This is a genomic window from Limimaricola sp. AA108-03, assembly GCF_050847355.1.
Classification (GTDB): Bacteria; Pseudomonadota; Alphaproteobacteria; order Rhodobacterales; family Rhodobacteraceae; genus Limimaricola.
The window spans coordinates 227,809-329,295 of sequence record NZ_CP193759.1 but is presented as its reverse complement, the minus strand read 5'-3'; the positions used below and the strand labels follow the sequence as shown (position 1 = coordinate 329,295).

The window sequence follows — 101,487 nt, the reverse complement described above, 5'->3', positions numbered from 1 at the left end:
GCGCCTGCATCGCTTACCTTTCGGGACGATTGGCGCAACATATGGGGTGGGTTGGCGATACGTATCGGGATGGCTGGCGATACCTATCGGGTGTCGAACTCTTACCTTTGGGGTGGGCCGGGATTGCAGGAATCACCCCTCTCGCAAAGCCCTGTTTTGCAGGGGGATGCGAATCGCCGTCTCGACCCGCCGGTCTCTCAAACCTTACTTATCGGGTGGGCCCTCCCCGCGACCGCTGTCGATTGACTTACATCGCCGCCCATACAAAAGTATGCGCAACAGGTAACGCGCATTGGCGGTCACGACATGGCAAAGCTGCCCCAACCCTCCTACCGCACGGTCGACGCGCGGCCCACACCCGAGACGTTGATCAAGCCGGGCGAGCTGGTCGACCTGATCGAGGTGACGCCGCTCACCCTCGCCGATCGCCGGATCTACAACCAGCTCCTGGAGAATGCCTGGGAGGCGATCGACAAGCCGGTGATGCATGTGATCGCCAAGTCCGACCTCAGGGGCAACCACAATTCCAACGACCGGATCGGCGACTCGATCGAGCGGCTGATGAGCGCGATCGTCAAGATGGAGGTGATCTGGGATGGCAAGCCGGCGGTGGAGCGGGTGCAGCTCCTCGGTGGCAACGTCGAGATGGCGCGCAGCGACGGGTTGTTCGAATACGAGATCCCGGCGCGGCTGCGCAAGGTGATCACCAACTCCACCGTCTTCGCGCGGCTGCAGCGCGAGGTGATGTTCGCGCTGTCGTCGAAATACGCGCTGACGCTCTACGAGATGGTGCAAAAGCGCGGCAACCTGCGTTGGAAGTCCTCCGAGACCTTCACGCTCGATGGAATCCGCGCCGTGCTCGGCGTGCCCAAGGGCAAGCTGACATCGTGGTCGAACCTGCGGCTGCGGGCGATCGACCCGGCGGTGGCCGAGGTCTGCGCGCTGTCGGACTACATGGTCGAGATCGCGCCGATCAAGACCGGGCGCAGCGTGACCCATGTGGAGCTGCGCTGGTGGCGCAAGGATGGCGACGCCACCGACAAGGCCGAGCGCAGCCTGAGCTTCGCCAGCACCGGCCGCCGGGCGCGGGCCGCCGAAGAGGCGCGCGGGCAGGGCGGCACGACCACGATCCCGGGCCAGACCCCGCCGCGGCCGCGCCCGGCCTGGCTCGACCGGCAGGGCGAGGCGCTGCGCACCGAGACCTACGAGACGGCGCGGCTGCGCTTTCCCGGCTACGACATCTACAACATCGAGGGCCAGTGGCGCGAATGGTCCAAGGGCAAGTCCCCGGCCGAGGATCCCGACCGCGCCTTCCTCGCCTTCTTCCGCAAATATGCCGAGGCGAACCCGATCTGATCGGGCGCCTTCGGGGCCGATTGCCAATTGGCAATCGGGTTGGAGCCGAGGCTGCGCCCTGCCCCGGCTGCATCGGTACCCTCTGGTCAAGTATCTGATACCATTATGGAAATGCCGAATTGCCAGTTGGCAATCGGTCGATCCGCCCATGCCGGGGCTGGACAGGCCGCCGCTCGCCTGCTGTCCTCTCCCTCGCTGCTGGAACGAGGAGACGGCCGATGCGATTGCGAGACCTCGAGATCCTGATCGTCGCGCCACCGGCCCCGGGCTGGGGCGGGCGCTACTGGATCCTCGTCAAGCTCACCAGTGATGACGGCATCACCGGATGGGGCGAATGCTACGCCGCCGCGGTCGGGCCCCGCGCGATGGAGGCGGTGATTCGCGACGTGTTCGAGCGTCACATGGAGGGCGAAAGCGTCGATAACATCGAGCTGATGTTCCGCCGCGCCTATTCCTCGGGCTTTACCCAGCGGCCCGACCCGACGGTGATGGGTGCGTTTTCCGGGCTCGAGATCGCCTGCTGGGACATTCTCGGCAAGGCGCGCGACCGCCCGGTCTGGGCGCTTCTCGGTGGGCTGATGAACGAGCGCGTGCGCGCCTATACCTACCTCTACCCGTCAAAGCACCACCCCCTGCCCGACTTCTGGATCGACGCGGACATGGCCGCCGAGGCCGCGACCGAGGCCGTCGCGCGCGGCTACACGGCGGTGAAGTTCGACCCGGCCGGTCCCTACACGATCCGGGGCGGCCACCAGCCCGCGATGAGCGACATCAGCCGCTCGGTCGCGTTCTGCCGGGCGATCCGCGCGGCGGTGGGCGACCGCGCCGACCTGCTCTTCGGCACGCACGGGCAGTTCACCACCGCCGGCGCGATCCGGCTCGGCCGGGCGATCGCGCCCTTCGATCCGCTCTGGTTCGAGGAGCCGATCCCGCCCGACAACCCGCTCGACTTCGCGGAGGTGGCGCGGGCGACCGGCCTGCCCGTGGCGACCGGCGAACGGCTTGCCACCCGCGCCGATTTCGCGCCGCTGCTGCGGACCGGCGGGGCGCAGATCCTGCAACCGGCGCTCGGCCGCGCCGGTGGCATCTGGGAGGCACGCAAACTCGCCGCCATGGCCGAGAGCTTCAACGCGCAGATCGCGCCGCATTTCTATGCCGGGCCGGTGGAATGGGCCGCCAACATCCATCTCGCGGCGTCGATCCCCAACCTGCTGATGGCCGAGACCATCGAGACGCCGTTCCATGACGGGTTGATCCGGGGCACGATCCGGGTCGATGAGGGGTTCGTCGCCGCGCCGCAGGCCCCGGGGCTCGGCATCGAGGTGGACGAAGACCTCGCCCGCGCCCATCCCTATGAGGGCAGCGGGCTGCATCTCGAAATGAGCGAGGCGCCCTGCGACTACGTGAACGGCAACCTGTTCGAGGGGGGCGCGCCCGCTCCGAGGGGCTGAGCGCGGATCAGGAGGTTCCGGCGTCGTCGAGGATCATCTCGGCGGCGCGATGCGCTACCATCATCGTCGGCGCGTTGGTATTGCCGGAAGTGATGCTCGGAAAGACCGAGGCATCCACCACCCGCAGCCCGTCGAAGCCATGCAGCCTCAGCCGTGGATCGACCACCGAGCGGCGCGGGTCGGCGCCCATGCGGCAGGTGCCGACCGGGTGAAAGACGGTGCCGCAGCGCTCGCGGAAATCGTCGAGGATCGCCGCGCCGTCGAGCGCGCGCAGGTCGGGACCGACGGCGCTCTCGACCAGGCCGGTAAGCGCGGGGCTGCGCATGATCCGACGACACAGCAGCCCGCCGGTGATCACGGTCGCCCGGTCCGCCTCGGTCGCCAGAGAGTTGGGGCGGATATCCGGCGGGGCCAGCGGATCGGCCGAGGAGATGTCGATCCGGCCGCGGCTCGTCGGGCGAGCCGGCTGAAAGCCGATGATGAAGCCGGGAAACGGATCGGGCCGGACGAGATCGCGGCGCCCGGCGGGCGTGGTGCTGTAGCTCACCGGGTTGAAGTAGATCTGCTGATCGGGCCGCGGGCTCTCGGGCGCGCCGCGAAAGAAGCCGCCGCATTGATTGACCGAAAGCGCCAGCGGTCCGCGACGGCTCAGCGCGTAGCGTATCGCGGCCCGGGCCTTGCCCCGGAACGGGCGCAGCTGATCGTTGAGCGTCGGCTCATTGGCCCTGAAGTAGTAATTGACCGCGAGATGGTCCTGAAGCTGGCCACCGACATGCGGCGCGTCCGCCAGCGCATCGATCCCGTGCGCGCGCAACAGCTCGGCCGGGCCGATGCCCGAAAGCTGCAGGAGCCGGGGCGAGGTGACGGCGCCGGCGCAGAGCAGGATCTCGCGCCCGGCGCGCAAGGTCTCGACCCGGCCGCCGATCCGCAGCTCCACCGTGGCGGCACGGCGACCCTCGAAGCCGATCCGCGTGACCGTGACGCCGGTGCGCAGCGACAGGTTGGAGCGCCGCAGCGCCGGGGCGAGATAGGCGCGGGCGGCCGAGTGCCGCAGGCCGGACCGGGTGGTGATGCGATAGGTCGTGGCGCCTTCGAAGCGGGCGCCGTTGCAATCGGGGCAGGCGGGCAGCCCGGCCTGCGCCACGCCGTCGAAGAAATGGCGGGTCACCGGGTGGATCTGGTCCGAGACGTCCTGCACATGCAGAGGCCCGGTGCCGTCGCGGCTGCCATCGGCGGCGACGCGGGTTTCCATGGCCTCGAAGGCGCTGCGGGCGGCGGTCCAGTCCCAGCCATCGGCACCCTCCGCCGCCCAGTCGTCGAAATCATGCGGCAGGCCCCGGGCCCAGATCAGCGCGTTGATCGAACTCGATCCGCCGACCACGCGGCCGCGCGGCCAGTAATCGCTGCGCCCGTTCAGACCGGGATCGGGGGCGCTGCGATAGCGCCAGTTGAGCCGGGGATGGAAGAAGGTCTTGCCGTAGCCGAGCGGCAGCCACACCCAGGGCGACCGGTCGCGCGGCCCGGCTTCGAGTACCAGCACGCTGTATCGCCCAGAGGCGCTCAGCCGCTCCGCCAGCACGCAGCCCGCCGAGCCCGCGCCGATGATGATGTAGTCCGCAACCGCCATGACCGACACCTCCGCCACGCAGACTGGCAGAGGCCGGGGCGGCGCGGCCAGCGGAAAGATTGGATCTCCTTGCGGTTGAGGTACCCGCTTCTCCAGGGCCTCGTCGTCGAGCCGCCTCTACGTCTCGACCGGCCGGTTGTCGGTCGGGCCTTCCGTGCTGCGCCTTGCCAGTATCTCGGCCTCGAGGTCGATGATGGCGGGGCCGGGGTCGCGGCCGTCGAGCCGGGCGCGGATCATCTCGACCGCCCGCGCGCCCATCTCGAAGCGGTGGGTGCGCACCGAGGAGAGCGACGGCTCGGCGGCGCGCATCATCTCGAGGTCGTTGAAGCCGCAGATGCCGAGTTGCCCGGGCACCGGGATCCCCATGCGCATCGCCTCGAACAGCGCGCCGAGCGCGAGGTCGTCATTGTTGCAAAACACCGCGTCGGTCTCGGGGTGGCGCGCCAGAAGCGCGCGCAGCAGTTCCGCGCCGCCGCCGACGCTCGACGGCGTGTCGGTGGTCTCGACCCGGTCGGGATCGAACACGCCATGCGCCTCGGCCTCGGCGCGAAACCCCGCGAAGCGACGCCGCGTGCGCGGGTCCATCCGGGCGCCGAGAAAGCCGGGCCGGCGATAGCCGCGGTCCAGCAGGTGGCGCGTCGCCGCCGCCGCCGCGTCGTGATGCGAAAAGCCGACCATCATGTCGACCGGGTCGGGGCCGGTTTCCATCACCTGCACGACCGGGCAGGTGGCGCGGTCGAGCAGCCGCCGCGCCGCATCGGTCTGGTCGATGCCCGAGATGATCAGCCCGGCGGGGCGCTGGCGCAGGAACACGCCGATCAGCTTTTCCTCGGTGCCCGGGTCGTAGCGGGTGATCGCGTATTGCACGTCGAAGCGGCTGTCGGCGAGCCCGTCATAGATGCCCGAAAGCACGTCGGTGAACACGGCGTTGGTGACCGAGGGGATCAGCACCCCGATCACGTCGGCGCGGCCGGTGGCGAGGGCCCGCGCCGCCGGGTCCGGCACGTAGCCCAGCTCGGCCACCGCCGCGTCGATCCGTGCCCGGGTTTCGGCCTGCACCGTGTCCGGACGCCGCAAGGCCCGGCTCACCGTGATCGGCGAAACGCCGGCCCGGGCCGCCACCTCGGCCAGTGTCACCCGTTTCGCCATTGATCCCCCCTTGACGCATGACAGCGCTGTCATCTAATGATAGCGCTGTCATTCTAGCCGTGGGGAGCGGCTGCGACAAGGGAGGCGGCATGAGCGAGCGGCAGGGACCGATCCTGGTGATGGGCGTGAGCGGCGCCGGCAAGAGCACCATCGCGCGCGGTCTCGCCGACCGTCTCGGCGGCGTCTATGTCGATGCCGACGACCTGCACCCCGAGGAGAACGTCGCGACCATGGCGCGCGGCGAGCCGCTGACCGACGAGCTGCGCTGGGGCTGGCTCGACCTCGTGGCCAAGGCGATGGCCGAGACGGAGCCCTTCGCCGTGGTCGCCTGCTCGGCGCTCAAGCGCGCCTATCGCGACAGGCTCCGGGCGCATCTGGGCCCGTTCCCGATCATCTATCTCGACGGTGACCGCGCGTTGCTGCGCGAGCGGATGTCGGGGCGCGAGGGGCATTACATGCCGGTCTCGCTGCTCGACAGCCAGCTGCAGACGCTGGAGCCGCCGGGCCCCGACGAGGACGCCATCGCGGTCTCGGTGGCGCCTTCGCCCGACGAGATCATCGCCACGGCGCTGACACGGCTTTCTTCCCGCCTGCAGGGAGGGCCCGACGGGTCCGGGCAGGCGGATCACACCCCGAGGAGGACCTCATGACCAAGACCTTCACCATCACTCTCGCGACCGCGCTGACGCTGTCGGGCGCCGCCGTGGCGCAGGATTACAGCTTCCGCTTCCAGTCCTCGGACCCGGCGGGCAACCCGAATTTCGAGCTGCAGAAGCAGTGGGCCGAGAGCGTCGCCGAGTTGACCGATGGCCGCGTCACGGTCGAGCTGCTGCCAGTCGACTCGATCGTCGCCCATAACGAGACGCAGGACGCGATCGCGGCCGGCATCCTCGACGGACACATCACCGACACCTCCTATTTCGCGGGCAAGGATCCGGCCTTCGGCCTGATCGCCAACCCGGTCGGCGCCTGGTCCGACCCGCAGCAGATGTTCGATTTCGTCGAGCAGGGCGGCGGCCACGAGCTGATGGACGAGCTGCTCTCGCCCTACGGGCTCGAATTCATCGGCGTCAGCACCCCGGGCCTCGAGGCCTTCGTCTCGAACGTGCCGCTCGAGGGCGTCGAGGATCTCAAGGGGCTGAAGCTGCGCGCCCCCGAGGGCCTCGTGCAGCAGGTCTTCGCCGCCGCCGGCGCGGCGCCGGTGAACCTGCCGGGCTCGGAGGTCTTCACCTCGCTCGACAAGGGCGTGATCGACGCGGCCGACTACTCGGTGTTCTCGGTCAACCACGCGCAGGGCATGCATGACGTGGCCGCGCACCCGGTCTATCCGGGCTTCCACTCGATGCCGCTGGTCGAAGTCTCGATGAACGAGGCCAAGTGGGACGAGCTGCCCGACGATCTCAAGGGGATCATGGAAGAGTCGGTGAAGCAGTTCGCCCAGAACCAGATCGCCTCGCTCAGGGAAGCCGACCAGGCCGCGCTCGAGGAGGCCAATGCCTCGGGCGAGATCACCGTGCATGACTGGTCCGACGAGGAGCGCGCCAAGTTCCGCCAGATCGCCATGGGCGAGTGGGAGAAAGTGGCCTCGCGCTCCGAGAACGCGCAGAAGGTCTATGACACGCTGACCGGCTACCTGACCGAGAACGGCCTGATCGCCGAGTAAGACCGGCGCGGCCCAGCCGTATCCCTGTGACGCCCGGGCCCGCGGTCCGGGCGTCTTCGCAAGCACCTTTCAACGAGGGACAAGGCCAGTGACAGAAGATCACACCGACATCACGCCGCCCCGCGAGGAGGGCGGGCCGATCCCGGAGGCGGGCTGGCTCGGCCGCGCCATCGACCGGGTCGGCATCGTCTTTGCCGTGGGCATCATCATCGCCATGCTGATCCTGATCCAGGAGGTGGTGCTGCGCTATTTCTTCAATCGGCCCACGATCTGGGCGCACGAGACCACCGTGTTCCTCTCGGGCGTGGCCTTCGTTTTCGGCGGGCTCTACTGCACCGCGCGCGACAGCCATATCCGGGTCGTGCTGATCTACGACCAGCTCGGGCCGAAGCTGCGCCGCGCCTTCGACGTGGTGATCTCGATCATCTGCGGCCTGTCGGCGGCGATGTTCACCTGGGCCGCCTGGATCATGGTGTCGCGCGCCGCCTTCGCGCCCAGCGGCGAGATCCGCATCGAGCGGTCCGGCAGCGCCTGGAACCCGGTCTATCCGGGCCTGATCAAGATCTTTCTCATGCTCGTTCTGGGCGTCATGACGGTCCAGTTCGCGATCCTGGCCGTGAACTACGCGCGGGGACGGCGTTGATGGAATTCTTCGGACTGCTGCAGGGCCTCGGCATCGAGGGGGCCACCGGGCTGATGTTCGCGATGCTGCTGGTGCTTCTCGTCACCGGCATCCCGCTGGCCTATGTCACGCTGCTCGTGGCGCTGATCTTCGCGCTCGGCTGGTTCGGCCCGATGGCGGTGCCGCTGATCACCTCCCGGGTCTATTCCTTCGTTTCCAGCTTCGTCTTCGTCTCGGTGCCGATGTTCGTGCTGATGGCGGCGATCCTCGACCGGTCCGGCATCGCCCGCGACCTGTTCGACGCGATGCGCCTGTTCGGCGGGCGGCTCAGGGGCGGCATCGCGATCCAGACGATCCTGGTGGCCGTCATCCTCGCCGCGATGTCGGGCATCATCGGCGGCGAGGTGGTGCTTCTGGGGCTGATCGCGCTGCCGCAGATGCTGCGGCTGGGCTACGACAAGAACCTAGCCATCGGCGTGGTCTGCGCCGGCGGCGCGCTCGGCACCATGGTGCCGCCCTCGATCGTGCTGATCATCTACGGGCTGACCGCCAACGTCTCGATCGGCGACCTGTTCACCGCCGCCTTCATCCCCGGGCTGATGCTGGCGGGCTTCTACGTGGCCTATGTGCTGATCCGCGCCTATCTCAACCCGGCGATGGCGCCGGTGGTCGAGGGGCCGCGCGCCTCCACCGCCGAGAAGCTGCGGCTGGCCAAGGGGCTGTTCCTGCCGATCCTCGTGGTGATCGGCGTGCTGGGCTCGATCTATGGCGGCATCGCCAGCGTCACCGAGGCCTCGGCCGTCGGCGTGCTGGGGGTGACGCTCTCGACGATGATCCGCGGCGAGTTCACGATCGGGCTGATGAAGGCCGCGGCGCTGCAGACCCTGCAGACCGTCGGCATGATCGTCTGGATCGGCATCGGCGCCACGGCGCTGGTGGGGGTGTTCAACCTGATGGGCGGCATCAAGTTCGTCTCGGCGCTGATCACGGGCATCTCGGACGAGCCGGTGATCGTGCTGCTGTTCATGATGGCGCTGCTATTCATCCTTGGCATGTTCCTCGACTGGGTCGGGATCGCGCTTCTGACCATGCCGATCTTCGTGCCGATCATCACCTCGATGGGCTACGACCCGGTCTGGTTCGGGGTGGTGTTCTGCATGAACATGCAGATGAGCTTTCTCAGCCCGCCCTTCGGGCCGGCGGCGTTCTACCTCAAATCGGTGGCGCCGCCGGATATCAGCCTCGGCGACATCTTCCGCTCGCTGCTGCCCTTCATCGGCCTGCAGGCGCTCGCGGTCGCGGTGCTGATCCTGTTCCCGGCGATCGCCATCTACTGAGGCGCGCCCATCGCCCATGACCGGCCCGCCCCCCGTATCACGAGGGGGGCGGGCCTTTTTCGTGGGGCAGGGGGGTCTTGGCCGGGGGTTCGCGCCGGGATCAGCGCGGATCGCCCGAGGTCTCGCGGATGATCAGAGCGGGCGGGATCTCGATGCGCCGGGGCGGTCCGGACCGGTCGCCGTTCAGGAGCGTGCCGACCAGCTGCGCCGCCTCGGCGCCGATCCGCTCGGCATGGGCGTCGACCGTCGTCAGACGCGGCGCGCAGACCGCGCCGATCTCGTAATTGCCGAAGCCCGCGAGCGCCAGCGCGCCCGGCACCGCGATCCGCCGCCGCTGGCACTCGGCCAGCGCGCCGAAGGCCACGAGATCGGAGACGCCGATCACCGCGTCGGTGTCGGGATACCGCGCGAGCAGCGCGTCGAGCGCCGTCGCGCCGGCGGCCATGCTGATCGGCGGCTCGCCGAGCGGGGCCAGCCTACAGGTTTCGAGGCCGTGCCGCGCCATCGCCGCGACGAAGCCGGCCCGGCGCTGCCGCCCGCGCGGATCGCGGTCGGAATCGCCGCCCAGAAAGCCGATGCACCGACGGTCCCGCGACACGAGGTGATCGACGAGCAGGCCGATCGAGGCGGCGTTGGAAAACCCCACGACGTGATCCAGCGGATCGTCCGGCAGGTCCCAGAGCTGCACGATCGGCAGCTTCGAGGCGCGCAGCAATTGCCGGGTGCGGGGCGTGTGCTGCCCGCCGGTCAGCACCACCGCCTCGGGCTTGCGGCGCAACAGCTGCGCGATGACGGCCTCTTCCTGCGCGGGATCGTACTCGGTGTTGGCGAGCAGGATCTGCAGACCTTCCCGCGCCAGCCCCTGGGTCAGCGCCCGCACCGTCTGGGCGAAGTTCGCGCTGTCGATGGTGGGCACGGTGACGGCGACGAAGCCGGTCCGGTTCTGGCGCAAATTCGCCGCCGTGGCGTCGAAGACGTAGCCCAGCTCCTCCGCTTTTCGCAGGATCTTGTCGCGGGTCTCGGGCCTGACGCTGTCGTCGCCCTTGAAGGCGCGCGAGACGGTCATCGCCGAGACGCCCACGGCCCGGGCAACATCGGACATCCGGATCGCCGCGCCGCGCGCGCCCGGGCTCATGCGCCGCCCCTCGGTCAGGCCGAGACGCCGCGGGGGCGCAGCCCCGCGCGCGGCGTCGATGCGGGATCAGAGCGAGACACTGATCGCACCGTCGACATAGAGGACGTGGCCGTTGACGAAGCTCGACGCCTCGGACGAAAGGAAGACGCAGGCGCCGACCAGCTCATCGACCTTGCCCCAGCGCCCCGCCGGGGTGCGCTTTTCGAGCCAGGCCGAGAAGTCCGGGTCGGCGACCAGCGCGGCGTTGAGCGGCGTGTCGAAATAGCCGGGCGCGATGGCGTTGCATTGCAGCCCGTGCCGGGCCCAGTCGGTCGCCATGCCCTTGGTCAGGTTGCCGACCGCGCCCTTGGTGGCGGTGTAGGGGGCGATCCCGGGGCGGGCGAGGGCGGTCTGCACCGAGCAGATGTTGATGATCTTGCCGTGGCCGCGCGCGATCATGTGCCGCGCCGCCGCCTGGCCGACATGGAACACCGAGGCGATGTTGGTCTGCAGCAGCGCCTCGAAGCGGTCGGCGGGAAAATCCTCGAGCGGCGTGCGGTGCTGCATCCCGGCGTTGTTCACGAGGATGTCGATGGCGCCCGTCTGCGCCTCGAAGCCGTCGATCGCGGCGCGCACCTCGTCATGGCGCGTCGCGTCGAAGGCGAGGGTGGCGATCTCGGCTTGCGGCAGCTCGGTGGCGAGCGTCTCGCGCGCCTGCTCCAAGCGGGCCGGGTCGCGGCCATTGAGCACGAGATGGGCCCCGGCCTGCGCCAGACCACGGGCCAGAGCGAGGCCGATCCCCTGCGAGGAGCCGGTGATCAGGGCACGCCGACCGGACAGGCCGAACATGGTCTCCAGATACGCGTTGCCTTGGGTCATCCAGCTCTCCCGACGGTGTAGACATGTCCTCTGCCTCCACCTATGTTATCGATAACAAAACGAGTCAAGCAGGGTCTGGCGCGGCTGCGCCGTTTCGGCCCGAAGGAGAGGGAACATGGGCCAGCCACTCGATCATCAATCGGCTCTCGGGCAGGGCGCATGCGCCCGCCGCGCCCATGGGGCTTGCGCCTGATGAAGGCCGTCGTCATCCATGCCGCCCATGATTTGCGGGTCGAGGAGCGCCCCTCCGAGGCGGTCGGGCCCGGGCAGCTGCGCGTCGCGATCGAGCGGGGCGGGATCTGCGGCTCGGACCTGCACTACTATTCGCATGGCGGTTTCGGCGCGGTGCGGCTGCGCGAGCCGATGATCCTCGGCCACGAGGTGTCGGGCCGGGTCGTCGAATGCGGCCCCGGCGTGACCGGGCTCGAGGCCGGCGATCTCGTCGCCGTCTCGCCCTCGCGGCCCTGCGGCGGCTGCCCACAATGCCATGCCGGGCGACCGAACCACTGCGAGAACATGCGTTTCTACGGCTCGGCCATGCCGTTCCCGCATATCCAGGGGGCGTTCCGGCAGGAGCTGGTGGCCGATGCGGCGCAATGCGCACTCGCGAACGGGCTGAGCCCGGGCGAGGCGGCGATGGCCGAGCCGCTGGCGGTGACGCTGCACGCGGCCCGCCGGGCGGGCGAGCTTTTGGGCAAGCGGGTGCTGGTGACCGGCTGCGGCCCGATCGGCCTGCTCTCGATCATCGCCGCGCGTCACGCGGGCGCGGCCGAGATCGTGGCCACCGACCTGACCGATTTCACGCTCGGCGTGGCACGGCAGGTCGGGGCCGACGTCACGATCAACACCGGGCGGGATGCCGAAACGCTCGCGGGCTACGCGGCGGGCAAGGGCAGCTTCGACGTGCTGTTCGAATGCACCGGCGTGGCGGCCGCGATCGCGCCGGCGCTGGCGACGATGCGCCCGCGCGGCGTGGTGGTGCAGCTGGGGCTGGGCGGCGACATGTCGCTGCCGATGATGCTGGTCACCGCCAAGGAACTGGACCTGCGCGGGTCGTTCCGGTTCCACGAGGAATTCGCGCAAGGGGTCGCCGCGATGCGCGCGGGCCGGATCGACGTCAAGCCGCTGCTCACCCATGCGGTCGGCCTCGACGAGGCGGAGCAGGGCTTCCGGCTGGCCAGCGACCGCAACAGCGCGATCAAGGTGCAGATCCGGTTCGACGCGTGACAGGCGCACCGGCCCCGGGACAGCGACGGGCTGTCCCGGGGCCGGCCGCTCGCGGACAGGGGGGCGACGCCTCGGCCGGGACGCGGTCGGGCGTCCGTCCCGCATCGGTGACTTTGCGCAGGGCGCGAACGGGCGTATCCTGCGCCGGTCAGAGGAGATCTATCGACATGGACCACGTGCGCGCCGCCTTCCGCCCTTCGGTATCGCCGCGAGAAGCCCTGTCCCATGTCCAGCTCCGTCACCCTTTCCCATCTTTCATGGTCCGCCCCTGACGGCACCCTCGTCCTGTCCGATCTCGACGCCGTCTTCGGCGCCGAGCGCAGCGGCCTCGTCGGTCGCAACGGCAGCGGCAAGACCACGCTGCTGCGGCTGATCGCCGGGGAACTGCGACCGCGCTCAGGGCAGGTCGGCTGCGACGGGCGCATGGCGATGCTGCGCCAGGACGTCCGGTTCGGGCAGGGCGAGACCATCGCGGAGCTGTTCGGGGCGCGCGAGGCGCTGGCGCTGCTCGACCGGGCCGAGGCGGGGCTGGCCGGTCTCGACGAGCTGGCCGAGGCCGACTGGACGCTGCCCGCGCGCATGGCGGCGGCGCTGGACCGCTGCGGCCTCGCCCTCGACCCGAAGGCGCCGCTCTCCGGCCTTTCGGGCGGAGAGCGGACGCGGGCCGGTCTCGCGGCGCTGCTCTTCGCCGAACCGGACCTGCTGCTGCTCGACGAGCCGACCAACAATCTCGACCGGGCGGGGCGGACCTTGGTGGCGGCGGTGCTGCGCGACTGGCGGCGCGCCGCCATCGTGGTCAGCCATGACCGCGACCTGCTCGAGGAGATGGATGCGATCGTCGAGTTGTCGGAGCTGGGGGCGCGGCGCTATGGCGGCGGCTACAGCGCCTACCGCGCGTGGAAGACGCGCGAGATCGAGGCGGCGCGGCACGATCTGGCCGATGCCGAGAAGGCCCGCGCCGCGCAGAAGCGCCGGGCGCAGCAGGCGGCCGAGCGCAAGGCGCGCAAGGATGGCCGCGGCCGCAAGGGGCGGGCGAAGGGCGGCCAGGCGAAGGTCCTACTGGATGCGGCGAAGGAGCGGGCCGAGGGCTCCGGCGGTGCCGGGGCGCGGCTGCGCGAGGACCGGCGCGCCGCGACGGAGGCGCGGGTCGCGGCGGCGCGCGAGGCGATCGAGGTCGTCGCGCCCCTGGCGATGGAGATCGCGCCCACCGGCCTCGCGCGGTCGCGGGTGGTGCTGCGGCTCGACCGGGTCGGCGCCGGTCCCGACCCGGACCGCCCGGTCATTCGCGACCTGTCGCTGGTGATGACCGGGCCCGAGCGCATCGCGGTCACCGGCCCGAACGGCAGCGGCAAGACCACGCTTCTCGACCTCGTGGCCGGGCGGCGCGCGCCCTGCGCCGGGACGGTGCGGCTGGAGGTCGCCTGCGCCTATCTCGACCAGCATGTCGGCCTGCTGGCGCCGGGGATGTCCTTGCGCGATGCCTACAAGCGGCTGAACCCGGCGGCGCCGGAGATGGAATGCCGCGCGGCGCTGGCGCGGTTCCGGTTTCGCGCCGAGGACGGGTTGCGGCAGACCAGGTCGCTCAGCGGTGGCGAGCGGCTGCGGGCGGGGCTCGCCTGCACCATCGGCCGCCCGGTGCCGCCGGCCCTGCTGATCCTCGACGAGCCGACGAACCATCTCGATCTCGACGGGATCGAGGCGCTGGAGGTGGCGCTCGTCGGCTATGACGGCGCGCTGCTGGTGGTGAGCCACGACGAGGCGTTCCTGGACCGGCTGCGGCTGGATCGGCGGGTGGAGCTGGGCGGGAGCCGGGACGGGTTCGGCCTTCGGTGAGATGGTCCCGCGTCGGTTCACCGGAGAGGCTGGCCGTCGCGGGCGGGGCAGGGGGCAAGTCTCTGGCGGCCCGCTACCGGTGGAGCGCCGATTTGACCCGCCAAATGCGTCCTGTTCTCGGCCGAGCCGGGACCGTTCGGTCGTTTCCGCCGGGGTCGTCGAGTTGGACCGACCGATCGCTGCATGGCACGGGCCTGTTACCAGCCCGCGCTACTGTCTCACCAGGCGTTGTAGCCGAGGTATTTGCCGGACATCTCGATCTTCACGCGGTCGCCCTTCGGGTTCTCGATCCGTTCGATCTTCATGTCGAAATCGATCGCCGACATGATGCCATCCCCGAACTTCTCGTGGATCAGCGCCTTGATGGTCGGGCCATAGACGCCGACGATCTCGTAGAGGCGGTAGATGCAGGGATCGGTCGGCACCGTCTGCTCCCAGATCTTGGTCGGGCTGTCCTGCAGCACCGCGACCGCCTCGGTGGGCAACTCCAGAAGGGTGGCCAGCGCTTCGGCCTTTTCCGCCGGCATGGCGTTCATCCCCATCGCCGCGGAATGGGTCCAGACCGGGGACATGCCGATCTTTTCGGCGATCCCCTCCCAGCTCAGCCCGGCGCGTTTCTTGGCCCGGACGATCAGAACGGTCACGTCCTCCTTGGTCAGGTCGTCGGATAATGCGAGGTCTTTCATGCGGTCCTCCTGTGGGACGGTTCAGCCGCCCATCCGGACGGCCATGACGAGGCAGAGCAGGGCGAGTATCGCCGAGACCGACTGCCAGAATTGGACGGGGTTGCGCTGCACCAGCGGCACGTGCCGCGCCGCGCGCCAGTCGGCGCCGGGGCGGCGCAGATCGGCCACGAATTCCGACAGGGCGTCGTAGCGGCGCAGCGGGTCGGGATGGGTCGCGCGGCGCAGCGTCATGTCGATCCAGGCGGGCAGGGTGCTGTCGTCGTCGCGGGCGGAGCGATAGGTCAGGCGGGCTTGATCGCGGCGCGACCGCACCTGTGCGACCTGCGTGCCATAGGGCAGCCTGCCGCAGAGCATCTCGTAGAGGATTACGCCCAGGGCGTATTGGTCCGAGCGCCAGCTGATCGCGTCGCCCGCGAAGTATTCCGGCGCGGTGTACTGGTAGGTGCCGGGAAGCTGGCCCAGCAGGCCGGGCCGGGCTTCCTCGACCCCCGCCACTGCGGCCGAGCCGAGATCGATGATCGTCACCGTGCCGCTCGCGTCGATCATGATGTTCTCGGGGCGCAGGTCCTGATGCACCATCTCGCGGCGGTGAAGGGCGCGCAGCCCCGCGGCGATCTGGGCGGCGATGTCCCGGACCCGGTCGAGCGGCGGCGCGGGGTTGTCGGTCATCCACTGGCGCAGGGTGACGCCCCGGACCAGTTCGGTCACGGCGTAGAGCGCGGTGGGCCGCCCGGCGCGCGCGGCCGCGCGCAGCACATGCGGGGAACGGATCCGCCGCGCGATCCAGTCCTCGAGCACGAAGCGGCGCAGGTAATCCTCGTCCTGCGCCATCTCGGTCGCGGGGATCTTCAGCGCGACATCGCGCCCCTGCGCGCCGGTGGCGAGATAGACATGGCTGCGCGCGGTGGCGTGGATTTGGCGATGGATGCAAAAGCCATCGATGTTGTCGCCGGGTCTCGGCAGCGGCGGCACCGGAAGCCGGGCGGCATCGGTGCCAAGCGCGTCCGCACCGTCGGGCAGGGCGTCGACGCGCAGGATCTGGACCGTCAGGTTGTCGCGGCTTCCGGCCCGCAGCGCGCCGTCCGCGAGCTGCCGCGCCGCTTGGTCCAGATCACCGGTTGCGGCCGCATCGCGGACCATCGTTCCGGTGATGAAGTCGTGCACCCCGTCGGTGCTCAGCAGGAAGATATCGCCTACCGAAAGCGGCACGCGCCGGTAGTCGATCTCGACCGTGGCGTCGATGCCGAGAGCCCGGCCGAGATAGCATTCCTCGGCCGAGAGGGCGAGGCGGTGGTCGGTGGTCAGGGGCTCGAGGCTGGCGCCGGTCAGGCGGCTGACCCGGCTGTCGCCGATATGCAGGACATGTGCCTCGTGGCCTTTGGCGATCAGGGCCGAGAGGGTGCAGACGCGGCCTTGGTTGATGTCACCGACCGAGTTGTTCTGCCCGTGCAGCCAGGCATTGGTGGCGGCGATTACCCGGGTCGCCGCGGTCCTTGCGGTCCAGCTGTCCGGCGTCGCGTAATAGTCGGCGAGCAGGGCCTTCACCGCGGTTTCGGCGGCCTCGGCGCTCACGCGCGAGGAGGAGATGCCGTCGGCCACGGCCAGCGTGATGCCCTTGAGCGCCAGCGCCTCGCCCTCGGGGATCAGCGCGCCATGGAAATCCTGGTTCTCCGGCTTGCGCCCGGCCGAGGAGAACTGGCCGATCGACACGCGCAGCGTATCGGGGGCGTTGGTGTCCTTCGGCATGGCGGGGCTCCGGCGAAGGGAGGGGCCCCGCCGGAGCGGAGCCCGTGAGGGACGATCACTCGGCGGCGAGGCCGGTCATGTCGTCGTTGCGCGCGAACTTGGCGTTGCGCTTGGGGGATTCCCGGAAATGGGTCATGTAGATCATGCCGCCCACGAAGGTCAGGCCGCCGACGAGGTTGCCCAGCACGACCGGGATCTCGTTGTAGATGAAGTAGTCCGCCCAGGTGAATTCACCGCCCAGCATGATGCCCGAGGGGAACAGGAACATGTTCACGATGGAATGCTCGAAGCCGAGATAGAAGAAGACGAGGATCGGCATCCACATCGCCATGATCTTGCCCGAGGTCGAGGTCGACATCATCGCGGCGACGACGCCGGTGGAGACCATCCAGTTGCACAGGATCGCGCGCACGAAGACGGTGAGCAGCCCGGCGCCGCCGGCGGCGGCATAGCCGATGGTCCGGGCCTCGCCGATGGTGCCGATCCGTTGGCCGACCGCGTCGGGCTCGGCCGAAAAGCCGGTGGTGAAAACGACCGCCATCAGGATCGCCGTGGTCATCGCGCCCGCGAAATTGCCGCAGAAGACGAGGCCCCAATTGCGCAGCACGCCGGCCCAGGTGCAGCCGGGACGCTTGGCGAAGACGGCGAGCGGCGCCAATGTGAACACCCCGGTCAACAGGTCGAAGCCCATGAGATAGAGCAGGCAGAAGCCGACCGGGAACAGCAGCGAGGCGACGAGGAAATTGCCGGTCTGAACCGCGATGGTCACGGCGAAGGCGGCGGCGAGCGCGAGGATCGCGCCGGCCATGTAGGACCGGATCAGGGTGTCCTTGGTGGACATGAATATCTTGGATTCGCCGGCATCGACCATCTTGACCGCGAATTCCTTGGGAGCGACATACGACATTTTCTAAGCTTTCTCGATATTTTTCTGTGTCCGGCAATCAGGCGCCGGGGATCGATCCCGGTTCGATGTTCCGGCCGCCGGACCGGGCGGGCAGGAGAGCGTCCAGCGTGGGGCGGCAGGCGGTGGCGCGCGCTGCGCGGCAGATATCGGAGCGGCGCGTCGGGCCATGACCGATGACGAGGGGGTGGCGGGACATAGCGTCCTCCGGGGTTTCGGGCGGAACCGGGTTCTCCGGGCCGCGACGGTTTCGATCCGGGAGAGCGTCGCCCAAGAGGGCATGGCTCCCGCGATCCGGGGGGTGTCAGGAGAGTGCGCAGCGCCGTTGCCACGCGGGGAGGGTCGATCTGACGGAAACCGCCGCGCCGTTGCGGCCGAGGCAGGGGTTTGCCCACCTCGCTTAGCTATTCGACAGGCAGAACCCATGCGGCCGCCAGTCATTTTTTGGATTTCACGCAGGCGCGGGTCATTGCAGACACCTGTCTGCCGAAGAACGCAGCGAAACCGTGCCCGCAAGCCGCCGAATGCAGCGCGGTTGGGCGGCGCCTGATCGCGAACATGGACGGCGCGTGGCGCGTATCGCAACCCGAGTCCGGAGGGCGACAGCGTGACAACAGCCGTGTCCGGTGTAGCGGCCCGCCGGCGCTTTGATCTCAGCCCGCGCAGATCCACAGGTCTTTGGACGGCGGGTCGGGCGCGACGATGCGTCATGGAGGGCCGAAGCGGCACCGGCCGGAGTTCCGTTCGGTGCCGTTTCGAGGCCTCAAGCCACCTCGGAGCGGCTCAGTAGTTCGACGTCGAAGGCGGCCGCTTTGACCGCCGAGGGGCGGGCCTCGCATCGGTCGATCCAGGCCCGGATCGCGGGATGGTCCGGCGCGGCCTCGGGGAACCATATGAAGGGCGAGACGAGCAGCAGGTCCGCCGCCGTGAAGGCTTCGCCCATCAGGAAGGGCGCATCCTGCAGCGCGCCAGCCAGCCGCGCAATCATCTCGGTCCGGCCCCGGAAGGTGCGGTCGAGATAGGGGTGCGACAGCTCGGCAGCGCCGAAGACCAGCACCGGTTCGACCACGTTGCCGTACCAGGCCAGCCAGCTCAGGTAGCGTCCGCGCATCGGGTCGCCCGCCACCGGTCCCATCGCTGCCTGCGGAAACAGGTCGGTAAGGTAGAGGATAATGGCGTTGGATTCCCAAATTTCGACGCTGTCATGTACGAGCAGCGGCACCTTTCCCTCCGGGTGGGGGTTGTGCGCCTCGCCCGGGCTGAGCGACCCGTCATTGCGCAGGATCGGCACGATCTGGATCTCGATCCGGTCGCGGACCCCCAGCTCCTCGATCAGGCGTATGATACGCGACGACCGGCTGAGCGGCGCGTGGTAGAGGGTGAGCATGGTGAAGATCCTTTCGATGTGGTGTCGATCCGGCTCCCATCATATGCTCAGCCTACTGCCAGTTTCCGTCAGGATCCCATGAGCCGCTCCGACCGCCTGTTGCGCCTGCTGAATGCCCTGCGCGTCCTGCCGGGCCCGGTGACCGCCGAACGGCTCGCAGGCGAGACCGAGGTGTCGCTTCGGACGCTGTATCGCGACATCGCCAGCCTCCGGGCCGGTGGCGCGCTGATCGATGGCGCGCCAGGGCTGGGCTACACTCTGACCGAGGACCCGGCGCTGCCGCCGCAGAGCTTTGACCGGATCGAGTTGGAGGCGCTGGTGCTCGGCCTCGGCGACGTGCGCCAGCGCGGCGATCCGCAGATGGCCCGGGCCGCCGATTCCGCGCTTGCCAAGATTGCCGCGACCCTGTCGCAACGCCTGCAGCGGCAGGTGCTTCACGCGACCCACATGGTGCATCGCCACCAAGCGCAGGTGCAGCAGGTGCCAGACCTCTCGGTGATCCGGGCGGCCTGCTGGGATGAACGCGCGCTCGACATCTCGTATCGTGACGCGCAGGGGGCCCCGAGCGAGCGGCGCATCCATCCCCTCGCCATCGTCTATCTCGACACGGGCATCGGGGTGCTGGCGTTTTGCTGTCTCAGACAGGATTTCCGGAAGTTCCGCGTCGCGCGGATCGTGTCGGTCCAGCCGACGCGCGAGAGCTTCCGCCCAAACCGCGCGCGGCTCCTGCGCCAGTATATTGCCGATCTGTCGGGCGAAGACAGCCGGAGATCCGGCCCTCGCTGGGTGGAGCGGAATCGCGACGCCCGGTCTCGGTCTCGAATCTAGGCCGCGTCCAATCGAATGCGCCTCTCGGCGGCTCCGACCGCCCTCCTGCCATCACTTGCGCCCTCGTCGGGTGAGAGCCCACGGCTTTTCCTCCGTGATTTAGCCATCATCGCACTATTCGGAATTTTGGCATGCCAAAACTTTGACATGTCGATTTTGGCGGTTTAACGATTGGGGGGCACCCGGCGTGGTGCAGTGGGAATCAGGGAGGAGACTTGAACATGCTGATGAAAACCGCGGCGATCCTTGCCGCCGTCACGACCCCCGTGGCAGCGCTTGCGCAGGAGGCCTATCCGGACGGCACCATCGAGGTGGTCACCCATTCGGGCGCCGGTGGCGGCACCGACACGACCGCCCGCATGATGATCGCCTCGGTGGCGCCGGTGCTAAGCACCGACATGGTCATCGCCAGCCGGCAGGGCGGCTCGGGCGCGGTGTCGATGGAATATCTCGACCGCCAGCCCGCCGATGGTCACACCATCCTCGTCTGGACCACCGGCCATGCCGTGACGCAGGCCAAGAACGGCGCCAGCGGCGCCGAGGGTCTGATCCCGATCGCGCGCGGCACCAACGACCCGCAGGTGCTGATGGCCAAATGCGGCGTCCACGAGGACACCCAGGCCTTCATCGACGCCCAGAAGCAGGAGTCGATGTCCTACGGCGTCACCCATGTCGCCAATATCGACGACGTCTCGGCCTTCATGTTCGCCAAGGCGGCGGGTCTGGCGCAGCCCGACATCATTCCCTTCGAGGGCGGCGGCGACCTGCTGACCAACCTCGTCGGCGGCAATGTCGACGTGGGCGTGCTGAACTACGGCGAGGCGGTGGCGCAGATCGAGGCGGGCGAGATCTGCCCGATGGTCGTGATGGGCGCGGAGCGCCTCGCCACCGCGCCCGACACCCCGACCACCGCCGATCTCGGCATCGACGCCGATTTCGCTACCGTGCGCGGCTTCGCCGTCAAGGAGGGCACGCCCGAGGCCGTGGTCGAGCAGATCCGCGCGGCGATGATGGAGGGCATGAAGTCGCCCGAATATCTCGAGTTCCTCGAAAGCCAGGGTCTCGACGAAAGCTCGGTCGCGGATGCCGAGGTCTGGGGCGCGCAGATGAACAACTCGGTCGCCCGGATGCGCGAGGCGCTGGTCGAACTCGGCTATATCGGCGGCTGAGCCGGCCCGACGGACGGCCGCCCGGGAGGGGCGGCCGTCCCGCTCCGTTCACCCCCGGGGAGGAGTACCCGCATGAGGGCCCGATATTCGTCATTCCTGCCGCTGATCGCCTGCGCGCTGATCGCCGGCTTCGCCTATGGCTGGTCCTACACCTTCAAGGAGGTGCCGCCGATGCTGATCCGCGGCTTTCAGCCGGGCGCGTTTCCGCGGCTGGTGGCCGGCATCATCATCGCGCTGTCGCTGATCGGCCTGTGGCAGGCGCGCCATGCCGGGCAAGAGCGCCCCGGCGCGCTGCCGCGCGAGTTCCATCTCTCGGTGCTGATGCTCGGCCTGTTCGGCGGGCTGGCGCTGATCGGCGATTTCCTGTTCGCGCTGATGATCGGCTGCGCCGGCCTCGCCTGGTGCTGGGGCGAAAGGCGGCCGCTGGTGCTGATCGGTCTCGGCCTCGTGGCGCCGGTCGCGGTGGTGCTGTTCTTCGACGCCGCCTTCCAGGTCCGTTTCCCGCGCGGCTTTCTCATCAACCTCTATTACGGGTAGGCGCGACATGGGCGATATCCTCTCGGGGCTTCTGGCCCTCGGCGACCCGCAGCTGTTGCTGCTCATCGTCGCCACGACGCTGGCGGGCACGGTGATCGGGGTTCTGCCGGGGCTCAACGCCACCACCGGCGCGGCGCTGATGCTGCCCTTCACCCTGACCATGGACCCGATCTCGGCCACGGTGGTGCTGGCGACGATCTACGGATCGGCCACCTTCGCGGGCGCGATCACCGCGATCCTGATCAACACGCCGGGCACCTCGGCCTCGGCCACCACCTGCCTCGACGGCTACCCGCTGGCGCTGCGCGGCGAGGCCGGGCGCGCGCTCGGCGTCGCGACCATCGCCTCGACCTTCGGCGGGCTGGTCTCGATCGTGTTCCTGTTCGTCGCGGCGCCGCTGATGGCGCGGCTGGCCTATGATTTCGGGCCGCCGGAATATTTCGCGCTGACGCTGTTCGGCCTGTCGATGCTGGCCACGATCGGCGGCGGATCGGCGGTGAAGAACCTGATCGCGGGCGCCTTCGGCGTGCTGCTCGCCACCATCGGCGTCGACCTGCTCACGGGCGTCGAGCGCTATACATTCGGCACCCACGCGCTCTATGACGGGATCGGCTTCGTGCCGGTGATGATCGGCATCTTCGGCATCGCCGAACTGCTGCGCCAGTCGACCCGGCTCGACACCGAGCGGCACCTCATCGCGATGCGCGCGGTCAAGCTGCCCGGCTGGGCCGACATCCGGCGCATCCGCACCACGGTGCTGCGCTCCACCGGCATCGGCACCTTCATCGGCGTGCTGCCGGCCGAGGGCGCGACCATCGCCTCGATGATCTCCTACAACGAGGCGCGGCGCTGGTCGCCCAATCGCGACAATTTCGGCAATGGCGAGATCGAGGGCATCGCCGCCTCCGAGGCGGCCAACAACTCGGCCATCGGCGGCTCGCTGGTGCCGACGCTGGCGCTCGGCATTCCCGGCAGCCCGACCGCGGCGATCATCCTCGCGGGGCTTTTGACCCAAGGGCTGCAGCCCGGGCCGATGCTGTTCGCCGAGCAGGGCGAGTTCCTGGGCGTGATCTTCGCGGCGCTGCTCGTGGCCAACCTGCTGTTCCTCGCCGTGGGGCTGGGCGGCGCGCCGATCTTCGCGCGGATCACCACGATCCCGGTGCGCATCCTGTGGCCGCTGGTGTTCCTGTTCTCGATCGTCGGCGCCTATGCGATCCGGCAATCGCAGGTCGACGTGATCATCGCGCTGGCCTTCGGGGTGATCGGCCACCTGATGATCCGCCACGGCTTCTCGGTGGTCTCGCTGGCCATCGGGCTGGTGCTGGGCGCCATGGTCGAGCAGCGGCTCGGCCAGTCGGTCGCGATGTTCCGGGGCGAATGGTGGATGCTCTTCACCCGGCCGATCGCGCTGATCTTCTTCGCGCTGACCCTGCTCGCGCTCTTCGGGGCGCCGACCACCAACCTCATTCGGAAAATCACACGAAAGGAGATCGCGTCGTGACCAAGATCACCTCGATCCGCACCCGCGTCTGGCACTGGACCGGCCCCACCGTTCCGCCGCAGGGCAATTTCTGCACCAACGCCTCGGACGCGCTCTACGAGAAGGGCGACGCGATGTCCTCCTTCCGGTTCCACCAGTGGCTCACCGTCGAGGTGGAATGCGACGACGGCACCATCGGCATCGGCAACGCCGCGCTGGCGCCCAGCGTGGTCAAGCGGGCGATCGACGACTGGTACGCGCCGCTGGTGATCGGCGAGGACCCGTTCGACTACGCCTATATCTGGGAGAAGATGTATCGCCGCACCCATGCCTGGGGCCGCAAGGGCATCGGCATGACCGCGATCTCGGCGATCGACATCGCGATCTGGGACGCGATGGGCAAGCTCGTCGGCAAGCCGGTCTTCAAGCTCTTGGGCGGCCGCACCAAGGAGAAGATCCCGGTCTACTACTCCAAGCTCTATGCCCGCGACATCCGCGAGATGCAGGCCGAGGCCGAACAGGCCATGGCGAACGGCTACACCGCCTACAAGTCGCGCTTCGGCTACGGCCCCAAGGACGGCATGCCGGGCATGCGCGAGAACCTCAAGCGGGTCGAGGCGCTGCGCGAGGTGATCGGCTACGACAACGACCTCATGCTCGAATGCTACATGGGCTGGAACCTCGACTACGCCAAGCGGATGCTGCCCAAGCTCGCGAAATACGAGCCGCGCTGGCTCGAGGAGCCGGTGATCGCCGACGACGTGGCGGGCTATGCCGAGCTGAACGCCATGAACATCGTGCCGATCTCGGGCGGCGAGCACGAGTTCTCGGTGATGGGCTGCGCCGACCTGCTGCGCCGCGGCGCGGTCGGCGTGCTGCAATACGACACCAACCGGGTCGGCGGCATCACCGCCGCGCAGAAGATCAATGCCATCGCCGAGGCGTTCCAGGTGCCGGTGATCCCGCATGCCGGGCAGATGCACAACTACCACCTGACCATGGCCAACGCGAACTGCCCCATCGCCGAATACTTCCCGGTCTTCGACGTCGAGGTCGGCAACGAGCTGTTCTACTACATCTTCGAGGGCGACCCGGAGGCGCAGGGCGGGTTCCTGCAGCTCGACGACGAGACGCCGGGACTGGGCATCTCGATCAGCGACCGGCATCTCGACAACTTCCGGATCGAGGAGTGAGCGGCATGCGGCCCGAGACCCTGACCGGCGCATGGCCGGTCGCGCCGACCCCCTTCAACGCGGACGGCACGCTCGACCTGCCGGGCATGACGCGCGTGCTCGACTGCATCATGGAGCAGGGCGCCGACGGCGTCTGCATCCTCGCCAACTTCTCCGAGCAGTTCCTGATCTCGGACGCGGAGCGCGAGACGCTGACCCGGCACTGCCTCGACCATCTCGCGGGCCGACTGCCGGTGATCGTCACCATCTCGCATTACGCGACCCCGATCGTGGTCGAGCGGGCGCGGCTGGCGCGCGATCTGGGCGCGGTCGCGGTGATGATGATGCCGCCCTATCACGGGGCGCTGCTCAAGGGCACGGCCGGGCAATGCTACGAGCAGTTCGCCCGGGTGGGCGAGGTCGGCATCCCGATCATGGTGCAGGACGCGCCGCTCTCGGGGGTCGAGCTGCCGGTGCCGCTGCTGGTGCGGATGGCGCGCGAGATCGAAATGGTGCAGCATTTCAAGATCGAATGCGCCGGTGCCGCGGCGAAGCTGCGGGCGCTGATCGCCGAGGGCGGCGAGGCCGTCCTCAGCCCGCTCGACGGCGAGGAGGGGATCACCATGCTCGCCGATCTCGACGCGGGCGCCACCGGCACCATGTGTTCGGCGATGATCCCGGAGCTGATCCGCGAGGTGGTGACGGCGCATCACGCGGGCGATCGCGCGCGGGCGGTCGCGGGCTATACGAGGATCCTGCCCGCGATCAACCACGAGAACCGGCAATGCGGCTTTCGCGCCGCCAAGGCGGCGATGGTCGAGGGCGGCGTGATCCGCTCCGACTTCTGTCGCCACCCGGTGCCGCCGCTGCCGCCCGAGACGCGCGCCGAGCTGATCGGGCTGCTGCGGCCCCTCGACCCCATCGTGCTGCGCTGGGGGCGCTGAAAGGAAACACGACCATGACCGACGAGTCCAACCTGTCGAAAAGCCTCGCCGAGATGGCGCCGATCTCGGGGCGCAAGACGCTGTGCGACGAGGTGGCCGAACGGCTGCGCGAGCTGATCCTGCTGGCCAGGCTCGCCCCCGGCGCCCCGATCCGCGAGCGCGACCTCGCCGAGGCGATGGGGATCAGCCGCACGCCGCTGCGCGAGGCGCTGCGCATCCTCGAGGCCGAGGAGCTGGTGGTCTATTCGCCGACCCGCCGGCCCTTCGTGGCCGATCCGGATCTGGAGACGCTGGAGCAGAACCTCTCGGTGCTCGGCGCGATCGAGGCGCTGGCCGGCGAGCAGGCCTGCCGCAACGCCACCGACGAGGAGATCGCCGAGATCGAGCGGATTTGCCAAGAGATGGTGGAGGGCTCCGAGACCGACGAGCCGCTGACCTTCTTTCGCCGCGACATGGCCTTTCACGAGGCGATCGTCACCGCCAGCCGCAACCGGCCGCTGGCGCAGACCCAGCGGCAGTACAACGCGCGGCTCTGGCGCGCGCGCTTCATCTCCTCGCGGCGCAAGCCGGACCGCCCGCGCACGTTGCGCCAGCACGAGGAGGTGGTCCGCGCCCTCAAGGCGCGCGACGCGGTCGCCACGGCGGCGGCGCTGCGCCAGCATCTCGAAACCGCGGTGGAGAACATCGCCAAGACCCGATCCGAACAGGCCGAGGAGGGCCGCAAGACATGACACCCCGTATCGGCATCATCCCCGGCGATCCCAGCGGCATCGGCCCCGAGCTGACCGCGAAGCTGATGGCGGCGGAGGGTATCCGCGAGGCCGCCGAGATCCTGCTGATCGGCGATCGCTGCGTGCTCGAGCAGGGCATGCGCCAGGCGGGCGTGGATCATGCCCTCGTGCCGGTCGATCCCGGGGATTGGCACGCGCCCTCGGACGGCATCGCATGGCACGAGACCGAGACCATCGCCGCCTCGGAGATCGAGGTGGCGGTCGAGAGCGCGGCCTCGGGGCGCTCGGTGCTCGCGACCATGGACCGGGCGCTGGAGCTTTTGCAGGCCGGGCATATCGACGGCCTGGTCTTCGCGCCCTTCAACAAGGCGGCGATGCACATGGCGGGTCTCGCCCATGCCGACGAGCTGCACCACATGGGCGAGTGGCTCGGGGTGACGGGGTATTTGTCCGAGCTCAACGTGCTCGACGGCATGTGGACCTCGCGCACCACCAGCCATATCGCGCTGCGCGACGTGGCCGATGCGATCACGCCCGAGCGGCTGGAGGAGGCGGTCGATCTGATCGACCGGACGCTGCGGCGCTCCGGCATCGCGCGGCCGCGGATCTCGGTCGCGGCGCTGAACCCGCATGCGGGGGATGGCGGCAATTTCGGCCGCGAGGAGATCGAGGTGCTGCGCCCGGCGATCGAGGCGATGCAGAAGCGGCAGATGCCGGTGGACGGGCCGTGGCCCTCGGACACGGTGTTCCTCAAGCTGCGGGATCGCGAGATCGACGCGGTGGTGACGATGTATCACGACCAGGGCCAGATCGCGCTCAAGCTCATGGGCTTCGAGCGCGGCGTCACGGTGCAGGGCGGGCTGCCCTACCCGGTGGCGACGCCGGCGCATGGCACCGCCTTCGACATCGCGGGGCAGGGCCGGGCGCGGGTCGACGCGATGCGGCAGGCCTTCGACATCGCCTGCGACATGGTTGCCAACTGGCAATGACCCGGCGCGGCGCGCTTTCCCCTCCGGTGGGTCCGGAGGGGAGGGAGGCTTCGCGCCACCGGTGCCGGTGGTTCGGGTCGATGCCGGTGGGCTTGGACGGCGGCGGCAAATCGGGAGACCCGGTCGCGGGGACGACCGGCGAAACGGGAAAGGCGAGCGCGGGTCGCGGAGACCCGTCGCTCGCCCATCCTCGGCGCTCGGTCACGAGCCGGCGTCGGCCCCGGCGCGCAGCGACTTCGCATACTCCTCGAGCTGCGTGGCGACGGTGCCCCAGCCGTCATGGAAGCCCATCTCCTCGTGCCGCTGCCGGGCCTCGGCCGAGCGGTGCCGCGCGATCGCGGTGTAGCGCGTGCCGCCGTCGGGATGATCCTCGAACTCGATGATCGCGGTCATGAAGGGGTCGGGGTTGGGCTTCCAGCCCTCGGTATAGGCGTCGGTGAAGACGAGGCGCCGGCCTTCGACTACCTCGAGGCAGACGCCGTCATTGCGCATCTCGTGGCCTTCGACGTCGAAGGTGGTGTTGAAGCGGCCGCCCGGGCGCAGGTCGATCTCGCACTCCGTGACCCGATGCGGTTTCGGCACGAAGAACTGCTTTATGTGCTCGGGCGTGGTCCAGCATTCCCACAGCAGCGCGCGCGGCGCGTCGATCCTGCGGGTGAAGCTGAGATCGGTCGATGGGTCGAGGGTCATCTCTCGCGGTCCTTCATCAGGTTGGCGACGTAATCGTCGAAACGGTCGAGCCTGCCGTTCCAGAGCGCGCGCTGCTCGCCGAGCCAGTCCTGCACCGGCGCGAAGGCGTCCGGCGCGAGCTGGCAGTGGCGCACTCGGCCTTCCTTGGCCGTGGTGATCAGCCCCGCATCCTCGAGCTTCTTCAGATGCCCCATGAAGGACGGCAGGGCCATGTCATGGGGCGCGGCCAGTTCGCTGACGCTCGCCGGGCCCCGCGCGAGGCGGGACAGGATGGCGCGCCGGGTCGGATCGCCGAGCGCGGCGAAGTGCAGGTCGAGACGTGCATCAAGCTTAGCCATGTGACTAACTAAGCACCGGTCAGAATCTGTTGCAAGAGAAAGTTAGGCGGTTGCATAAGTTTTATGATTGCCAGCGGTATTCCGGCTCGGGTCTCTCGAACGCTCAGGCGATTTCGGAAAGGCTTGGTTCGAAATTCTTTGCGGGAGGGATGGGGGAGGGGACGCGCCGATTCCGGATCGGGCTCGAAGCAAGATCCGGGGACTGCGGGACAGGGGCCGTCACTGGTCTCGCTGCCTCATGGCCCATGAGGGAGGGGCCGCAGAACGGCCACATCGCGCCGCGATCACGATTGCGCTGCCTGCGGAAACGGATACCCGTCCCGATTGTTTCCTCCCCGAGCAGCCAGATGCCGGGCCGGCATCGCGGGCTGCGATCCGAAATCTACAGGAGCGCGACATGAGCGAGCATGAAGACAAGGCCAAGGGCGCGATGAACAAGGCCGCCGGCGCCGCGAAGGATGCCGTCGGCGACGCGACCGGCGACAAGGATCTGCAAAACGAGGGCAAGGCCCAGAAGCTCAAGGGTCACGGCCAAGACATCAAGGGCGAGGCCAAGGGCGCGCTCAAGGACAAGGGCTGAACCGACCCGGAACGAAGGCCGCCCGCTCGGGCGGCCTTCGCATGTGGCGCCGGGCAGGTCCCGGCAGGCTTTGGCCATCGGCTCAGGGCCGGACCGCCACCACCTCGATCTCCACTAGCCAGGCCGGGTTCGCCAGCCCGGCGACCTCGACCACCGAGCGGGTCGGCAGGTCGGGCTGATCCTCGGTGCCGAAGAACTGCGTGTAGCCCGCCATGAAGCCCGCGAAATCCATCGCGCCGCCATCCTCGGTCGCGGTCAGGAACACGGTCATCTTCACCACGTCCGACATGGCGAGGTCGAGCCGTTCGAGATTGGCCTCGATGGTCTGCAGCACCGAGACGGTCTGCGCCTCGGTGTCGCCATAGGAGGCGCGGCTGCCCTGTTCGGCCTCGGGATCGGTGACGCTCGGCACGGTGCCGCTGAGATAGACCAGCTGCGCATTGGCGGGCAGTTCGACCGCCATCGAGATCGGAAAGTCGCTGTCGGGCAGCGGGTGCCGGGTCAGTTCCTGCGCCGCGACCGGCCAGGCGCAGATCAGCGCCAGCCCCGATGCGGCGGCGATGCGGCGCGCGGTCATGGCCGCACCCCCGCCACGTCCTCGGGCGTGGCCGCGATGCCTTCCTCGCCCTCGACGTAGTCATTGCCGAAATTTGAGCGGATGTAGTTGGTGACCTCGGCGACCTGCTCGTCGTCGAGAATGCCGCCGAGCGGCGGCATCGCCTTTTGCCCGTGGACGATGACGTAGATCGGGTATTCGGGGAATTCGAGCATCTCGTTGTCGGCCAGCGCCGGATACATGCCCGCGCCCACCGCGCCTTCGCCCTCGGGCATGTGGCAGCCCGAGCAGACGGCGCGATAGATCGCCTCGCCGCCCTGCTGCGTCAGCTTCGCGGCCTCGGCGAAATAGGCCTGCTCCTGCTCGGAGGGCTCGAAGGTGCGGAACGCCTCGCGCTGGCCGGATTCCGCGATTTCGCCGGTCTCGGCCCCGGCATCGGGCTGGTCCTGGGTCTGCGAGAGGACCGGCAGCGACGCGCCGAGCGCGAAACCCGAGAGGATCAGCGTAAGGGGAAGCGGTTTCATTGCGTCTCTCCCGCGTTGGAATTGGTCACGTGGTCATGCAGCCTCTGGATCGCGTCGAGCGCCGACAGGATCGCGCCCTCCTGCCAGCCGGGCAAATAGGAGATGTGCTCGCCAGCCAGAACGATGCGGTTGTCGCGCGTCGCGGCGATCTCGTAATCGGCCTCGCGATCCTTCCAGATGCCGTAGCAGCCGAGCACCCATGGCACCTTGTGCCACGTCACCGAGACGCCGTTGTCGAACTCCTCGCTGTATTGCGGATGGATCCGGCTGCCATATTCGACCGCCCATTTGGTCCGCTCCTCCGGCTGCATGGCGTTGAACTGGTAGGCGGTCGCGCCCCAGGCATAGCCGCCCAGAAGCACCCCGGGCCCGTCGCTCAGATAATCATGCGAGGGGTAGGAGATCAGCGCGATCGGCAGGTCGGTATAGCTGATGCCGCCATAGATATGCTCGTCCTGCTCCCAGAAGCGGCGCTTGAATTCGAGGCCGAATTTCACCGATCCCGCGTAATACATGGAATCGATGACCGCGGTCTTGTCGCCCGAGAGATTGTGCTCGATCTGGCCGAGGATCGAGAAGGGGATGGTGCAGACGCAGTAATCGCCGGTGCGGGTCACCATCCCGCCGCCATTCGCGAGATCCTCGTATTCCACCGTGACGCCATTCTCGTCCTGGATCATCGAGACGACCTTGGCGTTGTAGGTGATCAGCTCGCCCACCTCGCGCTCGAAGCCTTGGGCGATCATGTCCATGCCGCCGACCGGCTGGAACATCGTCGATTGGTGATGCGTGGTCTCGGCCTCGACCAGCCAGGTCCAGAGCTCCGATTGCAGGATCTGGTCGAGCGAGATCGGCTCGGAGGGCTCGGGCGCGGCGTTGAGACCGCCGCCGGGCCATTTCTCAAAGCCGCGATATTCCGAGGTGTGGTCCGATTTCACGTAGCGGTAATTCTCGTCGAGCATCCCGTATTCGACGAGGCTGTCGAGCAGCTTCTGCTTGTCCTCCTCGGTCACCTCCTCGTCGAGCGCGCCCTGGTTGGTCACCTTGGCCAGAAGCTCGGAGATCTGGCCGCGGTAATCGGTGGCGATCTCGCGGAAGCGCTGCGGCTTGCCGTCGAAGGCCTGCGTGCGATGCAGGTAGGCGTTGTGGTTCTTCTGGATGAAGGGTTCGAGCTTCACGCCGAGCCGCTTGCAGTAGTCGAGCACCGCGTGGTGGTGATGCGGGATGCGCCACGGGCCGGGGTTGAGGTAGTTGCCCTCGGCGAAGCGCACCTCCTGCGTGGCGCCGCCCAGCTCGGTATAGCTGTCGCCGCCGCGCAGGGTCCAGCAGCGGCCGCCGGCCTTCTCGCGATATTCGATGATCTCGACCTCGTAGCCGGCAGCGCGCATCTCGAGCGCGGCGGTCATGCCGGCAAGGCCGGCGCCGAGGATCAGCACCTTGGCGCCCTGCGGATCGCCCTCGAGCCGGATCGGGCCCGCATAGCTCGATTCCTGCGCGAAACCGAGCGTGGTCATCGCCTGGTACATGGCGGTGGTCCCGGCGGCGAGGCCGACCATCTGCAGCAAGCTGCGACGTGACATGCTCATCTCTGTCCCTCCGTGTGACACCGGCGCGCAATCGCCGCGCCTCCGGGGCCGAGTATCGCGCCGCGACCGGAAGGCGTCACCCGCCGGGAAAAAATAAAAAGAAAATCGGGAATTGAGTTTGATGCGAAATGCATTCGGCCTATTTGAAAATTGATGCGCATATCGTGGCGCTAATCGAATTCCATTTCCGGTCCGTTTCTGAACGCCGAGCCTTGCCTGCCCGATCTCGCGCGGCGGGGCCGGGAATGCGACGGTCGCTTCGCCGAAGCGCGCGCCGGGGCGTCGGCGTCGGCGTCGAGGCGTGGCTGGCGCGGTCGCGAATGGTCGCTCCCTAGTTCGCCCGGAGAGACCGGGAGGCGCCGTGCCAACCGCAGCGGACGGATCGCAGGTGGTGAAACGGCGGGCATGAGCGCCTTATTTTCGTGCAGGCGGTGGCGATGGCGCCAGCGTGTGCGGCACCGGCCTCTCGTCGAAATGCCAATAATAACAGCGATTTGAGCGGTCCCCTCGGCGCTTCGGTTCCGCGACGGCACATGCCTTGGGAAAGTTTTTCGAAAGTGGGTTGCCAGGTCGCGGCAGGTCTGCCACCAATTCGGCATTGGTTTTGAAATAGGTTGAAGCCGAGGTGGCCCCGAGGTCACCGGAACGCGGGAGGCGCGCCATGAACCAGCCGCTCTTGGAGGTCGAGAACCTGCGCTTCCGCTTTCGCGGGCAGGCGCAGGACGTGGTGCAGGACGTGTCGTTCCGGCTCGGCCGCAACGAGACGCTCTGCATCGTCGGCGAGTCCGGCTGCGGCAAGAGCGTGACTGCGCTGGCGCTGATGGGGCTGCTGCCGCAGGACTCGGTGCAATTCGGCGCCGGGCGGATCCGCTTCGACGGCGAGAGCTTCGCGCCGGGCGATCACGACCGCATCGCTAGGATGCGCGGCGACCGGATGGCGATGATCTTCCAGGAGCCGATGACCTCGCTAAACCCCGCCTTCCGGATCGGCGACCAGATCGCCGAGGCCGTCGAGCGGCATCGGAACTGCGGTCATGCGGCGGCCCGGGCGCGGGCGCTGGAGATGCTCGGCAAGGTCGGCATCCCGGCGCCGGAGCAGCGGCTCGACGCCTATCCGCACCAGCTGTCGGGCGGCATGCGGCAGCGGGTGATGATCGCCATGGCGCTGGCCAACGATCCCGAACTGCTGATCGCGGACGAGCCGACCACCGCGCTCGACGTTACCGTGCAGGCGCAGATCCTCGAGTTGATTGCGGAATTGCAGGCCGAGACCGGCATGGGCACGATCATGATCACCCACGACCTCGGCGTCGTGGCCGAGATCGCGACCAACGTCGCCGTCATGTATGCGGGGCAGGTGGTCGAATACGGCTCGGCCCGGTCGATATTCGAGAACCCGCAGCACCCCTATACCATCGGTCTGATGGCCTCGGTCCCGTCGCTGACCGGCCCGCGCCGCAGGCTTTCGACCGTGCCCGGCGTGGTCCCGGCGATCGGCCAGATGCCGGAGGGCTGCCGCTTTTCCTCGCGCTGCCCCTTCGCGGCGCCGGTCTGCACGGCGCGGCCCGATCTCGCGGAGCAGGATCGCGGCCACCGCGTCGCCTGCCACTTCGCCCCCCTCGAACGGACGCTGGAGCGCAGCGCATGACCGACCTGATCCTCAAGGCGGACGGCCTCAAGAAGCATTTCCAGGTCGGCGGCGGCTTCATGGCCGAGACCAAGACCGTGCGTGCCGTGGACGGCGTCTCGATCGAGGTGCGTCGCGGCGAGACCTTCGCCATCGTCGGCGAGAGCGGCTGCGGAAAGTCGACGCTGGCGCGGCTGCTTATGCGGCTGCTGGAGCCGACCGAGGGCGCGATCGAATTCGACGGGCGCGACATCGCGGGCATCCGCGGCCGCGACCTGCGCGAGCTGCGCCGCGACATGCAGTTCGTGTTCCAGGACCCGTTCTCCTCGCTCAATCCGCGCATGAGCGTGGGCAAGCTGGTGGGCGAGCCGATCGAGACGCATCGCCCCGAGCTCAGCCGCGCGCAGCGCCGGCAGGAGGTGGCCCGGCTGCTGCGGACCGTTGGGCTGCGCCCCGAGCATGCCGACCGCTACCCGCACGAATTCTCGGGCGGCCAGCGCCAGCGCATCGGCATCGCCCGCGCGCTCGCCTCGAACCCGCGTCTGGTGATCGGCGACGAGCCGGTCTCGGCGCTCGACGTCTCGGTGCAGGCGCAGGTGGTCAACCTGCTGCACGATCTGAAGTCGAAGCTCGACATGACGCTGGTGATCATCGCCCACGATCTCGCGGTGATCCGTCACATGAGCGACCGCGTCGCCGTCATGTATCTCGGCCAGGTGGTCGAGAGCGGGCCGACCGACGAGATCTTCGCGCACCCCCGGCATCCCTACACGCTGGCGCTCCTGTCGGCGATCCCCGAGCCGGTTCATGGCCGCGAACGGACCCGCATCGCGCTCAGCGGCGAGACGCCGAGCCCGGCCAGCCCGCCATCGGGCTGCCGCTTTCACACCCGCTGCCCCTTCGCGCGTGAGGATTGCGCGACCCGCGTGCCCGAGCTGCGCGTGGCGGCGAACGAGACCCGCGTCGCCTGCCATTACTGGGAGGAGATCGCGGCCACGCGGCCTAAGGCGGGCCTCACCCCCGCCGCCGCGCGCAGCGAAGGCGCGCAACGACGCTTCGCCCTCTACGAGGCGGCCACGCTGCGACAGACAGACCGACCCGAAACGGCGAGCAACGCCGGGGCAACCACCTGACCGACAGACAGAGGTAAACGCATGACCTTCCGCAAGACCACGCTGCTCGCGGCGCTTCTGAGCGCCACCGCGCTCTCGGCGCAGGCGGCCGATTTCCGCTTCGCGCTCGAAAGCGATCCGGACATCCTCGACCCCGACCAGTCGCGCACCTTCGTGGGCCGCATCGTCTATACCGCGCTGTGCGACAAGCTCGTCGACATCACGCCCGAGCTGGAGATCGTGCCGCAGCTCGCGACCGAGTGGAGCTGGAACGAGGACGGCACCCAGCTCACCATGACGCTGCGCGAGGGCGTGACCTTCCATGACGGCACCCCCTTCGACGCCGAGGCCGTGGCCGCCAATATCGAGCGGTCGCAGACCCTGGAGGAGAGCCGCCGCAAGTCCGAGATCGCCTCGATCACCGGCACCGAGGTGCTGGGCCCGCACCAGATCCGCATCGATCTCGCCCAGCCCGACGCGACGCTGCTGGCGCAGCTCGCCGACCGCGCGGGCATGATGGTCTCGCCCGCCGCCGCCACCGAGGCGGGCGCCGATTTCGGCCTGAACCCGGTCTGCTCGGGCCCCTACAAGTTCGAGGAGCGGGTTGCGCAGGACAAGATCGTGCTGTCGAAATTCGCCGAGTACTGGAACGCCGAGGAGTTCCACTTCGACACCGTGACCTACCTGCCGATCCCCGACAGCACCGTGCGACTGGCCAACCTGCAATCGGGCGACGTGGACGCGATCAACCGGCTTGCCGCCACCGACGTGGCGCAGGTCCGCAACGATCCCTCGCTCAAGGTCGAGGAGGCCGTGTCGCTGGGCTATCAGGGCATCACCTTCAACATCGACAACGGCGAGCGCGGCGACAACCCGTGGGGCAACGACGCACGGCTGCGCAAGGCGCTGGAGCTGGCGATCGACCGCAACGCCATCAACCAGGTCGTGTTCGAGGGCACCGCGCCCGCGGGCAACCAGGCCTTCCCGCCGAACTCGCCCTGGTACGACACCAGCCTGCCGGTGCCCGAGCGCGACGTCGAGGCCGCCAAGGCGCTCCTGGCCGAGGCGGGCTACGAGAACGGCATCGATCTCGAGGTGCAGGCGCCCAACACGCCGGTCAACCTGCAGCTCATGCAGGTGATCCAGTCGATGGCCGCCGAGGCGGGGATCAACATCTCGATCACCTCCAAGGAATTCGCCACCATGCTGTCGGACCAGACCGCTGGCGACTTCACCGCGAGCCAGGTCGGCTGGTCGGGCCGGGTCGATCCCGATGGCAACATCCACCAGTTCATGACCACCGATGCGGGTCTCAACGACGCCAAGTATTCGAACGAGGAGGTCGACCGCCTGCTCGACGAGGCGCGGGTGACCACGGACACGGCGGCGCGCAAGGAGAGCTACGACGCCGCGACCAAGATCCTCGCCGAGGACCGGCCCATCATCTACCTCTACCACGAGACCTGGATCTGGGCGCTGGATGACGCCATCGAGGGCTTCGTCCCCTATCCCGACGGCATGTTCCGCCTCGCCGGCGTGACCAAGTCCGAGTGACCTGACCGGCCGCGCCGCCTGATCGGGCGGCGCGGCCCCGAACCCACCGGGTACCCCTGATGCTCAGCTTCGTCGCGCGCCGGATCGTCATCGCGATCCCGACCGTCATCCTGATCTCGATCTTCGTCTTCGGCCTGCAGAAACTGCTGCCGGGCGATCCGATCCTCGCCATGGCGGGCGAGGAACGCGACCCCGAGACCATCGCCTTCCTGCGCGAGAAATACCGCATGAACGACCCGGTCTGGGTGCAGTACGCGACCTGGATCAAGGGCGTGGTCACCGGCGATCTCGGCATCTCGCTCAGGACCAACCAGCCGGTGACCGAGCTGATCGCGCAGAAGCTCCCCGTGACGATCCAGCTGGCGCTGATGGCGCTGGTCTTCGCGCTGGTGATCGGCATCCCGGCCGGCATCCTCTCGGCGGTGAAGAAGGGCACGATCACCGACTACGTCGCCAACGTCGTGGCGCTGTCGGGCCTGTCGATCCCGAACTTCTGGCTCGGCATCATGCTGATCCTCCTCGTCGCGGTGAAATGGCAGGCGCTGCCCGCCTCGGGCTACGTGCCGCCCGGCGAGGATCTGTGGCTGTCGCTCAAGACCATGCTGATGCCCGCCTTCGTTCTGGGCACCGCGCTCGCGGCGACGCTGATGCGCCATACCCGCTCCGCCATGCTCGGCGTGCTGAAATCCGACTACGTGCGCACCGCGCGGGCCAAGGGGCTGGCCGAGCGCCGGGTGATCCTGCGCCACGCCTTCCGCAACGCGCTCACCCCGATCGTCACGCTCACCGCGCTGCTGTTCGGGGAGCTGATCGCGGGCGCGGTGCTGACCGAGCAGATCTTCACCATTCCCGGCTTCGGCAAGCTGGTGGTCGATGCCGTGTTCAACCGGGACTACGCGGTGGTCCAGGGCATCGTGCTGGTCACGGCGATGGGCTTCATCGTCATGAACATCGCAGCCGACGCCGCCTATTTCGTCCTGAACCCGCGCCTGAGGAAGCAATGATGGCCCAGCCCGCGACCCCCGCCACGCTCAAGCCGCAGCTCATGACCGACCCGGTGCTGCAAAAGCGCCCCGAGAACCGCGTCTGGAAGAAGTTCCGGAGCCACCGATCGGCGATGCTGGGCGGCCTGCTGGTGGGGCTGTTCGTCCTCATGGCGGTCTTCGCGCCGATCCTGCCGATCCCCGACCCGACCGCCACCGACTGGGGCGCGGTGCGGCAGGCGCCGTCGGCGGCGCATTGGCTCGGCACCGACGAGATCGGCCGCGACGTGCTCTCGCGCCTCGTCTGGGGCGCGCAGGCCTCGCTGCTGGCGGGCGTGATCTCGGTCGGCATCGCGGTCGCCTTCGGGGTGCCGCTGGGCATCCTCGCGGGCTATTTCGGCGGCTGGACGGATGGCATCATCTCGCGCTGCACCGAGGCGCTGCTCGCTGTCCCCTTCCTGATCCTCGCCATCGCGCTCGCGGCGTTTCTCGGGCCGTCGCTCACCAACGCGATGATCGCGATCGGCCTCTCGGCCACGCCGGTCTTCGTGCGGCTGACGCGCGGCCAGGTGATCTCGGTCAAGGCCGAGGATTTCGTCGAGGGCGCGCATGCGATCGGCCTGTCGACGCCGAAGATCCTGAGCCGCTACATCTTTCCCAACATCCTGCCCCCGGTGCTGGTGCAGGCGACGCTGACCATCGCCACCGCGATCATCGCCGAGGCGTCGCTGTCGTTCCTCGGCCTCGGCCAGCAGCCGCCGGCGCCAAGCTGGGGCTCGATGCTCAACACCGCCAAGAACTTCCTGAGCCAGGCGCCCTGGATGGCGATGTGGCCGGGCATCGCGATCTTCCTCGTGGTGCTGGGCTTCAACCTGCTGGGCGACGGGCTGCGCGACGCGCTCGACCCGCGCGAACACTGAATACCAAGAAAAGAGTTACCAAATGACCGGTTTCACCACCCGCCCCGAGATCCGCGGCACCTTCGGCGCCGTCGCCTCGACCCACTGGATCGCCTCCGCCGTCGGCATGGGCATCCTCGAGCGCGGCGGCAACGCCTTCGACGCCGCCGTCGCCACCGGCCTCGTGCTGCAGGTGGTCGAGCCGCACCTGAACGGCCCGGCGGGCGACCTGCCGGTGATCTTCCGCCCGGCCGCGACCGGCAAGGTGGAGGTGATCTGCGGGCAGGGCCCGGCGCCGGCGGGCGCGACGATCGAGCATTACAAGGCGCAGGGCCTCGACCTGATCCCGGGCACCGGGCTTCTGGCGACGGTCATCCCGGGCGCCTTCGACGGCTGGATGCTGATGCTGCGCGATCACGGCAGCATGGAGATCGCCGACATCATGGCCCCGGCCATCGGCTATGCCCGCGACGGCCACCCGGTGCTGCCGCGCGTGGCGGCGACGATGCAGGGGCTGGTGGAGTATTTCGAGGCCGAGTGGCCGACATCCGCCGCGGTCTGGGCCCCGGGCGGCCGCGCACCGCAGGCGCATGAGCTGTTCCGCAACCCCGACCTCGCCGCCACCTACGAGCGGCTGAGCCAAGCCGAGGGCGCGACCCGCGAGGCGCGGATCGACGCCGCGCGCGAGCTGTGGGCCGAGGGTTTCGTGGCCGAGGCGATCGCCGACTACCTCGAGGACGCCGAGGTGCACGACGTCTCGGAGCGCCGCAATCGCGGCGTGCTGAGCCGGGACGACATGGCGGGCTGGCGCGCCAGCTACGAGGCGCCGGTCTCGATCGACTACCACGGCTGGACCGTGCACAAGACCGGCCCGTGGGGGCAGGGGCCGGTGCTGTTGCAGGCGCTGTCGATCCTGAAGAATTTCGACCTCGCGGCGATGGACCCGAACGGGCCGGACTTCGTGCACACCGTGATCGAGGCGATGAAGCTCGCCTATGCCGATCGCGAGGCCTATTACGGCGACCCCCGGCACAGCGACATCCCGCTCGCGACGCTGCTCTCGGACCAATACGGCGCCGAGCGCGCCAAGCTGATCTCGGGCACCGCCTCGACCGAGCAGCGGCCGGGCCGGGTGCCGGGCTTCGAGCACCTCGCCGATGCCGCGATCGAGCGCGCGGGCCGCGACTTCGACCGCAACCCCGACGCCGCGCCGCAGGAGCCGACCATGGCGCATCTGTCGGAAAAGCGCGGCGACACGGTGCATCTCGACGTGATCGACCGCTGGGGCAACATGGTGGCCGCGACCCCCTCGGGCGGCTGGCTGCAAAGCTCGCCCGTCATCCCCGGCCTTGGCTTTCCGCTCAATTCCCGGGCCCAGATGTTCTGGCTCGACGAGGGGCTGCCCACCTCGCTCGCCCCGGGCCGCCGGCCGCGCACCACGCTGACGCCGACGCTCGCGGAGAAGGACGGGCGCGGCCTCGTCTTCGGCACGCCCGGCGGCGATCAGCAGGACCAGTGGCAGCTGGTGTGGTTCCTGCGCTTCGTGCATCACGGTCTCGACCTGCAGGCGGGCATGGACGCGGCCCTGTTCCACTCGATGCATTTCCAGGGCTCGTTCTACCCGCGCGAATGCAAGCCCGGCGAGATGATGATCGAGCCCTCGGTCGGCGAGGCGACCATCGCGGAACTGCGCGCGCGCGGCCACGAGGTGACGGTGGCCGAGCCCTGGAGCGTCGGGCGTCTGACGGCGGCGCTGCGCGAGCCCGACGGGCTGCTGCGCGCCGCCGCCACGCCGCGCCTGATGCAGGCCTATGCGGTGGGGCGCTGAGCATGACCTATTCGATCATCGCGCATGACCCCCGCACCGACGAAATCGGCGTCGCGGTCGCCTCGCGCTTCTTCGCCTGCGGCGCCGCCGTGCCCTATCTGGGCGCGCGCTGCGCCGTCGCCACGCAGGCTTTCGTCAACCCGATCTGGGGCGTCGAGGGACGCGCGCGGCTCGCTGGCGGCGAGAGCGCCGAGACGGTGCTCGCGGATCTGGTGGCGCGCGACGAGGGCCGCGCGATCCGCCAGTGCCACATGATGGACACGCAGGGCCGCTTCGCCGCCCATACCGGGGCGGATTGCGTCGACTGGGCCGGGCATCTGGTCGGGGCGCGGCATTCGGTGGCGGGCAACATGCTGGTCTCGGGCGAGGTGATCGAGGCCTGCTTCTCGGCCTATCTGCGCGCCGATGGCAGCATGGCCGAGCGGCTTTTGGCGGCGATGGAGGCGGGCGAGGCCGCGGGCGGCGACAAGAGGGGCCGGCAGGCGGCCGGGCTCACGGTGCATCGCGGCCAGGACTACCCCTATCTCTCGCTCAGGGTCGATGACGATGCGGACCCGCTCTCCGAGCTGCGCCGCCTGCTCGACGTGGCGGGCGAGCGTTATCTGCACGTGGCCGAGGCGCTGCCGACCGCCGAGAACTTCTCGGGCCTCCCGGATCGCGCCCCGATCGACCGCGCCATCACCGAGGCCGAGGCGCGCCGCGCCGCCGAGGGCCGCGCCTCGCGGTCCCGCGCGACCGAAACGGGCACCTGACATGGATCTCGGGACCATCCTCACGCTTCTGGGCGTCGCGGTGGCGGCGGGGGTCGCCGGCGGCATCCTCGCCGGTCTCTTGGGCGTCGGCGGCGGCATCGTCATCGTGCCCGCGCTTTATTTCGCGCTGTCGCTGACCGGCATGGAGCCCGGGCTGACCATGCAGCTGGCGGTCGGCACCTCGCTCGCCACCATCGTCTTCACCTCGGTCTCCTCGGCCTGGGGGCACCACAAGAAGGGTGCGATCGACGGCGCGCTGCTACGGCTCTGGGCCCCGTCGATCCTCGTCGGCGTGGTGCTGGGCAGCTTCACCGGCGGGTTGATCGACGGGCGGATCATGATCGCCGTCTTCGCACTGGTGGCGGCGGCGGTGGCCGCCGACATGGTGCTGCGCGGTCGCAATGGCGAGATCACCCCCAAGGGGTTCTCCAAGCCGGCTTGGGCGGGCTTCGGCGTCTTCGCCGGGACCGTCTCCTCGATGATGGGCATCGGCGGCGGCACGGTCTGCGTGCCGCTGCTGAACTTCCTCGGCTACGACATCCGCCGGGCGGTCGGGACCTCGGCCGCGATCGGCTTCGTGATCGGCCTGCCGGGGGCGGTCATCTACATGCTCACCGGGCTTGGCACCGAGGGGCTGCCGCCCTTCTCGGTGGGCTACGTCAACCTCGTCGCGGTGGCGGTGATTATCCCGCTGACCACCAGCTTCGCGGGGGTGGGCGTCCGGCTCGCGCATGCGATCCCGCAGCGCGCGCTGCGGCTCAGCTTCGGCCTGTTCCTGGCCTTGACCTCTGGGCGCATGCTTTGGGATCTTGTGGGGGCGATGGGGGTGGCGTGATGGACCGTAGCGACGAAGACATTCTCGAACGGCTGCGCGCCGGGCTCAGCGACGAGAGCCTGCTCTCGAACGGTCGGGTGCTGCCGGAGCGGCAGCTCGCCGAGGCGCTGGGGCTGGGGCGGGCGCGCCTGCGCCGGCTGCTCGACGTGCTGGAGGCCGAGGGCACGATCTTCCGGCGGCAGGGGCAGGGCACCTTCGCCGCGCCGCCGCCGGCGGGGGCGAGCCTCGACATGCTGGTCCGGCAGGTGACGCCGCACAACCTCATGGAAGTCCGGCTCGAGATCGAGCCCGCCCTCGCGGCGCTGGCCGCGCAACGCGCCACCGCCGACGAGCTGGTGGTGCTGGAGCGGCTGATGCGCGCCACGCTGTCACCCGACGATGCGCGCGGCTACGAGACCGCCGACGACATCTTTCACTTCAAGATCGCCGAGCTGGCGCACAACCCGCTGATCCTCGCGATCCACCAGACGATCCGCTCGGTGCGGCGGCATGCCCAGTGGACCGAGCGCCGCCGCGAGGCGCTGTCGCCCGACCGCATCCTGTTGCTCGGCCAGCAGCACGAGGCGCTGTTCGAGCACATCGCCGCGCGCCGCCCCGCCGAAGCGGCCGCCGAGATGGAGCGCCACCTTGTCACGGTGTCGAGCGCCATGCTGCGGCAGCGCCGCCACGAGGCCGAGCTCAAGGTCGGTTGAGCCGCCGGCCATCGTTGTCGCCGGGGCCGGGGCCGGGGCAACTGCCCGTCCATCCCGACTTTGACGGGTTGTGTATGCGAGGACAGGGGCGGCTGCCGCCTTCCTTCCGCTTCGTATAACCAGCCTCGCGATAGGAGAGCCGAACAGATCGTCGAGCCGCGATCCGGCAAGCAAAGCATGGTATCGACGCGGCCGTCTCGGGGTCGTGGCACTTCCTGATCATCAGCGTTGTTGACCACCCGTAGGAGCCGTCATGCGCGTGCCCGGCAATCGTGCCAATATGCGCACGCGCACGCGCTCTCGCCAGCGTCACGGGACTGGGCGCGTGGCTGAGCGGGTCGGTCGAGATTGCCGCGTCCGTGATCCGAGTGACGCCACCGATGTCCTGCTCGGTGTAGATCACGCGCGCGATCCCGCAGGGGTGGCCTCACCCCAACCGACTGAGATCAAGAGAAAAAGCGTGAGGGAGATCGATCAAGGCGATATCGCCTTGATTTGGCCGAGGGCGCATTCCATTTGCCGAAAAATGTCAGCAAGCCGCCTGGTTCCCTCTTCAGATTGCCGCATTTCGTCGGCACGTAGACCCGGTATTCCGAGGTATACGCAAGTGTCAGTAGATTTTTACGATTATGTCGGCGTCGGCGTCTGGGCTTTCCTGTCGATCCCGATCCTCTGGTTGGGGCTGACCCGGGTATGGGACAGGCTCTGGGCCGATCGCGATGCGGGGGCCAATCTCATGGTGCTCGGTCTGGCGATCATCTGCGCGCTGGCCCTGAGCCATTGTCTGTGATCTCCGGCCAATGAACTGATCGGCCCGCCCTGCCTTGATCCGGGCCTCCCCGGGCCGATGGCCGGGCCCGTCACCGAGCATCTTGGCCATGTCAGGGCGGTCCACCGTGCCGGACCGGCGCTTTCCGGTGTGGCGCAATTCGGCGCCTGCGGTCCGAGGGCTCTTCGCCGGGGAGGGAATGCCCGACATGGCGTGCACGGCATTTGCGGGATCGGCCGCGCGTAGCGGAAGGGACGAACCCGGCCGCTGAAAGCCGATGGACGACGGGCGGCTCATTGCTCGAGAGGCGCGCCATTACGGGCCATGGGCGATGATCGGGACGCCCCGCCATATTGCCTTGGCAATGATGTCGATTTGTTCAACGCATATTCAAGCGCATCTCATCGGCAGGTTATGAAACCCTTTGCGTTTATTGCGCGTGTCGCCGAGGCGCTTGCCGTAGGGGATATGTCAGCCGCCGCCTCTTGATCCGCATCGCCACCGATAATCATGAGTCCCAGAAAAGGCGTGCTCGAAGTTAACGTCTCCACAGGCATTACGTGGCCTTCTCATATCGAAATCCCTGTCCCGGCCATCCGAAAGGGCCCGAAGATCTCCGGCCCGAGCGGTACTTCCGCCGATGCTCACCCCTAAGACAGAAATGAAAGATGCTGCCAACCTGAAGTTGAATATATCGGTCGTAGCCTCATCCTTGCGTATCTCGAACGTGTGATAATTGGCATAACACCGAGAAAATCTATGGTTCGGATTCGATTTTGGATGGATAATACCTCAGTCGAAGGCTAACGCCGGAGCAGCAATGCCATGTTTGGAAGACATAAAATGAACGACTTCGACCTGAGCGATCTTGATCTCGACGAGCTGAAGAAGCTTCACAAGGAGACCGCCGCGGCGATTCAGAATTACGAGACCCGCCGTCGGCAGGAAGCGCTCGCGGCCGCGGAAGCCGCGGCCAAATCCGCGGGATATTCGCTGAAGGATCTCGTCGGAATGTCGGCCGGGAAATCCGCCAAGTCGATCAACCCGCCGAAATACCGCAACCCCGATGATCAAGACCAGACCTGGAGCGGACGCGGACGCCAGCCGCAGTGGGTCAAGGATGCGCTGGCGGCGAACAAGTCCCTCGATGACCTTTTGATCGCTCGGTAAGATATGATCCCGGCGGTGCGCCATGCGCATCGCCGGATCACAACGACCCCGGTGATCGGGGCCGCCCGATCCAATGCCGTCTTGGCCGTCCGGGTGCTCGACTGAAATCGCAGAGGTTTTTCTTCCGCGGGCGTCTGATGCTATTCGCGGCGGAGCTGCCCGATCGTCGTTTCGGGGGCCATGACCCCGATCCTGCCTGCCGTCATCGGCTGGCCATGGACCGGCGCATATTTTCACGCCTCGGCCATTTCGCCCGATATCGCTACGATCCCGCGTTGCAGAAATTCATGCAGGTCAGTGGCTGCCTCGAAGCGGCACTTCTTTTGTCCGTGACGCGCCGGTCAGGCTTTACCTTCGGGGAAGCCAGATGCGACGACATTGCGATGAAAGAGGCCGGCATGATGCTTGACCGGAAAGCGACGAGCGTTCCAACAGCAGGTCCCTTCCGGCTTTAGTTGGCGGCATTCCGAAGTCAATGGCGCATTGCAACCGGTCCGGCGGCGACCGAGAAACCTCGTGCTACCGGACGATAAATTCCTGCGCTCGCCGTCGAGAAGCATGGATCGAAAGCAGGTAGGTCTCGAAACGCTGCATCACTTGTGAGCCCCTAGCTTGGGGCATTTTCGCCTCTCAAAGGGAGGCGGTGCCCGCTCAAGCCAATCGGCGGCGCTTCCGAAGATGCGCCGCCGGAATGGTCATTCGGTCCGGTGTCAGCTCAGGCTTTCGTTCGGCGCGAGAGCATCCTTGCGGACCATGACCGAGACGGTTTCTCCGTCGATCTCCACCGTGGTCCATTTGAACGAGGACTCCTCGGCCGAGGCCCGGGCCTCTGCCTTGGTCATGTCGATCAGAGAGACGACGGCCATCATCGCGCCAGCGAAGGCGAGAACGGCGATGGCGGGTTTGGAGAAGCTAGAATTCTTCATAGCGGTGGACCGTTTGTTGCAAGTTGGATGCCTCCAACTCCGATCCGTTTGTGGCGGGAATGGGGCAATTCGGGCTGACCTATTCTCATGCAATGCGCCCTACCTACCCGTATATGGCTTTGTCCGGATGGGGCGTGCCGCGACGCCCGGAATGCGGGCATGCGGGGACTTCTGCCTATTCGGGCCGCCACGAAACGCTCGCCCCCGATTGGACGAATGGCTCTCAGGCGCATGTCGATCGGCCTATGCGGCCTCCAGAACCGGTCCGTCGAGAAGCCGCATCAGCCGTCCGAAATAGCCGTCGGATCGGGCCGGAAGGGTCGGGTCCGACGTGATCGCCACGGCCAGATCCCGGCTCGGATGGGCCGCGATGATCTGGCCCCCGTAGCCGCGCCCGAGCACGTAGCCCGATGGCGAGAGGAACCAGCCATAGCCATAGGACAGCCCCGACCAGGGCGAGCGGGCGCGCGGTTCGGTCGAGGCCGCGATCCAGCCCTCGGGGATGACCCGCCTGCCGTCATGGCGCCCTTCGTCACGCAGGAGCATCGCGATCTTCAACATGTCCCGCGGACGCAGCGCCATCTCGTTTCCGCCCAGATAGAAGCCTTGCGGATCGCGGGTCCATGGCGGGATCTCGATGCCGAGGGGCGTTCCGATCCGGTCGCGCGACTGTTGGAGGAGGGACCGACCGGTCGCCTCGGCGAGGGCGGCGCCGAGGATATGCGTCGACCCGGTGGAATACAGCATCCGGGTTCCCGGTCGGGCGACCATCGGACGGGTCATCGCGTCCGCCAGCCAGTTTCCGGAATTGATCCACTCGCCGTAATTCGCGCCCGAGGTGCGCTCCAGCCCGGCGCGCAGCGTCACGAGGTCCTCCATCGTGATATCGGCCACCCCCTCGGTCGCGTCCGGCGGCACGATGCCGGGCGCCACCTGATCGAGCGTCGCGGTCACCGACGGCACCTCGCCGCGATCGATCGCCACGCCGAGCAGCAGGGCGACGATGCTCTTCGAGCAGGACTTGATGTTGGCAAAGGCGTCGAGACCGCCGCCCCTCGGGGCCTCGGCAAAGACGACATCGGCGCCGCGCGCGATCTGCAGCGAGTGGAGCTGTGGCATGCCCTGGATGATGGATCGCAGTTCGCCCGGTTGCGCGCGAACGAGCCCCGGCGCGGCCAGCGCCGCGCCGCCGGCGAGAAGGAATGTGCGGCGTGTCGTCATGCGTTAAATCATCGGCCGCCCGGCGTGGCTGTCCAGCGCCGCTGGCTCACAACACCGTGGGACGGCTCTGAGGCGAGCACGCGCCTCGGGCATGACCCTCGCCGGGAGGCTGGGGTTTTGCGCGGTACCGTCCCGACGCGGAACCGCGTTCCCGCTCTGCGGTTCGGCTCGCAGGCCCATGGCGAAGGAGGAGAACCGGTCATGACCTGCAATCGTCCCGATGAAGCGCGCATCATGCCCCCTCCGGGTCGTGCGCCCCGTTGCGCGAACCGGCGGTGCCGACAGGGCGGCCCTTGCCGCAACACGCGCAAGGCCGCGCAAGAGCCCGGCCGGGGGATGGCATGAAACGGACGGGGCGTTTCGCGGTCGTCACCGGTGCCTCGTCCGGGATCGGCTTCGAACTGGCGCGGTTGGCGGCGGAGGATGGGCACGACGTGCTGAGCGTGGCCGATGAGGCCGGGATCGAGGCGGCGGGGGCAAGGCTCTCGACCGCCGGAGCCCCGGTCGAGACGCTGCGCGCCGATCTCGCGACCGCGCAGGGGGTGGCGGAGCTGTTCGAGCGGATCGGCACGCGCCGGGTCGACTATTTCATGGCCAATGCCGGTGTCGGTCTCGGTCACGCCTTTCTCGATCAGGAATGGGACGAGATCGCGCGGGTGATCGACCTGAACGTCAAGGGCACCACCGCGACGCTGCACCGGGTGCTGCGGGACATGGTGGCGCGGGGCGAGGGACGGGTGCTGGTCACCGGCTCGATCGCCGGGATGATCCCGGGCAGCTACCAGGCCGTCTACAACGCCACCAAGGCCTATCTCGACAACCTGTCGCTGGGGCTGGGATCGGAGATCGAGGATAGCGGCGTCACGATCACCTGCCTGCGCCCCGGCCCCGTCGACACGCGCTTTTTCGAGCGCGCCCATATGGAGGACACGCCGGTCGGGCAGGACGAGAACAAGGCCGATCCGGCCAAGGTCGCGCGCGATGGCTACGAGGCGATGATGAAGGGGGAGTCCGGCCTGACCTCGGGCTTCATGAACAAGGTGCAGGCGGCGCTGACCGGCGTGCTGCCCGAAGCCGTGCTGGCGCAGCTGCATCGCCGCATGGCCAAGCCCGAGGGAGAGAAATGATGAAGGGCAAGGGACTCGCGGTCATCACCGGCGGTTCTTCGGGGATCGGCTACCAGCTCGCCCGAATCGCGGTCGAGGAGGACCATGCCCTCGTCATCTGCGCCCATGGCGAGGCATTGGAGCAGGCCGCCGAGCAGCTGCGCCGTCTTGGCGGAGAGGTCGAGGCGGTGCGCGCCGATCTCTCGACGCGCCAGGGGGTGGAGGAGCTCTGGTCGCGCCTGGAGGGGCGGGAGATCGAGCTGTTCTTCGCCAATGCCGGGCTGGCGCTCGGCGATCCCTTTGTCGAGCAGAAATGGGAAGACATCGCTGAGCGCATCGACCTCAACGTCAAGCAGACCACCTCGATGATCCACAGGGTCGGGCGCGTGATGCGGGCGCAGGGCAGGGGGCGGATCCTCGTCACCGGTTCGATCGCCGGGCAGGTGCCGGGGCCGTACAACGCCGTCTACAACGCGACCAAGGCCTATGTGAACGGGCTCGCCTGGGCGCTGTCGGACGAGTTCAGGGAGACCGGTGTGACGATCACCTGCCTGATGCCGGGGCCGGTCGACACGCCGATCTACGACAAGGGGCTGGAGGGCACGCTGCTGCACGACATGCCCAAACGGGACGCGGCCATGGTGGCGCGCAAGGGCTGGGATGCGATGATGGCGGGCAAGGTGGACGTGGTGCCCGGCCCGGAGAGCAAGCTCGTCAGCCTGTTCTCGGGGGTGACCCCCAAGGCGATCACGACCCGGCTGCACGAGCTGGGTGCGAAGCGCCGGGAGTGATGGGCCCGATGGCGCGACCGCGCGCCGTCATTCCTCGGCCCTGAGCAGGAAGAAATACGGGGGCGCCATGCGCGTCTGCATCAGGCCGAGGACGCGGGTCGCGTCGATCCGGCGGAAGTGGTCGGTGATCGGCTGGCGGTCGTAGATCATCGCCGCGCTGGTGCAGCCGCGAAACCGGATCGGGGCGAGATGCGCCGCCGGGCCATGCGCGCGCAGCGCCGGGCGCAGCAGAACGAAGCCCGCGCGGCTCAGGCGGCTCTGCGCGAGCCGGGGCCAGCGCAGCGCCGTCTTCATCGGCAGGCGCGCGGGGTCGAGCCTCACCCCGGGCTCGAAGATCAGCGGATCGACGCGGTCCTCGCTTTCGAAGCGCTTGCCGCGCCAGCCGAGGCATTCGAGCAGGCCGTCGAGCGGGTGGCCGGTCGGCAGTCCCGCCCCCCGCCAGCTGCCGATGAGGTCGCCCGTGTCGATGCAGGGCAGCCCGTCGAAACGGATGAGCGCGGCCTCGGTCGAAAGACCACTTCGCAGCCATCGCCGGACCCAGTTCGGCTCTCCGTTCGCGACGGATGCGGGCGGGTCGTCGGCGCCGGTCGCCGCATCGGGATCGGCCGCGGCGGCGAGTTCGGCGGCGAGCAGCCCCGCGTCTTCGCTGTAGCGGGCCGAGTGGTGAAAGCCGGACACCCGGCGGGCCCCGGCGGCGCGGGCCAGCTCTCCGGCGCTACGGGCGGTCAAGTGCGCCGTGGCCGTGGCGAGGTCGCGATCGGCTTCGAGAAACGCGGCTTCGATGAAGAGATGGTCGGCATCGCGGGCCAGCGCGACGATCCGGTCGCGGTTCGCGGCGGTGTCGGCGGCGTCGGTGACATAGGCCACCCGCTGCCCGGCCCCGACCTGCAGGACGCTGCCGCGCAGATCGCCGAGCCGCATGGCCCCGTGGCCGGGGATCTCGATGCACCCCTCATCGGGCGCCCCCGAGCGGATGGCGGTCTTGGCCGCATCGATCCACGGGCCCACCGGCAGGCCGCGCGCGTCGAGCGCGCTGCGCCAGACATTGACCCGCAGCCGCTCCTGCAGGGCGAAGCCGAGCGAGGGCACCTTGTGGTCGAGGGCCGTGGCCTCGACGGTGAAATCGGTCTCGGCAAGGACGAGACCGGGATCGAGGGCGGGCGGGGCGAGGTCGCGGCGGCGAAACGCCTCCCGGGCGCGGAATTCCGCCGCGGCCGAGATCTGGCTGCCGTCGCATTCCTGCACCGTGAGGCGGAAATCGACGGAGCTTTCGTCGAGCAGGTTCCAGGTGAAGGCGCCCAAGCGGTTCCCGGTCTGCCGCAGGAACCCTTCGGGGCCGATGATGGTGAGCGGGCGCGGCCGATGCAGCCGCAGCCGCAACAGGCGGTCGAAGCCCGCGACATGATCCATATGGGCATGCGAGACGAAGGCGTGGCTGACGCGCAGCAGCTCGCGCGGCGTAAGCGGCGCGAGATCGCCGAGGTCGAACAGCAGGGCGCGGCGGCCGAAGCGGAAATCGAGATAGAGGCCGGGATCGCCCTCGGGCGGGTTCACGAGACGAGGCTGAACGAGCTGGGTCATCGCATCACCGCCTTCAGGGAAGCTTCAACTTCCGCGGTTCGATACCGCGCCGTCAAGGCGGCACACGCTTCCGCTCTTGATCTCTCGGCCCTAAGACAGAAGGATGCCAATCCATATCGGGCGGCCGGTCGTTGCCGGTTCACGAGCCGGATTGCATGTGCCCCGTGTCACGGGCGTTGGGTTCTTTCCTGGAGGGGAACGAGATCGCATGGCGTCCGCTACCGACACGTCGAACGGCCACGGGGGCCACGGGCATCGCGGTGTATTGCTGCGCATGAGGTCGAGTCTGTTCTCCGGCAGCCCCGGCGGCGCGAAACTTGTCCTTTTCTACATCACCTACATGCTCTCGGTCGGCTTCGGCCGCTGGATGGTGGTCATCCCGGACATGCCGATCACCCTCTGGCCGCCGAACGGCGTCGTTCTCGCGATGCTCTTGACGCAGCCGCGACGGAGCTGGGGCTGGTGGATCGGGATCGGCGCCCTCGGTGAGCTGACCGGCAACGCGCTCTGGTATCACAACCCGCTGATCTGGGCGTTGGGATATATCGTGGCGAACGCCGCGGCGGTCGTCACGGCCGCGCTCCTGCTCGCGCCGGACCTGAAGGCGCCGATCCGCCGCTTTGCCACGCTGCGCCAGGTGCTGGCCTTCCTTGCCATCGGCGTGCTGGCGGCGCCGGTCGTCAGCGCGACGCTGGGCAGCGCGGTCGAGGCCGCCGCGGGGACCAACCCGTTCACCACGACCTGGCCGGCCTGGTGGCTCGGCGACGCGACCGGCATCCTGATCGCGACCCCGCTGGTCATCTCGGCCGCCAATGCCTGGCGCGAAAAGGCGTGGCCGAGCGCGAGGCAGGCCGCCGAGGCCGTCGCCATCGGGGTCGTCCTGTCGGGGCTGAGCCTGTGGGTGCTGTCGAACGGCGCCGAATTCGCCTTTCTCCTGCCGGTCCCGATCCTCTGGGCGGCGCTGCGGTTCGAGTTTCGCGGCGTCGCGCTCGCCGTGCTGCTGCTGACGCTGGCCATCGGCATGTATGCGCAGAACTTCCAGAACGCGCCGCTCTCGGCCGCGGGCATCGCCATGCTGCACGCCAAGCTGCAGGCGCTCATTCTCGTGGCCGCCTCGACCGGGCTCATCGTGGCGGCGATCATCCGGCAGCAGCGGCGGGCGCTGCGCGAGCTGGCCCGCGTCAACGACGAGCTCGAAGCCCGCGTGGTCGAGCGGACCCGCGCCATCGAGGCGGCCGAGCGCCGCTTCAAGGCGACGTTCCAGAACGCGGGCGTCGGCATCAGCATCGTCGGCGGGGACGGGACGCTGGTGCGGGTCAATGACAGCCTGGCGCGGATGCTCGGCCACGAGGTCGGGGAGATGGAGGGGCACCCGCTCGACGAGTTCACCCACCCGGCCGATCGGGCCATGGGCGAGGCGGCCCGGGGCCAGCTCGCGGCCGGCAAGGCCGAGGAGTACGAGCTGGAGAAGCGGTATGTCCACAAGGACGGCCAGCCCGTCTGGGGCCACACCACGGTCAGCTGCGTGCGCGATGCCGAGGGTCGGATCGATTACCTGATCAAGGTCATCCAGGACATCACCGAGCGCAAGCGCTCCGAGGCGCTGCGGCACATGCTCATGCGCGAGGTGAACCACCGCAGCAAGAACCTGCTCTCGATCGTGCAGGTGATCGCGCGGCAGACCGCGTCGCGCTCGCCTAGGGATTTCGTCGAGACCTTCCGCGAGCGCCTGCAGGCGCTCGCCGCGAACCAGGATCTCCTCGTGAACAACGAGTGGCGACGCGTCAGCCTCGCCGATCTGGTGCAGGGGCAGGTGGGTCATTTCGGCGCGCTCGGGCAGCGCGTCGTGCTGTCCGGCCCCCCCGTCACGGTGCCGCCCGCCGTGGCGCAGGCGCTCGGGATGGCCCTGCACGAACTGGCCACGAATGCCGCCAAATACGGAAGCCTGAGCAACGAGGCGGGCCGCGTCGAGATCTCGTGGGACATCGAAGGGGACGGCTTCCGCATGGGCTGGCGGGAAATCGGCGGGCCACCGGTGGTCCCGCCCGAAAGGGTGGGCTTCGGCACCACCGTGCTCGACCAGCTGACCGCATCGTCGATGTCGGGAGAGGTCAGCATCGACTACGACCGCGAAGGGCTCGTCTGGCAATTGCGCTGCCCGCTCTCGGCAGTGCAGGACGGCCCCTGCGACGAGGCCTGCGACTGAGGGCTCTTCCGGTCGCCGGGGTCTCGGGCAAGCCATGGCACGGGGGGCGGTGCGCATGAACGCCTGGCGCGCCTGCTCAGGGTGGAGAGGGTGGCCCGTGTCTCCGGGCGGCTCCTTCTGGGGCTGGCGCGGTATCCCCCTATTTCCGGGGCGAGCCCCGCTTGGGCGGCCCGGGGCAATCAGGCCCATGGGGGAGGCGGGCGCGCGTGAGCCAACAGAGCGTGACCATGAGTTGATCGAGACCGCCCTCCTGGCCTGGGCGGACGCTTGACGGCCGCTGTTTCCGGCCTCGGCCAGTGACCCACTGGCCCTGTCGGGCGAGCGCGGTCGATGACAAGCGCCTTGACCGGTGCGGCGGAACCGATAGCGTTCGTATCCGGCGACCTCCGTGCTCTGGATTGCCACATGGCAAGCATACCGAGTTCGTCTCATGCGCTGTGAGGGAGGCAGTTCACATGAAGACAACGATCATTCTCACCTTGCTGGCCATGGCCGCTGGAGGCGCCGCTTTCGCGCTCGACACCGAGACCGACACCGGCACCGAGATCGAAGCCGAAGCCGAAGCCGAAGCCGAAGCCGAAGCCGAAGCCGAAGCCGATATCGAGATCGAGGCCGATGTCGTGGCGGGCGAGGAGGCCTATCAGGGCGTCTGCCGGAACTGCCATGGACCCAAGGCGCAGGGAGTTGCGAGCTATCCCATGCTTTCCGACAAGGAGGTGGAATACCTCGTCGAGCGTCTCGAGCGCTATCGCGAAGGGGAAAAGATCGGTCCGAACTCGATGCTGATGATCCCGCATGCGACCGAACTGTCGGATCAGGACATCCTCGACATCTCGCACTACATCGTGGCGGAGTTCGGGGAAGCGCCGCCGGAATAGAAACCGTCCGTCCTGACCCGGGGCGATCCCGTCGTGCGGGGCCGTCCATCCTGACCGCAAGTCTCGTAACTGCCGAAAGAAGTTGCCGTTCGGGGCGAGGGCTCCTAGGCTCTGACGCGCCGGCTTGACGTTGCGTCAGGAGGAGTTCGTCGCATCGTGGGTCGGTTCAGCAAGCTCTTGGGAGGAGACTATGCTTTATCCAACGCACGGAACTCTGTCGGCTGCCCTGCTGCCGATCGCCGCCGCCGCCGCCATGATTGTCCCGATCCCGGCCCTTGGCCAGTCGGGCATGAACACCACCAGCCTGCAGCACGAGATGGTGCTCGACGGGCTCGAGAACCCCTGGGACATGGCGCTGCTCGATGACGGCACGATGTTCTTCACCGAGAAATGCAAGGGCCTGTCGGTGCGCATGCCCGACGGCACCGTCAACCCGCTGCTCGGCATGACCGGCAGCGAGGGCTATCCGGAAACCGCGGACGACCTGTTCTGCGAGGGCCAGGCCGGCATGCAGGGCGTCGCCGTCGATCCGGACTTCGCGAACAACCGGCGCATCTATGTCTATTCGACCTCGAACATGTCGGAGCCGCATACGAACCGGCTGATGCGTCTCGCGGTGAACGAGGATTTCACCGGCGTGTCGGACCGGACCGACATCGTCGACGACGTGCCCTACAAGATGGAGGCCTCGGATCACCCGTTCGGCGGGCCGGGCGCGCATAATGGCGGCCGGGTGCGCTTCGGTCCCGACGGCGCGCTCTGGCTGACCACCGGTGACAACCACAACGAGGAGGTCCCGCAAAGCCCGACGATGATGGGATCGAAGGTGCTGCGCATCGACACGGATGGCAACGCGCATCCCGAGAACAGCCCGCCCGAGGGCTTCGACCCGCGCACCTATACCTACGGCCACCGCAACGTGCAGGGCATCGCCTTCCACCCCGGGTCCGGCGCGGCGATCACCGCCGAGCACGGGCCGTGGCACTCCGATGAGATCACGGTGCTGACGAATGGTGGCAATGCCGGCTGGGACCCGCGTCCGAACATGGCCGGTCGCGGCGACTGCCCGGACGATTATTGCGGCTACATGCCGAACCAGAACGAGGGGATGAACCGCTACGAGCGGGCGGCCTTCATGCCGATGACCGATTTCGACACCTATCCCGACGCGATGCCGCCGGTCTGGACCAACAATGGCTGGTCGCAGGGTACCTCCTCCGCCGTCTTCCTCGAGGGCGAGCAGTGGGGCGACTGGAACGGCGCCATGGTGGTCGGCGTCATGGGGATCGGCTTCGGCGGCACGCCGATCGGCCAGCGGATCGACGTGGTCGAGTTCAACGAGGATGGCACCGAGGTCGTGGACGTCACCGAGATGACGCTGCCGATGGAGGCGGGCCGCTTCCGCTCGGTCGTGCTCGGCCCGGATGGCAGCCTCTATACCGCGGTGGACGAGGGCATGATCCACAAGCTCACGCCGGGCAGCTGATCGCGGCGCATCGCGCCGTCTTCGGGCGGCGCGGGGCCTGCGGCAAGCGCCCCGTCGCGCCATTCATGCGTTAGCGGGCGACGATCATCGCGTCGGGTATCTCGAAGCGCTGATCGTCGACGCGGATGAAATGCATGCCGCCCTCCAGCCACCACGCCGTGTCCGTCCCGACGCCCGACATCGTGGCATCGCCGCGCAGGAACATCCCGTGCCCGAAATGGAGCCTGCGCCGGAAACCGTTCGGGAATGTCGCCACGACCGTGGCATCTCCGCCGCCGCTTCGCGCCACATTGGCCATGCAGCTGGCCATGGGCAGATGCCGGTCCTGCGCGCAGGCGATCTCTCCCGATACGTCGAAATCGCCCCGCCGCGCGCGCCGGGGCGTGTCGTCGATGCCGCGGGCGACGATGCCGTCGGGACCTGCCACGGGCGCGAGATGCTCGGCGGGAACAAAGCCGCGCGGGCCGCCGGCGATGCTCTGGACCTCGCACCATGTCCCTGCCTCGACCCGCAGGCAGCCATGGCCGGTCAGGATGTCGCCGCTTTCAAGGGTGGCCAAGGGAGGCGCTTCCGCATCCGGATCATTACGCAGGGCCACCGGAGTGCCCGCCGAAACGCGCCAGCGCCGCAGGCCGCCATTCTCAGGAGAAGCCAAGGCGCCGTCTGCCACGATTTCACCGTCCGGCGGCAGGGCGACCTGCGCGTTGCCGTGCGTAAGCATGACGAGCAGGAACAGGGCTGCCAGCGCACCAACTGCACGATTGCAGGAACCGGTGCGGGAACGTGCCGACAGCTCGTCGGTCCATCCACACGATGCGGCCGGATAGCGGGACATGCGACCCCCTCGCGCCAACGGCAACATGCTCGCACATTCCTCGCGCCGTGACAGGTGGTCATGTTCCCGACCCGGTCGAAATTGCCATCTGGCAATTGCGGTCTCAGGTCGGAGCACGGATTGCGGGGACGTATCGCGTGCCCGTTCGGACACCGAGAGGAGCTGTTGGAGGCGTAGGGTCGAGCGCCGCCGCCCCGCCAAGGCTTGCCGCCAAAGCCCCCGCAGGAGGTCGAATTTCGACTGGTGTGGGCGCAGACGGGCCGGTGTCTCGCCTGACAGGCCAGCCCCCTGCTGGCACTTGATCAGCAGTGAGGAAGGTTCGGACTGCCCGGCCACCTCGTGAATTTTCAGGTGAGTTCTACGCGCCTCCACCCGCTTTGGCCGGATGTCGCGCCATATCGCCGTATCGCGCGCAAGGGCCGCAGCCCGCATCGTATCGGTGAATTCGTGGTGGCGGTCGGGAACGTCGTGCCGTCCCCGACCGCGCGTGGTTCAGCCGAGCACCGTCCGGCGGCGTTCGAAGTAGTCGTTCGTCACCCGCACCACGACCGGCGACAGCAGCAGCAGCGAGACGAGGTTCGGGAACGCCATGAAGGCGTTGAGCGTGTCGGCCACCAGCCAGACGAAGTCGAGCTGCGTCACCGCGCCGATCAGGACGAAGCCGGTCCAGAGCATCCGGTAGGGGATCTGCACCTTGGTCCCGGCGAGATACTCCCAGCACTTCTCACCGAAATAGGCCCAGCCCAGGATCGTCGTGAAGGCGAAGACGGCCAGGGCGATCGCGAGGAAGTACTGGCCGAAACCCGGCAGCGCCGCGTCGAAGGCCAGAGAGGTCAGCGCGGCACCGGAATCGCCGCTGTTCCACAGGCCGGTCACGATGATGATCAGGCCGGTCATGGTGCAGACGACCAGCGTGTCGATGAAAGTGCCCATCATGCCGATCAGGCCGGCCTGCGCCGCGTCCTTCGACTGCCCCGCCGCCTGCGCGATGCCGGCGGTGCCGAGGCCCGCCTCGTTGGAGAAGATGCCGCGCGCCACGCCGTAGCGCATCGCCAGCATGATCGTCGCGCCGGCAAAGCCGCCCGAGGCCGCGACCGGGTTGAAGGCGTGGTCGATGATCAGCGCGAAGGCCGCGGGAACATCGCTCGCGTGGATCACCAGAACGATCGCCGCGACCGCCATGTAGGCGATGCACATGGTCGGCACGAGTTTCTGTGCCACCGCGCCGATCCGCCGGATGCCGCCCAGCAGCACGAGGCCGGTCAGCAGGGCCAGGATCACGCCCGACACCCAGGCCGGGACGCCGAAGCTTTCGGTCATTACCTGCGAGATGCTGTTGGACTGGACCATGTTGCCGATGCCGAAGCCCGCGAGCCCGCCGAACAGCGCGAAGGCCGCGCCGAGCCAGCGCCAGCGCGGGCCGAGCCCGTTCTTGATCGCGAACATCGGGCCGCCGACATGCTCGCCCTTGTCGTCGACCTCGCGGAAATGCACCGAGAGCAGCACCTCGGCGTATTTGGTGGCCATGCCGACCAGCGCCGTCATCCACATCCAGAACAGGGCGCCCGGCCCGCCAAGCGCGATGGCGGTGGCGACACCGGCGATGTTGCCGGTGCCCACCGTGGCGGCAAGCGCGGTCATCAACGCGGCATAGGGGCTGATCTCGCCCTCGGCATCCGCGTCGGGCTTGCGGCCGGCCCAGACCATGCGGAAGCCGGTCGGCACCCGCCGGATCGGCATCAGCTTCAGGCGGATTTGCAAGAAGAGACCGGTGCCGAGGATCAGCACCAGCATCGGCGGTCCCCAGACGAACCCGTTCACGGCGGACAGAAACGCCGTCAGCATTTCCATGTTGTATTCCTCCCAGAATGATCGCGGCGTCGCCGCCGCCTTGTCCTCCTCGCCGGCCTCTCCCAAGACCGGCATTCCGGCGAGCGCGCCACGCGCACCCGACCAGCCGGCCCATTAAGGCGGCGAAAAGCCGGGGTCCAGCGGTCGATCGGGTGGCTCGGAGCGCCGGCTACGGGGGCTCCGCGTAGCTTTGACGGCCGCTGGCAATCTTGATGTGTGCCGAAATGCGGCGGCGCCCGTGCCGCTGCGCGGTCGCGCATGCGCGCGCAATTTTCGGAAAACTCCGCGACCCGAAAGATTTTTGACAATTTTCGGCTCAGATCGACATGGAGCGACCTGTGCACCCTGTCGGGGTGCGAAACGGCGTGTCCCTAAACGCGTAGGGCGGAGCGCAAGCCTGCGCTCGGTCCAGCTTGGCCAAAGGGGGCCGGTTGCGGCGACGTACCCCGGGGGTATGACCATCCTCAAGTCGCGCAGCCTCCGGCGGATCCGATCACCGGGGTTCCTGTCGTCGCCTGAGCAGTGTCCTGCACGGGCAGCCCGTTTAGGGCCCGGTCCCTTAGACGAGGGCTTCGACGAGCCGTTCATGGCGGCGCATCTCGTCGATCAGCGCCCCGAGGGTGGTGAGGCCGCGCCCCTCGCAGATGGCGAGCAGGCGGACCAGCACCTCGGCCGTCGCGCGCGCGTCGCCGAGCGCGGTGTGGCGCTCGGTCTCGGGCAGCGCGACCCCGAGCCTGTCGACGAGCGCGTCGAGCGTATGCGTCTCGTGGCCGCCATAGACGACGGCCGAGATCAGCACCGTGTCGAGGACGGGCGGCGCGGGCGCGGCACCGGCGCGACGCAGCATGGCCATGTCGAAAGGCGCGTTGTGCGCCACCGGGATCGAGCCTTGGGCAAAGCGGCGGAAGGCCTCGGCCGCATTGGCCGGGTCGGGCGCGCCCGCGACCGCCTCGGTGGTGATGCGATGGACCCGGGCGGCGGCGGCGGGGATCGGCCGGCTGGGATCGACCAGCGTCTCGAACACCTCGCCCGGGACGATCCGACCGCCCAAGACGCGCACGGCGCCGATCTGCACGATCGCGTCCGAGGCCGGGTCGAGGCCGGTCGTCTCGGTGTCGAAGACCACGAAGCTCAGCTCGCGCAGCGGGGTGTCGCGGGCGGCGGCGGCTCGGCCCGCCAGCAGGGCGAAGTCGTATGTGAGGGGGCGCTCGGCCTCGGGGTCCAGCGGTTCGAGCATGAGCATGTAGCCCGCCTCCTCGCCCATCAGCCGGATATGGCCTGTACAGACGCGACCCGACAGCGTTTCGGCCACGAGGGGCGCGCGACGGGCGGCGCGGCGGTGCAGTTCGTCGAGCGCGGCTTCGATCGGGCCGGGGCGGAGATATTCGAAGATCGAGGCGTTGAGCCGCACCGGCCCCTCCTGTCCGAGAAGGTCGGCGGACTGCCCGTCATAGAGGACGAGCTTGTGGCCGGGGCCGATGATGCTGACGGCGACCGGCATGCCGGTGAGCACGGCGGCGAGACGGTCCTTCTCGGCGGCGAGCTCGGCGGTGCGCTCGGCCAGCGCCTCGGCGGCGTCGAGGGTGGAGCGGCCGAGCTTGTCGGCGACGGCGGCGGCGGCGGGGACGAGGTCGTCGAGCCAGCGGGCGCTTTCGAGGTCGAGCGACATCTCGGCGCCGCCATGGGCATGGGCCCGCAGCCGGGCGGCGAGCGCGATGACCGGCTTGGCCACGTTCTCGTCGAACAGCAGCCAGATCCCGGCGGCGATCGCGACGAGGCCGAACCCGGCCACCACCCCGGCGGTGACGAATGGCGCGATCTCGGTCGGCGCGGCCTGCCGGTAGCCGAGGGCGAGGCCCGCGACGATCGCGGCGAGCCCCCCCGCGGCGACCAGCGCGAAGAAGAACGCGACGCGCTGGCGCAGGCCCCGCCGCTTCACCTCAGGTCCCGGCGCAGGCGGCGGCGAGCAGCGGGTCGCCGGGCGAGGCCTGCATCCAGTCGGCGCCCTCGATGCGGCCGTCGGCGGCGATGCCGGCCCCCTCGACCAGCGCGGCGCGGCGGCCCTGCGTGCAGTCGAAGGCGACCGGCAGCTGCCGCAGCGGCGCCCACCTGCCGAAGAAGTAGATATTGGCGATGCGTTCGCCGGGGCGGTCCGGATTGGTTTGAAGGCTCGTGCGGTCGATGGCGACGAAGCGGTCGGTGTAGGGCACCAGATAGGTCCAGGGCCGGTAGAGCGCGCGCTCCTCGACCGTGTCCGCGACGACGAGACCCTCGGGAAGCGCGGCGGCGGTGCGATCGTACCAGCTGTATTCGAGGCTGATCGTGGCGCCGATCATCGCCAGCCCCGCCACGGCGGGCATCAGCCAGCGCGGCAGCCGTCCGCCGGTCGCGCGGTTCGCGGCGTAGACGACGAGGGCGCCGGTGACGCCCGCGAAGATCACGCCGAGAAGTTCCAGAAACATCGCATTCCTCCCTTGTCCGCGCCCGGTGGCGCGGGGCTATCCCAATAGACGCCGTCCCTGCATCATCGCGGCCTGCATCGTCTTCACGACCACGAAGGCGTCGCGCAGGTGGGAGCGTTCGAAATCCGAAAGCTCCCTCGGCTGCATGAAGTTGTCCGGCGCCTCGTTGCGCCGGATCTGGCGCGTCTGATGCTCGATCCGGGTCTGGGCGATCACGTCGTAGGCGTTGAGCAGATCGCGCGCGCCATGAAGGCTGATCACCCCCGCCTCGCCCGCCGCCTCGATCCGGGCGCGGGTGTTCGCGGGCAGCAGCCGCCCCTCGAGGGCGTACATCCGGGCGAGGTCCACGACCGGCACGACGCCGTTCAGCTTGAGGTCGATATGGTTGCGGTGCTCCCCCGAGCGCAGCGTCGCGAAGCCGCGCAGCAGGCCCAGCGGCGGCACGTGGCCGAGGGCGTTCGAGGCCATGTGGGCGGTGAAGATCGAGTTTCCGCTCGCCGCGCGCAGCGTGTCATGGTGGAGCGGCGCGAAGAGGCCCTCTTCGCCCGCGATCACCCGCAGATCGAACATGACCGAGGCGAGCATCTGCGCCTCTTTCGATGGCCGGGCGATCCAGTCGCGGAAATAGCCCGCCCAGACCGAGGCGCGCTGCCGCCAGCGCGGATTGGTCGCCATCATGTCGCCGGGGCAGAAGAAATAGCCGGCGGCGTCGAGCCCGTCCGAGACGAAGCGGGCGAGGCCGGCGAACCATGCCATGTCCTCCTCCGTCGCCGCGTCGGAGATGATCAGCGCGTTGTCCTGATCCGAGATGCCGGTCTGCTCCTGCCGGCCCTGGCTGCCGCAGGCGACCCAGGCGAAGGGGACGGGCGCCGCGCCTTGCGCTTTCTCGTAGAGGCGGATCAGGCGCCGCGTCGCGCCGTCGGCCATGTCGGTGACGAGCCGGGTGACGACCTCGTGGCGGTTGCCGGCGGCGGTGAGCTGGACCAGCAGCTCGGGGATCCGGGCCGTGACGCGGGCCAGTTCTTCCGGCGAGCCGGCCCGGGCCATGTCGCCCACGAGGCCGGCGGAGGTCGAGGCGAGGAACCGGGTGAGGTCGGTCTGGGTGACCATGCCCACCAGCCGCCCGTCATCGACGATCGGCAGGTGGCCGAGATGGCGCTCCATCATCCGGTGCAGCACGTCGGAGCCGATGGCCGCCGAGGGCAGGGTGATCGGCGCCTCGGTCATCACCCGCGCCACCGGGGTGTCGGGCGGCAGCGGCGCGGCCATCGCCTTGTTCACCATGTCGCGCAGCGTGAGGATGCCGCGCAGGCGGCCATCCTCGGTCACGCAGAGGGAGGAAATGCGGTGATCGCGCATCAGTCGGGCGGCATCGAGCAGGCTCGCGCCGGGGGCGCAGGTCACCGGATCGGTCGCCATGAGGTCGGCGACGCGGGTGGAGGTGAGCTCCTCGGCGCGGGTGCGGGGGCGATCGCCGAGCGGGTTGGAGCGATCGAAGAAGCGGCGCACGAGGTCGTGCTCGCGCATCAATTCGGCGAAGAGGTCGGGGGACAGCAGCAGCAGTTCGCTGGCGGTATCGGCGCGGGCGGTGACCAGCGCGGTGCCGCCGCGCTGCAGCGCGCGTTCGCCGAAGCTGTTGCCGGGGCCGAGACGCGAGACGACGGCGCCGCGCGCATCGGTCGTGGTGACGGCGCCGGCGCGGATCACGAAGAGGCCCGGCTGCGGCGTGCCGACCTGCGTGAGGATCTCGCCCTCGGCGGCCTCGATCGGTCGGGCGGCGCCGGCGATCCGGTGCCGCGTCGCGTCGGGCAGCCGGTCCCAAGGTGGCTGGCGCGCGAAGAAATCGTCGAGGGGCTGGGACATCGGAAGCTCCGATCGGTGTCGTCCCGCGCCATGGTGGGCGCGGGACGCTGGGGTCGCAAGGGGCGGCGGATGGCACCGCCTCTCGCCGAGGCTCAGTGGGCGGTGGCCGCCCCGGCGCCGCGCGGGATGCGGACGCTTTCGACGAGCTCCTGGATCTCCTGCGGCGGCTCCTGCGTCGCCCGGCTGACGAGAATCGCCGTGGCGAAGTTCAGAACCGCGCCGACCGCGCCGAAGGAGGTCGACTTCACGGTGAACAGGAGCGGGTCCGCATCGTCGAAGGAGTTGGTGCCCGGCACGAAGAACCAGCCCTTGTGCAGGAAGATGTAGACCACCGTCACGCAGAGGCCCACCAGCATCCCCGCCACGGCGCCGGTGTTGTTCACCCGCTTGGAGAAGATGCCCATCATCAGCGCCGGGAAGATCGACGCGGCGGCGAGGCCGAAGGCGAGCGCCACGGTCTGCGCGGCGAAGCCCGGCGGGTTGATCCCGAGATAGGTCGCCACGGCGATGGCGGCGGCCATCGCGACCCGCGCCGACAGAAGCTCGCCCTTCTCGGAGATGTTGGGCGCGATGCGGCCCTTCACCAGGTCGTGGCTCACCGCCGAGGAGATGGCGAGCAGCAGGCCGGCGGCGGTCGAGAGCGCGGCGGCGAGACCGCCGGCGGCGACGAGGCCGATCACCCAGCCCGGCAGGTTGGCGATCTCGGGGTTGGCGAGAACGAGGATGTCGTTGTTGAAGTTGACGAGCTCGTTGCCTTCCCAGCCGGCGGCGGCGGCGCGTTCCTGCATCTCGGGCGCGGCGTCGTTGTAGTACTGGATCCTTCCGTCGCCGTTCTTGTCCTCCCAGCCCAGAAGGCCGGTCTGCTGCCAGGTCGCCATCCAGTCATAGGCCGGGTCGCTTTCGATCGTCTCGACCGAGACGGCCTCGGCGTCGGTGCCCTGCGGCCAGAACTGCTGGGTGATGTTGAGCCGCGCCATCGCGCCCACGGCGGGGGCCGTCAGGTAGAGCAGCGCGATGAACACCAGCGTCCAGCCCGCCGACCAGCGCGCGTCGGACACCTTGGGCACGGTGAAGAAGCGCATGATCACATGCGGCAGGCCGGCGGTGCCGATCATCAGGCTGAGCGTGAAGAGCAGCATGTTGAAGGTGTCGCCGTGATGCTCGGTATAGGCCTTGAAGCCGAGATCGGTGACGATCTGGTCGAGGGTCTGCAGCAGCGGCTCGCCGGAGCCGGTTTCGGCGAAGAGGCCGAGCGCCGGGATCGGGTTGCCGGTGAGCTGCAGCGAGATGAAGACCGCTGGGATCGTGTAGGCGGCGATCAGCACGCAGTACTGCGCGACCTGGGTGTAGGTGACGCCCTTCATGCCGCCGAACACCGCATAGGCGAAGACGACGACGGCGCCGATCAGCAGGCCGGTGGTGTTGTCGACCTCGAGGAAGCGGCCGAAGGCCACGCCGACGCCGGTCATCTGGCCGATCACGTAGGTGAGCGAGGCCACCAGCAGGCTGATCACCGCCACCAGCCGCGCGGTCGGGCTGTAGAACCGGTCACCGATGAATTCGGGCACGGTGAACTTGCCGAACTTGCGCAGATAGGGCGCGAGCAGCAGCGCCAGCAGCACGTAGCCGCCGGTCCAGCCCATCAGATAGGTGGAGTTGTCGTAGCCGGTGAAGGCGATCAGGCCGGCCATCGAGATGAAGGAGGCCGCCGACATCCAGTCGGCCGCGGTGGCCATGCCGTTGGTCACGGGATGGACGCCACGCCCGGCGGCGTAGAACTCGGAGGTCGAGCCGGCGCGGGCCCAGATCGCGATGCCGATATAGAGCGCGAAGGAGGCGCCGACGAAGATCAGGTTGAGGGTGAACTGGTCCATGGCGCTTATTCCTCCTCGACGCCGTATTGCCGGTCGAGCCGGTTCATCCGCCAGGCATAGAAGAAGATCAGCGCCAGGAAGACGAGGATCGACCCCTGCTGCGCGAACCAGAAGCCCAGATCGGTGCCGCCGACGCCGATCCAGCTGATCAGCGGCCGCAGGATGATGCCGAAGCCGAATGAAACGGTGGCCCAGATGACGAGGCAGATGGTGATGATCCGCACATTCGCGGACCAGTAGGCCTTGTCATCCTTGGTCATCGTCGTTGGTGGATGATGTGTCGTGTGATCCGACATGCGGGCTCCTCCCGTCGTTGCGTGGATGGCGGCCCTCACGCGTTCCTCCGGCCGCCGGTCTTGGTCGTCGCTCAGGCCGTCTCGTGTCGCCGGACGATCTCCGACAGGGCCTGGGCGACGTCGTCGATCGCGCCCATCGCGGGCACGCGCTCCAGCGTGCCGCGGGCGCGGTAATGGTCGATCAGCGGCGCGGTCTCGGCGTGGTAGGCGGCGAGCCGCGAGGCCACCGTCTCGGCGGTGTCGTCGGCGCGCCGCTTGAAGGCGGTGCCGCCGCAGGCGTCGCAGACACCGGGGCTGGCCGGGCGCTTGAAGCTGTCGTGCCAGCCTTCGCCGCAGGTGGCGCAGGAGTAGCGGCCCGAGATCCGCTCGACCATCGCCGCGTCATCGACCTCGAGGCTGATCACCGCCGAGACCGACTGCCCCCGGCGGGCCAGCAGCCCGTCGAGCGCCTCGGCCTGCGCCGTGGTGCGCGGAAAGCCGTCGAGGATGACGCCCTGCGCCGTGTCGGGCCGGTCGAGGCGGTCGTCGAGGATGGCGATGACGATCTCGTCGGAGACGAGCCCGCCCGCTTCCATCACCTCTCTCGCCCGGGCCCCGGCCTCGCTGCCCTCGGCCACGGCGGCGCGCAGCAGGTCGCCGGTGGACAGCTGGACGAGGCCGAAGCGCTCCTCGAGCCTGCGCGCCTGCGTGCCCTTCCCGGCCCCCGGCGGGCCGAGGAGGATGAAGGCCGGGGCTTGCGCTGGGGTGTTCCTGCCGTCCATCGGCCTCACCCCCGGTTCATGCGGTTGTCGATCAGCTCGTCCACCACGGAGGGGTCGGCGAGCGTCGATGTGTCGCCAAGGCTGCCGTAATCGTTCTCGGCGATCTTGCGCAGGATGCGGCGCATGATCTTGCCCGAGCGGGTCTTGGGCAGGCCCGGCGCCCACTGGATCAGGTCGGGGCTGGCGATCGGGCCGATTTCCTGCCGGACCCACTGGCGCAGCTCGCGGCGAAGCTCCTCCGACGGCTCGACCCCGTTCATCAGCGTGACGTAGCAGTAGATGCCTTGCCCCTTGATCTCGTGCGGGTAGCCGACGACCGCCGCCTCGGCGACCTTGGCATGGGCCACCAGCGCGCTTTCGACCTCGGCGGTGCCCATGCGGTGGCCGGAGACGTTGATCACGTCGTCGACGCGGCCGGTGATCCAGTAGTCGCCATCGGCGTCGCGGCGGCAGCCGTCGCCGGAGAAGTAGTAGCCCGGATATTGCGAGAAATAGGTCTGCTCGAACCGGTCGTGATCGCCCCAGATGGTGCGCATCTGCCCGGGCCAGCTGTCGGCGATGGCGAGCACGCCCTCGGCCGCGGTCTCCTCGATCACGGTGCCCGATTGCGGGTCGAGCACCACCGGCTGCACGCCGAAGAACGGCTTGGTGGCCGAGCCGGGCTTCAGCGCGGTCGCGCCGGGCAGCGGCGTGATGAGATGGCCGCCGGTCTCGGTCTGCCACCAGGTGTCGACGATCGGGCAGCGGCCCTTGCCGACCACCTCGTTGTACCAGTTCCAGGCCTCGGGGTTGATCGGCTCGCCCACCGTGCCCAGCAGGCGCAGCGCGCTCAGGTCGTGTTTTTCGACCGGTGCCGCGCCGTGCCCCATCAGGGCCCGGATCGCGGTGGGGGCGGTGTAGAACTGGTTCACCTTGTGCTTCTCGCAGACCGCCCAGAAGCGCGAGGCATCCGGCCAGGTCGGCACGCCTTCGAACATCAGCGTGGTCGCGCCGTTCGCGAGCGGCCCGTAGACGATGTAGCTGTGTCCCGTCACCCAGCCGACATCGGCGCTGCACCAGAACACGTCGCCGTCATGGTAGTCGAAGGTGATCTGGTGGGTCATCGCCGCGTAGACGAGGTAGCCGCCGGAGCTGTGCACCACCCCCTTGGGCTGGCCGGTGGAGCCCGAGGTGTAGAGGATGAAGAGCGGGTCCTCCGCGTTCATCTCGGCGGGCTCGGAATGCTCCCCGGCCTCGGCCATCAGCGCGCCGTAGTCGAAATCGCGGCCCTCGACCCAAGCGGTCTGGGCGCCGGTGCGACGCACCATCAGGCACTTCACGCCCTCGTTGCAGTGCAGCAGCGCCTGATCGGTGTTGGTCTTGAGCGCCGTCTTGCGGCCGCCGCGCGGCGCCTCGTCGGCGGTGATCACGAGCTTGGCGTCGCAACCGTTGATCCGCGCCCCCAGCGCATCGGGGGAGAAGCCCGCGAAGACGACGGAGTGGATCGCGCCGATCCGGGCGCAGGCCAGCATCGCATAGGCCGCCTCGGGGATCATCGGCAGATAGATGACGACCCGGTCGCCCCTGCCCACGCCGAGGCTTTCGAGCACGTTGGCGAGGCGGCTGACCTCGCGGTGCAGGTCGCGGTAGGTGATGTGCTTGGCCGGATCGGCCGGATCGTCGGGCTCCCAGATGATCGCGGTCTGGTCGGCGCGGGTCGCGAGGTGCCGGTCGATGCAGTTCTGCGCGACGTTCAGCGTCCCGTCCCGGAACCACTCGATCGAGACCTTGCCGAGGGTGAAATCCGTGTTCTTGACCGCCTCATAGGGCTTGATCCAGTCAAGGCGCTTGCCCTGCTCGCCCCAGAAACCATCGATATCCGTGATGCTTTCGCGATACATCCGCTCATAGGTCTCGGCGTCGATATGCGCGCGGGCCGCCATGTCTTGCGCGGGCGGATGCGCCGCAGTGCCGGGCTTGGCTTCGATATTCATCACGAGCTTTTTCCTCCGGTTCGGGTGCGCTGCGGGTCTCCTCCAAGACCGGCTGGCTGATTGGCCAAAACGTCCCAGCGCACATCTCCTCGACCTCTGGATTACGGATTTCCCGTGAGAAGTCACACAACCTGGAGAGAAGTCGCAGGATTTAGTCAAAGATTTTACTCACCTATGCAAGCATAGTAAATTTCGTTGACAACGCAGGATGACATGATCGGACAAGCGGCCGGTCGGGCTGATATTTCGCGGATCAGTTGAATGGGGCCACGCTGTCGGGGGCCTTGCTTCCGCGCCTTCAAGGCCAGGGGATAGCGCCGTCACGAACGGTTTCTCCGGCGCCGGGTCCGCAAAAAAACTTCGCCGACCCGACAGGCCACCCGCTCGAACGACGAAGTGGCCGGGCGATGTCCCGCCCCGGTGACGCGGCCGCCGCTGCGATCCGGCATCGTCTCGGCCCGACTTCCCCAAATCGGTCTTGCTCGGCGTCATGGCCTGTCGCATGCTTCGCATATGGGAGGCGCTCTCGACAGCGTCGCCTTCGAGACCCCGGGAAACGGGGCCGAGCAGTGATGAGGAACCATGCACACAGTAAGCCCGCCCGCGGGCCGCGTCACACGGCGCAAGCTTGTCTGCGCTCTTGGGGCGGGCCTTGCCACGCCGCTCCTGTCAGGCTGTGCCGCCCGCGGCTACGAGAAGCTCCCCCCGCCCACGCGTTCCGGCTCCCGGCTGGATTTCGTGTTTCCCAAGGGGGACAGTTACCTCGACATCACGAATGCGCATACCGGGGAGCGGACGGCCCTGCGGTTCATGAAGAACGGCCGCACCGATCGGCGCGCCCTGCGCCGGCTGGACTGGCTGTTCCGGGACTGGCGCGACGGGGAGGCCCCGAGCATCGACCCGAGGATCTACTGGGGCCTGGCGGCGCTCTCGGATGCGGTGCGGCGGCAGGGGCATTCGGGCCAGATCACCCTGCTGTCGGGTTTCCGCACGCCGCAGACCACGCGGCTTTTGCAAAGCCGGGGGGGCGGCGCCTCCTCCAACAGCTATCACATGAAGCGGCGGGCCGCAGACATCCAGTTCGCCGGCATTCCGACGGAAGAGGTGGCGAACATCGCCGAATGGCTGCAGGTCGGTGGCGTGGGGCGCTACCACGGCTCGGACTTCACCCATATCGACTCGGGGCCGATCCGGACCTGGCGCGGCTGAATTCGCGGTCGTTCCGCGCTACTGTATGCGAAAATAGGAGTTAAAACGGCCGCAGCCTCGATGTCGATGCGGGCCGTGGCTAAGAGGCATTCCGAAAGCTGAACGGGTGTTTTTCGTATCCGGCCCTTGAGCGTGAGGAATTGCCGTCGCCACCGCCTCCTTCAGCGCCGAGGCCTCGGGCCGCAGCTCCCTGACCTTGGGGCTGGTGGCCTGGCGGGCCGTGTCGCCCGCGAGCCGCTTCTTGCCGGCCTCGAGAAACCCCTTCGACCAACTGTAATAGAGGCTCGTGGCGATCCCCTCGCGCCGGCAGAGCTCGGCAATACTGTCCTCGCCACGCAGCCCATCCAGGACGATGCGGATCTTCTCCTCGGCTGAATGGTGCTTCCGCGTGCGCCGACGGATGCCCTTCACCAGCGAGTCCGCCCTCGGTCTGGCTGTTCCGGGTTTCTGTCTCATCTCCACTCCTCGGTGGTTACGATGAGCCAGAAACCCTCCGTTACAAAATCAGCCCAGATGTCCCAGAGGCGCTGACGGGGGGCAAAAGTGGCCTCAGACCAAACGGCCATCTCCTATGGACGGTGCACTCCACGACACAACACCAACACGGCCGTTTGTGGAGGAGTGGCATTGCTTGAAGGTCGGCAGGAGCGGCGCCCTCCAGTAACCCCATTCAGAACTATGGAAGTTGTTGAAGGTTTCTGGAGACAGGGCGCCTAAAGGCATCTGGATCCTATAAACCCGCAGCCTTAGTGAGGTTCACCCGGAACCGATCCCGATTCCGCTGATATCGACGGGTCATTTCGGCCGAGGCATGGCCGAGCTGCTTCTGTACGTGGCGCTCGTCGATCTCGGCCGAAGAGGCGAGCCCGGCCCGCAGCGAATGCCCGGCGAACAGCGTCCGGCGTTCGGCCTCAGGCAGTTCGGGTCGCAGCCCGGCCGCGAGCGCCGTGCGCTGCACCAGCCGCGCCACGTGGCGGTCGTTCAGGCGACTCTCAAGCGCGCGACTGCCCTTGCGGCTGACGGCTGTGAACAGCGGGCCGACCTCGATCTTCGCGAAGCCCAGCCAGCGCTCCAGCGCCTGCGCCGGGCAGGTGGCCTCGCTGGAGCCGCGGGCGATCTCGACGGCGCGCGCCAGCCGGTCTTGCCGCGCAGCGTGACGAGTGCGCCGGCGTCGAGGATCTCGACCCAGCCGCTGCCGTCGAGGGTGTCAGCCTTGCCATGGTCGAGTCCGACCAGTTCCGAGCGTCGCAGCGCCCCCGCGAAGCCCACCAGCAGCATCGCCCGGTCGCGCAAGCCGCGCAGGTCATGGCCGAGGGTGGCCAGCATGGCGCGCAGATCATCCGGCCCGATCGCGACTTTCTGCACCGGCGGCCGGGCGTGGCGGCGGCGGATGCCGGCGAGGACCGAGGCGATGTGCCGGTCGCGGCGGTCGAGCCGCATCCCGCGCTGCGCGTAGCCCCAGCTGAGACCGGCCAGCCGCCGCTCGATCGAGGTCACCGAGAGCGCGCGTGTCTTGCCCGACGGTGCCGCGAGATCGGTGACGTAGAGCCCGACCAACTCGGGAGAGGGCGGCAGAGGGTCGGCACCCTTCATCCGGCACCAGCGGGCGAAGGCGGTCCAATCGCGCGCGTAGGCCCGTCGGGTGTTCTCGGCGACGGCGTGGTCGGCGTAGCCGCGGGCGGTGTCGACGAGGCGGTCGAGCCGGCCGGAGCCCGCGACGTGGTCGGGCAGGGCGATTTGGGCGGGGAATTCGGGCGTGTCCGGCATGCCGACGGGCGTAGCACGCTCATGTCCGATAATGGAAGATTATCGGACATGAGAGATGACCTTAGGGCGCGGTGGTTCGAGGCACTGAATACCAGAGAAAGCGTTGGAGCGCCCATTAGGCTTATGAACCGCTACACCGGTTGAAGCTGGCTGAATTGACAGGGGGTGGGTTCGAAGAAAGGGTCATGTCCCTGGGCGTGGTGTAGCTGAGGCGGCCATCGGGTTTCTCGGTAGGGTCGGGTTGCGAAAGCCAACCTGAACCGAGGGATGCCCCCGATGACCAAACCCATGATGGACCTGAGAGAGCTCGTCGAGAAGAGCGGTGATGCGGATCTTCTACGCGAGATGATCGGCTTTGCCGCCGAGCGCCTGATGGAGCTCGAGGTCGGCGGCCAGACCGGCGCCGCCTATGGCGAGAAGAGCCCTGAGCGTCGGGCGCAGCGCAACGGCTACCGTGACCGGGACTGGCAGACGCGGGCCGGGAACGTGGAGCTGCGCATTCCCAAGCTGCGGACGGGAAGCTACTTCCCCTCGTTTCTCGAGCCCCGGCGAGCCGTGGAGAAGGCGCTGACGGCGGTCATTCAGGAAGCCTATGTGCATGGCGTCTCGACGCGCGCCATGGACGATCTCGTGCAGGCCATGGGCGGCACCGGCATCTCGAAGAGCCAGGTCAGTCGGCTGTGCGAGGAGATCGACGAGCGGGTCGATGCTTTCCTGACTCGACCGATCGAGGGCGAGTGGCCCTATCTCTGGATCGACGCCACCTACCTGAAAGTCCGCCAAGGCGGCCGCATCGTGTCCGTCGCCGTCACCATCGCCGTGGGTGTGAACACCGATGGCCGTCGCGAGGTGCTTGGCATGGCCATCGGGCCCTCCGAGGCGGAGACGTTCTGGACCGATTTTCTGCGCGATCTCGTGCGCCGAGGGATGTCCGGCGTGAAGCTGGTGGTCAGCGATGCCCACGAAGGCATCAAGGCCGCTACGGCTCGTGTGCTGTCCACGACCTGGCAACGGTGCCGTGTACATTTCCAGCGAAACGCCTTGGCCCATGCCGGCAAGAGCAGCCGGCGCGTGGTCTCGGCCTTCATCGCCACGGCCTTTGCCCAGCCCGACCACAGCGCGGCCAGAACGCAATGGCGCCTCGTGGCCGACCAGATGCGGGGCAAGCTGCCGAAGCTCGCCACCCTCATGGACGGGGCCGAAGAGGATGTCCTTGCCTACATGACCTTTCCTCAGCAGCACCGGGCAAAGTTGCACTCCACGAATCCGATTGAGCGATTGAACGGGGAAATCAAACGGCGCACCGATGTCGTCGGCATCTTCCCCAATGAGGCCGCCATCCGTCGCCTGGTGGGAGCGATCCTGATGGAGCAGACCGAGGAATGGGCCGTGCAGCGCTCCCGCTACATGACGCTGGAAACGCTCGCGCCAGTCTGCGACGATCCCATCGTCAGCCTGCCTGCCGCGCAGACGGACTGATCAGCTCGGCCCGCCGACACCAGTCAGGCCAGCCAAGAGCTACACCACGTCGTGGGACACGATCGAAGAAAGAGTCGCGCCGCTGCCCTATCATCTACTCGATCGCACCATTCCACTAACAAGCCGAGCCATATGAATGCTCCTGCTTTGGTCTCGTATAGTACACGTGAGACTGTCCTACAGGTCCAAGACCAATCGTGCCGATTTCGCCCGCGACACGCAGATGCACATGAAGGCGTTGCCGGCCTGCTCCTCGGGGGTGAGGACCCCGTCGCGGTGATCGATCTCACCCTCGATCACGTCGGTCATGCAGGCGCCGCACAGCCCCTCGGCGCAGCCGAACTCGATCGGCAGGCCGTGGTCGCGCAGCACGCCCAGGATCGATTGGTCGGCACCCACGGGCAGCACGGTGCCGCAGGAGGCGAGTTCGATCTCAAACCCGGCTTTCGGTGCGGCGTTCGCATCGCTCGTCGCGGCGAAACGTTCGAACCGGACCTTGCCCCCGCGCAGTTTGCCCTCGGCAGCCAATACCGCGTTCAGCATTGGCTCGGGGCCGCAGCAATAGACGTCGCCTCCGGGCGGCACGGCGCGCATCAGGGCCGGGATGTCGCACAGCCCCTCCGCATCGTCGCAATGCAGCCGGTAGCGGTCGCCGAGGTTCAAGGCTGCGAAACGGTCATGCAGCGCGGCATCGGCCCGGCTGCGCACCAGATAGACGACGCGCAGATCGGCGCCCCGTTTCGCCAGTTCTCGCGCCATGGCAAGGATCGGCGTCGCGCCGATGCCACCCGCGATCAGCGTCGCGTGAGCCACGCGGTCCTGAAGGGCGAAATGGTTGCGCGGTTTGCCGAGCGGCACCATGTCGCCGATCTCCAGCGCATGCATCGCCAGCGAACCGCCTCGTCCCGCAGCCTCGCGTTTGACTGCGACCTCAAGCCAGTCGCCGCCCCCGTCCCAGTCGCACAGCGAATACTGCCGCACCAGATCCGGCCCCAGTGGGACGTCGATATGCGCGCCGGGCTCAAGGCCAGAAAACCGGCCTGAAAGAGGGGCAAAGCGGAAGGACGAGATCTCCGCGGAAAGGTCGGTCTTCGCGACCAGCTTGGCAAACAAAGTCATCCTCAGATCTCCTTTCGTGCTTCCCACGCGGCGAGTCTCAGCCGCGCCTTGACGCCGTAGCCCACGAAGGGGCGCGGCGGGTTGCGAACCGGCATGTCCGAGACCGCGATCATGTCCGACAGCAGGTCGCTGTCCTGCCCATGCGCCGCCTCGGCCAGCAGCCGTCCCGAGATCGTGCCGCGCGCCACGCCGACGCCGTTGTGGCAGGACGAGCCCCAGACGCCGGGCTCCATCTCACCGAAATAGCTGACATGGTTGCGGGTGAGCGCGCAGACCCCGCCCCAGGTGCTCTCGAACGGGATCTCGGCCAGCGCCGGAAACCGCCGCGCCAGCGCGAGGCGATGGCTGCGCCGGACCTTGTCGAGCGCGCGGGGGCTGGCGCCGTAATCGCCGAGATAGTCGTACTGGTTGCGCACCAGAAGCCGCCGGTCGCGGGTCATCCTGAGCGTGGTGCCGCCCGGATCGGCCGGGGTCAGCCCCCAGTCGAGCCTGCCGCCATAGTTGGCAAGCTCGGCGTCGGAGAGCGGCCGGGTCAGAGAGGCGAAGGTCGCCACCGGCACCACCCGGTTACGAAGCCAGCCAAACTCGGGTGTGAAGGCGTTCATCGCCGCGACGATGCGGCCCGCCTTCAGCACCCTCGCCCCCTCGGGGCGCGCGAGGTGGAGCGCGAAGCCGCCCCGCCGTTCGATCCGGGTCACCGGGGTGGCGTCGAGTAGCGCCACGTTGCCGGGAAGAGCGCTGGCCAGACCGCGCACCAGCCGCACCGGGTTCATCAGCATGCAGCCCGGCGTGAAGATCGCGCCCGCGTAATGCGCCGTGCCGGTAATCGCGGCGACCTGCGCGCGGTCGAGCATCTCGTAGCCCTGCTCGATGCTGTCGAGCGCGCGAGCGAAGACCGCCATGTTGGCGCTGCCGCTCGCGCCGATCGCGGCCTGCAGCTTGCCCGCCGGCGACCAGTCGCAGTCGATGCCGTGGTCGCGCACCAGACGGTCGAGATCGTCGCGCGCGGCGGTGTTGAGCCGGACCACGCGGCGCAGGCGCTCGGGGTCGTCATGTTCGAGGTCGAACTTGTGCGGCAGGTCGATCACGAAGCCCGCATTGCGGCCCGAGCTGCCCCAGCCGACCGGCTTGGCGTCGATCAGCGCGATTTGCGCGCCGGGGTTCAGCTCGGCCAGACGCCGCGCGGCGGCGAGGCCGGTGAAGCCGGCGCCGATCACCGCCCAGTCGACGCCATCGGGCGTCTCGGCGGTGCCCATTTGCATGATTTCGGCGCGCGACACCCAGCCCGAGGGCGTGTCGGGGGGCGGGCGGCGATGGATGGATCGGGCGGCTGCGGTCATGTCGGGTCTCGCTCGGAATGATGGCCGCAGACTGCGCTCCAAGCTTCATCCGCTCAACGCGCGAAAAACTCGCTTTGGCATGAGCTGCATTCACCTATAGGGTGGGAGGCCGAGGGGGGAGACCATGTCCAGACGCTTCTACGACCTGCCGCCGCTGACCACGCTGGCCGCCTTCGAGGCGGCGGCGCGGCATCTGAGCTTCAAGAACGCCGCCGCCGAGCTGAACGTGACGCCGGGCGCGGTCAGCCACCAGATCAAGGCGCTCGAGGCGGAGCTTGGCGCGCCCCTCTTCCTGCGCCGGCACCGAGGTGTCGTGCTGACCGATGAGGGCGACCGGCTGTTCGCGACGCTGGCGCAGTCCTTCGTGTCGATCTCGCAGCGGCTGCGCGAGATCCGCGGGCGGCAGGCGCAGGCAACGGTGACGGTCGGCGCGAGCACGGCGGTGGCGAGTCTGTGGATGACCCGGCTGCTGTCCGAGTTCTGGCGCGAACATGAGCAGATCCAAGTCGACCAGTCGGTCTCCGACCACGGCTTCGCCGACGCGCCCGAAATCGACATGTTCGTGCGTTACGGCCGCGAGACCTCGCCGCTCTGGGAGCACCACCCCCTTTACCGCGACGAGCTTGTGCCCGTGGCGAGCCCGGAAATGGCGGAACGGGTGGGGGGTACCGAACTGGCCGATCTCGCGCAGGAGCGCCTGATCTACCTGGATTCGGTCGACCAGAGCTGGACCCGGTGGCAGGACTGGTTCGGCGCGCTGGATTACGCCGGACCCGTGCGGCGGGGCCACAAGGTCAACAACTACACCATTGCGCTTCAGGCGGCGCAGGACGGCGTCGGGCTGCTTTTGGGCTGGCGGCGGCTCATCGACCCGCTGCTGCGCGAGGGGCGGCTGGTGGTGGTCGGTCCGCATGCGCTGCCCGCGCCTCGCCGGTTCCACCTCGTCACACGGCCCGCCGATCAGCTGTCGGACAACGCGCTGGTCCTGCGTGACTGGCTGATCGGGCGGTTGAGCAGAATGGGTGAGGTGTATTCACCTCAGCCTTAGTTTTTGAGATATTGTCCGACGCCCCTTCCGCGCCGATGGTGCCGCCAGTTCCGCAATGGCGGCGTGCCACGACAAAGGAGGGGGTCCCATGAACCAGATGACGCAGCTCGCGCCCGTGATGGCCGATATCGCCCGGGCCAACGGCCTGCCCAACGCCCATTATACCGATCCCGCCCTGTTCGCCGAGGAAAAGCGCTCGGTGCTGTTCGCCAGCTGGTCCGGGATCGGCTTCGGCAAGGACATCCCCGAGGCGGGCGACGCGAAGCCGGTCGATTTCCTGGGCATGCCGCTCCTGATGGTGCGCGACCGCTCCGGCGCGATCGGCGTGTTCCAGAACACCTGCCGCCACCGCGGCATGATCCTCGTCGAGGAGCCGGCCAAGATCCGAGGCGCAATCCGCTGCCCCTATCACAGCTGGTGCTACGGGCTCGATGGCAGCCTGCGCACCACGCCGCATGTCGGCGGGCCGGGGCAGAACACCCATGACGAGGTCGACATCAAGAAGCTCGGCCTGTTCCGCATCCGCAGCTTCGTCTGGCGCGACGTGGTCTTCGTCAACATCGACGGAAACGCCGCCCCCTTCGAGGAGGTGCATGCCGAGCTGATGGCCCGCTGGGCCGAGTTCGACCAGCCGATCTTCCACGGCGGCGAAAGTTCGAGCTTCAAGCTCGAGGTCAGGACTAACTGGAAGCTCGCGGTCGAGAACTACTGCGAGAGCTACCACCTGCCCTGGGTGCATCCGGGGCTGAACAGCTATTCCCGGCTCGAGGATCACTACAACATCGAGCGCGAGGGGCATTACTCGGGGCAGGGCACGCGGGTCTACCGCCAGCTCAGGGACGAAAACGACGCGCGCTTCCCCGATTTCAAGGGGCTGTCGGCGCAGTGGGACGAGGGGGCGGAATATATCGCCGTCTATCCCAACGTGCTCTTAGGCGCGCAGCGCGATCACGCCTTTGCCATCGTGCTGCAACCGGTCGACCAGGAGAACACGGTCGAGCATATCGAGCTCTACTACGCCACGCCCGAGAAGGAGACGCCCGAACTCGACGGTCTGCGCGGTGCCAATGCCCGGCTGTGGAAGACGGTGTTCGAGGAAGACATCTTCGTCGTCGAGGGGATGCAGCGGGGGAGACGCGGCGAGCTGTTCGACGGCGGACGGTTCTCGCCGGCGATGGACGGTCCCACGCACAACTTCCACAAATGGGTCGCGGCCCGGATCGAAGCGGGGCGTGCGTCATGAACATGGTGATCCGGGACGGTCTGGCGCGGAACTTCCTCGCCGGGAGATGGGTCGAGGGCGAGGCGGGCGCGCGGATCGCGGTCGAGGACCCGGCCACCGGCGAGATCGTGGCCGAGATGGCGCGGGCGGGCGAGCGCCAGCTTGCCGCCGCACTGGAGGCGGCGCGGGGCAGCGTCGAACGCGGCGATCTGTCGGCGATGCGCCCCGGCGCCCGCGCCGATCTGATGCGCCGCATCGCCAGCTGCATCCGCGCCATCGCGGATGAGGGCGCGCCGATCCTCTGCCGCGAGAGCGGCAAGCGGCTGTCGGATGCGCGGGGCGAGTTCGAGGAGGCGGCGGCCTATTTCGACTATTACGGCGGCTTGGCCGACAAGATCGAGGGCAAGCAGATCCCGCTCGGCTCCGACTACATCGACTACACCGTATTCGAGCCGGTTGGCATCTCGGCGCAGATCGTGCCGTGGAACTTCCCGGTCTCGCTCGCCGCGCGCTCGCTCGCCCCGGCGCTGGCCGCGGGCAATGCGGTGATCGTCAAGTCGCCCGAACTCGATCCGCTGGCGCTGGCGCTCTTGGGCCGCGCTTTCCAGGAGGCGGGGCTGCCCGAGGGCGCGGTGTCGATCCTCAACGGCATCGGCTCGGAGCTGGGCGCGCGGCTGGTGGCGTCATCGGAGATCGACCAGATCGTCTTCACCGGCTCGGTGCCGACGGGGCAGGCGATCCTGTGCGCGGCGGCCGAGAACGTCACGCCCTCGCTGATGGAGCTGGGCGGCAAATCGGCGGCGGTCGCCTTCGAGGATGCCGATCTCGACCGGCTGGTGGAGAGCGTGCAGGGCGGCATCTTCTTCAACGCAGGGCAGGTCTGCTCGGCCATGTCGCGTCTCCTGGTGCATCGCAGCCTTTACGACCGCGCGGTCGAGGCGGTGGCGGCGTTGGCAGGCGGCCTCGAGGCCGGTCACGGGCTCGACGAGGCGGCGCACACGCCGGTGATCTCGGCCGGCCAGCTCGACGGCATCGAGGCGATGGTCCGCGCGGCGCCGGGGCAGGGGGCGCGGATCGCCGCCGGCGGCGCGCGGCTCGACCGGGCGGGGCATTTCATGGCCCCGACCATCCTCGCCGATGTCGATCCGCTGTCGGACATCGCGCAGCAGGAACTGTTCGGCCCAGTGCTCTGCGTTACACCCTTCGAGACCGAAGCCGAGGCGGTAACCATCGCCAATGGCACCGAGTTCGGCCTTGTGGCGGGCATCTTCACCCGCGACCTCGCCCGCGCACATCGCGTCGTGGGGCGGCTCAGGGCCGGGCAGGTCTTCGTCAACGAATGGTTCGCGGGCGGCATCGCCACGCCCTTCGGCGGTATCGGCAAATCGGGCTTCGGCCGCGAGAAGGGGGTCGAGGCGCTCTACAACTACGTGCGCACCAAGAACGTCGCCATCTCTTTGAAGGGATAGGCCATGGATCACGACCAGCTCGACCGCGAACTGATCGCCGCGCATGAGCGGCAGGACGGCACGGCGTTGGTGCGGCTCTATGGCCTCGCTGGCGATCGGGCCGAGGCGGCAGGCGATATCGACGCCGCCTGCTTCTACCTCACCTATGCCTTCGTCTTCGCGCTGGAGGCGGGCGCGCCCGAGGCGCCGGCGCTCAACCGCCGCCTCGCCGCGCGGGGTCGGGCGCATGATCTGGAGTTTCCCGAATGGGCGTGACCGTCATCCCCGCCGCCACCGTGGGCCTCAAGCATCGCGGCGGTCCGCCGGGCGAGGCCCGGGTCGGCCGCGCCGTCTCAACCGACCTTTCGCCCAGCATGGGCGCGGGCTTCGGTGAATTCGATGGCTGTGCGATCGACTGGACGCTGCTCTACGACGAGATCGTCTACGTCATCTCGGGCGCGTTCCATGTCACCGTCGACGGCCACACCCATGTCGCGCGGGAGGGCGACGCGGTGTGGATCCCCGAGGGCACGCGCCTGACCTATGGCGGCGAGAAGGCGCGGATCTTCTACGCCGTGCAGCCCGGCGACTGGTCTGCGCGCCAAGGCTGAGGGAGGACCCCGCGACCATCCGACGACAACCATCCGAAGGCCCCGGTCGCATGGCGTGCCCGGGGCCTCGTCGAAACAGGCAGCCAGAGGGAGGAGATGCCATGCCGATCAAGCCACCACTGACGAGGCTCGAGATCAGGACCGCCGAAAGCGGGTTCTACAGGGGCTTCACAAAAGACGTCACCATCACTGCAAAGCTGATCATCGGCGCGCTGGTGATCTGGGCCATCGCCTTCCCCGAGCAGGCAGCGGGGTTCCTGGGCCGGATCAACGGCTTCATCCTGTCGAGCTTCAACCACTGGTACATGTACACGACTGCAGCCTTTCTCTTGGCCTGCCTGGTGCTGGCTCTTGTTCCGGCCTCGGGACGACTGCGCTTGGGTCGTCCCGAGGATCGGCCCGAATTCTCGCGCATCTCCTGGTTCTCGATGATGTTCGGTGCCGGGCTCGGCATCGGCGTGCTGACCTATTCCACGGGCGAGCCGCTTTACCACTTCCAGTCCAACCCCGATACGATCGCCGGACTGATCGTGGCCGGTGAGACCGAGACGGTGCGCTCGGCCTTCAAATGGACCTTCTTTCACTGGGGCCTCACCGCATGGGGCACTTACAGCTTGACCGGACTGGCTCTGGCTTACTTCGCCTATCGGCGCGGACTGCCGCTGACGATCCGTTCCGGCCTCGCCTCGCTGTTCGGGCGCAGGCTATCGGGACCCTTGGGTCACGCGGTCGACGTGATCGCGGTAGTGGCAACGGTGCTGGGCGTGGCGCAGACGCTGGGATACGGGGTGGCGCAGTTCGTGGCAGGTCTGCATCGGATCGGTCTCGGTGACTGGCTCCTGTCGACCGGCGCCGACGGGGCCGCGACGCCCTCGGCCGCCGCGATCCTGGTCTCTGTCGGCGTGATCCTTGGAGCCTCGACGCTGTCCGCGCTCTCGGGTGTGGGGCGCGGCATCAAGTGGCTGTCGAATATCAATATGGGCCTGAGCGTGGCGCTGTTGCTGTTCTTCCTCGTATTCGGTGCGACGCTGGCAGGGCTCCAGGCATTCGGGCTGGGCACGCTCGACTACGTTGCTTCGCTTCCTTCGATGGCGCTGTCGGTGTGGTCGGAAGGTGACGAGACCGCGACTGCGCTGGCCGGATGGCAAAGCGGCTGGACCATCTTCTACTGGGCGTGGTGGATTGCCTCGGCGCCTTTCGTGGGGCTGTTTCTCGCACGCATTTCCAAGGGCCGCACGATCCGGGAATTCGTTCTCGGCGCGATGATCGCGCCCTCGGCCATGTGCTTCGTCTGGTTCGCCCTACTGGGCGCCACGGCGATCGACCTCGAGATGTCAGGCCTGGCACAAGGCAGCATTCTCGGCGCACCGGTCTCGGACCAGATCTTCGCCGCGCTGGCGCTGCTGCTCGAGCCCGCCTTCGCCTGGGTCGCCTCCGTGCTGGTGGTGGTGCTGTTGCTGACCTATCAGATCACCACGGCGGACTCGGCCGTGCTCATCATCAACACGATCAACGCTGCCGGTGATGACAGCCCGAAGGCGCGACCGCACATCCTGTTCTGGGGTGCGGCGCTGGCGCTGGTGGTCGGCGCGCTGCTGATCATCGGCGGGCTCGGCGCGATCCAGACGGCGATGGTGATAGCGGCGTTGCCCTTCTCGGTGGTGATGCTGCTGATGGGGCTTTCGCTCTTCAAGGCGATCGGTCGCGATCTGCGCCGCGAGCGTATGGGCCTTCCAACCATCGCGGAGCCGATCGCTTCGGCGTTCGCACCGGTGACTTAAACTGTCGGCCCCGTTGCCTGTGTAGCCAGAATGCGCAGACAAACGGGGCCGCTGAAACTACGGGTAGTCATTGGTGTGTTATCCCGCGCGTACCATTCGAGGGAACGAAACCTTGAGAACCACTCCCGAAGCTGCTGCTGCTCCTGATCAGGTCTGATCGGGGGCTCCCTTGAACAAGTGCGTCTGCTCGGGGCGGAAGGTCAGGCTCACCTCCCGGCCGCGCTCGAACACCGCGTCCTCGGACAGCGCGGCAATCAACGGGCTGCCATCCGTCAACTCGAGATCGACCACAGTTTCCGAGCCGAGCCGCTCGGTCAGCTTCACCTTGCCATGCAGCTTGCCTTCGGACGGATCGAGCGAAGGGTGCAGGTATTGCGGCCGGAGCCCGAGCGTCAGTTTTTCGCCTGCCCGCAGCCCCTCGATCTGGCAGGGCAGCTCGATCGGGTCGAGCGCGGGGTTCTTCACCACCGCCGCGCCGGCGCGCGCCTCGGCCACCTCGACCTCGATCAGGTTCATGGATGGTGCGCCGAGGAACTTGGCCACGAACAGGTTGGCGGGGTTGTGGTAGAGATCCATCGGCGCGCCGACTTGCTGCACCTCGCCATCCTTGAGTACCACGATCTTGTCCGCGAGCGTCATCGCCTCGACCTGGTCATGCGTGACGTAGATCATCGTGGTCCTCAGCTCCTTGTGGAGCCGGCCGATCTCCATCCGCATGTCCATCCGCAGCGCCGCGTCGAGGTTCGAGAGCGGCTCGTCGAACAGGAACACCTCCGGTTTCCGGGTGATGGCGCGGCCGATGGCAACGCGTTGGCGCTGGCCGCCCGACAGCTGCGAGGGACGCCGGTCGAGCAGGTGCTCCATCTGGAGGATGCGTGCCGCCTCCTGGATGGCCGCCTCCTTCTCGGCCTTGGGGGACTTGGCGACGGTGAGGCCGAAACCGATGTTTTCGCGCACCGTCATGTGCGGGAAGATCGCGTAGCTCTGGAACACCATGGCGATGCCGCGTTCCTTGGGCTGCACCTCGTTGACGACCCGCCCTCCGATCTCGAGCGTGCCGCCCGAGATCGTCTCCAGCCCGGCGATCATCCGCAGGAGCGTGGACTTGCCGCAACCCGAAGGCCCGACGAAGACGACGAACTCGCCATCCTCGATCTCCAAGTCCACGCCCTTGATGACCTCGGCCGAGCCGTAGCTTTTGTGCAGGTCCTTCAGCTTCACCGTCGCCATGTCATTTCCCCCTGTCGGACGCTTCGATGTAAAGCAGTTTCTCGGTGTCAACTTTCACCGGCACCGGGTCCATCACGTAGCCGCCGAAGTTCTCCTTGCCGCCATCGCGGAAGCCCATCAGCACCGGCCCCGTTTTGGTCATCAGCACGCGGGCCGCGTAGCGGTAGCAGGGTAGATCGCCGTCGAGGAAACCAGGCGCTACGCGCCAAGGGCCACGCGGGCTGTCGCCTACGAGGTAGTGGTTACCGGTGACCGGTGCGGTGCCGGCGTTGGCGCGGCGCTCTTCGGACCAGTGCTCTGCGGCGGTGCAGAAAAGACAGTACCAGCGCCCCTCGATCTCGAAGAGTTGCGGCACCTCGAGCTGGCCGTAGCCGCCGACGAAGACCGGCGGTTGCAGTGTCCACTCGTAGAGGTCAGGCGAGGTCGCAAAGCCGATCGCGCCGCCTTCGTTGGCCTCCTCGATGCCCGGTGCGCGGGCGGTGAAATACATCAGCCACCCTTCGCCGTCCGGGTCCTTCATGACGAAGGGGTCGCGCATCGCCCGATCATGCCAGTGGCCGACCGCATGCTCGGCCTCGTAGTGGCTCGCGTTCGGCCCCTTCATGTCGAGGCAAAGGCCGGAGCCCACACGCTCCCAACTGTGCATGTCGGCCGAGGTGGCGTGGCCGATGCGCTGGTAGAGCCCGTTCTCGGCCGAACCGCCGCCCGTATAGAACAGGTGCCAGAGCCCGTCGGGCCCCTGGATCACCGACCCGGTCCAGGTGGTGGTGTCGTCCCACGCCGGCTTTGGTGCGGGCTTCAGGCACGTGCCGAGATGCTCCCAGTTCACCAGGTCGTCCGAGACGGCATGGCCCTGGCTGACGTTAAAGTGGCGCAGGTCTGGGTCCCCGAGCGACTTGTCCGCCTTGAGGAAATAGCCGTGCCAGCGCTGCCCGTCATGGGCGTACCAGCTGTCCCAGATCCACTGGTTTTCGAGTGCGAGGGTCATGTCGTGTCCTTGCGAATAAGTGGTGTCAGCCCTTCACGCCGGTCGAGGCGATCGAGGAAATGAAGGCGCGTTGCAGCACGAAGTAGAAGGCGAGCACGGGCAGGGTGATCAGAGACAGGTAGGCCATGATCTCCCCCCAGGCGCGGTTGAGCTGGAAGAAGTACTGGAGACCCACCATGACCGGGCGGTAGCCCTCCTCCTGCACCACCATCAAAGGCCAGAGGTACTGGTTGTACATCACCAAGAACTTCAGGATCGCCGCGGTTGCCAAGACCGGGCCGGAGAGCGGCATGACGATGCGGCGGTAGATCATCCACCAGCTCGCGCCCTCGACCCGGGAGGCCTCGATCAGCTCGCGCGGCAGGTCGCGAAAATACTGTACGAAGAGGAAGATCGTCAGCCCGTCGGAAACGAAGGGCAGGATCTGCACCCGGTAGGAGTTGAGCCAGCCGGTGGTGAACCCGTCGAGCCCGATCCAGGGCAGCTGGTTGACGATCAGCAACAACGGGATGGCGATGGTCTCGAAGGGCACGATCAGCGTGGCGAGAATGATCGACAGCAGGAGCCCCGACCCGCGCCATTCGAGGAACACGAAGGCGAAGGCGGCGAGCGAGCACACGAGAAGCGACAGCACCACCGTGACTGCCGTCACCAGCACGGAGTTAAAGATGAAGAGCCCAACCGGCGCGCGCTGGAAGGCCGCGGCGTAGTTGTCGAGGGAGATGTCGCCCACCGGCAGGAAGGCTCGCAGGCTGCCAGTATCCGACAAGAGCTGCTGGTCGGGCTTGAGGGAACTCACGACCATGAAGACCAGCGGGAAGATGAAGATCACGGCGATCAGCACCAGCACCGCGTAGCGCACGGCCAGTCTGAGACCGCGATTGGACGGATCGATCTGGGCCATCAGTTCCGCTCCCGTGTCAGGTATCGCTGGATCAGCGAGATGGTGAGAACCAGCAGGAACAGCAGCACCGAGATGGTCGAGCCGCCGGAGATGTCCTGCTTGCCATAGCCGCGTTCCACGGCTTGGAAGACGATGGTCTGGGTGCTGTCGAGCGGCCCGCCGCCGGTCATCACGTCGATCTGCGCAAAGAGCGCGAAAGCCTGCATGGTGATGACGATCAGGATCAGCACGGCGGTGTTTCGCAGCCCCGGCCAGGTTACGTAGCGAAAGGTCTGCCAGCGTGAGGTGCCTTCGATCTCGGCCGCCTCGTAGAGCGTCGGACTGATGGTCTGGAGCCCGGCGAGCCAGATCACCATGTGGAAGCCCACCGCCTGCCAGATCGACATCGCCATGATCGCCGGCAGCGCCGTGTCGGGATTGCCGAGCCAGTCGACCGGCTCGAAGGCGCCGAAGGTGATGGCCGAGAGCAGGTTGTTCAGAAGCCCGTCATTGCCGTCGTAAATGAAGCGCCAAAGCAGGGAGACGACGACGATCGAGACCACGACCGGCATGAAGTAGATCGTGCGGAAGACGTTGATGCCTCTAAGCCGTTGATTGATCAGCAGCGCCAGCACCAGCGCCAGACCCGCCTGCACCGGCGCCACCACCGCGACGAAGGTGAGTGTGTTGACCACCGCCTTCATGAAGACCACGTCGCGCGCCAGCAGCACCACCCGGTCCTCGCCCCATTGCCAGCTCGTCCATTCGCGCATGCCGTCGAGATGGGCGTAGTCGGGGTTGCCGCGAGTGAAGCCGCGCAGGCGCGGATACTCGATCGCGCCATCCTCGTCGCGGATCACGGCGCCCGCATCGTCGCGCTCGGGCTCCAGCGTCAGCACGCCCACCCCCATGAGCTGGCGATAGTTGTCGAAGCCGACCCATTCGGTCGGGTTGGGCGAGATCAGCCGCTGGTTGGTGAAGCTCAGCCCAAAAGCAAAGAAGAAGGGCAGGATGATGAAAACAGCGATCAGCCCGAAGCCCGGCAGCGCCATGGCCCACCCGGCCCGGTTCGATTGCGTCAGTTTGGAGCGGGACATGGGTCACCTCGTCTCTGGGTCCGGCCCCCTCGGGAGGAAGGGGGCCGGAGGGGAGGATCAGTGGCCGTAGCCCTGGTTGCGCTCGATGTCGGCGTCGATCTCGTCGACCGCCGCGTCGAGCGTGTCCTGCACGTCGGCGCCGTTGGCGATGTCGGCGAGCGCCTTCTCGAACACCTTGGCGGCGACAACGTAGCCCGGCGTCACCGGGCGCAGCTTCGCTTGGCTTTCGGAGAGCTCGTAGAACGCCGCCATCGGGCCACCCTCTTTGTAGTTCTCGGTCATTTCGGCCGCGCTCTCGGTCGGCGGGATCAGCCCGATGCCATTCGAAAAGGCGGCGAGGTATTCGTCTTGCAGTGCGAACTCGATAAAGGCTGCTGCCCCCTCGGGATGCTCCGAAGTTGCCGAGACCCCGAACTGCCAGCTTGCCGCGCCGATTACCGGGCCGTTGCCGAAATCGGGCGCGGGCAGAAACAGCGTGTCATCGCCATATTCGTTGAGGATGTTCAGCGCGGCCCAGTTGCCGTTCCAGCTGATTGCGTATTTGCCCTCGACGAAGCCGTTGTCGCGATCGGCGGGGTCCTGGCTGGTGCCAGGCACCAGGTCGCGCTCGAACAGCGATTGCCACCATTCGCCGAACTCGACCGCTGCGTCGCCGTTCAACGCGCCTTCAGCGGTGGAGTAGGTCTCGCGATCGACGATGTCGCCGCCGAAGCTCTGAAGGAAGGGTGAGAAGGCATAGGGATACCACTCGCCGGTCCAGGCCATGCCGAGATCGAGAGGATAGGCAAACTCGCCGCTCTCCTTGATCTTCACCAGCGCCGCGTCGAACTCCTCCAGCGTCCAGGGCTCTTCGAGCGTCGGCACACGGATATCGAACTGGTCGAGATAGCTCTGCCGCGTCACCATCGCCACGGCGGCGTCCCACAGGCCGATCGAGTAGAGCTCTCCATTCCACTCGCCCTTCGTTCCGGGCAGGAAGTTCTCGATCAGGCTCTCGTCGATCGGCAGCGGTTGCAGGTAGCCCGACCAAGCCCAGTTCGGCATGACGGGGCCGTCGACATCGAGGATATCCGGCAGGTTGCCCGCGAGCGCCGCAGCGATGACGCTGTCGTTGTAGCTGCCCTGCGGGAAGCTTTGCAGGCTGACCTCCCACTCGTCCTGACTTTCGTTGAAGTCGCCGACGATGCGATTGATGATCTCGCTTTCGACCTCGTTTCCGGCGCCGTGATACCACATGCTCAGTTCGGTCTGCGCGGCCGCACCGGTGGCGAGGGCGCTGGCGAGGATCGTGCCTGCCATCAGGTTCGTTCTGGTCATCTTCGGGTCTCCTCCCTGTTGGATGTCAGTGTTCGGTGACGGATTGGCGCCAGCACACCGGGCCGCCGATCAGTTCGACTTCGGCCGGTACGGACGCCCCCGCGATCAGCGAAAGAAGGCGGCGCGCTGCCGCCTCACCGATGCCGCGGTAGTTCAGGTCCGCCGTGGTGAGCGGCGGGTACAGCGTCTCGGAAATGACGCGGTAGTCGTCGTAACCTGCGACGCAGATCTCCTGCGGCACGCGGATGCCGCGGTCTCGCAGTTCCCCATAGAGCCGGAGCGCCAGTTCATCGTTGCCGCAGCAGATCACCGTCGGGCGATCCTCAAGGGCCAGCAGTCGGTCGAGCGCCGGTGCGATGAATGGCTTGGGCCCTTCTCCGTGATCGGCGAAGCCTTCCGCCACCAGCGCCGGGTCGAAGGAAATGCCCGCGGCCTCCAGCGCCTCGCGGTAACCCCGGCTGCGCAGCTCCGTCGCGATCATGCCCTCGGGCAGAGTGAGGTAGGCGATCCTGCGATGGCCGGCCGAGATTACGCGTTCGACAAGCGCATGCTGGCCTGCCTGGTCGTCGGGCAGGATCGCAGGTGTGCCGATTGCATCGAAACAGTTGGCGAGCACCAGAGGCGTGCCGCGCGGGTCGAGCGTCTCGATCCGCTGGTGGTGATCGGCGACATAGATCAGTCCCTCGACGCGGTGCTGCGCGAAGGTCGCCATCAACTCCGCAGCCCGGTCCGCCTCGCCGCCGGTATCGGCGATCATCAGGGTCATCCCGGCCTCGGCGACCTCGCGCTGGATCGCTTGGACGATGAACAGGTCCGGAAGGCCGGACGGCCCGGCGCTCCCGTCGCCGCGCGAGATTGCGCCGGTAATCAAGCCGACCAGGCCTGACCGGCTGGAGCGCATCGTCCGCGCCGCACGTGAAGGGCGGTAATCGAGTTCGCGGATAGCTGCCTCGACCGCCGCACGTGTTTTGAGCCCGACCGGCGCATCGCGGTTGATCACCCGCGAGACCGTCTTGGGCGACACGCCAGCCTGCTTTGCAACGTCGTAGATCGTAGCCACTGCGTTCCTCGCCCGTACCGCACCGTTCAGAGCCATATGACATCGGTGTCATGACATCGGTGTCATAGCAGGGCGGATTCCGTTTGGTCAAGCCTGTTTGGATTGCGTTCACTGGCGCGCGGCATGTCGGTTGTTTGGTCTTTCCCACCCACATGCGACTGCCCTGCCATTTTCACGACCAGGTGCCGGTTGCGAATCAGAGAGACGCGCATTGCGATTTCGGCAGTTGTGAACCGTCCTCGGGGAGGCCCCCTGCCACCGTGGCGCGGGACATGATCCTTAATTCATCACTTCACGAGAAATATTATGCCCGCAACCGACGACTCGGGCCCTTCGGCACTGGCATGTCCCGGCGGACGCTTCCAAAAGGCGCCGCGCAACCGCGGCCCCACGTATCGCCGCGGTGCCCGGAGGCTCGAGAGGGAGAACACATGAACCAGCCGACACGATTTCTGCATGCCGGCATGAAGCTGCCCTTCATGCTCATCGTCACCTGTTTTGCCGCCTGGGGCATCGCGGCCAACATGACCGACCCACTTGTGCAGGTCTTCTCCAAGATATTCTCGATGAGCGCCTTGCAGTCCTCGCTGGTGCAGTTCGCCTACTACGGCGCCTATTTCTGCCTTGCCCTGCCGGCAGCCTTCATCAACCGACGTTACTCCTACAAGACCGGCATCCTGGTCGGGCTGGGCTGCGCCATCGCGGGCGCCTTCCTGTTCTATCCGGCCAGCATCGCCATGACCTATGGCTTCTTTTTGGTGGCGCTGTTCCTGCTGGCGGGCGGGCTGTCGATCTTGGAGACGTCGGCCAACCCCTTCGTCATCGCCATGGGACCGGAGGGCAACGCCACGCGGCGGCTCAACCTCGCCCAAGCTTTCAACCCGGTCGGCACCAATATTGGCGTGTTTCTCTCGGCGGCGCTGATCCTGCCCAACCTGAACACTGCCGATGCAGACGCGCGCGCCGCGATGGGAGCGGACGCGCTGCGGGCGCTGCGCGCCGAGGAGTTGCAGGCGGTGATGGTCCCCTATGTCGGATTTGCCGTGGTGCTGGTCGCGATCTGGATTGCGATCGCGCTCAGCCGCATGCCCACGCCGAGCGAGCGCGAACTCGAGGCCGGACATGAGCTGCATTGCCGAGCAACGCTGAAGCGGCTTCTGAAAAACCGCCATTACAGCTTCGGCGTGGTGGCGCAGTTCTTCAACGTCGCCGCCCAGACCTGCGTCTGGACCTTCACCCTGCAATACGCGATGGCGGCGATCGGCACCGACGAGGCCGGGGCCGGCTGGTATCTGCAAGCCAGCCTGCTGGTGTTCCTTGTATCGCGCTTCGCGATGGTCTGGGTGATGGGTTTCGTCCGGCCTGCGCTGCTGCTGGCCGGCTTGGCGCTGACGGGGGCAGGGCTTGCGCTCTACGCCGCGCTGGTGCCGGGCCTGTCGGGCCTGTGGGCCGTGGTGATGATCTCGGCCTGCCTGTCGCTGATGTTCCCGACCATCTACGGCATCGCCCTCGAGGGGCTGGGCGAGGATACCAAGTTCGGTTCGGCCGGGCTGGTGATGGCGATCCTGGGCGGCGCGTTGCTGCCGCTGGTGCAAGGCGCGGTGATCGATGTCGCCGGCGCGACCTTCTCCTATGTGGTGCCGGCCGCGGCCTTCCTGGTCGTGATGGGATACGGGCTGTTCGACTTCGCCGCCGTGCGGCACGGGGCGGCCCGGACGGCCTGAAGGCGGCCGAATTTCGCAATTGCCCCGCCCGCCGTGTTGTCTAACCCTGTGCGGCGGACGGGGAGGAGTACGACATGCGGGACATGACCCTGCGTCAGGTCGAGGTGGTGCGTGCCGTGATGATGACCGGCACCATCAACGGCGCGGCCACGCTGCTGGGTGTCTCGGCGCCCGGCATCAGCCGGCTGGTCAAGCACACCGAGGAGTCGCTCGGGCTGCGCCTTTTCGAGCGCAAGGGCGGGCTGTTCGTGCCATCGGTCGAGGCCGGGCCGATCTTCGAGCAGATTGGTCGGGTCTACCACAATGTCGAGAACCTGACCTATGCGATCGCCTCGCTCCAGCGCGGCGAGGACGCGCGGCTGGCCTTCGCCTCGGCCCCCTCGATCGCCCAGTTCATCGCCGCGCGGGCGATCCGGCGGCTCAGGCGGCGCTGGCCCGATCTCTACATCGATCTCAACATCCTCAAGATCGAGGAGACGCTCGACTACCTGCTTCTCGAGCGGGGCGAGTTCGTGATGATGAGCTATCCTGTCGAGAACCCCGCCATCGAGAGCGAACCGGTGGCGACGGGGCGGCTGGTGGCGGTGGTGCCTGACGAGCACCCGCTGGCCGCGCGCAAGTCAGTCTCAGTCCACGACCTCGCGCGCGAGCCGCTGATCGGGGTCGATCCGGCCGATCCCTACGGCGCGATCCTGCTCGCCCCTTTCAAGGCGGCGGGGCTGGATCCCCCTCAGTCGATGCGCGGCCGCTTCGCGCAAACGGTGGTCAGCCTCGTGCGCCACGGGCTCGGCGTGGCGTTGATCGACGAATTCTCGGTGGCCGAGGTCTACATGCCCGGGCTGGTGCGGATCGCGCTCCAGGAGGACAGTTCGATCACCGCCTATGCCTGCCGAAAGAAGGGTCGGGTGCTGTCGAGTTTCGCCGAGCAGGCGATCGCCGATCTGCGCACCGAACTGACCCGCGCAGTGTCGCGGCAGGATTGGGCCGGTCCAATGAATTAACATAAAGTTAACGAGTGGCTCATCTCGGCATTTGACGTTATGGCAGCGTCGAAGCCATGATGCTTCTTGTCGTACGGGCATGGGAGCGCCCGGCACATAACCGATCCTTGGGAGGATGATATGAAGACGCTGTTCACGGGCGCGCTGGCCGCGCTTGCCATCACCACCGCTCCGGCGCTGGCCGAATACCCGGAGAAGGAGATCCAGGGCATCATCCAATGGGGCGCCGGCGGCTCGACCGACACGGTGATGCGTGCGGTCACTCCCCATGCCGAGGAGGTGCTTGGCGGCAAGGTGGTGATGCAGAACATGACCGGCGGCGTTGGCGCCATCGCGGTCAAGTTCGCCTCTGCCCAGGACGCCGACGGCTACACGCTGCTGATGGGTGCCGAGAACCCGCTCCTCTACAAGGTAATGGGGCTGGGCGACATCGACTATTCCAGCTTCGTGCCGGTCAACGTGATTGCCCGTGGCGTGCCGATCCTGGTGGCCAACAACGATGCGCCGTTTGACACGCTCGAGGAGATGGTCGCCTATGTGCAGGAGAACCCGAACGAGGTGAAGTTCGGCTCCACCGGCCCGGGCGGGCTGCCCTCGGTCGTCACCGCTATGCTGCAAAGTGAGATCGAGCTGCCGGTGACGGCGGTCCCTTATGACGGCGACGGCCCGGCGCTGACCGCGCTGCAGGGCGGCGCGATCGACGTGATGCCGGCCGTGCTCGGCGCCTCAATCGAGGCGATCAAGGCCGGCCGCATCAAGCCACTGGCGCTGATCGATACACAGGCGAACGAAGCTCTGCCCGACGTGCCGCCGATCACCGAGGCCTACCCTGGTTTCGAGACCTACCTGCCCTGGGGCCCGTTCTTCGGTGTCTTCGTCAAAGAGGGCACACCCGACGATGTGGTCGCCAAGCTCTCTGAGGCCTATGCGGCGGGCGTCGAGAACGCCGATTTCCAGCAGCTGATGGACGACCGCGGCTTTCAGGTGATGAACATTTCCGGCGACGAGGCGCAGGAGTTCCTCGACAAGTGGCAGTCCGTGACCAGCTGGCTGGTCTACGACGCCGGCATTGCCAAGGCCTCGCCCGAGGAATTCGACATCCCGCGTCCCGAGTAACGCGGACCGGCGGGCCGCCGCGCGCGGCCCGCCCCCTTTCGGGGCCGTCCCGGCCCGTCCATTCCCTTTCCCGCGTCCATGCCCCGCCAGGGAGGCGATTCATGCACGATCCATCCAAGAAGATGCCCGGCGAGACCGCCTTCGCGGTGGTCCTCGTCGGGTTGAGCGGCTTCCTGCTGTGGCAGGCGATCCTGATCTCGGGCTTCGAGGCGCTGTCTTCGCCCGGGGCATTCCCGATGGCGGCGGCCTTCGCGATGCTGGTGACCTCGGTGGCGATCCTGATCAAGACGCTCAGGCTGCGCGAACGCGCGGCGCTGAGATTCTTCTCGGACGTGACGCCGCCGGTGATCCTGGCGATGTTCGCGATGATGCTGGGCTATGCGCTGCTGCTGAAGCCGCTGGGGTTCCTGCCGACATCGCTCCTGTTCCTGACCGTGTCGATCTTTGCGCTGCGCCGCCGGGGCCTGCTGTGGTCCTTCGGCGTCTCGCTGGCCTCGCTGGCCTTGGTCTATGTGATCTTCCGGCTGGTGTTCACCGTGTTGATGCCGTCGGGGATCGTGCCCGAGGGCGAGATCCTGGCCTGGCTGGGCGACCTGTTCTCCGGGGGTGATACGCAATGACCGAAGCGCTGCAATTCTTCCTGATCTCCTGGCTTGACCTCAAGCTTCTCGGGCTGGTCGCACTTGGCACCTTCGCAGGCATCTATGTGGGCGCCATCCCCGGCCTGTCGGTGACCATGGCGGTGTCGATCCTCATCTCCTTTACCTTCGCCTGGGACGTCTACCCGGCGCTGTGCCTGATGGTCGGCATCTACATGGGCGGGGTTTATGGCGGTTCGCGCACCGCGATCCTGCTGAACATCCCCGGCGCGCCTTCGGCGATCGCCACCGCGCTCGACGGCTACCCGCTGGCGCAGAAGGGGCAGGCCGGTGAGGCGATCGGGCTGTCGACCGTCATGTCCTTCGTCGGCGGCTTCATCGGCATCGGCGTCCTGGCAGTGGCGGCGCCTTTCGTGTCGGAGTTCGCGCTGACCTTCCAGCCGCGCGATTACATGCTCTTGGCGATCCTCGGCATCCTGCTGGTCGGCTCGCTCTCAGGTGAGAGCCTGCTCAAGGGGGTGTTCGCGGGCGCGCTCGGGCTCCTGATCGGCGCGGTCGGCCTCGACCCGCTCACCGCCGAAGAGCGCTTCACCTTCGGCATGGTCGAGCTGTGGGGCGGGATCTCCTTCATCGCGGTGATGATCGGGCTGTTCGGCGTCTCCGAGGCACTGACGCAGCTGCATTACATCGACAAGGCCGCCGTGAAGCAGACCATCGGTCGGATCGTGCCGTCTTGGCGGGCGGTGGGTAAATACCTGCCGCTGTCGCTACAGACCTCGTCGATCGGGGTGATCATTGGCGCGCTACCAGGCACGGGCGGCGACATCGCGGCGCTGATGGCCTACGACCACGCCAAGCGGGTGACAAAGAAGCCCGAGGTCCCGTTCGGCGAGGGCGCGGCCGAGGGACTTGTGGCGCCCGAGACCGCCAACAATGCTGCCGTCGGCGGCGCCTTCATCCCGATGCTGACGCTGGGCATTCCGGGCGACGCGGTGACCGCGATCATCATCGGCGCAATGTTCATTCACGGGCTGAACCCGGGGCCGATGCTGATGATCGAGCAGCCGCAGATGTTCTGGTTCATCACCGGGGCGCTGGTGCTTGCCAACATCTTCATGCTGGTCTTTGGTCTGACCGGAATCCGGTTGTTCACCAAGATCGTCGAGATGCCGCGCGCGGTGCTGATCCCGCTGATCCTGCTGCTGTCGATCGTCGGCGCCTATGCCGTGAACAACTCGATCACCGACGTCTACTGGATGCTGCTGTTCGGCGCCTTCGGCTACCTGCTCAAGACCTATGGCTACCAGGTTGGCCCCGTCATTCTCGGCGTGATCCTGAGCCGGCTGATCGACGAGAACTGGCGCCGGGCGATCATCTCCGAGCAGGAGGATCTGGGAAGGCTGTTCATGGGCATCCTCACCAGCCCGCTGTCGCTGGTGCTGTTCGGCGCCGTCGTCTTCATCTTCATCAGCCAGACCCCGCTCTGGACCGGCTTGCGCGCTCGCTTCGGCACCGCGCGGGCCCGGGGCGACGGGGTCTGACATGCCAAGGGACCATACCATGCCAGGCGACACGCTCCGTCTCGGGTTGATCGGCGACAACATCCGCGCCTCGCGCTCGCCGCTGCTGCACCGCATCGCCGGCGAGATGCTGGACATCCCGACCGTCTATGACCGCCTGATCCCCGCCGATCTTGGGGAGAGCTTCGACGCGGTATTCGCGGACTGCGCCGCGACCCGGCGCGGCATCAACGTCACCTATCCCTACAAGGAGGTGGCGGCGCGCAAGGTGACGGTCGAGGACCCGCTGGTGCGCGCCATCGGCGCGGTCAACACGGTGCTGTTCGAGGCGGAGGGTCCCAAGGGACACAACACCGATTTCACCGGCTTCAAGGCGGCCTATGCACGGGTGCGGGGCGACGCGGCGCCCGGCACGGTGCTGATGATCGGCACCGGCGGGGTGGGCCGGGCCGTGGCCTTCGGCCTCGCCGGGCTGGGTGCCGCGACGCTGCGGCTGATCGACCGCGATCGGGCCAAGGCCGAGGCATTGGCGTCCGAACTCGGCGCCGCCGCGCCTGCGATGGCCGTCGAGGTGGCCGAGGAGGCCGAGGCGGCGGCAGAGGGCGCCGACGGCCTGATAAACTGCACGCCGCTTGGCATGGAGGGCTATCCCGGCTCGCCGCTGCCGCGCGCCGCGATGGCGAGGGCCTCCTGGGCCTTCGACGCGGTCTACACGCCCGAGGACACGCAGTTCCTCACCGATGCAAAGGCGCAGGGCCTACATGTGATCTCTGGCTGGGAGCTGTATTTCTACCAGGGCGTCCACGCCTCGAGACTGTTCACCGGGCAGGGCCTCGACGAGGCCGCGCTGCGTGCCCGTCTAAGGGAGGACTGACCATGCGCCGTTCCATCGCCACCGTTTCCGTTCCCGGCACCCTGCGCGAAAAGCTGGAGGCGATAGCAAGCGCCGGCTTCAACGGGATCGAGATCTTCGAGCAGGACTTTATCGCCGAGGCGGGATCGCCCGCCGAGATCGGCGCGATGATCCGCGACCACGGTTTGGAGATCGAGATCTTCCAGCCGTTCCGCGATTTCGAGGGCTTGACCGGCGCCCGCCGGACCAAGGCATTCGACCGGGCCGAGCGCAAGTTCGACCTGATGCAGGAGCTGGGCACTGATCTGGTGCTGGTCTGCTCTTCGGTCGCTCAGGATGCCGTGGGCGGCATCGATCGCGCCGCCGATGACTTCCGCGAGCTGGGCGAGCGGGCGGCCAAGCGCGGGCTGCGCGTCGGCTACGAGGCGCTGGCCTGGGGGCGGCACGTCAACGACCACCGCGACGCCTGGGAGGTGGTCCGCCGCGCCGATCACCCCAATGTCGGATTGATCCTCGACAGCTTCCACACGCTCGGCCGCAAGCTCGACCCCGAGACGATCCGCCGGGTGCCGGGCGACCGGATCTTCTTCGTGCAGCTCGCCGACGCACCGCTGATCGAGATGGACCTGCTCTACTGGTCGCGCCACTTCCGCAACATGCCCGGCGAGGGCGATCTCGACGTCACCGCCTTCATGCGCGCGGTGATGGCCACTGGTTATCGCGGCCCGGTCAGCCTCGAGGTGTTCAATGACCAGTTCCGGGGCGGCCGACCCGAGACCGTGGCCCGCGATGGCTACCGCTCTTTGGTGCATCTGATGGACCGGGTGCGCCGCGAGGAGCCGGGGGTCGATGCAGGCCTGCCCGAGATGCCCGACCGGATCGCCGCCACCGGGGTCGAGTTCGTTGAGTTCGCCACCGGCGCGCAGGAGCGCGACGCGCTGGCCGCGCAGCTCGCCACGCTGGGCTTCGCGCGCACCGGGCGGCACCGCAGCAAGTCGGTCGAGCTGTGGCAACAGGGTTCGATCCGGGTGGTGGTCAACACTGAGACCCACGGCTTCGCCCACAGCGCCTACGTCACCCATGGCACCGGCATCTGCGACATCGGCATCGGCGTCGAGGACGCGGCCGCGACGATGGCACGGGCGCAGGCGCTCGGCGCCAACCCGTTCCACCAGCCGGTGGGGCCGGGCGAGACCGACATCCCGGCCATTCGCGGCGTCGGCGGATCGGTGATGCATTTCATCGATCACAGCGCCGATCTGGCCGGCGTCTGGGAGCGCGAGTTCGAGGCCGAGGACGAGAGCGGCGCGGCGCAGGGTGCCGGGCTGACCCGGATCGACCATCTGGGCGAGACCATGGCCTATGACGAGATGCTGAGCTGGGCGCTGTTCTACACCTCGATCTTCGATCTGGGAAAATCGCCGATGGTCGACGTGGCCGACCCCGACGGGCTGGTCCGCAGCCAGGCGATCGAGGCTCCGGACGGCGCGCTGCGGTTGACGCTGAACGGCGCCGAGACCCACCGCACCTTTGCCGGGCGTTTCCTCGCCGACAGCTTCAACTCGGCGATCCAGCATTTGGCCTTCGCCTGCGATGACATCCTCCTCACCGCGCGGGCGCTGGCGGCGCGCGGCTTCGAGCCGCTGCCGATCCCGTCAAACTATTACGACGACCTCGCCGCGCGCTTTGACCACGAGCCGGGCCTGCTCGACGCGCTGCGCGACGCGCAGGTGATGTATGACCGCGACGCGCAGGGCGAATTCTTCCAGCTCTATTCCCGGCCCAGCCCGGGCGGGCTGTTCTTCGAGATCGTCGAGCGGCGCGGCGGCTATGCGGGCTATGGTGCCCCGAATGCCCCATTCCGCATCGCCGCCCAGAAGCGCTTAGTTAGACCGAAAGGGATACCAAGATCATGAAGAGTATCACGGATGCTGGTATGACGACGCGGCGTCGGGTGCTGGGCGATGCGCATGTCGACCGGGCCGAAGCGGCCAAGACCGAGTTCGACGCGCCGTTCCAGGCGATGATCACCGACGCGGCGTGGGGCCATGTCTGGAGCCGCGGCACGATTAGCCTGCGCGAGCGCTCGATGTTGACCATCGCGCTCTTGGCGGGCTTGGGCAACGACCACGAGCTGGCGATGCATGTCCGCGCCACCGCCCGGACGGGCGCGAGCCGCGAGGACGTGCTCGAGGCGCTCTTGCATGTCGCCATCTATGCGGGCGTGCCGCGCGCCAACCACGCGATCGCCATCGCAAAGAAGACCTTCGATGAGATGGAGGCGGCATGAGCGCGTTTCAGCAGAAACAGGCCGTGACCCAGACGCCGGGCGGCCATGTCGCCCCCGGCGGCGGTCTCTATGCCCGCGACCGCGCCTGGCACCCGGCGGCGCTGACCCCGGCCTACAAGACCTCGGTGGCGCGCTCGCCTTCGCGCGCGCCGATCTCATTCCCGACGACGGTGAGCGAGGAGACCGGTCCGGTATTCACCCGCGACCTGCTCGGGTCGCTCGATGCCGACCTGATCCACAACTATGCCAAGTCGCCCGAGGGCGCGATCGGGCCGCGGATCGTGGTGCAGGGGCGCGTTCTCGACGAGGACGGACGCGGCGTGCCACATTCGCTGGTCGAGGTCTGGCAGGCCAATGCCGGCGGGCGCTACCGCCACAAGAAGGAGGGCTATCTTGCCCCGCTGGATCCGGATTTCGGCGGCTGCGGGCGCTGCATCACCGACGAATTCGGCAATTACGAGTTCCGCACCATCCAGCCCGGGCCCTACCCGTGGCCCAACGGGCCGAACGACTGGCGGCCCGCACATATCCATTTCTCGGTGTTCGGGCAGAGTTGGGGCCAGCGGCTGATTACCCAGATGTATTTCGACGGCGACCCGATGATCTGGCACTGCCCGATCGTCGGCACCATTCCCTCGCGCGAGGGGATCGAGAGCCTCGTTGCCCGCCTTGACATGGCGGCGACGATCCCGATGGACGCGCGGGTCTATCGCTTCGACATCGTGCTCAGGGGGCGGCGCCAGACCCTGTTCGAGAACCGCATGGAGGGGCTGTGATGCAGCGGATCGAGCGGCTGAAGGAAAGCCCTAGCCAGACGGCGGGGCCCTATGTGCATATCGGCGCGCTGCCGAATTTCGCAGGCATCGAGGGGGTTTACGCGCAAGACCTCGGTCACCGGATGATCCTGGGCGACGCCCGGGGCGAACGGATCACCTTGCGCGGCACGGTCTATGACGGCACCGGCGCGGCGTTGAGGGACGCGATGGTCGAGATCTGGCAGGCCGACGCCGCCGGCAAATATGCCGGGCAGGACGGCGCCGATCCCGCCTTTACCGGCTGGGGCCGGCAGGCGGGTGACATGGAGACCGGCGAGTTCGCCTTCGAGACCCTGAAGCCCGGCCCGGTGCCGTTCCGCGACGGGCGGCTCATGGCGCCGCACATCTCGGTCTGGATCGTGGCGCGCGGCATCAATCTCGGCCTGCAGACCCGGATCTATTTCGCCGACGAGCAGGAGGCCAACGCCGCCGACCCGATCCTGTCGCGGGTTGAGCACCGCGACCGGATCGGCACGCTGATGGCCCAGCCCGAAGGCGACGGCACCTATCGCTTCGACATCCGTCTTCAGGGCGAGGACGAGACGATCTTCTTCGACATCTGAGGAGCCTTGCATGTCCGATCCCTGCATCATCTGCGTCGCGATCACCGGTTCCCTGCCGACCAAGGAGAACAATCCGGCGGTGCCGATCAGCATCGACGAGCAAGTCGAGAGCACGCAGGAGGCTTTCGAGGCGGGTGCGACCATCGCGCATTGCCATGTGCGCGACAGCGAGGGCAGGCCGACCTCGGACCCCGAGCGCTTTGCCCGGCTGAAGGTGGGGATCGAGAGGCATTGCCCCGGCATGATCGTGCAGCTCTCGACCGGCGGCCGCTCGGGCGCCGGGCAGGCGCGTGGCGGCATGCTGTCGCTGGCGCCCGACATGGCCTCGCTCTCAGTGGGCTCGAACAACTTCCCGACGCGGGTCTACGAGAACCCGCCGGATCTGGTCGACTGGCTGGCGTCGGAGATGGTGAAGTATCGCATCAAGCCCGAGATCGAAGCCTTTGACCTCAGCCACATCGTGCAGGCCACCCGCATGGCGCAAGATGGGCGGATCGCGGGTCCGCTCTACGTGCAGTTCGTAATGGGGGTGAAGAACGCCATGCCGGTCGACGAGCCGATCTTCGACTTCTACATCGAGACATTGAAGCGGCTCGCGCCCGACGCGCAGTGGTGCGCCGCCGGGATCGGCGCGGCGCAGCTCACGATCAACGAATGGGCTATCTCCAAGGGCGGGCATACCCGCACCGGCCTCGAGGACAACGTCCGGCTCGACCGCAACCGGCTCGCGCCCTCGAACGCGGCGCTGGTGAAGCGCGCCGTCGATCTCTGCGAAAAATACGAGCGGCCCGTCGCGACATGGCGGCAGGCGCGCGAGATGCTGGGACTGCGGATGCCGGAGGGCGTGGCATGAGTGGGCTGCGTTTTGCCGCGCCGAACGGCGCTGTTCTGCACCACGTGATCCGCGAGGGCCAGGGACGGCCGGTGGTGTTCGCCAACTCGCTCGGCACCGACCTGCGGATCTGGCAGGCGGTGGTGGCCGGGCTCGATCCTGACACCCCGATCCTCCTGTGGGACAAGCGCGGCCACGGGCTGTCCGAGGAGGGCGAGACCGACATGGCAGGTCATGCTGCCGATCTCGCCGGGCTGATGGATTTGCACGGGCTCTCGGGTGCGCTGGTTTGCGGCGTGTCGGTGGGCGGCATGATCGCGCAGGCCCTAGCGGCGGACCGCCCCGATCTGGTGGCCGGGCTGATGTTGTCGAACACCGGCCACCGGATCGGCAACGCGGCGACCTGGAATGCCCGGATCGAGGCGGTGGAGCAGGGTGGCATCGCCGCGATCTCGGAGCCGATCCTCGAGCGCTGGCTGTCGCCCGGCTACCGCGCCGAAAACCCCGAGATGCTGGCGGGCTGGCGGACGATGCTCACCCGGACCCCGGCCGCGGGCTACGCCGCCATCTGCCGCGCGATCCGCGACGCCGACCTGACCGCGGCCGCGCGCGGCATCGACGTGCCGACGCTCTGCCTCGCTGGGAGCGTCGATGGCGCGACGCCGCCCGCGCTGGTCGAGGAGCTGGCGGCGCTGGTGCCGGGGGCTGAGTATCGCTGCCTCGAGGGCATCGGTCACCTGCCCTGCATCGAGCGGCCCGACGAGGTCGCGGCGCTGATTTGCGAGATGCTGGGCCGGATCGGATGAGCGTCTTCGACCACCCCTGGCTCGCTGGGTTGCTCGGCGATGCCGAGATGGGTGCAATATGGAGCGCTGAGGCGGATCTGGCGCGGATGATCGCCTTCGAGGCGGCCTATTCCCGCGCCCTGGGTGCCGCCGGGCTGGCCGATGCGGCGATGGCCGAGCGCGCAGCGCGGGCGATCGAGGCGGCACGGATCGACATGGATGCCCTGCGCGACGGCACCGGGCGCGACGGTCTGCCAGTGCCGGCGCTGGTCGCGCAGCTCAAGCGGGCGGCGGGCGCGGACGCGGGCGCAGTGCATCGCGGCGCGACCTCGCAGGACGTGATCGACAGCGCGCTTGCCTGCGCGCTGCGCGACACGGGTGGTCTCGTCCGCGACCGGCTGGTGGCGTTGCGCGCCGCGCTCGAGGCGCTGCACGAGCGGTTCGGCGACCGCGCGCTGATGGGGCGGACGCGGATGCAGGCGGCGCTGCCGATCTCGGTCGCGGACCGGATCGACGGCTGGGCGCTTCCATTGGGCGACCATCTCGACCGGCTGGAGCGGATTGCGCCGCAGGTGGCGCGGCTGCAGCTCGGCGGGCCGGTCGGTACGCGCGGCGATCTGGGCGGGCAGGGGGCGGCGGTGGCCGAGGCGGTGGCGGCGGCGCTCGGCCTCGCGCCCGCGTCGCAATGGCATGCCCGTCGCGACGGCGTAGTTGAATTCGCAGGGCTCCTATCGCTGATCTCAGGCAGCTTGGGCAAGATGGGGCAGGATATCTGCCTGATGGCCCAGCAGACCCCCCGCGAGGTGACACTGTCAGGCGCGGGGGGCTCCTCGGCGATGGCGCACAAGCAGAACCCGGTCGCGGCCGAGCTGCTGGTCACTCTGGCGCGCTACAATGCCACTCAGCTTTCGGCCATGCATCAGGCGCTGGTTCACGAGCAGGAACGCTCGGGCACCGCCTGGCAGCTCGAATGGATGGTGCTGCCGCAGATGGCGCAGGCGACCGGGCGCGCGCTCGTCGCCGCCACGGCGCTGTGCGACGCGGTAGTCGAGATCGGCCCGTCAGGCCAGCACTCGCTCCAGCCCTGACTGCACCCGGCGCATCTCGGGCAGGTAGGTCTCGGCCAGCATGGCCGCGCTCGCATGGGTCGCGGCCATGCCGATGTTGAGCGCCGCCACCACCCGCCCGCGCGCGTCGATCAGCGGCACCGCGATCGAGCGCAGCCCGATCTCGACCTCTTGGTCGATGATCGCGAAGCCGTCGCGGCGGGCCTGCGCCACCCGCGCCATGATCTCCTCGGGGTCGGTGAGGCTCAGCGCCGTGCGCGGCGCGAGATCGCTGCGCTCCACCAGCGCGCGGGCCTGCGGCTCGGGCAGCGCGGCGAGCAGCACCCGCCCGAGCGAGGTGCAATGCGCCGGCAGCCGCGAGCCCGGCATCAGCCCGATCGACATCACCCGCTTCTGCGCGGCGCGGGCGAGATAGACGATCTCGGTATCGTCCCGGATCGCCACCGAGGCCGATTGGCCGACGCGTTCCGAGAGTTGGTCGAGCCAAGGCTGCACGATCTGCGCCAACGGCAGGGTGGCGAGCGCCGCCATACCGAGCCGCAGCACCCGCGGTGTCAGCGTGAAGTACTTCCCGTCATGGGCGGCGTAGCCCTCCGCTGCCAGCGTCAGCAGGCAGCGTCGCGCGGTGGCGCGATCAAGCCCGGTGCGCGTGGCCGTTTCGGCAACAGAGAGCCGCGGATGGCCCGCGTCGAAGGCTTCGATCACGCGCAGGCCCTTGGTAAAGGCCGCGATGACATCGGATGATTTGTTCGCCATGCGCACAGATTTAGACGGTGATCGAACAAAGGTCGAGATGCGAACGTCGCCGCTTGCTCTGGCAGTGTGCCGAACCGTAGGACGGACGCCATGGAACCGCGCCATGGTGCGGCGTAGCGGAGGAGTAGGAGAATGGACAAGACGGTCGCCAGCCCCGCCGAGGCGGTGGCGGACATCCCCGACGGCGCGAGCGTGATGATCGGCGGCTTCGGTGGCTCGGGTGCGCCAATCGAGCTGATCCACGCGCTGATCGATGCTGGGCCGAAAGATCTCACCGTGATCAACAACAACGCGGGCAACGGTCATGTCGGCCTCGCGGGGATGATCGAGGCGGGGATGGTCGCAAAGCTGATCTGCTCATTCCCGAAATCGAAAGACCCGCGTGCTTTCGCCACCCGCTATCTCGCGGGCGAGATCGAACTGGAGCTGGTGCCGCAGGGCACGCTCGCCGAGCGCATACGCGCCGGCGGCGCGGGCATCCCGGCCTTCTACACGCCGACTTCCTTCGGCACCGATCTGGCGGCGGGCAAGCCCACGGCCGAGTTCGACGGGCGCGGCTACGTACAGGAGCGGTGGCTCAAGGCCGATTACGCGCTGGTCAAGGCTGAGACGGCCGACCGGCATGGCAACCTGACCTACCGCGCGGCGGGGCGCAACTTCGGCCCGCTGATGTGCAGCGCCGCCACCGTCTCGATCGTGCAGGCGACGCGCATCGTGGCCCCGGGCGAGATCGATCCCGAGCAGGTCGTGACGCCGGGCATCTTCGTCAAGCGTCTGGTGCGGGTTGAAGCCCCGCAACAGGAAGAGGAACTTAACCGGGCGGAGGCCGTGTATCCATGACCGACATTTCAGACATCAAGCTGTCGAACGCTCAGATTGCTTGGCGCGCGGCGCAGGACATCGAGGACGGGGCCTACGTGAATCTGGGCATCGGGTTTCCCGAGATGGTGGCGCGCTACCAGGTCGATGGACGGCAGGCGATCTACCACACCGAGAACGGCATCCTCGATTTTGGCCCCGCCCCGGCGCCGGGGCAGGAGGACTGGGACCTGATCAACGCCGGCAAGAAGGCAGTCACGCTCAATCCCGGCGCGGCGTTCTTCCACCATGCCGACAGCTTCGCCATGGTGCGCGGCGGCCATCTCGACGTGGCCATCCTCGGCGCCTTCGAGGTGGCCGAGAATGGCGATCTCGCGAATTGGAGCGTCGGCAAGGGCGGCCTGCCTGCGGTCGGCGGCGCCATGGACCTCGTGCATGGTGCCAAGCGCGTCGCGGTCATCACCGACCACGTCACCAAGACCGGCGCGCCCAAGCTGGTGGAGCGCTGTTCGCTGCCGCTCACTGGGGTCGCCTGCGTGACGCGGGTCTACACCTCGCTGGCGGTGGTGGATATCGAGGCGGGCCGCTTCGTGCTGCGCGAGAAGCTCGCCGCGATCTCGCTGGGCGATCTACAGGCCGTGACCGGCGCGACGCTCAATCTCGGCGGCCCCGTGGCCGACCTTATCGTTCCGGAGCTATGACATGACCGACGCCTATATCTGTGACTACATGCGCACCCCCATCGGCCGCTATGGCGGCGCTCTGGCCGGGGTGCGCGCCGACGATCTCGGCGCGATCCCGCTGCGCGCGCTGATGGCGCGCAACGCGGGTGTCGACTGGGAAGCCGTCGACGAGGTAATCTATGGCTGCGCCAACCAGGCTGGCGAGGACAACCGCAACGTTGCGCGCATGTCGGCCCTGCTCGCCGGTCTGCCGACGACGGTGCCGGGCACCACGATGAACCGGCTCTGTGGCTCGGGCATGGACGCGGTGATCACCGCCGCGCGCGCCATCCGCGCGGGCGAGGCGGAGTTGATCGTCGCGGGCGGGGTCGAGAGCATGTCCCGCGCGCCCTTCGTGATGGGTAAGGCCGAGACCGCCTTCTCGCGTTCGGCCGAGATCTTCGACACCACCATCGGCTGGCGCTTCGTGAACCCGATGATGAAGGCGCAATACGGCGTCGACTCGATGCCTGAGACCGCCGAGAACGTCGCCGAGGATTTCGCCATCTCGCGCGAGGATCAGGACGCCTTTGCGCTGCGCAGCCAGGTCAAGGCCGCCGAGGCCATCGCCTCGGGGCGGTTGGCGCGCGAGATCACCCCGGTGGAGATCCCGCAGCGCAAGGGCGATCCGAAGATCGTCGACACCGACGAGCATCCCCGCGCCACCTCGCTCGAGGCGTTGGCCAAGCTGCGCGCCCCGTTCCGCGAGGGCGGCTCGGTGACGGCGGGCAACGCCTCGGGCGTCAATGACGGTGCGGCGGCGCTGGTAATCGCTTCCGCCGAGGCGGCGAAGAAGCATGGGCTGACCCCGATCGCGCGCATCCTCGGCGGTGCGACGGCGGGCGTCGCGCTGCGCATCATGGGCTTCGGTCCGGCGCCTGCCTCGAAGAAGCTGATGGCGCGGCTCGGGCTGACGCCGGACGACTTCGCGGTGATCGAGCTGAACGAGGCCTTCGCGAGCCAGGGGCTCGCTACGCTGCGTGATCTTGG

General features: G+C 68.1%; 93 protein-coding genes and 3 pseudogenes (1 of these 96 only partly in view). 58 read left to right on the top strand and 38 right to left on the bottom strand.

What is annotated here, in order from left to right; translation table 11 throughout:
* Window positions 1–306: 306 nt before the first annotated feature.
* Together ACRAQ3_RS19485 and ACRAQ3_RS19480 are read left to right on the top strand one after the other, a co-directional pair.
* Window positions 307–1,356 carry a replication initiation protein gene (locus ACRAQ3_RS19485; RefSeq protein WP_269397967.1) on the top strand — a complete coding sequence of 350 codons (1,050 nt, stop codon included), beginning with the start codon at window positions 307–309 and terminating at the stop codon, window positions 1,354–1,356.
* A gap of 218 nt (window positions 1,357–1,574) precedes the next feature.
* The gene (locus ACRAQ3_RS19480; protein ID WP_432256841.1) at window positions 1,575–2,807 is read left to right on the top strand and encodes a mandelate racemase/muconate lactonizing enzyme family protein; all 1,233 of its coding nucleotides are present in this window, start codon (window positions 1,575–1,577) and stop codon (window positions 2,805–2,807) included.
* 7 nt (window positions 2,808–2,814) lie between these two features.
* On the opposite strand, the gene ACRAQ3_RS19475 is transcribed toward ACRAQ3_RS19480, so the two are convergent.
* Together ACRAQ3_RS19475 and ACRAQ3_RS19470 are read right to left on the bottom strand one after the other, a co-directional pair.
* Window positions 2,815–4,434 carry a GMC family oxidoreductase gene (locus ACRAQ3_RS19475; RefSeq protein ID WP_432256840.1) on the bottom strand — a complete coding sequence of 540 codons (1,620 nt, stop codon included), beginning with the start codon at window positions 4,432–4,434 and terminating at the stop codon, window positions 2,815–2,817.
* A 117-nt stretch (window positions 4,435–4,551) separates the two neighbouring features.
* On the bottom strand, window positions 4,552–5,583 hold the full coding sequence (locus ACRAQ3_RS19470) for a LacI family DNA-binding transcriptional regulator (RefSeq protein ID WP_432256839.1): 1,032 nt from the start codon (window positions 5,581–5,583) through the stop codon (window positions 4,552–4,554).
* Window positions 5,584–5,672: 89 nt separating this feature from the next.
* Here ACRAQ3_RS19470 and ACRAQ3_RS19465 point away from each other — a divergent pair, with 89 nt between their 5' ends.
* The 4 genes from ACRAQ3_RS19465 (at window position 5,673) to ACRAQ3_RS19450 (ending at window position 9,205) form a co-directional block, all read left to right on the top strand.
* Window positions 5,673–6,233, top strand: coding sequence for a gluconokinase (locus ACRAQ3_RS19465; RefSeq protein ID WP_432256838.1), 561 nt, complete (start codon window positions 5,673–5,675; stop codon window positions 6,231–6,233).
* The gene (locus tag ACRAQ3_RS19460) at window positions 6,230–7,246 is read left to right on the top strand and encodes a TRAP transporter substrate-binding protein (RefSeq protein WP_432256837.1); all 1,017 of its coding nucleotides are present in this window, start codon (window positions 6,230–6,232) and stop codon (window positions 7,244–7,246) included. Before ACRAQ3_RS19465 ends, ACRAQ3_RS19460 begins: the two co-directional genes overlap by 4 nt.
* Window positions 7,247–7,334: 88 nt before the next feature.
* The gene (locus ACRAQ3_RS19455; protein ID WP_432256836.1) at window positions 7,335–7,889 is read left to right on the top strand and encodes a TRAP transporter small permease subunit; all 555 of its coding nucleotides are present in this window, start codon (window positions 7,335–7,337) and stop codon (window positions 7,887–7,889) included.
* Entirely contained in the window at window positions 7,889–9,205 is a 1,317-nt protein-coding gene (locus tag ACRAQ3_RS19450; RefSeq protein WP_432256835.1) for a TRAP transporter large permease, read from the top strand. The genes ACRAQ3_RS19455 and ACRAQ3_RS19450 overlap by 1 nt, the downstream gene beginning before the upstream one ends.
* Before the next feature lie 100 nt (window positions 9,206–9,305).
* On the opposite strand, the gene ACRAQ3_RS19445 is transcribed toward ACRAQ3_RS19450, so the two are convergent.
* Both ACRAQ3_RS19445 and ACRAQ3_RS19440 read right to left on the bottom strand, forming a co-directional pair.
* The gene (locus ACRAQ3_RS19445; protein WP_432256834.1) at window positions 9,306–10,340 is read right to left on the bottom strand and encodes a LacI family DNA-binding transcriptional regulator; all 1,035 of its coding nucleotides are present in this window, start codon (window positions 10,338–10,340) and stop codon (window positions 9,306–9,308) included.
* Window positions 10,341–10,406: 66 nt separating this feature from the next.
* The gene (locus ACRAQ3_RS19440; RefSeq protein WP_432256833.1) at window positions 10,407–11,198 is read right to left on the bottom strand and encodes an SDR family oxidoreductase; all 792 of its coding nucleotides are present in this window, start codon (window positions 11,196–11,198) and stop codon (window positions 10,407–10,409) included.
* A gap of 192 nt (window positions 11,199–11,390) precedes the next feature.
* On the opposite strand from ACRAQ3_RS19440, the gene ACRAQ3_RS19435 reads away from it, so the two are divergent.
* The gene (locus tag ACRAQ3_RS19435) at window positions 11,391–12,425 is read left to right on the top strand and encodes an L-idonate 5-dehydrogenase (RefSeq protein ID WP_432256832.1); all 1,035 of its coding nucleotides are present in this window, start codon (window positions 11,391–11,393) and stop codon (window positions 12,423–12,425) included.
* 225 nt (window positions 12,426–12,650) lie between these two features.
* Complete coding sequence (locus ACRAQ3_RS19430) at window positions 12,651–14,258, top strand: ABC-F family ATP-binding cassette domain-containing protein (protein WP_432256831.1); 1,608 nt, start codon at window positions 12,651–12,653, stop codon at window positions 14,256–14,258.
* A 218-nt stretch (window positions 14,259–14,476) separates the two neighbouring features.
* On the opposite strand, the gene cynS is transcribed toward ACRAQ3_RS19430, so the two are convergent.
* The 5 genes from cynS to ACRAQ3_RS19405 all read right to left on the bottom strand — a co-directional run bounded on the left by cynS (window position 14,477) and on the right by ACRAQ3_RS19405 (window position 18,981).
* Window positions 14,477–14,944 carry a cyanase gene (gene cynS, locus ACRAQ3_RS19425; RefSeq protein WP_432256830.1) on the bottom strand — a complete coding sequence of 156 codons (468 nt, stop codon included), beginning with the start codon at window positions 14,942–14,944 and terminating at the stop codon, window positions 14,477–14,479.
* 21 nt (window positions 14,945–14,965) lie between these two features.
* Window positions 14,966–16,690 carry a protein kinase domain-containing protein gene (locus tag ACRAQ3_RS19420; RefSeq protein WP_432256829.1) on the bottom strand — a complete coding sequence of 575 codons (1,725 nt, stop codon included), beginning with the start codon at window positions 16,688–16,690 and terminating at the stop codon, window positions 14,966–14,968.
* A gap of 55 nt (window positions 16,691–16,745) precedes the next feature.
* Window positions 16,746–17,597 (bottom strand): formate/nitrite transporter family protein, encoded by an 852-nt coding sequence (locus tag ACRAQ3_RS19415; protein ID WP_432256828.1) that lies wholly within the window; start codon window positions 17,595–17,597, stop codon window positions 16,746–16,748.
* Window positions 17,598–17,634: 37 nt separating this feature from the next.
* Entirely contained in the window at window positions 17,635–17,793 is a 159-nt protein-coding gene (locus tag ACRAQ3_RS19410) for a hypothetical protein (protein WP_432256827.1), read from the bottom strand.
* Between the two features lie 564 nt (window positions 17,794–18,357).
* Entirely contained in the window at window positions 18,358–18,981 is a 624-nt protein-coding gene (locus ACRAQ3_RS19405) for a glutathione S-transferase family protein (protein ID WP_432256826.1), read from the bottom strand.
* A gap of 78 nt (window positions 18,982–19,059) precedes the next feature.
* Here ACRAQ3_RS19405 and ACRAQ3_RS19400 point away from each other — a divergent pair, with 78 nt between their 5' ends.
* The 8 genes from ACRAQ3_RS19400 (at window position 19,060) to ACRAQ3_RS19365 (ending at window position 26,831) form a co-directional block, all read left to right on the top strand.
* Window positions 19,060–19,809, top strand: a complete 750-nt coding sequence (locus tag ACRAQ3_RS19400) for a helix-turn-helix transcriptional regulator (RefSeq protein ID WP_432256825.1) — start codon at window positions 19,060–19,062, stop codon at window positions 19,807–19,809.
* A gap of 221 nt (window positions 19,810–20,030) precedes the next feature.
* Complete coding sequence (locus ACRAQ3_RS19395) at window positions 20,031–20,978, top strand: Bug family tripartite tricarboxylate transporter substrate binding protein (protein WP_432256824.1); 948 nt, start codon at window positions 20,031–20,033, stop codon at window positions 20,976–20,978.
* 72 nt (window positions 20,979–21,050) lie between these two features.
* Window positions 21,051–21,515: a tripartite tricarboxylate transporter TctB family protein gene (locus ACRAQ3_RS19390; protein ID WP_432256823.1), complete on the top strand. Its 465-nt coding sequence runs from the start codon at window positions 21,051–21,053 to the stop codon at window positions 21,513–21,515.
* A 7-nt stretch (window positions 21,516–21,522) separates the two neighbouring features.
* A complete protein-coding gene (locus ACRAQ3_RS19385; RefSeq protein ID WP_432256822.1) occupies window positions 21,523–23,016 on the top strand; it encodes a tripartite tricarboxylate transporter permease in 1,494 nt (497 codons plus the stop codon).
* Window positions 23,013–24,188 carry an L-rhamnonate dehydratase gene (locus tag ACRAQ3_RS19380; protein ID WP_432256821.1) on the top strand — a complete coding sequence of 392 codons (1,176 nt, stop codon included), beginning with the start codon at window positions 23,013–23,015 and terminating at the stop codon, window positions 24,186–24,188. The genes ACRAQ3_RS19385 and ACRAQ3_RS19380 overlap by 4 nt, the downstream gene beginning before the upstream one ends.
* Before the next feature lie 5 nt (window positions 24,189–24,193).
* Window positions 24,194–25,111: a dihydrodipicolinate synthase family protein gene (locus tag ACRAQ3_RS19375; protein ID WP_432256820.1), complete on the top strand. Its 918-nt coding sequence runs from the start codon at window positions 24,194–24,196 to the stop codon at window positions 25,109–25,111.
* A 14-nt stretch (window positions 25,112–25,125) separates the two neighbouring features.
* A complete protein-coding gene (locus ACRAQ3_RS19370) occupies window positions 25,126–25,842 on the top strand; it encodes a GntR family transcriptional regulator (protein WP_432256819.1) in 717 nt (238 codons plus the stop codon).
* The gene (locus tag ACRAQ3_RS19365) at window positions 25,839–26,831 is read left to right on the top strand and encodes a 4-hydroxythreonine-4-phosphate dehydrogenase PdxA (RefSeq protein WP_432256818.1); all 993 of its coding nucleotides are present in this window, start codon (window positions 25,839–25,841) and stop codon (window positions 26,829–26,831) included. Before ACRAQ3_RS19370 ends, ACRAQ3_RS19365 begins: the two co-directional genes overlap by 4 nt.
* A gap of 201 nt (window positions 26,832–27,032) precedes the next feature.
* Here the strand turns inward: ACRAQ3_RS19365 and ACRAQ3_RS19360 are convergent, their stop codons facing one another.
* Together ACRAQ3_RS19360 and ACRAQ3_RS19355 are read right to left on the bottom strand one after the other, a co-directional pair.
* The gene (locus ACRAQ3_RS19360) at window positions 27,033–27,521 is read right to left on the bottom strand and encodes an SRPBCC family protein (RefSeq protein WP_432256817.1); all 489 of its coding nucleotides are present in this window, start codon (window positions 27,519–27,521) and stop codon (window positions 27,033–27,035) included.
* A complete protein-coding gene (locus tag ACRAQ3_RS19355; RefSeq protein ID WP_269396774.1) occupies window positions 27,518–27,859 on the bottom strand; it encodes an ArsR/SmtB family transcription factor in 342 nt (113 codons plus the stop codon). Before ACRAQ3_RS19355 ends, ACRAQ3_RS19360 begins: the two co-directional genes overlap by 4 nt.
* 397 nt (window positions 27,860–28,256) lie before the next feature.
* On the opposite strand from ACRAQ3_RS19355, the gene ACRAQ3_RS19350 reads away from it, so the two are divergent.
* A complete protein-coding gene (locus ACRAQ3_RS19350) occupies window positions 28,257–28,439 on the top strand; it encodes a CsbD family protein (RefSeq protein WP_269396773.1) in 183 nt (60 codons plus the stop codon).
* Between the two features lie 82 nt (window positions 28,440–28,521).
* Here the strand turns inward: ACRAQ3_RS19350 and ACRAQ3_RS19345 are convergent, their stop codons facing one another.
* Genes ACRAQ3_RS19345 through ACRAQ3_RS19335 form a run of 3 tightly spaced genes read right to left on the bottom strand, consistent with a single transcriptional unit; the run spans window position 28,522 to window position 31,099 of the window.
* A complete protein-coding gene (locus tag ACRAQ3_RS19345) occupies window positions 28,522–29,016 on the bottom strand; it encodes a RidA family protein (protein ID WP_432256816.1) in 495 nt (164 codons plus the stop codon).
* Complete coding sequence (locus ACRAQ3_RS19340) at window positions 29,013–29,519, bottom strand: c-type cytochrome (RefSeq protein ID WP_432256815.1); 507 nt, start codon at window positions 29,517–29,519, stop codon at window positions 29,013–29,015. Before ACRAQ3_RS19340 ends, ACRAQ3_RS19345 begins: the two co-directional genes overlap by 4 nt.
* Complete coding sequence (locus ACRAQ3_RS19335; protein ID WP_432256981.1) at window positions 29,516–31,099, bottom strand: flavin monoamine oxidase family protein; 1,584 nt, start codon at window positions 31,097–31,099, stop codon at window positions 29,516–29,518. The genes ACRAQ3_RS19340 and ACRAQ3_RS19335 overlap by 4 nt, the downstream gene beginning before the upstream one ends.
* Window positions 31,100–31,766: 667 nt before the next feature.
* Between ACRAQ3_RS19335 and ACRAQ3_RS19330 the strand changes: the two genes are divergently transcribed.
* The 12 genes from ACRAQ3_RS19330 to ACRAQ3_RS19275 all read left to right on the top strand — a co-directional run bounded on the left by ACRAQ3_RS19330 (window position 31,767) and on the right by ACRAQ3_RS19275 (window position 43,781).
* A complete protein-coding gene (locus ACRAQ3_RS19330; protein WP_432256814.1) occupies window positions 31,767–32,753 on the top strand; it encodes an ABC transporter ATP-binding protein in 987 nt (328 codons plus the stop codon).
* Window positions 32,750–33,865, top strand: a complete 1,116-nt coding sequence (locus ACRAQ3_RS19325; protein ID WP_432256813.1) for an ABC transporter ATP-binding protein — start codon at window positions 32,750–32,752, stop codon at window positions 33,863–33,865. Before ACRAQ3_RS19330 ends, ACRAQ3_RS19325 begins: the two co-directional genes overlap by 4 nt.
* A gap of 21 nt (window positions 33,866–33,886) precedes the next feature.
* Window positions 33,887–35,398, top strand: a complete 1,512-nt coding sequence (locus tag ACRAQ3_RS19320; protein WP_432256812.1) for an ABC transporter substrate-binding protein — start codon at window positions 33,887–33,889, stop codon at window positions 35,396–35,398.
* Between the two features lie 59 nt (window positions 35,399–35,457).
* Window positions 35,458–36,402: an ABC transporter permease gene (locus ACRAQ3_RS19315; protein WP_432256811.1), complete on the top strand. Its 945-nt coding sequence runs from the start codon at window positions 35,458–35,460 to the stop codon at window positions 36,400–36,402.
* Complete coding sequence (locus tag ACRAQ3_RS19310) at window positions 36,399–37,301, top strand: ABC transporter permease (RefSeq protein WP_432256810.1); 903 nt, start codon at window positions 36,399–36,401, stop codon at window positions 37,299–37,301. The genes ACRAQ3_RS19315 and ACRAQ3_RS19310 overlap by 4 nt, the downstream gene beginning before the upstream one ends.
* 22 nt (window positions 37,302–37,323) lie before the next feature.
* The gene (locus ACRAQ3_RS19305; RefSeq protein ID WP_432256809.1) at window positions 37,324–39,108 is read left to right on the top strand and encodes a gamma-glutamyltransferase family protein; all 1,785 of its coding nucleotides are present in this window, start codon (window positions 37,324–37,326) and stop codon (window positions 39,106–39,108) included.
* 2 nt (window positions 39,109–39,110) lie between these two features.
* Complete coding sequence (locus ACRAQ3_RS19300; protein ID WP_432256808.1) at window positions 39,111–39,860, top strand: DUF1028 domain-containing protein; 750 nt, start codon at window positions 39,111–39,113, stop codon at window positions 39,858–39,860.
* A gap of 1 nt (window position 39,861) precedes the next feature.
* Window positions 39,862–40,695, top strand: a complete 834-nt coding sequence (locus ACRAQ3_RS19295; RefSeq protein ID WP_432256807.1) for a sulfite exporter TauE/SafE family protein — start codon at window positions 39,862–39,864, stop codon at window positions 40,693–40,695.
* Complete coding sequence (locus tag ACRAQ3_RS19290; RefSeq protein ID WP_432256806.1) at window positions 40,695–41,387, top strand: FadR/GntR family transcriptional regulator; 693 nt, start codon at window positions 40,695–40,697, stop codon at window positions 41,385–41,387. Before ACRAQ3_RS19295 ends, ACRAQ3_RS19290 begins: the two co-directional genes overlap by 1 nt.
* 607 nt (window positions 41,388–41,994) lie before the next feature.
* Window positions 41,995–42,177 (top strand): hypothetical protein, encoded by a 183-nt coding sequence (locus ACRAQ3_RS19285; RefSeq protein WP_432256805.1) that lies wholly within the window; start codon window positions 41,995–41,997, stop codon window positions 42,175–42,177.
* A gap of 822 nt (window positions 42,178–42,999) precedes the next feature.
* Entirely contained in the window at window positions 43,000–43,326 is a 327-nt protein-coding gene (locus ACRAQ3_RS19280) for an H-NS histone family protein (RefSeq protein ID WP_269396757.1), read from the top strand.
* 137 nt (window positions 43,327–43,463) lie between these two features.
* On the top strand, window positions 43,464–43,781 hold the full coding sequence (locus tag ACRAQ3_RS19275; protein ID WP_432256804.1) for a hypothetical protein: 318 nt from the start codon (window positions 43,464–43,466) through the stop codon (window positions 43,779–43,781).
* 255 nt (window positions 43,782–44,036) lie between these two features.
* Here the strand turns inward: ACRAQ3_RS19275 and ACRAQ3_RS19270 are convergent, their stop codons facing one another.
* Both ACRAQ3_RS19270 and ACRAQ3_RS19265 read right to left on the bottom strand, forming a co-directional pair.
* Window positions 44,037–44,252, bottom strand: coding sequence for a hypothetical protein (locus ACRAQ3_RS19270; protein ID WP_269396755.1), 216 nt, complete (start codon window positions 44,250–44,252; stop codon window positions 44,037–44,039).
* A gap of 243 nt (window positions 44,253–44,495) precedes the next feature.
* Window positions 44,496–45,473 carry a serine hydrolase domain-containing protein gene (locus ACRAQ3_RS19265; protein WP_432256803.1) on the bottom strand — a complete coding sequence of 326 codons (978 nt, stop codon included), beginning with the start codon at window positions 45,471–45,473 and terminating at the stop codon, window positions 44,496–44,498.
* 341 nt (window positions 45,474–45,814) lie between these two features.
* On the opposite strand from ACRAQ3_RS19265, the gene ACRAQ3_RS19260 reads away from it, so the two are divergent.
* On the top strand, window positions 45,815–46,600 hold the full coding sequence (locus tag ACRAQ3_RS19260; protein WP_432256802.1) for an SDR family NAD(P)-dependent oxidoreductase: 786 nt from the start codon (window positions 45,815–45,817) through the stop codon (window positions 46,598–46,600).
* Window positions 46,600–47,370 (top strand): SDR family NAD(P)-dependent oxidoreductase, encoded by a 771-nt coding sequence (locus ACRAQ3_RS19255; RefSeq protein ID WP_432256801.1) that lies wholly within the window; start codon window positions 46,600–46,602, stop codon window positions 47,368–47,370. Before ACRAQ3_RS19260 ends, ACRAQ3_RS19255 begins: the two co-directional genes overlap by 1 nt.
* A 27-nt stretch (window positions 47,371–47,397) precedes the next feature.
* Here the strand turns inward: ACRAQ3_RS19255 and ACRAQ3_RS19250 are convergent, their stop codons facing one another.
* Window positions 47,398–47,847, bottom strand: a complete 450-nt coding sequence (locus ACRAQ3_RS19250; RefSeq protein ID WP_432256980.1) for a DUF4334 domain-containing protein — start codon at window positions 47,845–47,847, stop codon at window positions 47,398–47,400.
* Window positions 47,848–47,862: 15 nt separating this feature from the next.
* Window positions 47,863–48,951, bottom strand: a pseudogene (locus ACRAQ3_RS19245) (MBL fold metallo-hydrolase); the annotation flags it as partial.
* Window positions 48,952–49,225: 274 nt separating this feature from the next.
* On the opposite strand from ACRAQ3_RS19245, the gene ACRAQ3_RS19240 reads away from it, so the two are divergent.
* The 3 genes from ACRAQ3_RS19240 (at window position 49,226) to ACRAQ3_RS19230 (ending at window position 53,521) form a co-directional block, all read left to right on the top strand.
* The gene (locus ACRAQ3_RS19240; RefSeq protein WP_432256800.1) at window positions 49,226–51,157 is read left to right on the top strand and encodes an MASE1 domain-containing protein; all 1,932 of its coding nucleotides are present in this window, start codon (window positions 49,226–49,228) and stop codon (window positions 51,155–51,157) included.
* A gap of 455 nt (window positions 51,158–51,612) precedes the next feature.
* Entirely contained in the window at window positions 51,613–52,035 is a 423-nt protein-coding gene (locus ACRAQ3_RS19235) for a c-type cytochrome (RefSeq protein WP_432256799.1), read from the top strand.
* 190 nt (window positions 52,036–52,225) lie between these two features.
* Window positions 52,226–53,521, top strand: coding sequence for a PQQ-dependent sugar dehydrogenase (locus ACRAQ3_RS19230; protein WP_432256798.1), 1,296 nt, complete (start codon window positions 52,226–52,228; stop codon window positions 53,519–53,521).
* Between the two features lie 70 nt (window positions 53,522–53,591).
* Here ACRAQ3_RS19230 and ACRAQ3_RS19225 read toward each other — a convergent pair whose 3' ends face one another.
* From ACRAQ3_RS19225 to acs, 9 genes are all read right to left on the bottom strand, one after another.
* Entirely contained in the window at window positions 53,592–54,356 is a 765-nt protein-coding gene (locus ACRAQ3_RS19225) for a hypothetical protein (protein ID WP_432256797.1), read from the bottom strand.
* 492 nt (window positions 54,357–54,848) lie between these two features.
* Entirely contained in the window at window positions 54,849–56,207 is a 1,359-nt protein-coding gene (locus tag ACRAQ3_RS19220; RefSeq protein ID WP_269396791.1) for an alanine/glycine:cation symporter family protein, read from the bottom strand.
* A 559-nt stretch (window positions 56,208–56,766) separates the two neighbouring features.
* On the bottom strand, window positions 56,767–58,146 hold the full coding sequence (locus ACRAQ3_RS19215) for a 3'-5' exonuclease (RefSeq protein WP_432256796.1): 1,380 nt from the start codon (window positions 58,144–58,146) through the stop codon (window positions 56,767–56,769).
* A 1-nt stretch (window position 58,147) separates the two neighbouring features.
* Entirely contained in the window at window positions 58,148–58,669 is a 522-nt protein-coding gene (locus ACRAQ3_RS19210) for a hypothetical protein (RefSeq protein ID WP_432256795.1), read from the bottom strand.
* Between the two features lie 36 nt (window positions 58,670–58,705).
* Complete coding sequence (locus ACRAQ3_RS19205; RefSeq protein ID WP_432256794.1) at window positions 58,706–60,532, bottom strand: DUF294 nucleotidyltransferase-like domain-containing protein; 1,827 nt, start codon at window positions 60,530–60,532, stop codon at window positions 58,706–58,708.
* Between the two features lie 92 nt (window positions 60,533–60,624).
* Window positions 60,625–62,406 (bottom strand): sodium:solute symporter family protein, encoded by a 1,782-nt coding sequence (locus ACRAQ3_RS19200; RefSeq protein WP_432256793.1) that lies wholly within the window; start codon window positions 62,404–62,406, stop codon window positions 60,625–60,627.
* Window positions 62,407–62,411: 5 nt separating this feature from the next.
* Complete coding sequence (locus tag ACRAQ3_RS19195) at window positions 62,412–62,702, bottom strand: DUF4212 domain-containing protein (RefSeq protein ID WP_269396742.1); 291 nt, start codon at window positions 62,700–62,702, stop codon at window positions 62,412–62,414.
* Window positions 62,703–62,773: 71 nt separating this feature from the next.
* Entirely contained in the window at window positions 62,774–63,463 is a 690-nt protein-coding gene (locus ACRAQ3_RS19190) for an adenylate kinase (RefSeq protein WP_432256792.1), read from the bottom strand.
* Between the two features lie 5 nt (window positions 63,464–63,468).
* Entirely contained in the window at window positions 63,469–65,436 is a 1,968-nt protein-coding gene (gene acs / locus ACRAQ3_RS19185; RefSeq protein ID WP_432256791.1) for an acetate--CoA ligase, read from the bottom strand.
* A gap of 582 nt (window positions 65,437–66,018) precedes the next feature.
* Between acs and ACRAQ3_RS19180 the strand changes: the two genes are divergently transcribed.
* Complete coding sequence (locus ACRAQ3_RS19180; protein WP_269396740.1) at window positions 66,019–66,645, top strand: YcbK family protein; 627 nt, start codon at window positions 66,019–66,021, stop codon at window positions 66,643–66,645.
* Window positions 66,646–66,792: 147 nt separating this feature from the next.
* Here the strand turns inward: ACRAQ3_RS19180 and ACRAQ3_RS19175 are convergent.
* Window positions 66,793–67,101, bottom strand: a pseudogene (locus tag ACRAQ3_RS19175) (transposase); the annotation flags it as partial.
* A gap of 274 nt (window positions 67,102–67,375) precedes the next feature.
* Window positions 67,376–68,412 (bottom strand): annotated as a pseudogene (locus ACRAQ3_RS19170) (tyrosine-type recombinase/integrase).
* A 276-nt stretch (window positions 68,413–68,688) separates the two neighbouring features.
* Between ACRAQ3_RS19170 and ACRAQ3_RS19165 the strand changes: the two are divergent.
* On the top strand, window positions 68,689–69,891 hold the full coding sequence (locus ACRAQ3_RS19165; protein ID WP_432254231.1) for an IS256 family transposase: 1,203 nt from the start codon (window positions 68,689–68,691) through the stop codon (window positions 69,889–69,891).
* Window positions 69,892–70,068: 177 nt separating this feature from the next.
* On the opposite strand, the gene ACRAQ3_RS19160 is transcribed toward ACRAQ3_RS19165, so the two are convergent.
* The gene (locus ACRAQ3_RS19160; RefSeq protein WP_432256790.1) at window positions 70,069–71,010 is read right to left on the bottom strand and encodes a PDR/VanB family oxidoreductase; all 942 of its coding nucleotides are present in this window, start codon (window positions 71,008–71,010) and stop codon (window positions 70,069–70,071) included.
* Between the two features lie 2 nt (window positions 71,011–71,012).
* Window positions 71,013–72,350, bottom strand: a complete 1,338-nt coding sequence (locus ACRAQ3_RS19155) for an NAD(P)/FAD-dependent oxidoreductase (RefSeq protein ID WP_432256789.1) — start codon at window positions 72,348–72,350, stop codon at window positions 71,013–71,015.
* A gap of 124 nt (window positions 72,351–72,474) precedes the next feature.
* On the opposite strand from ACRAQ3_RS19155, the gene ACRAQ3_RS19150 reads away from it, so the two are divergent.
* From ACRAQ3_RS19150 to ACRAQ3_RS19125, 6 genes are all read left to right on the top strand, one after another.
* A complete protein-coding gene (locus ACRAQ3_RS19150; protein ID WP_432256788.1) occupies window positions 72,475–73,398 on the top strand; it encodes a LysR substrate-binding domain-containing protein in 924 nt (307 codons plus the stop codon).
* Window positions 73,399–73,486: 88 nt separating this feature from the next.
* Window positions 73,487–74,641, top strand: coding sequence for an aromatic ring-hydroxylating oxygenase subunit alpha (locus ACRAQ3_RS19145; protein ID WP_432256787.1), 1,155 nt, complete (start codon window positions 73,487–73,489; stop codon window positions 74,639–74,641).
* The gene (locus ACRAQ3_RS19140; protein WP_432256786.1) at window positions 74,638–76,089 is read left to right on the top strand and encodes an aldehyde dehydrogenase family protein; all 1,452 of its coding nucleotides are present in this window, start codon (window positions 74,638–74,640) and stop codon (window positions 76,087–76,089) included. Before ACRAQ3_RS19145 ends, ACRAQ3_RS19140 begins: the two co-directional genes overlap by 4 nt.
* A gap of 3 nt (window positions 76,090–76,092) precedes the next feature.
* Window positions 76,093–76,344 (top strand): hypothetical protein, encoded by a 252-nt coding sequence (locus tag ACRAQ3_RS19135; RefSeq protein WP_432256785.1) that lies wholly within the window; start codon window positions 76,093–76,095, stop codon window positions 76,342–76,344.
* On the top strand, window positions 76,335–76,679 hold the full coding sequence (locus tag ACRAQ3_RS19130; protein WP_432256784.1) for a cupin domain-containing protein: 345 nt from the start codon (window positions 76,335–76,337) through the stop codon (window positions 76,677–76,679). The genes ACRAQ3_RS19135 and ACRAQ3_RS19130 overlap by 10 nt, the downstream gene beginning before the upstream one ends.
* A 101-nt stretch (window positions 76,680–76,780) precedes the next feature.
* Complete coding sequence (locus ACRAQ3_RS19125) at window positions 76,781–78,460, top strand: BCCT family transporter (RefSeq protein ID WP_432256783.1); 1,680 nt, start codon at window positions 76,781–76,783, stop codon at window positions 78,458–78,460.
* 147 nt (window positions 78,461–78,607) lie between these two features.
* Here ACRAQ3_RS19125 and ACRAQ3_RS19120 read toward each other — a convergent pair whose 3' ends face one another.
* From ACRAQ3_RS19120 to ACRAQ3_RS19095, 6 genes are read right to left on the bottom strand one after another with little or no spacing between them, the layout of a single operon-like run.
* Window positions 78,608–79,690: an ABC transporter ATP-binding protein gene (locus ACRAQ3_RS19120; RefSeq protein WP_432256782.1), complete on the bottom strand. Its 1,083-nt coding sequence runs from the start codon at window positions 79,688–79,690 to the stop codon at window positions 78,608–78,610.
* A gap of 1 nt (window position 79,691) precedes the next feature.
* Window positions 79,692–80,678, bottom strand: coding sequence for a levansucrase (locus tag ACRAQ3_RS19115; protein ID WP_432256781.1), 987 nt, complete (start codon window positions 80,676–80,678; stop codon window positions 79,692–79,694).
* 25 nt (window positions 80,679–80,703) lie between these two features.
* Window positions 80,704–81,582 carry a carbohydrate ABC transporter permease gene (locus tag ACRAQ3_RS19110; RefSeq protein WP_269396717.1) on the bottom strand — a complete coding sequence of 293 codons (879 nt, stop codon included), beginning with the start codon at window positions 81,580–81,582 and terminating at the stop codon, window positions 80,704–80,706.
* The gene (locus ACRAQ3_RS19105) at window positions 81,582–82,658 is read right to left on the bottom strand and encodes a carbohydrate ABC transporter permease (RefSeq protein ID WP_432256780.1); all 1,077 of its coding nucleotides are present in this window, start codon (window positions 82,656–82,658) and stop codon (window positions 81,582–81,584) included. Before ACRAQ3_RS19105 ends, ACRAQ3_RS19110 begins: the two co-directional genes overlap by 1 nt.
* A 57-nt stretch (window positions 82,659–82,715) precedes the next feature.
* On the bottom strand, window positions 82,716–83,975 hold the full coding sequence (locus ACRAQ3_RS19100) for a sugar ABC transporter substrate-binding protein (protein ID WP_269396715.1): 1,260 nt from the start codon (window positions 83,973–83,975) through the stop codon (window positions 82,716–82,718).
* Between the two features lie 25 nt (window positions 83,976–84,000).
* Window positions 84,001–85,035, bottom strand: coding sequence for a LacI family DNA-binding transcriptional regulator (locus tag ACRAQ3_RS19095; protein ID WP_432256779.1), 1,035 nt, complete (start codon window positions 85,033–85,035; stop codon window positions 84,001–84,003).
* 431 nt (window positions 85,036–85,466) lie between these two features.
* On the opposite strand from ACRAQ3_RS19095, the gene fucP reads away from it, so the two are divergent.
* From fucP to ACRAQ3_RS19030, 13 genes are all read left to right on the top strand, one after another.
* Window positions 85,467–86,759 carry an L-fucose:H+ symporter permease gene (fucP, locus tag ACRAQ3_RS19090; protein WP_432256778.1) on the top strand — a complete coding sequence of 431 codons (1,293 nt, stop codon included), beginning with the start codon at window positions 85,467–85,469 and terminating at the stop codon, window positions 86,757–86,759.
* A gap of 74 nt (window positions 86,760–86,833) precedes the next feature.
* Window positions 86,834–87,760, top strand: coding sequence for a LysR family transcriptional regulator (locus ACRAQ3_RS19085; protein WP_432256777.1), 927 nt, complete (start codon window positions 86,834–86,836; stop codon window positions 87,758–87,760).
* A 120-nt stretch (window positions 87,761–87,880) separates the two neighbouring features.
* Window positions 87,881–88,876 (top strand): tripartite tricarboxylate transporter substrate binding protein, encoded by a 996-nt coding sequence (locus ACRAQ3_RS19080; RefSeq protein WP_432256776.1) that lies wholly within the window; start codon window positions 87,881–87,883, stop codon window positions 88,874–88,876.
* A gap of 101 nt (window positions 88,877–88,977) precedes the next feature.
* Window positions 88,978–89,496 carry a tripartite tricarboxylate transporter TctB family protein gene (locus tag ACRAQ3_RS19075; RefSeq protein ID WP_432256775.1) on the top strand — a complete coding sequence of 173 codons (519 nt, stop codon included), beginning with the start codon at window positions 88,978–88,980 and terminating at the stop codon, window positions 89,494–89,496.
* The gene (locus tag ACRAQ3_RS19070; protein ID WP_432256774.1) at window positions 89,493–91,016 is read left to right on the top strand and encodes a tripartite tricarboxylate transporter permease; all 1,524 of its coding nucleotides are present in this window, start codon (window positions 89,493–89,495) and stop codon (window positions 91,014–91,016) included. The genes ACRAQ3_RS19075 and ACRAQ3_RS19070 overlap by 4 nt, the downstream gene beginning before the upstream one ends.
* A 19-nt stretch (window positions 91,017–91,035) precedes the next feature.
* Window positions 91,036–91,869, top strand: a complete 834-nt coding sequence (locus ACRAQ3_RS19065) for a shikimate dehydrogenase family protein (RefSeq protein WP_432256773.1) — start codon at window positions 91,036–91,038, stop codon at window positions 91,867–91,869.
* A gap of 2 nt (window positions 91,870–91,871) precedes the next feature.
* Window positions 91,872–93,764, top strand: coding sequence for a bifunctional sugar phosphate isomerase/epimerase/4-hydroxyphenylpyruvate dioxygenase family protein (locus ACRAQ3_RS19060; RefSeq protein WP_432256772.1), 1,893 nt, complete (start codon window positions 91,872–91,874; stop codon window positions 93,762–93,764).
* 20 nt (window positions 93,765–93,784) lie between these two features.
* Window positions 93,785–94,138, top strand: coding sequence for a 4-carboxymuconolactone decarboxylase (gene pcaC, locus ACRAQ3_RS19055; protein ID WP_432256771.1), 354 nt, complete (start codon window positions 93,785–93,787; stop codon window positions 94,136–94,138).
* Entirely contained in the window at window positions 94,135–94,914 is a 780-nt protein-coding gene (pcaH, locus tag ACRAQ3_RS19050) for a protocatechuate 3,4-dioxygenase subunit beta (RefSeq protein ID WP_269396700.1), read from the top strand. The genes pcaC and pcaH overlap by 4 nt, the downstream gene beginning before the upstream one ends.
* Complete coding sequence (pcaG, locus tag ACRAQ3_RS19045; RefSeq protein WP_269396699.1) at window positions 94,914–95,516, top strand: protocatechuate 3,4-dioxygenase subunit alpha; 603 nt, start codon at window positions 94,914–94,916, stop codon at window positions 95,514–95,516. Before pcaH ends, pcaG begins: the two co-directional genes overlap by 1 nt.
* A 10-nt stretch (window positions 95,517–95,526) precedes the next feature.
* Entirely contained in the window at window positions 95,527–96,369 is an 843-nt protein-coding gene (locus ACRAQ3_RS19040; protein ID WP_432256770.1) for a 3-keto-5-aminohexanoate cleavage protein, read from the top strand.
* A complete protein-coding gene (gene pcaD / locus ACRAQ3_RS19035; protein ID WP_432256769.1) occupies window positions 96,366–97,154 on the top strand; it encodes a 3-oxoadipate enol-lactonase in 789 nt (262 codons plus the stop codon). The genes ACRAQ3_RS19040 and pcaD overlap by 4 nt, the downstream gene beginning before the upstream one ends.
* The gene (locus tag ACRAQ3_RS19030) at window positions 97,151–98,221 is read left to right on the top strand and encodes a 3-carboxy-cis,cis-muconate cycloisomerase (protein ID WP_432256768.1); all 1,071 of its coding nucleotides are present in this window, start codon (window positions 97,151–97,153) and stop codon (window positions 98,219–98,221) included. The genes pcaD and ACRAQ3_RS19030 overlap by 4 nt, the downstream gene beginning before the upstream one ends.
* On the opposite strand, the gene ACRAQ3_RS19025 is transcribed toward ACRAQ3_RS19030, so the two are convergent.
* On the bottom strand, window positions 98,195–98,956 hold the full coding sequence (locus ACRAQ3_RS19025; RefSeq protein ID WP_432256767.1) for an IclR family transcriptional regulator domain-containing protein: 762 nt from the start codon (window positions 98,954–98,956) through the stop codon (window positions 98,195–98,197). The genes ACRAQ3_RS19030 and ACRAQ3_RS19025 overlap by 27 nt on opposite strands.
* A gap of 132 nt (window positions 98,957–99,088) precedes the next feature.
* Here ACRAQ3_RS19025 and ACRAQ3_RS19020 point away from each other — a divergent pair, with 132 nt between their 5' ends.
* The 3 genes in view from ACRAQ3_RS19020 to pcaF are tightly spaced (at most 1 nt apart) and all read left to right on the top strand, a layout consistent with a single transcriptional unit that may run on beyond the window.
* Entirely contained in the window at window positions 99,089–99,796 is a 708-nt protein-coding gene (locus ACRAQ3_RS19020; protein ID WP_432256766.1) for a 3-oxoacid CoA-transferase subunit A, read from the top strand.
* Complete coding sequence (locus tag ACRAQ3_RS19015) at window positions 99,793–100,476, top strand: 3-oxoacid CoA-transferase subunit B (protein ID WP_432256765.1); 684 nt, start codon at window positions 99,793–99,795, stop codon at window positions 100,474–100,476. Before ACRAQ3_RS19020 ends, ACRAQ3_RS19015 begins: the two co-directional genes overlap by 4 nt.
* A 1-nt stretch (window position 100,477) precedes the next feature.
* On the top strand, window positions 100,478–101,487 hold the 5' portion of the coding sequence (pcaF, locus tag ACRAQ3_RS19010) for a 3-oxoadipyl-CoA thiolase (protein ID WP_432256764.1). Its footprint extends 187 nt past the window's final position; 1,010 of the gene's 1,197 nt are visible here — the first part of the coding sequence; the start codon lies at window positions 100,478–100,480; its stop codon lies off the right edge, out of view.

Excerpts from the sequence above, each read along its gene's own strand:
- ACRAQ3_RS19015 (WP_432256765.1), top strand. The coding sequence starts at position 99,793 with ATGACCGACATTTCAGACATCAAGCTGTCGAACGCTCAGATTGCTTGG.
- ACRAQ3_RS19335 (WP_432256981.1), bottom strand. The coding sequence starts at position 31,099 with ATGTCACGTCGCAGCTTGCTGCAGATGGTCGGCCTCGCCGCCGGGACC.
- pcaC (WP_432256771.1), top strand. The coding sequence starts at position 93,785 with ATGACGACGCGGCGTCGGGTGCTGGGCGATGCGCATGTCGACCGGGCC.
- ACRAQ3_RS19070 (WP_432256774.1), top strand. The coding sequence starts at position 89,493 with ATGACCGAAGCGCTGCAATTCTTCCTGATCTCCTGGCTTGACCTCAAG.
- ACRAQ3_RS19180 (WP_269396740.1), top strand. The coding sequence starts at position 66,019 with ATGCACACAGTAAGCCCGCCCGCGGGCCGCGTCACACGGCGCAAGCTT.
- ACRAQ3_RS19235 (WP_432256799.1), top strand. The coding sequence starts at position 51,613 with ATGAAGACAACGATCATTCTCACCTTGCTGGCCATGGCCGCTGGAGGC.
- ACRAQ3_RS19350 (WP_269396773.1), top strand. The coding sequence starts at position 28,257 with ATGAGCGAGCATGAAGACAAGGCCAAGGGCGCGATGAACAAGGCCGCC.
- ACRAQ3_RS19480 (WP_432256841.1), top strand. The coding sequence starts at position 1,575 with ATGCGATTGCGAGACCTCGAGATCCTGATCGTCGCGCCACCGGCCCCG.
- ACRAQ3_RS19210 (WP_432256795.1), bottom strand. The coding sequence starts at position 58,669 with ATGTTTCTGGAACTTCTCGGCGTGATCTTCGCGGGCGTCACCGGCGCC.
- ACRAQ3_RS19085 (WP_432256777.1), top strand. The coding sequence starts at position 86,834 with ATGCGGGACATGACCCTGCGTCAGGTCGAGGTGGTGCGTGCCGTGATG.
- cynS (WP_432256830.1), bottom strand. The coding sequence starts at position 14,944 with ATGAAAGACCTCGCATTATCCGACGACCTGACCAAGGAGGACGTGACC.
- ACRAQ3_RS19485 (WP_269397967.1), top strand. The coding sequence starts at position 307 with ATGGCAAAGCTGCCCCAACCCTCCTACCGCACGGTCGACGCGCGGCCC.
- ACRAQ3_RS19205 (WP_432256794.1), bottom strand. The coding sequence starts at position 60,532 with ATGTCCCAGCCCCTCGACGATTTCTTCGCGCGCCAGCCACCTTGGGAC.
- ACRAQ3_RS19135 (WP_432256785.1), top strand. The coding sequence starts at position 76,093 with ATGGATCACGACCAGCTCGACCGCGAACTGATCGCCGCGCATGAGCGG.
- ACRAQ3_RS19295 (WP_432256807.1), top strand. The coding sequence starts at position 39,862 with ATGGATCTCGGGACCATCCTCACGCTTCTGGGCGTCGCGGTGGCGGCG.
- ACRAQ3_RS19325 (WP_432256813.1), top strand. The coding sequence starts at position 32,750 with ATGACCGACCTGATCCTCAAGGCGGACGGCCTCAAGAAGCATTTCCAG.
- ACRAQ3_RS19420 (WP_432256829.1), bottom strand. The coding sequence starts at position 16,690 with ATGCCGAAGGACACCAACGCCCCCGATACGCTGCGCGTGTCGATCGGC.
- ACRAQ3_RS19220 (WP_269396791.1), bottom strand. The coding sequence starts at position 56,207 with ATGGAAATGCTGACGGCGTTTCTGTCCGCCGTGAACGGGTTCGTCTGG.
- ACRAQ3_RS19405 (WP_432256826.1), bottom strand. The coding sequence starts at position 18,981 with ATGCTCACCCTCTACCACGCGCCGCTCAGCCGGTCGTCGCGTATCATA.
- ACRAQ3_RS19265 (WP_432256803.1), bottom strand. The coding sequence starts at position 45,473 with ATGACGACACGCCGCACATTCCTTCTCGCCGGCGGCGCGGCGCTGGCC.
- ACRAQ3_RS19275 (WP_432256804.1), top strand. The coding sequence starts at position 43,464 with ATGCTATTCGCGGCGGAGCTGCCCGATCGTCGTTTCGGGGGCCATGAC.
- ACRAQ3_RS19240 (WP_432256800.1), top strand. The coding sequence starts at position 49,226 with ATGAGGTCGAGTCTGTTCTCCGGCAGCCCCGGCGGCGCGAAACTTGTC.
- ACRAQ3_RS19400 (WP_432256825.1), top strand. The coding sequence starts at position 19,060 with ATGAGCCGCTCCGACCGCCTGTTGCGCCTGCTGAATGCCCTGCGCGTC.
- ACRAQ3_RS19115 (WP_432256781.1), bottom strand. The coding sequence starts at position 80,678 with ATGACCCTCGCACTCGAAAACCAGTGGATCTGGGACAGCTGGTACGCC.
- ACRAQ3_RS19200 (WP_432256793.1), bottom strand. The coding sequence starts at position 62,406 with ATGGACCAGTTCACCCTCAACCTGATCTTCGTCGGCGCCTCCTTCGCG.
- pcaH (WP_269396700.1), top strand. The coding sequence starts at position 94,135 with ATGAGCGCGTTTCAGCAGAAACAGGCCGTGACCCAGACGCCGGGCGGC.
- fucP (WP_432256778.1), top strand. The coding sequence starts at position 85,467 with ATGAACCAGCCGACACGATTTCTGCATGCCGGCATGAAGCTGCCCTTC.
- ACRAQ3_RS19130 (WP_432256784.1), top strand. The coding sequence starts at position 76,335 with ATGGGCGTGACCGTCATCCCCGCCGCCACCGTGGGCCTCAAGCATCGC.
- pcaD (WP_432256769.1), top strand. The coding sequence starts at position 96,366 with ATGAGTGGGCTGCGTTTTGCCGCGCCGAACGGCGCTGTTCTGCACCAC.
- ACRAQ3_RS19030 (WP_432256768.1), top strand. The coding sequence starts at position 97,151 with ATGAGCGTCTTCGACCACCCCTGGCTCGCTGGGTTGCTCGGCGATGCC.
- ACRAQ3_RS19440 (WP_432256833.1), bottom strand. The coding sequence starts at position 11,198 with ATGACCCAAGGCAACGCGTATCTGGAGACCATGTTCGGCCTGTCCGGT.
- acs (WP_432256791.1), bottom strand. The coding sequence starts at position 65,436 with ATGAATATCGAAGCCAAGCCCGGCACTGCGGCGCATCCGCCCGCGCAA.
- ACRAQ3_RS19195 (WP_269396742.1), bottom strand. The coding sequence starts at position 62,702 with ATGTCGGATCACACGACACATCATCCACCAACGACGATGACCAAGGAT.
- ACRAQ3_RS19145 (WP_432256787.1), top strand. The coding sequence starts at position 73,487 with ATGAACCAGATGACGCAGCTCGCGCCCGTGATGGCCGATATCGCCCGG.
- ACRAQ3_RS19305 (WP_432256809.1), top strand. The coding sequence starts at position 37,324 with ATGACCGGTTTCACCACCCGCCCCGAGATCCGCGGCACCTTCGGCGCC.
- ACRAQ3_RS19435 (WP_432256832.1), top strand. The coding sequence starts at position 11,391 with ATGAAGGCCGTCGTCATCCATGCCGCCCATGATTTGCGGGTCGAGGAG.
- ACRAQ3_RS19345 (WP_432256816.1), bottom strand. The coding sequence starts at position 29,016 with ATGACCGCGCGCCGCATCGCCGCCGCATCGGGGCTGGCGCTGATCTGC.
- ACRAQ3_RS19080 (WP_432256776.1), top strand. The coding sequence starts at position 87,881 with ATGAAGACGCTGTTCACGGGCGCGCTGGCCGCGCTTGCCATCACCACC.
- ACRAQ3_RS19460 (WP_432256837.1), top strand. The coding sequence starts at position 6,230 with ATGACCAAGACCTTCACCATCACTCTCGCGACCGCGCTGACGCTGTCG.
- ACRAQ3_RS19225 (WP_432256797.1), bottom strand. The coding sequence starts at position 54,356 with ATGTCCCGCTATCCGGCCGCATCGTGTGGATGGACCGACGAGCTGTCG.
- ACRAQ3_RS19290 (WP_432256806.1), top strand. The coding sequence starts at position 40,695 with ATGGACCGTAGCGACGAAGACATTCTCGAACGGCTGCGCGCCGGGCTC.
- ACRAQ3_RS19470 (WP_432256839.1), bottom strand. The coding sequence starts at position 5,583 with ATGGCGAAACGGGTGACACTGGCCGAGGTGGCGGCCCGGGCCGGCGTT.
- ACRAQ3_RS19165 (WP_432254231.1), top strand. The coding sequence starts at position 68,689 with ATGACCAAACCCATGATGGACCTGAGAGAGCTCGTCGAGAAGAGCGGT.
- ACRAQ3_RS19020 (WP_432256766.1), top strand. The coding sequence starts at position 99,089 with ATGGACAAGACGGTCGCCAGCCCCGCCGAGGCGGTGGCGGACATCCCC.
- ACRAQ3_RS19355 (WP_269396774.1), bottom strand. The coding sequence starts at position 27,859 with ATGGCTAAGCTTGATGCACGTCTCGACCTGCACTTCGCCGCGCTCGGC.
- ACRAQ3_RS19320 (WP_432256812.1), top strand. The coding sequence starts at position 33,887 with ATGACCTTCCGCAAGACCACGCTGCTCGCGGCGCTTCTGAGCGCCACC.
- ACRAQ3_RS19415 (WP_432256828.1), bottom strand. The coding sequence starts at position 17,597 with ATGTCGTATGTCGCTCCCAAGGAATTCGCGGTCAAGATGGTCGATGCC.
- ACRAQ3_RS19445 (WP_432256834.1), bottom strand. The coding sequence starts at position 10,340 with ATGAGCCCGGGCGCGCGCGGCGCGGCGATCCGGATGTCCGATGTTGCC.
- ACRAQ3_RS19125 (WP_432256783.1), top strand. The coding sequence starts at position 76,781 with ATGCCGATCAAGCCACCACTGACGAGGCTCGAGATCAGGACCGCCGAA.
- ACRAQ3_RS19160 (WP_432256790.1), bottom strand. The coding sequence starts at position 71,010 with ATGACTTTGTTTGCCAAGCTGGTCGCGAAGACCGACCTTTCCGCGGAG.
- ACRAQ3_RS19100 (WP_269396715.1), bottom strand. The coding sequence starts at position 83,975 with ATGACCAGAACGAACCTGATGGCAGGCACGATCCTCGCCAGCGCCCTC.
- ACRAQ3_RS19155 (WP_432256789.1), bottom strand. The coding sequence starts at position 72,350 with ATGACCGCAGCCGCCCGATCCATCCATCGCCGCCCGCCCCCCGACACG.
- ACRAQ3_RS19315 (WP_432256811.1), top strand. The coding sequence starts at position 35,458 with ATGCTCAGCTTCGTCGCGCGCCGGATCGTCATCGCGATCCCGACCGTC.
- ACRAQ3_RS19365 (WP_432256818.1), top strand. The coding sequence starts at position 25,839 with ATGACACCCCGTATCGGCATCATCCCCGGCGATCCCAGCGGCATCGGC.
- ACRAQ3_RS19065 (WP_432256773.1), top strand. The coding sequence starts at position 91,036 with ATGCCAGGCGACACGCTCCGTCTCGGGTTGATCGGCGACAACATCCGC.
- ACRAQ3_RS19310 (WP_432256810.1), top strand. The coding sequence starts at position 36,399 with ATGATGGCCCAGCCCGCGACCCCCGCCACGCTCAAGCCGCAGCTCATG.
- ACRAQ3_RS19280 (WP_269396757.1), top strand. The coding sequence starts at position 43,000 with ATGAACGACTTCGACCTGAGCGATCTTGATCTCGACGAGCTGAAGAAG.
- ACRAQ3_RS19465 (WP_432256838.1), top strand. The coding sequence starts at position 5,673 with ATGAGCGAGCGGCAGGGACCGATCCTGGTGATGGGCGTGAGCGGCGCC.
- ACRAQ3_RS19410 (WP_432256827.1), bottom strand. The coding sequence starts at position 17,793 with ATGTCCCGCCACCCCCTCGTCATCGGTCATGGCCCGACGCGCCGCTCC.
- ACRAQ3_RS19255 (WP_432256801.1), top strand. The coding sequence starts at position 46,600 with ATGAAGGGCAAGGGACTCGCGGTCATCACCGGCGGTTCTTCGGGGATC.
- ACRAQ3_RS19450 (WP_432256835.1), top strand. The coding sequence starts at position 7,889 with ATGGAATTCTTCGGACTGCTGCAGGGCCTCGGCATCGAGGGGGCCACC.
- ACRAQ3_RS19395 (WP_432256824.1), top strand. The coding sequence starts at position 20,031 with ATGCTGATGAAAACCGCGGCGATCCTTGCCGCCGTCACGACCCCCGTG.
- ACRAQ3_RS19060 (WP_432256772.1), top strand. The coding sequence starts at position 91,872 with ATGCGCCGTTCCATCGCCACCGTTTCCGTTCCCGGCACCCTGCGCGAA.
- ACRAQ3_RS19370 (WP_432256819.1), top strand. The coding sequence starts at position 25,126 with ATGACCGACGAGTCCAACCTGTCGAAAAGCCTCGCCGAGATGGCGCCG.
- ACRAQ3_RS19390 (WP_432256823.1), top strand. The coding sequence starts at position 21,051 with ATGAGGGCCCGATATTCGTCATTCCTGCCGCTGATCGCCTGCGCGCTG.
- ACRAQ3_RS19075 (WP_432256775.1), top strand. The coding sequence starts at position 88,978 with ATGCACGATCCATCCAAGAAGATGCCCGGCGAGACCGCCTTCGCGGTG.
- ACRAQ3_RS19270 (WP_269396755.1), bottom strand. The coding sequence starts at position 44,252 with ATGAAGAATTCTAGCTTCTCCAAACCCGCCATCGCCGTTCTCGCCTTC.
- ACRAQ3_RS19105 (WP_432256780.1), bottom strand. The coding sequence starts at position 82,658 with ATGTCCCGCTCCAAACTGACGCAATCGAACCGGGCCGGGTGGGCCATG.
- ACRAQ3_RS19430 (WP_432256831.1), top strand. The coding sequence starts at position 12,651 with ATGTCCAGCTCCGTCACCCTTTCCCATCTTTCATGGTCCGCCCCTGAC.
- ACRAQ3_RS19385 (WP_432256822.1), top strand. The coding sequence starts at position 21,523 with ATGGGCGATATCCTCTCGGGGCTTCTGGCCCTCGGCGACCCGCAGCTG.
- ACRAQ3_RS19110 (WP_269396717.1), bottom strand. The coding sequence starts at position 81,582 with ATGGCCCAGATCGATCCGTCCAATCGCGGTCTCAGACTGGCCGTGCGC.
- ACRAQ3_RS19120 (WP_432256782.1), bottom strand. The coding sequence starts at position 79,690 with ATGGCGACGGTGAAGCTGAAGGACCTGCACAAAAGCTACGGCTCGGCC.
- ACRAQ3_RS19330 (WP_432256814.1), top strand. The coding sequence starts at position 31,767 with ATGAACCAGCCGCTCTTGGAGGTCGAGAACCTGCGCTTCCGCTTTCGC.
- ACRAQ3_RS19375 (WP_432256820.1), top strand. The coding sequence starts at position 24,194 with ATGCGGCCCGAGACCCTGACCGGCGCATGGCCGGTCGCGCCGACCCCC.
- ACRAQ3_RS19475 (WP_432256840.1), bottom strand. The coding sequence starts at position 4,434 with ATGGCGGTTGCGGACTACATCATCATCGGCGCGGGCTCGGCGGGCTGC.
- ACRAQ3_RS19190 (WP_432256792.1), bottom strand. The coding sequence starts at position 63,463 with ATGGACGGCAGGAACACCCCAGCGCAAGCCCCGGCCTTCATCCTCCTC.
- ACRAQ3_RS19260 (WP_432256802.1), top strand. The coding sequence starts at position 45,815 with ATGAAACGGACGGGGCGTTTCGCGGTCGTCACCGGTGCCTCGTCCGGG.
- ACRAQ3_RS19150 (WP_432256788.1), top strand. The coding sequence starts at position 72,475 with ATGTCCAGACGCTTCTACGACCTGCCGCCGCTGACCACGCTGGCCGCC.
- ACRAQ3_RS19140 (WP_432256786.1), top strand. The coding sequence starts at position 74,638 with ATGAACATGGTGATCCGGGACGGTCTGGCGCGGAACTTCCTCGCCGGG.
- ACRAQ3_RS19300 (WP_432256808.1), top strand. The coding sequence starts at position 39,111 with ATGACCTATTCGATCATCGCGCATGACCCCCGCACCGACGAAATCGGC.
- ACRAQ3_RS19230 (WP_432256798.1), top strand. The coding sequence starts at position 52,226 with ATGCTTTATCCAACGCACGGAACTCTGTCGGCTGCCCTGCTGCCGATC.
- pcaG (WP_269396699.1), top strand. The coding sequence starts at position 94,914 with ATGCAGCGGATCGAGCGGCTGAAGGAAAGCCCTAGCCAGACGGCGGGG.
- ACRAQ3_RS19025 (WP_432256767.1), bottom strand. The coding sequence starts at position 98,956 with ATGGCGAACAAATCATCCGATGTCATCGCGGCCTTTACCAAGGGCCTG.
- ACRAQ3_RS19360 (WP_432256817.1), bottom strand. The coding sequence starts at position 27,521 with ATGACCCTCGACCCATCGACCGATCTCAGCTTCACCCGCAGGATCGAC.
- ACRAQ3_RS19340 (WP_432256815.1), bottom strand. The coding sequence starts at position 29,519 with ATGAAACCGCTTCCCCTTACGCTGATCCTCTCGGGTTTCGCGCTCGGC.
- ACRAQ3_RS19040 (WP_432256770.1), top strand. The coding sequence starts at position 95,527 with ATGTCCGATCCCTGCATCATCTGCGTCGCGATCACCGGTTCCCTGCCG.